This is a genomic window from Flavobacterium phragmitis (assembly GCF_900112575.1).
Classification (GTDB): Bacteria; Bacteroidota; Bacteroidia; order Flavobacteriales; family Flavobacteriaceae; genus Flavobacterium; species Flavobacterium phragmitis.
Window position 1 is genome coordinate 262543 of the sequence record NZ_FOMH01000001.1, and the last position, 115343, is coordinate 377885.

General features: G+C 33.0%; 116 protein-coding genes (1 of these 116 running past the window's edge). 46 read left to right on the forward strand and 70 right to left on the reverse strand.

Annotated elements, in window-relative coordinates:
- From BM289_RS01165 to BM289_RS01200, 8 genes are all read right to left on the reverse strand, one after another.
- A partial coding sequence (locus BM289_RS01165; protein WP_091490700.1) for a beta strand repeat-containing protein occupies positions 1-3497 on the reverse strand: 3497 nt, incomplete at its 3' end.
- Between the two features lie 25 nt (positions 3498-3522).
- Positions 3523-3822, reverse strand: a complete 300-nt coding sequence (locus BM289_RS01170) for a DUF6916 family protein (RefSeq protein WP_091490142.1) — start codon at positions 3820-3822, stop codon at positions 3523-3525.
- Between the two features lie 22 nt (positions 3823-3844).
- Complete coding sequence (locus BM289_RS01175; RefSeq protein WP_091490145.1) at positions 3845-4342, reverse strand: GNAT family N-acetyltransferase; 498 nt, start codon at positions 4340-4342, stop codon at positions 3845-3847.
- 12 nt (positions 4343-4354) lie between these two features.
- The gene (locus tag BM289_RS01180) at positions 4355-4870 is read right to left on the reverse strand and encodes a phage tail protein (RefSeq protein ID WP_091490148.1); all 516 of its coding nucleotides are present in this window, start codon (positions 4868-4870) and stop codon (positions 4355-4357) included.
- A 45-nt stretch (positions 4871-4915) separates the two neighbouring features.
- Complete coding sequence (locus tag BM289_RS01185) at positions 4916-5422, reverse strand: phage tail protein (protein WP_091490151.1); 507 nt, start codon at positions 5420-5422, stop codon at positions 4916-4918.
- A 23-nt stretch (positions 5423-5445) separates the two neighbouring features.
- A complete protein-coding gene (locus BM289_RS01190) occupies positions 5446-5955 on the reverse strand; it encodes a phage tail protein (RefSeq protein WP_091490153.1) in 510 nt (169 codons plus the stop codon).
- A gap of 39 nt (positions 5956-5994) precedes the next feature.
- A complete protein-coding gene (locus BM289_RS01195) occupies positions 5995-6660 on the reverse strand; it encodes a hypothetical protein (protein WP_091490155.1) in 666 nt (221 codons plus the stop codon).
- Between the two features lie 224 nt (positions 6661-6884).
- On the reverse strand, positions 6885-7061 hold the full coding sequence (locus BM289_RS01200; RefSeq protein WP_091490157.1) for a Sec-independent protein translocase subunit TatA/TatB: 177 nt from the start codon (positions 7059-7061) through the stop codon (positions 6885-6887).
- A gap of 213 nt (positions 7062-7274) precedes the next feature.
- Between BM289_RS01200 and BM289_RS01205 the strand changes: the two genes are divergently transcribed.
- The 6 genes from BM289_RS01205 (at position 7275) to BM289_RS01230 (ending at position 13939) form a co-directional block, all read left to right on the forward strand.
- On the forward strand, positions 7275-7778 hold the full coding sequence (locus tag BM289_RS01205) for a peptidase (RefSeq protein ID WP_091490159.1): 504 nt from the start codon (positions 7275-7277) through the stop codon (positions 7776-7778).
- Between the two features lie 11 nt (positions 7779-7789).
- Entirely contained in the window at positions 7790-9274 is a 1485-nt protein-coding gene (locus tag BM289_RS01210) for a GH3 auxin-responsive promoter family protein (RefSeq protein WP_091490162.1), read from the forward strand.
- Positions 9275-9348: 74 nt separating this feature from the next.
- Positions 9349-9945: a transposase gene (locus BM289_RS01215; RefSeq protein ID WP_091490165.1), complete on the forward strand. Its 597-nt coding sequence runs from the start codon at positions 9349-9351 to the stop codon at positions 9943-9945.
- 76 nt (positions 9946-10021) lie between these two features.
- Positions 10022-11701, forward strand: a complete 1680-nt coding sequence (locus BM289_RS01220; protein WP_091490168.1) for a DUF6909 family protein — start codon at positions 10022-10024, stop codon at positions 11699-11701.
- Positions 11702-11710: 9 nt separating this feature from the next.
- Positions 11711-12691: a hypothetical protein gene (locus tag BM289_RS01225; protein ID WP_091490170.1), complete on the forward strand. Its 981-nt coding sequence runs from the start codon at positions 11711-11713 to the stop codon at positions 12689-12691.
- 36 nt (positions 12692-12727) lie between these two features.
- Entirely contained in the window at positions 12728-13939 is a 1212-nt protein-coding gene (locus BM289_RS01230; protein ID WP_091490173.1) for an O-antigen ligase family protein, read from the forward strand.
- On the opposite strand, the gene BM289_RS25815 is transcribed toward BM289_RS01230, so the two are convergent.
- The 4 genes from BM289_RS25815 to BM289_RS01250 are packed head-to-tail and all read right to left on the reverse strand — an operon-like array spanning position 13862 to position 17500.
- On the reverse strand, positions 13862-15079 hold the full coding sequence (locus tag BM289_RS25815) for an O-antigen ligase family protein (RefSeq protein WP_091490176.1): 1218 nt from the start codon (positions 15077-15079) through the stop codon (positions 13862-13864). The genes BM289_RS01230 and BM289_RS25815 overlap by 78 nt on opposite strands.
- Positions 15076-15978 carry a hypothetical protein gene (locus tag BM289_RS01240; protein ID WP_091490178.1) on the reverse strand — a complete coding sequence of 301 codons (903 nt, stop codon included), beginning with the start codon at positions 15976-15978 and terminating at the stop codon, positions 15076-15078. Before BM289_RS01240 ends, BM289_RS25815 begins: the two co-directional genes overlap by 4 nt.
- Positions 15975-17207: an oligosaccharide flippase family protein gene (locus BM289_RS01245; RefSeq protein WP_167365365.1), complete on the reverse strand. Its 1233-nt coding sequence runs from the start codon at positions 17205-17207 to the stop codon at positions 15975-15977. Before BM289_RS01245 ends, BM289_RS01240 begins: the two co-directional genes overlap by 4 nt.
- Before the next feature lie 44 nt (positions 17208-17251).
- Positions 17252-17500, reverse strand: a complete 249-nt coding sequence (locus BM289_RS01250) for a hypothetical protein (protein WP_091490182.1) — start codon at positions 17498-17500, stop codon at positions 17252-17254.
- 117 nt (positions 17501-17617) lie between these two features.
- On the opposite strand from BM289_RS01250, the gene BM289_RS01255 reads away from it, so the two are divergent.
- From BM289_RS01255 to BM289_RS01270, 4 genes are all read left to right on the forward strand, one after another.
- Complete coding sequence (locus BM289_RS01255; protein ID WP_091490185.1) at positions 17618-18718, forward strand: glycosyltransferase family 4 protein; 1101 nt, start codon at positions 17618-17620, stop codon at positions 18716-18718.
- 84 nt (positions 18719-18802) lie between these two features.
- A complete protein-coding gene (locus tag BM289_RS01260; RefSeq protein WP_091490187.1) occupies positions 18803-19927 on the forward strand; it encodes a glycosyltransferase in 1125 nt (374 codons plus the stop codon).
- Between the two features lie 62 nt (positions 19928-19989).
- Positions 19990-20973, forward strand: coding sequence for a UDP-glucuronic acid decarboxylase family protein (locus BM289_RS01265; RefSeq protein ID WP_091490190.1), 984 nt, complete (start codon positions 19990-19992; stop codon positions 20971-20973).
- Between the two features lie 27 nt (positions 20974-21000).
- Positions 21001-21768 carry a glycosyltransferase family 2 protein gene (locus tag BM289_RS01270; protein WP_091490191.1) on the forward strand — a complete coding sequence of 256 codons (768 nt, stop codon included), beginning with the start codon at positions 21001-21003 and terminating at the stop codon, positions 21766-21768.
- Between the two features lie 37 nt (positions 21769-21805).
- On the opposite strand, the gene BM289_RS25710 is transcribed toward BM289_RS01270, so the two are convergent.
- The 4 genes from BM289_RS25710 to BM289_RS01285 form a co-directional block, all read right to left on the reverse strand.
- A complete protein-coding gene (locus BM289_RS25710) occupies positions 21806-21994 on the reverse strand; it encodes a hypothetical protein (protein WP_262489154.1) in 189 nt (62 codons plus the stop codon).
- A 45-nt stretch (positions 21995-22039) separates the two neighbouring features.
- Positions 22040-22231, reverse strand: a complete 192-nt coding sequence (locus tag BM289_RS25715) for an ORF6N domain-containing protein (RefSeq protein ID WP_262489162.1) — start codon at positions 22229-22231, stop codon at positions 22040-22042.
- A gap of 145 nt (positions 22232-22376) precedes the next feature.
- Positions 22377-23687 (reverse strand): phenylacetate--CoA ligase family protein, encoded by a 1311-nt coding sequence (locus BM289_RS01280; RefSeq protein ID WP_091490194.1) that lies wholly within the window; start codon positions 23685-23687, stop codon positions 22377-22379.
- Complete coding sequence (locus BM289_RS01285; RefSeq protein ID WP_091490195.1) at positions 23687-24553, reverse strand: class I SAM-dependent methyltransferase; 867 nt, start codon at positions 24551-24553, stop codon at positions 23687-23689. Before BM289_RS01285 ends, BM289_RS01280 begins: the two co-directional genes overlap by 1 nt.
- 130 nt (positions 24554-24683) lie before the next feature.
- Here BM289_RS01285 and purD point away from each other — a divergent pair, with 130 nt between their 5' ends.
- Positions 24684-25958, forward strand: a complete 1275-nt coding sequence (purD, locus tag BM289_RS01290; RefSeq protein ID WP_091490197.1) for a phosphoribosylamine--glycine ligase — start codon at positions 24684-24686, stop codon at positions 25956-25958.
- Between the two features lie 42 nt (positions 25959-26000).
- Here purD and BM289_RS01295 read toward each other — a convergent pair whose 3' ends face one another.
- Positions 26001-26231, reverse strand: a complete 231-nt coding sequence (locus BM289_RS01295) for a DUF6341 family protein (RefSeq protein ID WP_091490198.1) — start codon at positions 26229-26231, stop codon at positions 26001-26003.
- Between the two features lie 142 nt (positions 26232-26373).
- On the opposite strand from BM289_RS01295, the gene BM289_RS01300 reads away from it, so the two are divergent.
- Positions 26374-27303: a DUF6427 family protein gene (locus tag BM289_RS01300; protein ID WP_091490201.1), complete on the forward strand. Its 930-nt coding sequence runs from the start codon at positions 26374-26376 to the stop codon at positions 27301-27303.
- Here BM289_RS01300 and upp read toward each other — a convergent pair.
- Positions 27298-27951 (reverse strand): uracil phosphoribosyltransferase, encoded by a 654-nt coding sequence (gene upp, locus BM289_RS01305; protein WP_091490203.1) that lies wholly within the window; start codon positions 27949-27951, stop codon positions 27298-27300. The two genes, BM289_RS01300 and upp, sit on opposite strands and share 6 nt — an antisense overlap.
- Before the next feature lie 111 nt (positions 27952-28062).
- On the opposite strand from upp, the gene BM289_RS01310 reads away from it, so the two are divergent.
- Together BM289_RS01310 and BM289_RS01315 are read left to right on the forward strand one after the other, a co-directional pair.
- Entirely contained in the window at positions 28063-28668 is a 606-nt protein-coding gene (locus BM289_RS01310) for a DUF4254 domain-containing protein (RefSeq protein WP_091490205.1), read from the forward strand.
- 43 nt (positions 28669-28711) lie between these two features.
- Complete coding sequence (locus tag BM289_RS01315) at positions 28712-29722, forward strand: glycosyltransferase family 9 protein (RefSeq protein WP_091490701.1); 1011 nt, start codon at positions 28712-28714, stop codon at positions 29720-29722.
- A 41-nt stretch (positions 29723-29763) separates the two neighbouring features.
- On the opposite strand, the gene BM289_RS01320 is transcribed toward BM289_RS01315, so the two are convergent.
- The 3 genes from BM289_RS01320 to BM289_RS01330 form a co-directional block, all read right to left on the reverse strand.
- Positions 29764-30198 carry a hypothetical protein gene (locus BM289_RS01320; protein ID WP_091490206.1) on the reverse strand — a complete coding sequence of 145 codons (435 nt, stop codon included), beginning with the start codon at positions 30196-30198 and terminating at the stop codon, positions 29764-29766.
- A gap of 141 nt (positions 30199-30339) precedes the next feature.
- Complete coding sequence (locus tag BM289_RS01325) at positions 30340-30648, reverse strand: hypothetical protein (protein ID WP_091490209.1); 309 nt, start codon at positions 30646-30648, stop codon at positions 30340-30342.
- Positions 30649-30811: 163 nt separating this feature from the next.
- Positions 30812-31864, reverse strand: a complete 1053-nt coding sequence (locus BM289_RS01330; protein WP_091490210.1) for a ferredoxin--NADP reductase — start codon at positions 31862-31864, stop codon at positions 30812-30814.
- A gap of 128 nt (positions 31865-31992) precedes the next feature.
- Here BM289_RS01330 and BM289_RS01335 point away from each other — a divergent pair, with 128 nt between their 5' ends.
- The 18 genes from BM289_RS01335 (at position 31993) to BM289_RS01425 (ending at position 50890) form a co-directional block, all read left to right on the forward strand.
- On the forward strand, positions 31993-33453 hold the full coding sequence (locus BM289_RS01335) for a DUF5687 family protein (protein WP_091490213.1): 1461 nt from the start codon (positions 31993-31995) through the stop codon (positions 33451-33453).
- Between the two features lie 61 nt (positions 33454-33514).
- Positions 33515-34210: an ABC transporter ATP-binding protein gene (locus tag BM289_RS01340; RefSeq protein WP_091490215.1), complete on the forward strand. Its 696-nt coding sequence runs from the start codon at positions 33515-33517 to the stop codon at positions 34208-34210.
- A gap of 90 nt (positions 34211-34300) precedes the next feature.
- On the forward strand, positions 34301-36919 hold the full coding sequence (porW, locus tag BM289_RS01345) for a type IX secretion system periplasmic lipoprotein PorW/SprE (protein ID WP_091490217.1): 2619 nt from the start codon (positions 34301-34303) through the stop codon (positions 36917-36919).
- A gap of 2 nt (positions 36920-36921) precedes the next feature.
- Positions 36922-37323: a bactofilin family protein gene (locus BM289_RS01350; RefSeq protein WP_091490219.1), complete on the forward strand. Its 402-nt coding sequence runs from the start codon at positions 36922-36924 to the stop codon at positions 37321-37323.
- Positions 37301-37525 (forward strand): AtpZ/AtpI family protein, encoded by a 225-nt coding sequence (locus tag BM289_RS01355; protein WP_091490220.1) that lies wholly within the window; start codon positions 37301-37303, stop codon positions 37523-37525. The genes BM289_RS01350 and BM289_RS01355 overlap by 23 nt, the downstream gene beginning before the upstream one ends.
- Before the next feature lie 569 nt (positions 37526-38094).
- Positions 38095-39246, forward strand: coding sequence for a F0F1 ATP synthase subunit A (gene atpB / locus BM289_RS01365; RefSeq protein ID WP_091490224.1), 1152 nt, complete (start codon positions 38095-38097; stop codon positions 39244-39246).
- Positions 39247-39351: 105 nt separating this feature from the next.
- Positions 39352-39543 carry an ATP synthase F0 subunit C gene (atpE, locus tag BM289_RS01370; RefSeq protein WP_053472986.1) on the forward strand — a complete coding sequence of 64 codons (192 nt, stop codon included), beginning with the start codon at positions 39352-39354 and terminating at the stop codon, positions 39541-39543.
- 131 nt (positions 39544-39674) lie between these two features.
- On the forward strand, positions 39675-40175 hold the full coding sequence (locus tag BM289_RS01375) for a F0F1 ATP synthase subunit B (protein ID WP_091490226.1): 501 nt from the start codon (positions 39675-39677) through the stop codon (positions 40173-40175).
- Between the two features lie 4 nt (positions 40176-40179).
- A complete protein-coding gene (gene atpH, locus BM289_RS01380; protein WP_091490228.1) occupies positions 40180-40713 on the forward strand; it encodes an ATP synthase F1 subunit delta in 534 nt (177 codons plus the stop codon).
- Positions 40714-40750: 37 nt separating this feature from the next.
- On the forward strand, positions 40751-42328 hold the full coding sequence (gene atpA / locus BM289_RS01385; RefSeq protein ID WP_091490229.1) for a F0F1 ATP synthase subunit alpha: 1578 nt from the start codon (positions 40751-40753) through the stop codon (positions 42326-42328).
- Between the two features lie 90 nt (positions 42329-42418).
- A complete protein-coding gene (gene atpG / locus BM289_RS01390; RefSeq protein WP_091490232.1) occupies positions 42419-43279 on the forward strand; it encodes an ATP synthase F1 subunit gamma in 861 nt (286 codons plus the stop codon).
- 572 nt (positions 43280-43851) lie between these two features.
- Positions 43852-44298: a GNAT family N-acetyltransferase gene (locus BM289_RS01395; RefSeq protein WP_091490233.1), complete on the forward strand. Its 447-nt coding sequence runs from the start codon at positions 43852-43854 to the stop codon at positions 44296-44298.
- A gap of 95 nt (positions 44299-44393) precedes the next feature.
- A complete protein-coding gene (locus BM289_RS01400) occupies positions 44394-45854 on the forward strand; it encodes a lipopolysaccharide biosynthesis protein (RefSeq protein ID WP_091490236.1) in 1461 nt (486 codons plus the stop codon).
- Positions 45855-45882: 28 nt separating this feature from the next.
- Complete coding sequence (gene dut / locus BM289_RS01405) at positions 45883-46317, forward strand: dUTP diphosphatase (RefSeq protein WP_091490238.1); 435 nt, start codon at positions 45883-45885, stop codon at positions 46315-46317.
- Positions 46318-46402: 85 nt separating this feature from the next.
- Positions 46403-47419, forward strand: coding sequence for a sugar phosphate nucleotidyltransferase (locus BM289_RS01410; protein WP_091490239.1), 1017 nt, complete (start codon positions 46403-46405; stop codon positions 47417-47419).
- A 47-nt stretch (positions 47420-47466) separates the two neighbouring features.
- A complete protein-coding gene (locus tag BM289_RS01415; RefSeq protein ID WP_091490240.1) occupies positions 47467-48819 on the forward strand; it encodes a tetratricopeptide repeat protein in 1353 nt (450 codons plus the stop codon).
- 13 nt (positions 48820-48832) lie between these two features.
- Positions 48833-49612, forward strand: coding sequence for a lipoprotein insertase outer membrane protein LolB1 (locus BM289_RS01420; protein ID WP_091490241.1), 780 nt, complete (start codon positions 48833-48835; stop codon positions 49610-49612).
- Positions 49613-49636: 24 nt separating this feature from the next.
- Positions 49637-50890 carry a murein hydrolase activator EnvC family protein gene (locus BM289_RS01425; protein ID WP_091490242.1) on the forward strand — a complete coding sequence of 418 codons (1254 nt, stop codon included), beginning with the start codon at positions 49637-49639 and terminating at the stop codon, positions 50888-50890.
- A 71-nt stretch (positions 50891-50961) separates the two neighbouring features.
- On the opposite strand, the gene BM289_RS01430 is transcribed toward BM289_RS01425, so the two are convergent.
- From BM289_RS01430 to BM289_RS01445, 4 genes are all read right to left on the reverse strand, one after another.
- Positions 50962-51909, reverse strand: coding sequence for a transglutaminase family protein (locus BM289_RS01430; RefSeq protein ID WP_091490243.1), 948 nt, complete (start codon positions 51907-51909; stop codon positions 50962-50964).
- Between the two features lie 4 nt (positions 51910-51913).
- Entirely contained in the window at positions 51914-52855 is a 942-nt protein-coding gene (locus tag BM289_RS01435) for an alpha-E domain-containing protein (RefSeq protein WP_091490245.1), read from the reverse strand.
- Positions 52856-52886: 31 nt separating this feature from the next.
- On the reverse strand, positions 52887-54323 hold the full coding sequence (locus BM289_RS01440; RefSeq protein WP_091490246.1) for a circularly permuted type 2 ATP-grasp protein: 1437 nt from the start codon (positions 54321-54323) through the stop codon (positions 52887-52889).
- Between the two features lie 288 nt (positions 54324-54611).
- Positions 54612-55031 (reverse strand): CBS domain-containing protein, encoded by a 420-nt coding sequence (locus tag BM289_RS01445; RefSeq protein ID WP_091490248.1) that lies wholly within the window; start codon positions 55029-55031, stop codon positions 54612-54614.
- A 210-nt stretch (positions 55032-55241) separates the two neighbouring features.
- On the opposite strand from BM289_RS01445, the gene rbfA reads away from it, so the two are divergent.
- From rbfA to BM289_RS01470, 5 genes are all read left to right on the forward strand, one after another.
- A complete protein-coding gene (gene rbfA, locus BM289_RS01450; protein ID WP_091490249.1) occupies positions 55242-55634 on the forward strand; it encodes a 30S ribosome-binding factor RbfA in 393 nt (130 codons plus the stop codon).
- Between the two features lies 1 nt (position 55635).
- Positions 55636-56835, forward strand: a complete 1200-nt coding sequence (locus tag BM289_RS01455) for an ABC transporter permease (RefSeq protein ID WP_091490251.1) — start codon at positions 55636-55638, stop codon at positions 56833-56835.
- Between the two features lie 171 nt (positions 56836-57006).
- Positions 57007-58434: an MATE family efflux transporter gene (locus BM289_RS01460; protein WP_091490254.1), complete on the forward strand. Its 1428-nt coding sequence runs from the start codon at positions 57007-57009 to the stop codon at positions 58432-58434.
- 122 nt (positions 58435-58556) lie between these two features.
- Positions 58557-58814: a type II toxin-antitoxin system Phd/YefM family antitoxin gene (locus BM289_RS01465; RefSeq protein WP_091490256.1), complete on the forward strand. Its 258-nt coding sequence runs from the start codon at positions 58557-58559 to the stop codon at positions 58812-58814.
- Between the two features lie 5 nt (positions 58815-58819).
- Positions 58820-59095, forward strand: a complete 276-nt coding sequence (locus tag BM289_RS01470; protein WP_091490259.1) for a Txe/YoeB family addiction module toxin — start codon at positions 58820-58822, stop codon at positions 59093-59095.
- A 45-nt stretch (positions 59096-59140) separates the two neighbouring features.
- Here the strand turns inward: BM289_RS01470 and dusB are convergent, their stop codons facing one another.
- From dusB to BM289_RS01560, 18 genes are all read right to left on the reverse strand, one after another.
- The gene (gene dusB, locus BM289_RS01475) at positions 59141-60133 is read right to left on the reverse strand and encodes a tRNA dihydrouridine synthase DusB (RefSeq protein ID WP_091490261.1); all 993 of its coding nucleotides are present in this window, start codon (positions 60131-60133) and stop codon (positions 59141-59143) included.
- 144 nt (positions 60134-60277) lie between these two features.
- Entirely contained in the window at positions 60278-61567 is a 1290-nt protein-coding gene (locus tag BM289_RS01480; RefSeq protein ID WP_091490262.1) for a flexirubin biosynthesis putative acyl-CoA ligase FlxY, read from the reverse strand.
- Complete coding sequence (locus BM289_RS01485) at positions 61564-63228, reverse strand: C45 family autoproteolytic acyltransferase/hydrolase (protein ID WP_091490265.1); 1665 nt, start codon at positions 63226-63228, stop codon at positions 61564-61566. The genes BM289_RS01480 and BM289_RS01485 overlap by 4 nt, the downstream gene beginning before the upstream one ends.
- A gap of 7 nt (positions 63229-63235) precedes the next feature.
- Positions 63236-64753 (reverse strand): phytoene desaturase family protein, encoded by a 1518-nt coding sequence (locus BM289_RS01490; protein WP_091490267.1) that lies wholly within the window; start codon positions 64751-64753, stop codon positions 63236-63238.
- Entirely contained in the window at positions 64753-68427 is a 3675-nt protein-coding gene (locus BM289_RS01495; RefSeq protein WP_091490269.1) for a 1-acyl-sn-glycerol-3-phosphate acyltransferase, read from the reverse strand. Before BM289_RS01495 ends, BM289_RS01490 begins: the two co-directional genes overlap by 1 nt.
- A 169-nt stretch (positions 68428-68596) precedes the next feature.
- The gene (locus BM289_RS01500) at positions 68597-69781 is read right to left on the reverse strand and encodes a DUF2062 domain-containing protein (RefSeq protein WP_091490271.1); all 1185 of its coding nucleotides are present in this window, start codon (positions 69779-69781) and stop codon (positions 68597-68599) included.
- Positions 69782-69800: 19 nt separating this feature from the next.
- On the reverse strand, positions 69801-70286 hold the full coding sequence (locus tag BM289_RS01505) for a hypothetical protein (protein ID WP_091490274.1): 486 nt from the start codon (positions 70284-70286) through the stop codon (positions 69801-69803).
- Positions 70287-70288: 2 nt separating this feature from the next.
- Positions 70289-70660: an ApeI family dehydratase gene (locus BM289_RS01510; protein ID WP_091490277.1), complete on the reverse strand. Its 372-nt coding sequence runs from the start codon at positions 70658-70660 to the stop codon at positions 70289-70291.
- A gap of 5 nt (positions 70661-70665) precedes the next feature.
- A complete protein-coding gene (locus BM289_RS01515) occupies positions 70666-71277 on the reverse strand; it encodes an outer membrane beta-barrel protein (protein WP_091490279.1) in 612 nt (203 codons plus the stop codon).
- 5 nt (positions 71278-71282) lie between these two features.
- On the reverse strand, positions 71283-71876 hold the full coding sequence (locus tag BM289_RS01520) for a porin family protein (protein WP_091490282.1): 594 nt from the start codon (positions 71874-71876) through the stop codon (positions 71283-71285).
- 37 nt (positions 71877-71913) lie between these two features.
- Positions 71914-72549 (reverse strand): flexirubin biosynthesis protein LolB2, encoded by a 636-nt coding sequence (locus BM289_RS01525; protein WP_091490284.1) that lies wholly within the window; start codon positions 72547-72549, stop codon positions 71914-71916.
- On the reverse strand, positions 72515-73141 hold the full coding sequence (locus BM289_RS01530; protein ID WP_091490702.1) for a flexirubin biosynthesis/transport protein LolA2: 627 nt from the start codon (positions 73139-73141) through the stop codon (positions 72515-72517). The genes BM289_RS01525 and BM289_RS01530 overlap by 35 nt, the downstream gene beginning before the upstream one ends.
- A 119-nt stretch (positions 73142-73260) precedes the next feature.
- Positions 73261-73965 carry a polysaccharide deacetylase family protein gene (locus tag BM289_RS01535; protein WP_244165301.1) on the reverse strand — a complete coding sequence of 235 codons (705 nt, stop codon included), beginning with the start codon at positions 73963-73965 and terminating at the stop codon, positions 73261-73263.
- A gap of 68 nt (positions 73966-74033) precedes the next feature.
- Positions 74034-75098 carry a beta-ketoacyl synthase N-terminal-like domain-containing protein gene (locus BM289_RS01540; RefSeq protein ID WP_091490290.1) on the reverse strand — a complete coding sequence of 355 codons (1065 nt, stop codon included), beginning with the start codon at positions 75096-75098 and terminating at the stop codon, positions 74034-74036.
- Positions 75098-76297, reverse strand: coding sequence for a beta-ketoacyl-[acyl-carrier-protein] synthase family protein (locus tag BM289_RS01545; RefSeq protein ID WP_091490293.1), 1200 nt, complete (start codon positions 76295-76297; stop codon positions 75098-75100). Before BM289_RS01545 ends, BM289_RS01540 begins: the two co-directional genes overlap by 1 nt.
- Before the next feature lie 132 nt (positions 76298-76429).
- The gene (locus BM289_RS01550; protein WP_068841663.1) at positions 76430-76687 is read right to left on the reverse strand and encodes a phosphopantetheine-binding protein; all 258 of its coding nucleotides are present in this window, start codon (positions 76685-76687) and stop codon (positions 76430-76432) included.
- A 2-nt stretch (positions 76688-76689) separates the two neighbouring features.
- Positions 76690-77307, reverse strand: coding sequence for a 3-oxoacyl-ACP synthase (locus tag BM289_RS01555; protein WP_091490295.1), 618 nt, complete (start codon positions 77305-77307; stop codon positions 76690-76692).
- Between the two features lie 20 nt (positions 77308-77327).
- Positions 77328-77939: a hypothetical protein gene (locus BM289_RS01560; RefSeq protein WP_091490298.1), complete on the reverse strand. Its 612-nt coding sequence runs from the start codon at positions 77937-77939 to the stop codon at positions 77328-77330.
- A gap of 73 nt (positions 77940-78012) precedes the next feature.
- Here BM289_RS01560 and BM289_RS01565 point away from each other — a divergent pair, with 73 nt between their 5' ends.
- Positions 78013-78198, forward strand: a complete 186-nt coding sequence (locus tag BM289_RS01565) for a hypothetical protein (RefSeq protein WP_091490300.1) — start codon at positions 78013-78015, stop codon at positions 78196-78198.
- Positions 78199-78211: 13 nt separating this feature from the next.
- Here the strand turns inward: BM289_RS01565 and BM289_RS01570 are convergent, their stop codons facing one another.
- The 16 genes from BM289_RS01570 to BM289_RS01650 form a co-directional block, all read right to left on the reverse strand.
- Positions 78212-79351 (reverse strand): beta-ketoacyl-[acyl-carrier-protein] synthase family protein, encoded by a 1140-nt coding sequence (locus tag BM289_RS01570; protein WP_091490303.1) that lies wholly within the window; start codon positions 79349-79351, stop codon positions 78212-78214.
- Between the two features lie 187 nt (positions 79352-79538).
- Positions 79539-79988: an acyl-CoA thioesterase gene (locus BM289_RS01575; RefSeq protein WP_091490305.1), complete on the reverse strand. Its 450-nt coding sequence runs from the start codon at positions 79986-79988 to the stop codon at positions 79539-79541.
- A complete protein-coding gene (locus BM289_RS01580; RefSeq protein ID WP_167365366.1) occupies positions 79963-81246 on the reverse strand; it encodes an ABC transporter permease in 1284 nt (427 codons plus the stop codon). The genes BM289_RS01575 and BM289_RS01580 overlap by 26 nt, the downstream gene beginning before the upstream one ends.
- On the reverse strand, positions 81236-81934 hold the full coding sequence (locus BM289_RS01585) for an ABC transporter ATP-binding protein (protein ID WP_167365367.1): 699 nt from the start codon (positions 81932-81934) through the stop codon (positions 81236-81238). The genes BM289_RS01580 and BM289_RS01585 overlap by 11 nt, the downstream gene beginning before the upstream one ends.
- A 62-nt stretch (positions 81935-81996) precedes the next feature.
- A complete protein-coding gene (locus BM289_RS01590; RefSeq protein ID WP_091490311.1) occupies positions 81997-82995 on the reverse strand; it encodes a BtrH-related acyltransferase DarH in 999 nt (332 codons plus the stop codon).
- On the reverse strand, positions 82996-83400 hold the full coding sequence (locus BM289_RS01595) for a flexirubin biosynthesis protein DarG (RefSeq protein ID WP_091490314.1): 405 nt from the start codon (positions 83398-83400) through the stop codon (positions 82996-82998).
- A 322-nt stretch (positions 83401-83722) separates the two neighbouring features.
- Positions 83723-84190: a hotdog family protein gene (locus BM289_RS01605; protein ID WP_167365368.1), complete on the reverse strand. Its 468-nt coding sequence runs from the start codon at positions 84188-84190 to the stop codon at positions 83723-83725.
- Between the two features lie 3 nt (positions 84191-84193).
- Positions 84194-84625 (reverse strand): hotdog family protein, encoded by a 432-nt coding sequence (locus BM289_RS01610; protein ID WP_091490319.1) that lies wholly within the window; start codon positions 84623-84625, stop codon positions 84194-84196.
- Positions 84625-85758, reverse strand: coding sequence for a dialkylresorcinol biosynthesis protein DarB (locus tag BM289_RS01615; RefSeq protein WP_091490322.1), 1134 nt, complete (start codon positions 85756-85758; stop codon positions 84625-84627). The genes BM289_RS01610 and BM289_RS01615 overlap by 1 nt, the downstream gene beginning before the upstream one ends.
- Positions 85759-85775: 17 nt before the next feature.
- Positions 85776-86681, reverse strand: coding sequence for an NADPH-dependent FMN reductase family protein (locus BM289_RS01620; RefSeq protein ID WP_091490324.1), 906 nt, complete (start codon positions 86679-86681; stop codon positions 85776-85778).
- A gap of 292 nt (positions 86682-86973) precedes the next feature.
- Positions 86974-87855: an LpxL/LpxP family acyltransferase gene (locus tag BM289_RS01625; RefSeq protein ID WP_091490327.1), complete on the reverse strand. Its 882-nt coding sequence runs from the start codon at positions 87853-87855 to the stop codon at positions 86974-86976.
- On the reverse strand, positions 87855-88109 hold the full coding sequence (locus tag BM289_RS01630; protein WP_091490330.1) for an acyl carrier protein: 255 nt from the start codon (positions 88107-88109) through the stop codon (positions 87855-87857). The genes BM289_RS01625 and BM289_RS01630 overlap by 1 nt, the downstream gene beginning before the upstream one ends.
- Positions 88102-89337 (reverse strand): beta-ketoacyl-[acyl-carrier-protein] synthase family protein, encoded by a 1236-nt coding sequence (locus BM289_RS01635; protein ID WP_091490332.1) that lies wholly within the window; start codon positions 89335-89337, stop codon positions 88102-88104. The genes BM289_RS01630 and BM289_RS01635 overlap by 8 nt, the downstream gene beginning before the upstream one ends.
- 223 nt (positions 89338-89560) lie before the next feature.
- A complete protein-coding gene (gene fabG / locus BM289_RS01640; protein WP_091490335.1) occupies positions 89561-90292 on the reverse strand; it encodes a flexirubin biosynthesis SDR family reductase FlxB in 732 nt (243 codons plus the stop codon).
- 9 nt (positions 90293-90301) lie between these two features.
- Complete coding sequence (locus BM289_RS01645; RefSeq protein ID WP_091490338.1) at positions 90302-91528, reverse strand: WG repeat-containing protein; 1227 nt, start codon at positions 91526-91528, stop codon at positions 90302-90304.
- Between the two features lie 74 nt (positions 91529-91602).
- Positions 91603-93123 (reverse strand): flexirubin biosynthesis tyrosine ammonia-lyase FlxA, encoded by a 1521-nt coding sequence (locus tag BM289_RS01650; protein ID WP_091490341.1) that lies wholly within the window; start codon positions 93121-93123, stop codon positions 91603-91605.
- Between the two features lie 101 nt (positions 93124-93224).
- Between BM289_RS01650 and BM289_RS01655 the strand changes: the two genes are divergently transcribed.
- A complete protein-coding gene (locus BM289_RS01655) occupies positions 93225-94475 on the forward strand; it encodes an NAD(P)/FAD-dependent oxidoreductase (protein ID WP_091490343.1) in 1251 nt (416 codons plus the stop codon).
- 222 nt (positions 94476-94697) lie between these two features.
- Here BM289_RS01655 and BM289_RS01660 read toward each other — a convergent pair whose 3' ends face one another.
- The 5 genes from BM289_RS01660 to BM289_RS01680 form a co-directional block, all read right to left on the reverse strand.
- Entirely contained in the window at positions 94698-95300 is a 603-nt protein-coding gene (locus BM289_RS01660) for a hypothetical protein (RefSeq protein ID WP_091490346.1), read from the reverse strand.
- Positions 95301-95459: 159 nt separating this feature from the next.
- Positions 95460-95795: an L-rhamnose mutarotase gene (locus BM289_RS01665; protein WP_091490349.1), complete on the reverse strand. Its 336-nt coding sequence runs from the start codon at positions 95793-95795 to the stop codon at positions 95460-95462.
- Positions 95796-95804: 9 nt separating this feature from the next.
- On the reverse strand, positions 95805-96659 hold the full coding sequence (locus BM289_RS01670; RefSeq protein ID WP_091490352.1) for a fumarylacetoacetate hydrolase family protein: 855 nt from the start codon (positions 96657-96659) through the stop codon (positions 95805-95807).
- 480 nt (positions 96660-97139) lie between these two features.
- The gene (locus BM289_RS01675) at positions 97140-97904 is read right to left on the reverse strand and encodes an SDR family NAD(P)-dependent oxidoreductase (protein WP_091490355.1); all 765 of its coding nucleotides are present in this window, start codon (positions 97902-97904) and stop codon (positions 97140-97142) included.
- A 36-nt stretch (positions 97905-97940) separates the two neighbouring features.
- The gene (locus BM289_RS01680) at positions 97941-99596 is read right to left on the reverse strand and encodes a UxaA family hydrolase (RefSeq protein ID WP_091490358.1); all 1656 of its coding nucleotides are present in this window, start codon (positions 99594-99596) and stop codon (positions 97941-97943) included.
- A gap of 175 nt (positions 99597-99771) precedes the next feature.
- Between BM289_RS01680 and BM289_RS01685 the strand changes: the two genes are divergently transcribed.
- Positions 99772-100641 carry an AraC family transcriptional regulator gene (locus tag BM289_RS01685; RefSeq protein WP_091490361.1) on the forward strand — a complete coding sequence of 290 codons (870 nt, stop codon included), beginning with the start codon at positions 99772-99774 and terminating at the stop codon, positions 100639-100641.
- Between the two features lie 158 nt (positions 100642-100799).
- On the opposite strand, the gene BM289_RS01690 is transcribed toward BM289_RS01685, so the two are convergent.
- From BM289_RS01690 to BM289_RS01710, 5 genes are all read right to left on the reverse strand, one after another.
- Positions 100800-101579, reverse strand: a complete 780-nt coding sequence (locus tag BM289_RS01690) for an L-fucose dehydrogenase (protein WP_091490364.1) — start codon at positions 101577-101579, stop codon at positions 100800-100802.
- A gap of 249 nt (positions 101580-101828) precedes the next feature.
- On the reverse strand, positions 101829-103517 hold the full coding sequence (locus BM289_RS01695; protein WP_091490367.1) for a sodium/sugar symporter: 1689 nt from the start codon (positions 103515-103517) through the stop codon (positions 101829-101831).
- A gap of 249 nt (positions 103518-103766) precedes the next feature.
- Positions 103767-104825, reverse strand: coding sequence for a UDP-glucose--hexose-1-phosphate uridylyltransferase (locus BM289_RS01700; RefSeq protein ID WP_091490369.1), 1059 nt, complete (start codon positions 104823-104825; stop codon positions 103767-103769).
- Positions 104826-104841: 16 nt separating this feature from the next.
- Entirely contained in the window at positions 104842-106002 is a 1161-nt protein-coding gene (galK, locus tag BM289_RS01705) for a galactokinase (protein ID WP_091490370.1), read from the reverse strand.
- A 239-nt stretch (positions 106003-106241) separates the two neighbouring features.
- The gene (locus BM289_RS01710; RefSeq protein ID WP_091490372.1) at positions 106242-107294 is read right to left on the reverse strand and encodes an aldose epimerase family protein; all 1053 of its coding nucleotides are present in this window, start codon (positions 107292-107294) and stop codon (positions 106242-106244) included.
- Positions 107295-107396: 102 nt separating this feature from the next.
- On the opposite strand from BM289_RS01710, the gene BM289_RS01715 reads away from it, so the two are divergent.
- Entirely contained in the window at positions 107397-108395 is a 999-nt protein-coding gene (locus tag BM289_RS01715) for a GntR family transcriptional regulator (protein WP_091490374.1), read from the forward strand.
- Between the two features lie 81 nt (positions 108396-108476).
- Here the strand turns inward: BM289_RS01715 and BM289_RS01720 are convergent, their stop codons facing one another.
- Positions 108477-109166: an NUDIX hydrolase gene (locus BM289_RS01720; RefSeq protein WP_091490375.1), complete on the reverse strand. Its 690-nt coding sequence runs from the start codon at positions 109164-109166 to the stop codon at positions 108477-108479.
- A gap of 525 nt (positions 109167-109691) precedes the next feature.
- On the opposite strand from BM289_RS01720, the gene BM289_RS01725 reads away from it, so the two are divergent.
- From BM289_RS01725 to araA, 5 genes are all read left to right on the forward strand, one after another.
- Positions 109692-111236: an alpha-N-arabinofuranosidase gene (locus tag BM289_RS01725; RefSeq protein ID WP_091490377.1), complete on the forward strand. Its 1545-nt coding sequence runs from the start codon at positions 109692-109694 to the stop codon at positions 111234-111236.
- Between the two features lie 9 nt (positions 111237-111245).
- Positions 111246-111371: a hypothetical protein gene (locus BM289_RS25720; RefSeq protein WP_262489156.1), complete on the forward strand. Its 126-nt coding sequence runs from the start codon at positions 111246-111248 to the stop codon at positions 111369-111371.
- Between the two features lie 296 nt (positions 111372-111667).
- Positions 111668-113359 (forward strand): ribulokinase, encoded by a 1692-nt coding sequence (locus tag BM289_RS01730; protein ID WP_091490378.1) that lies wholly within the window; start codon positions 111668-111670, stop codon positions 113357-113359.
- Positions 113343-114044 (forward strand): L-ribulose-5-phosphate 4-epimerase, encoded by a 702-nt coding sequence (locus tag BM289_RS01735; protein WP_091490380.1) that lies wholly within the window; start codon positions 113343-113345, stop codon positions 114042-114044. Before BM289_RS01730 ends, BM289_RS01735 begins: the two co-directional genes overlap by 17 nt.
- Before the next feature lie 151 nt (positions 114045-114195).
- Positions 114196-115343, forward strand: the 5' portion of a protein-coding gene (gene araA, locus BM289_RS01740; RefSeq protein WP_091490381.1) for an L-arabinose isomerase. 361 nt of this gene lie beyond the right edge of the window; the window shows 1148 of its 1509 coding nt (coding positions 1-1148); its start codon is at positions 114196-114198; the stop codon falls past the right edge of the window.

The window sequence follows — 115343 nt, forward strand, 5'->3', positions numbered from 1 at the left end:
GTATAATTTCCGGAAGTGGTATATTTTACACCATTTACCGGCCATGTATAACTGTCACAAGCAGTTTGTGTTTCAGTAGGGGACGAGGTTGAAGGAGTAATCGTTAAATTTAATTTTTTAGTATCACATCCCACAACGGTTGTGTAGGTTCCAGAACTAGTATAAGTAGTGCCATTTGCACTCCAGGTATATGAATCACAAGCAACTATAGTTTCTGGTGCTGAAGTAGTAGACGGAGTTATAGTTAAATTCAAAGTTTTGGTATCACATCCAATAACTGTTGTATATGTTCCAGAACTAGTATAAGTAGTTCCGTTTGCACTCCAGGTGTATGAATCACATGCACTTATAGTTACCGGTGGAGATGTTGTTGACGGAGTTCCTGTTACAGTTTTTACCAAAATTCTGTCACTTGCACAATAGGCTGTTTCACAAGCAACACAATAAGTAGTATTATTTGCTGTCGGAGTTGCTGTAACTGATGCTCCGGTTGCAAAACTTGTTCCTCCACTCATTGCAGTATACCAGGTAGCAGTTGTACCAAGCGGACAAGTTGCATTTAAAGTAACTGCGGTACTTCCTAAACAAGGAATATTTTGTGTATCTGTAGTTGCTGTAGCACTTCCTGGTTTAATTGAAGTTGTTGTAATATTAGAATTTACAGTTGCGAAATTAGAACCACTAACAGTTGCCTGATTGGTAACAGCACAAGTATTTTGAGGCAATGTACCAGCGGCATTAATTGTCGCACTAAAAGTAATTACTGTAGATTTTCCGGCAGCTAAAGTAAATGGTCCGGCAGAAAGTGTTGTTGCAGTTGCAGTAACAGCTGTACTTTTTGCCGTAACCGAATTATCAGTTATAGCAGGATTGTTAACAGTTGATTCTGCAGCTGGTTTTGTTTCTTCCTGAATATCGTTCTGAGGAGCCATTTTTGAAGCAGTTCCATTATCAGGAACAGTTACAGTTCCGGATACTATTTTTCCGGTATATGGAAACTCATGCAATGCAGCTCCAATACTATTATTATTAAGATCCCAAAACGTTTTTAGCCTCGCAGAATTATCCGTGTTGGCAGCCCCGGGAACAAAAGTTCCTGTACCTTGCAAAATTACCTGAGAATTTGCACTTTGTGACATTACATCAAATGTTGCTACTATTCCGGTTGCTGTATTTGTAGTATTTCCGCCGATATTTGCTGCATTTATCATGGTACTTAAACTATTATCTGCAGTAGCTACAATACCAAGATTAGCATAAGCATTATTAACAACATTAATAATATTGTTTTTTATAGTAGCATCTATTCTTGCAGAACCCGAAATGTTATTATCATTCGCATCAGAAAAAATACCATAATTACTTGCATTGTTAATAATGTTATTTGATATTTCTGTTATATGTTTGGCGTTTCCACTAACGGCTACATAAATTCCGTTACAGGTTGTTCCCAGACCAGATGCGTCAATACTATTATTATTTATGCGTCCTTTCATTGTTCCTGATCCTTGATGACCAACACTACAGGAATATACACCATTATAACTTGCTTTTAATATATTATTTATAATATTGTAGTTAACAGTTGCCGAACCATTTGCCTGTAAAGATAATCCGTTGCTTCCCGGACTTGTCGTTGCTGCATTTATGATGTTAGCATCTGTAGAAGGTGTATTGCCGCCTATTTGGATATTATTTTCAGAAGATCCATCAAAGTTTAAAGTTAATCCTGTGGTTTTTGGATTAGAAAAATCATTTTTCTTAAAAACTAAAGTGTTTTTTGAAGTTCCTCTTGCCTGAAAAATAAAGTTACTGTCACCATTTGATCTATTGAAAGAGTTTTTAAATTGAGAACCTGTTACAGTAAGACTTAGATTCGGATTTTGAGAAATTCCGTTATATGCAAAAAAACCTCTTCCCCAGGAATCATTAACATTAGTATTTGTTATAGAACATGTTCCTTTCAATTCAAGGGCAAATATTCCACCGACATTTACATTACCTCCATTTGCACTTCCGCAACCAGTGATAGTACTATTACTTAAAACAAAATTAGTAACATCATTTAAATTTATTCCCATTGAATTTGTGGTACCTGAAACAGCAATATTATCTAATGTAACTCCTCCTGATATTGTTTTAAAATGCAGAGCTGCATAAGAATCTGTATTATTATTTTGAGGATTTGGAACACTTGTATTTACTGCAGAATTACTGGAATTAATAAAATTCATATTTTTAAGAGTAACATTTGTACATGAAATAAATTCAGCACCTCTTTGTTGAATATTTTGAATTGTACCTCCAGAACCAGCTGTAGTTCCAGAACCAGTAATCTGAAAACTTCCCGGAGAATTAACAGAAATTCCTTTTGTAGAGTTTCCGTTTGCTGAAATACTTGTAAAAATACAATCGATAGTGCCAGTTCCTGTGATATTTACTGCCTGAAGATTTGTTGTATTAATAGAAGCATTTTTAATTTTCAACGCGCTTACATTTGATCCCGATAAAGTCCCTGTCATTGCTACAGCTTGAATATCATTATTAGACTTTAAACTAATACCGGATATAACAGGATTTGCACCACCGGTAGATGGTAAAGTATTGCTATATGTTGGTAAAGTAAGATTTAAAATAGAAGTCAAACTTGTGGTTGCTCCCTGACCAATTACTTTTTGATTATCGTTTAAGGTTAAAAGTCCAGAATTGGTTCCACTATAAATAAAAATAGGATTTGCACTTGAACCTGTAATACTACTTAGTTGTTTATAAGGAGTTGCTAAAGTTCCGTTTCCTGCTGATGCAGCCGCACTATTTACAAAGATTATAGGAGTACTTATAGTAATATTTACTGTTGCAGTTGAGGTTTTTCCACTTCCAGTTGTTACGGTATAAGTAAAACTATCTGAACCGGAATATCCTGCAGTTGGATTATAAGTAAAAGAACCATTTGAAGCCAAATTAGCCGTGCCATTAGTTGGAGCTGTTAAAATAGTTGCTGTTAAAGCAGTTCCGTCCGGACTTACATCATTTGCCAAAACACCTCCGGTAGCGTCTACGGTAATTCCAACATTTCCAATACAGGAATAAGAATTATTATTAGCAACTGGTGTAGCTTTAAATGAGTTTGCAACTAAGGTTAAATTAGAATCTAAAATATCCTGAAAAGTCATCCCCAGAGCATCATCTGTACCTGTATTTGTAATCGTAATAGTATAATCTAACTGAGAACCAGGCTGCGCATTTCCACCACCATTTACGGCTACAACATTATTTACAGTGACAGTTGCAGCAACAGCGGAAGTACTGGAATTCTCTTTAACTTTAGCTTTTTTACTTTTAGTATTGTCTTTTTTATCAATAAAAGTTTTTTCAGCTTTCGCTAAACTTTCAACTATAGGAGCAACAACATTTTCCTTAATAATATTATTGTACTTCATTCCAAAACTTAGAAATCCTAATAATACTATTACAACCAAGAGTTTGTTATTTTTCATTTTTTTTTGCTTTAAATTGGCCTAATCAAGAAAATACTGCTTCATATTTCATCCCCACTTCATCAAAACCAAGTGGAGTAAGAAATAATTCTAAATTGCCTTCTTCGGGATGTATAATGGTAAAAATACCCTGTTCGTAATATTCGTTTTTTTGTTGTGTACGAAAAACTATAGAAAATGGATTTCTTTCTAATGGAGAATAACTGTTGAATTCGGTCACCGAAATTAATTCCGCGTCAAGCTGAATTTCTTCCGAAATTTTAATAATAAATATTTTATCGAGTAATGAATTAAAGTTATTTACAGAGAGTAAAGATATATCCATATAATTTTGTTAATCGTTATTTTTAATTGGTTGCATTCCATTCCATTAAATGGTAAACTCCATTTGTTTCACTTATTTTTTGAAACCCTAATCTTTTATATAATTCCATAGCGGGATTAAAACTTTCAACATGAATCGTGACATTCAAATTATTGTAGGTTGCTTTATTTAAAATTTCATTTAAAATAGAGCTGCCAATATTTTTATTTCTCCATTCTGGTAGAATTGTGATGTCTATAATACGAATGCCTTTTTGTTCATAAAAGAAATCAATATATAATCTTCCAATCGTTACGTTTTCTTTTTCAATTACATAGAATTTTCCGCCAAGATAATTTTTCTGATAATATTCATGCTGAGCAGAAAACTGATGTTCTATAAAAAGTCTTTTTTGTTCTTCGTTCCAGTTAGTTCCTTTTTCTAATTCTTCTTTACGGGTACTTCCATATATTTCGCAAAGTATAGGAAGATCGTAGGCTTGAATGTTACGAAGAGTAATATCTTTTATTTTTAATTCCAAAATTCAATTATTTTATCCTCGAGGTGGGTAGACTCCCTGAATAGCAATACAAAAATTCATTGTCAAATATGGCATCATATTATTATGGGGTACACTACCTCCAGTAGGATTTATACTATTGGCACTCATATCAGTATTTGCAACACCTGTAGAGTAAACTCTAACAGGATTTCCTCGCCCGAAACTATTATTTGTTGGAGAGATTGATTGCGAATTTGAAGTTGCAGCCATTAAGGAATGACTATGGGAAGGAATTTCAGATTCTAATAAAGTAACCGTTTCAGTTCCTCCTGTCTCTCCCAAATCATGTAAAGATAATCCAGGGCCTTGTCCAGGTTGCATTGGAGTTCTCCCCTGTATATCCGGTAAAGCAAAGGTACTCTTTCCGTCACCGCCATAAGTGGTTCCTAATAATGAAAATAGACTGGTTTGTTGTGATATTGGTAAAAGTTGTCCATTACAAAAAGCCCAGCCTCTTGGAGGGAAGTTAAATGGAAATATGCGTATTTCGGCCACAAAAGGATCCATAATATATCGTTTTATTGTATTAAAAAATATTGTAAAATTTGATTTTTAGGTTGGAGAAGGATATATTCCAAACAATGAAATAATAAAGTTCACACATAAATAAGGTTGAAAATTGGTATGAGGCTGACTTCCACCTTTCGCTGTGATTGATGTTACATGTAAAGGTGTTGTAGGACTTGCACTTGAAAATAATTTATTTCCTGGCGGATTAGTACTCAAGAGAGAGCCCGCAGGACTTGAAGTATCTGCTAAATTTGTTGTTGCCAATAATGCATGAGTGTGGGACGGAATCTGATTTACTGTAAGAGTAACTTCTTCAACACCGCCAGTTTCTGCCAGTGTAAAACCCTGACCGGAATGAATAGGAATTCTGCTTTGTAAATCAGGTAATGCAAAGTCACTTTGACCATCACCTCCATAAGTAGTACCAATTAAGTTAAATAATGTTTCATTCTCTGAAATAGGAAGTAATTGTCCCTGACATAACATCCACCCGGCAGGAGCAAAATTTCCTGCAAACATTCTAATTTCACCAACGTAAGGTTGTGCCATTTTTTAATTTTTACAATTAATAATTAAGTTACTGATGGAAAAATTCCTTGAAGAGCAATACAAAAATTCAGTACTAAAAAGGGTTGCATATTTAAATGAGCCTGATTACCACCTACATTTGCAAGGGTTCCCGCACTCATAGATGTTAAATTTTGATTTTGACCACTATAGACAAGATTAGGCATTGTATTGGCCAAAGCAACACTATTGTCAGGAATATTGGTAGACACAGCATCAGTTTTAGCTTTTAAAGTATGGCTATGTGCAGGCATTTCAGAAATAGTTAAAGTATGAGTTTGTTCACCTCCTTTTTCTCCCAAAGTGTGGCCATTTCCAAAATGAATTGGAGTTCTGCCACGTAAATCAGGTAATCCGAAGTTAACTCGTCCATCTCCACCAAATGTGGTTCCTAATAAGGAAAACAATCCCTGATTTTGGTTTATAGGTAAAAGTTGTCCATTGCACAACGCCCATCCTTTTGGAGCAAAGTTAAAAGACATAATACGGGTCTCGGCTAAAAATGGTTCTGCCATAATAGAATTATTTTTTATGTTTTTAAGATAAAATAGTGATTAAACAAAAAAAGAACTGACAACAAGACTATGTTGAGAGATTACTTCTTTTTGATATACAATATTATTACCTTCTTTTATGATAATTTTTGTTGTTGTTTGTTCAGAATTTAAAACGGTTTGCAGAGATACACTTCCTTTTCTCGTATCAAAACTGTATGGATTTAATTGTTGAGAAGGGGCGGGAAATAAGTAATGAGACAGGTTAACGTCATTACTATATATATTTAAATCGCTCATGGCAACAGTAATAGCTTCCAAATCAAATCCGGATAAAGATCTTAACGATTTCCATTCTCCTTTTGAATTTTTCCCAAAACACAATAGAACATCATCTACTTTTCCGGTAGTTTCGGTATGAAGATGCATTGGAAACATTTTTAGAAGTCCGTCTGAAGAACTATAGCAAAAATTTCCTGAAGCAGTGTAACCTGTTTTTTCCCAGCTCGCTATTGATTTTTTATAGCAATCAGCCAGAGATTGGTCTAAAAGAAAGGCATCAAAAAAAGTTACTTTGGAGAATTTAGAAAGAATGTTTTTTTCCTGATTTTCAGGAATTGAAAAGTTTTCTAAAGTGTTTTGAGCAACAAGTGAACCGCAAAACAAAGTTGATGCGCCTACGAATCCAACATTTTTTATAAAGTTTCTTCGCTTTAAATCGATCATATTCAATGGTTTTAGTAAAAATGACGAAGTAAAAGTACTAAAAACATTAAATGCCTGCGAAAAAAACAAAAAATTTTGTTAATAAATGCAATAATAATCGACGAACTACGTTATGATTGTAATTTATTAAGAAAAATATTATTTTTATTTAAGTAAGATGTTAAAAAAATAAACCCCAAGCTACCTAAGTAATTTGGGGTATTAATAGAGTAATAAAAAATACTTTATTTCGTTTCTTCGTCTTGTTTTTTAGCAGCAGGTTGATCGTCTTTAGCAGCGTTTTTAAATTCCTTAATTCCACTTCCTAAACCTTTCATTAATTCTGGAATTTTTTTACCTCCAAAAAGTAATATCACAATACCTACGATAACAAGGATTTCTGTAAGACCTAATCTTCCCATGACTATTATATTTAATGCCGAAGCAAATTGATTTCTTAAATTATTCCACAAAGGTATATAGAAATATACGAAATAAAAGTGTTTTTAGTTTAAAATATTTGTGCCAGACTACGTTAAATATTTTATAAAATAGTGAATTTAGCCCATTCACAAAATAATCCCGAGCTTTAGCAATACGATAAATTGTTATATTTGCTCTAATTAAAAGAGTTTATGTCAAAGAAAAAAAAGAGTTTCAGAAGAAAATTATTCACCAAAAACAGATTAGTAATTTTGAATGAAGATACTTTTGAAGAACTATTTTCTTTCAAACTCAATTTAATGAATGTCTTTGTAACATTTACTTTAGGAGGCATTTTTTTAATTCTCATTACAACTTTCATTATAGCATTTACGCCTCTTCGCGAATTTATTCCGGGATATTCTTCGACAGAACTAAAAAGAAATGCAACCAAACTGGCTATAAAATCAGATTCTCTCGAAACAGCTTTGCGACAAAATGAAGCTTATATAAAAGGAGTTCAGAAAGTTTTAAAAGGAGAATTAGAATATTCAAAATTTAATAAAGATTCTATTTTGGCAGAAACAGTTGAAGATCCCAAAGATTTGAATATGAAAGCTTCTGATGCTGAAATAAAATTAAGAGATGAGGTTGCAAAGAATGAAAAGGAACAGCCAACAAAATCTCAGAAGAAAAAGAAAAGTGACAAAAAATAATACCATAAAAAATGTCAATTAAAGCTGTAGCAGCAAAATTATTTGCTAGTAAGATATATTCAGAAACTCAAACCTGGGCCAAAAAGCCAGTCGAAACGCAACAGAAAGTCTTTAATAACCTCATAAAAAATGCCAAAGCAACCCATTTTGGCAAAGATCATCATTTTAATCAGATACAAACTGTTCAGGAATTTCAGAAAAACGTTCCAGTACGAGACTATGAAGATTTAAAGCCTTATGTGGATAAGGTTGTAAAAGGACAAGAAAATATTCTTTGGAAGGGAAAACCATTATATTTTGCTAAAACTTCTGGAACAACCTCTGGAGCAAAGTTTATTCCGCTGACTAAAGAATCTATGCCGTTTCATATTAGCGCAGCGCGAAATGCAATTTTACATTACGTTCATGAAACTGGAAATACTGGTTTCGTAGATGGAAAAATGATTTTTCTGCAAGGAAGTCCAATCTTAACAGAGAAGTACGGAATTAAATTTGGAAGACTTTCTGGAATTGTAGCGCATTTTGTTCCAAAATACCTTCAGAAAAACAGAATGCCTTCGTGGGAAACCAACTGTATTGAAGACTGGGAAACCAAAGTAGATGCGATTGTCGACGAGACTATAGTAGAAGATATGTCGGTTATTTCGGGAATTCCGTCTTGGGTACAAATGTATTTTGAGCGCTTACAGCAAAAAAGTGGAGGGAAGAAAATTGGCGAAATTTTCAAGAATTTTAACCTCTTTATTTACGGAGGAGTCAATTACGAACCATACCGTGCCAAATTCGAAAACATGATTGGCAGAAAAGTAGACAGCATCGAATTGTTTCCGGCTTCTGAAGGCTTCTTTGCTTATCAGGATTCGCAAAAAGAAAAAGGAATGCTGTTGTTATTGAATTCAGGTATTTTCTATGAGTTTATCAAAGCAGATGAATTCTTTAACGAAAATCCAAAAGCGCTGACAATCGGCGAAGTAGAAATAGGAGTAAACTATGTTTTAATTATTTCTACAAATGCAGGACTTTGGCGTTATAATATTGGAGATACTGTTCAGTTTACTTCTTTGGCTCCGTATCGTGTGATAGTTTCCGGACGTATCAAACATTATATTTCGGCTTTCGGTGAACATGTTATAGCCAATGAAGTCGAAAATGCAATGAAAGAGGCAGTAGCATCAACCAATATTGTAATTAACGAATTTACGGTTGCACCACAGATTAATCCACAAAACGGACTGCCTTATCACGAATGGCTGGTTGAATTTGAAAGGGAACCGGAAAACATGGAAGTTTTCGCTGAAACTATTGACAATTCAATGCGAAAACAAAACATTTATTACGATGATTTGATTACAGGAAATGTTTTAAGAAAAGTGGTTGTAACCAAAGTTTCGAAAAACGGATTTCAGGATTACATGAAATCACAAGGAAAATTGGGAGGACAAAATAAGATTCCTAGATTATCAAATAATAGGGATATTGCAGATAATTTGAGGTAGCATTTAGATAAATATTTTTATATTAACAAGTTATTTACTACATTTAATAAATTAGATAAGTAAATAAAAAATTAATGAATCAAGGAAAATTTCAAAATAAATACCGTGTTTCTTCAATAAGGGCTCAATGGTGGGATTATGGTTGGAACGGAGCCTATTTCATCACAATTTGTACACAAGGTAGAGAACATTATTTTGGAAAAATTCAAAATGATAAAATGGTTTTGGCAGAGGTTGGTATTATTGCTGATATATTGTGGCATCAAATTCCTGCGCACCATAAAAACGTTGAATTAGGTGATTTTGTGGTCATGCCAAATCATATTCACGGAATTTTGATTATCGATAAACAATGGGATAACGCAAATGACGTGGACATGGATTTCGTACAGACAGGGGATGCCCTGTCTCAACAATCATCGAAATCGAATCCAGGTTCACAACGTTTTCAAAACATTGGAAAAAATACTATTTCGTCAATTATTGGGTCATATAAATCTGCGGTAACCAAACATGCAAACAGATTAGGATATCCGCATCAATGGCAAAAATTATTTTATGATAATATCATTAGAAACAATAATGATTACCAAAGAATTTCTGATTACATTGTTTCCAATCCTGAAAATTGGGCAAAGGATAAATTTAAAACAGAAGATAAATCAAAATGATTTTTTAAAAAATAATGTTGTAGACACACGGCATGCCTTGTATTTGCTTACATTTGAGTTTATAAAATAAAATAGAATGAAAGAAACCAAACATATATCAAGATCAAGAGCTCAGGAATCATCTGCAGCGATAGAAAAAATGTACATCACAATGCGTCATTTGTTCAACCGTGGTTTTTATAAACCAATGGGAGTTTCTGGCGATAGTTTACGTGAATCATTATTGGCATTAAGACCTGAAATCTACGGAAATATTGCTGAAGAAAAAGTAGAATTGAACGGACTTTTATACGTTATAGAGCGTCTTCCAATTGGAATTGAGCAATGCCGTTTTATCAATTTAACTTCAGACGAAGGCTATTCTAAATCACATTTTCAGGCCATTGTTCCTCCAAAAAGAAGACGAAACTGCTATAGAATTGATGAGGAACAAATGAATGTTGAAATCACTCGTGGTCGTTCGGACATTTATGACATTCTAACACATTTGACTTTCATTTTCATCGAATCTCATAAAATTAAAAACAGAGTTTTAATTGATGACGGTGGAGAAGTTTCCCGTGACTGGCAGAAATTGGAGCAGGCAGTTATGCAGACTAAAAAGCTTTCTTTGGTAGAAAAAGAAAAAGCGATTTCGCATGTGGCTAATATTTTAGCTAGAACTTTTGAAGAAGTTTTAGATATTTACGATGCTTTTGGATCTGAAAATGCTCCAGATCGTTTTCTGCATGTAATTTATTGGTTAGGAAAACTGGCAATTGAAGAAATTGTAGAAAACAATAAACGAACCATAACATTTAGTCCTGTTTTGCGTGAACGTTTGGGACACCACATTCACGGAGAAATCTGGGCTACAAATATCAAAGAAGTTTTAAAAGCCAATGATCTTTTAAAACGCCCAATTCACGTTATAAGTGCGAATATGCATAGTGTGATGAACTCTATTTTTGCAACGCCGTTGTTGAAAACTAAGTACAAAGGCAAAACAGATTTCTTTATTTATGAAGAACTGAGCGGTTCGGGTTCAAAAGAAATAAGAGGTCAGGTAGAAGAACTGGCTTTAAAAAACGGAATGATTTCATTGCCAGATTGTTCAGGAACCAATATCGATGTTCAGATTTTTGATACGGCTAAGATTGACTGGTCAAAAACAGCCTTTTCGCATGCCAATGTAGGCGAAGAGAAACCAGTTATAATCGTAATGGATTATGCTTTTGGTGAGCAGGCTTACGAAACAATTGACGAGCTTTTGAAACCCTATAAAAAAGAAACTTTACTAAATGTAAAATCGGTTTCAATCATGGGTAAAGCAGGAATTCTGGAAGGCGGAAAAGGCGATATTATGATTCCGACGGCACATATCAACGAAGGAACGGCTGATAATTATTTCTTTGAAAATGAATTAACAGGCGCAATGTTTGAAGGAAATGAGATTGACATTTATGAAGGTGCAATGGTTACGGTTCTTGGAACTTCATTACAAAACAGAGATTTATTGAAATTCTTTCACGAATCAACCTGGGGAGTGATTGGTCTTGAAATGGAAGGATCTTATTACCAAAAAGCAATCCAGTCGGCATCCAAAATTAGAAAAAGTGTGCCTCAGGATATTAAAGTTCGTTATGCTTATTATGCATCAGATAATCCGTTGGAAACAGGAAGCACACTGGCTTCAGGCGGATTAGGAACAACTGGTGTAAAACCAACCTATTTGATTACAATTAAGATTTTAGAACAGATTTTCAACATCAAATAAAAATCATAAATGAGTACAAAAGTACCGCAAAATATAGAAGATCAGGAGATTGATTTAGTTCAGATTTCTAAAAAGATTGGTAACTTTTTCGACAGAATTAATAGTTCTATTTTTAGAACTATTCAATTTTTTCTGAGAAACTGGATTATTGTTTTAGTATTGGTTGTGAGTGGTTTTGCAATTGGCTGGTATTTAGACTCAACAAGAAAATCGTACATTAATCAGATTATCGTAGAACCCAATTTTGAGAGTGCAGAGTATTTATATTCTAAAATTGACTTGTTGCAATCCAAAGTAATTTCTAATGATACTGTTTTCTTAAAAAATGTTGTTGGAGTTAAAAAGCCAAAACTGATTAAAAAAATTCAGATCAGACCCATTGTTGAAGCGTATAAGTTTGTAGCCAATAAAGAGCGTAATTTTCAATTATTGGAACTTATGGCTGAGAATGGCGATATCAATAAAATTTTGGTAGATACCTTAACTAGCAAAAATTACAGATATCATACGGTTTCATTTACAACAAGCAAAGTTGGAGACGATAAAGATTTTGCTGTACCTATTTTGAATTTTTTAAACAATTCAGAATATTTTAATACTATTCAAAAAATAGAATTAAAAAATTTACAGTCTAATATTGTACAAAATGATTCTATAATTAAACAGATTAATATAGTTTTAAGCAATTTTTCCAATGGTACAGCGAGTGCTCAAAAGAATGATAAACTCATATATTATAATGAAAATACACAGTTGAATGACCTTATTAAAACTAAACAAGGTTTAATTGAAGAACAAGGTAGAAACAGACTTAAATTAGTTAGTTACGAAAATACAATCAAAGAAATCAGTAAAACGATTAATGTTGAAAGTAAAAAATCAATCAATAGTAAATTGAAATTTGTTTTACCTATTTTACTTGTGTTTGGTTTTATTGGATTGGTAGCGATAAGAAAATTTTATAATAAGCAAAAAACGCTTCACTCTTAATTCCTTCTATTTTAAATAGTTATTTATTATTTTAAAATGAAGAATATTTTATTACTTAAACTGAATAATGAAAGGCTAAGAGAAATTTTATTTTTTTTAGCCGTTTTATTATTAGTTATACTTCCAAAAGGAGGTTTTAAAGTAGCAGGTATTCCTTTAACCTGGGGTTATTTATATTTAGGGTTTTTATTAATTCTTTCTGTAATTGTAATAGGTAGTAAGTTTAGATTTCCTGTTAATAGTAAGCATTTTATGTGTCTAGTAGCAACAATTCCCTTTGTTGTTTATTTTTCTATTCATTTATTAGTATTTGGTTACGAAGGATCTACAGGAAATTTTATAGCATTTTACATTAGTTTTGTTTTTCTGCCGTTTCTATTTTACATTATATTAGGTCATTTTTTAGCTAAAATTGATATTGATTACATTGAAAAATTAATATCCAATTCTGTTTTTATAGTTGCTTTATACGGTATCTTTTTGTTTATCTATAAACAATATACAGGACATTTTTTGGAAATACCTTATGTAACAGTTAATGCAGGTGATTTAGGAGAACTCGCAGGTTCTAAATTTAACCGACGAGGCTCTGTTTCAAAATTGATTTCAACTTATAATAATGGAAATATTTTTGGAGTTTGCACATTAATGTTGTTTCCTATCTTTTATAAAAGAACAGCATCAAAAATTAAGATTTTTATTGTCATTTTGGCTTTAATCCTAACTTTGTCCCGAACAGTTTGGATAGGATTAATTTTCTATTTTTTAATTATTTACAGAAATAAACTACAGCAACTAGCAAAAGTTTATTTAGCTGGTGCATTATTGCTGCTCGTAATAGGATCTTTCCTGATGACCAAATATTTTCAATATGGCTCTCTTGAAGGATTTATTTTAGATTCAAATCTTGGTGGTAGAATTTTACAGATTAGAAAAGTAAACGAGATCACATTGTTTGGAAATGGACCCTATAAAATCATTGAAGAGATTGTATATCTATCTATTTTTAGACAATTTGGAATTATTGGTTTAATACTTTTTTGTATTTCTTTTTTTGCTCCAGTTTATATTTTTCTTCAAACCAAAAATAACAATCAGGTTTATTTATGGGGTATTTTAACGTATTTATTTATTTGTCTCAGTGATGGTTGTATGTTATTAATACCAACATTAGTGTTCTTCTATTTTATTTGTACAATGGCTTTCATCAACCAAAATAGAGCCAAGGAACAAAATATCGCAAAATAGAAATATGTAAATTCCATATTGACGAACCAGAACATTTTCTGTTAAAAACGAAAAAGCAAATAACAATGAAATAGAAAAATAAATATAGTTTTTAGTTTTTAAACTATATCTAAGTTTTATAAAAAATGTCATTACAAAAGTTATAAACAGAAAAATTCCTCCTTTCAAAAAATAATCAAGATATTGATTATGAGAGTTTAAATTTTCTTTTGATAAATCCTGAAAACCATATTCATCATAGCATTTATTAAGCTTGGGTTGAATAGTATTATTATTTGTACCTAAGAAATGAGATTCCTTAATTACCTTTAAGGAACAGTAACAAATAGTGTATCTGGTAGAATTTTCTATTTTATTTTTATTCAGAAATTGTATATCATCTTTGTATCTCTGTGAGAAAAAGATGATAGTAAAAAATAGTATAATAAGAGGTAACAAAATGATTTTTTTATTAAAAAATCCCTCTTTAAAAAAGAAAAAATAGCAGTTTAAGGCAATTAAAAACAAAGTTGAAAAAAGAATCATTCGTGCGTTAATGATTACCATACTTGCTAATAATAAGAAAATCAGCAATAATAAGCCTATTTTAAATTTTATAATAAGACCTTGATTATGAACTAAAAAATCAAAAAGGAAAAGTAATGCAATTCCAATCCATAAGCTTAAGTAAGTACCGTGAATATGAATGTTATTTTCTAAATTAAATCGTGCAAAATACCAGTTAAAACTATGATTAGGAATATCATTAATGTAAAAGACAAGAATGTAAATACTAAGTAACGAAATACAAAAAGAATAGGTTAAAAGTATTTTTTTTCTGTGTTTCCTAAAAAACGAAGAATCATAAAGAAAGAGGCTGAATATGGGAACTATAAAAATCAGAAGGCTATTGGAAATTGCCTGAATACTTCTGGAATTATAATAAAAAAGATTATAAGCGAATAAAAGCAGAAACGATAAGATAAAAGAAAATGTCTTTGATGAAAACAGCTTTTTTTGAGAATTATACTGAAGCAGTAAAAAGAAACTAGCAACAGACATTATAATTGCCTGCACAGCTTCAAACATATACAAACATGAAGCAAAAGCTAAAAGATACAAGAAATAAACAACGACTTTATTTATTTTAGTTTCTTTCATTTAACCAATCTTTTAAAAATAGTTTTAATTTTTTCCTGGACAGAAGCTGGCATATTTTCTCTTATAAATTGAACTAAATACTTTTTAATTTTTAATTTAAATAATTGAAAATCAGTAATTTTAATTTTTAATGAATCAATTTCATTTTCAGAGACAAATTCTAATGATTTCCATTTAGTTGGATCATTTTCATGAAAATTAGCAAACTCTTTATAATTGTTTAAGTTGATATTCTTCCAAAACTCAAAAAAAGCAATATTATCTGAATCATCTCTATGGGACCAATTAGTTATTTTGGTATAAATTTCATCATCATCTCTTGCCCAAGATTGATGTAGCAGAATAAATTTAGTAATGATTTTTTTGGAGTGCCTTGTAGCTCTCATATATTTATATTTTGGATAATTGGTAGCAACTTCGACAGCATCTAAGGAATCTTTAATGTATAAAAAACCGTCATCAACCTTTTTAAATAAAGTAATCCATTGTACATGAATTTCTACTGGATGCTTCTCAGGATTTTTTAAAAAATGACTTTTTTCTTTTAAAAAAACAGTAAAACTTTTAAAATCATTAAAATACTCATCACTATCAATTTGAATATGCCATCCACCTTCTCCCATTGCTTTTGCAAGTAAATTTCTTTCTCTCGTATCATTTTCAGAAGGAGTATTTTCAGGTACAAAAAAAGAGTCTTCGTAGATAACGATTTTCTTTAAAGTATCAAATTTCGCAACCCATTCAAAAAAAAGAGGATCAATATATAATGGATTTCCACTCCAGGTAAGACGATCTTTATCAACCGCAAGAACGATTAAGTCAGCATCATTATATACCAGCGGAATTGATTTGTATAGATATTTAAAATCGTATGAAACAAGAAAGCCAACTTTAATCATTTGCTTAAGAAATTTAAATTTTTATCCCGAAGTATGTTATAATTAAGGAACAATGTAATAAATAATTCGGTTATAATAAGCGCTGTAATCATTCCCTCTACTTTGAAGAAATAAGACAAAAGAAATGAAAAGGAAATGTTAATTATTAAACCGAAAAAGTATCCTGAAAAATAAATATTCTTTTTTTCGTGGATCAACAGAGACATATAAGCGGATTGATTGAGAGATGCTATTAGAGGAATTGGTGAAAGTAAAATTAAATATCTGCTTGATTCTAAAATATGCGAACTGCTCAAAACAGAAATAATCTGCTCTGAAAAAACAATTAAAAACAATGTTCCAGCAGAGAAAAGCAATATGTAATACTTGAAAATTTGTCTTAGAGTTTTATTTAATTCTGAAATTGAAGCAACTCCAATAGTACAAATTTTAGGAAAAACCCCCTGGAATAATACACCAATAGCATGTTTTCCTAACATAATAACTTTTTCGGAAACGCTATAAATACCAACAATTTTTGAACTGTAAAACACTCCCAAAATAAGAGTTCCAGAATTTAAAATAGAGCAAACAGTTAAATTAGTGAGAAACATTTTAAAACCACTTTGCAATTCGGCATAGATATCTTTGAGAGAGGTTGCGGTATACTTAAATTTTTCTTTTATAAATAAATAAATATAAGCTGTAATGAAAATTAGACAATCAAAAAAACCGAGGATAAAGAATAATATTTGAAATGAATTTTTGCTTTTTACAAAAAATAGAATGGTTAAAAGACAGCTTATTTTAAAAATAGAATTAATGACAAAATATATTTTTACTTTGTTTAAACCTATAAAAATCCAATGAGCATTTTGTGTGCGTGAAAAAAGCATCATAAAAAGCGAAAGAAAAAATATAGAGTTACTGCTAATAGCATTGTATAAGTGAGCAAATACAAATAACAATAAAAAAGTTGGAATGGTTAATAGTAATTTAGTATTTATTACTGTCGAAATATAGTTGTTAATGGCTTTAAAATCAGAACTTAATTTGCCAATTTTTATTGGTCCTAAAGCATTCCAAGAGTAATCATTAATTACAGAAATGTAGTTGATTAAAGAAAAAGAAATAGCAATTAACCCATAATTTGTAATTCCAAATACATGAATATAAAATGGAATAAGAATTAATGGAAATAGAAAATTAATAAAATTAATGCTAAAACTATAAAGGATATTTTTAATCACAATTACAAAAAAATAAAGGCTCCAAAATATTTGGAGCCAAATTATTAAAGTGATTTATCTATAGAATCATCTGGAGCACCTTGAGGAGCCCATGAACCAGATTTATCATTTCGCATTGTAACTCTTCCGGTTTCGGTATCTAAAACAAATAAACAGACTTCCCCAGTATCTGTTCTTTGAATAACAGTCATTTGATACTTACCAATTTGACTTTTTTCCTCTTCTTTTTTCTGAGGTTCCTGACAAGAAACTATTAATAAAGAGGCAATAATTATAAAGGCTATTTTTTTCATTTGTTTTTTTTTCAAAAGTAATTTTTTTTATCAAAGAGATAGATGTTTTAAATAAAAAATAAACAGGATTTAATTTTAAAACTTAATTTTGAAAAGATCTGTAAAGTTTTAATATAAATGAAATTAGTAATTGATATTCGTTTGATAAATGCTTCTGGTATTGGTACTTATATAAAAAATGTAATTCCTGATATTATTTCAGAATTTAAAACTGTTACAGTTTTGGGAAACAAAAATGAAATAGAAAAGTTTGACTGGAGTAGAAAAGTTGAAATTGTAGAGTTTAATTCTAAAATGTATTCTTTGACAGGACAATTATTATATCCTTTTAAAATTCCACAATGTGATGTTTTTTGGTGTCCTCATTTTAATTTTCCAATCTTTCCAATACGTGCTAAAAAGAAAGCTGTAACAATTCACGATGTAAATCATCTTACAGGAATATCTCCAATTTCATCTCTTAAAAAAAAGTATGCTTCTTTTTTATATAAAAATGCAGTAAGAAAAGCGGATGTAATTTTTACGGTTTCGGAGTTCTCTAAAAAGGAAATAGTTCACTATACAATTGCGGAATTAGAAAAAGTGAAAGTAGTATATTGTGGAGTAGATATTCCTTTTTTTGAAGAAGAAAAGCAAAGCAATATTGAGCTTCCTAAAGATTTTCTTTTATATATAGGCAACATTAAGCCTCATAAAAACTTGATTGTTTTATTACAAGCTTACAATTCTTTAAACAGTTCGTTAAAAGAAAAATATAAACTTCTAATAGTAGGGAAAAAAGAAGGTTTTATTACTGGAGATAATCAAATAGAAGAATATATCAAAACTAATAATTTGGAAAAAAACATCATTTTTTCTGGCTGGATACAAGATCAAGATTTACCTGTTTATTATCAAAAAGCCTCTTTATTTGTTTTTCCTTCTCTTTATGAAGGTTTTGGTTTACCAATTTTAGAATCACTCGCAGCAAAAACTCCTGTAATTAGTTCTAGTGCGGCAAGTCTTCCAGAGATAGGAAGTAATTTGGTGGAATATTTTGATCCAAATAATGATAAAGAACTCGCTCAAAAAATTATGAATGTTTTAAAAAATCCAGGTTTTAATAATCAAGTTTCGGGAAGTTTAAAAACACATTTAGAAAAGTTTACTTGGGAGAAATCCATAAAAAAGCATTTACAAGGATTTTACGATATCTTATATTTGATTAACAAAAAATAAATAATGATATTTTTGTTAGGAAAAGTACTGTTGAATACAGTATTATTTTTACTAACTTGTCACAAACTTTTCCAACAAACAAAAATGAAAAAAGCCCTAATCAGCGATTGGTACTATGTAAATGGAGGCGCCGAAAAAGTAATTCATTCCATAAATTCAATCTGGAATGATTTCGATCATTTTGCGCTTATTGATTTTTTGAATGATGAAGATCGTAAGTTTATTTTAAACGGTAAAAAAGCAAAAACCAGCTTTATTCAAAAACTGCCTACAGTAAAGAAAAACCATCGTAAATTTTTACAGTTATTTCCAATTGCCATAGAACAGTTTGATTTAAGTGATTATGATCTCATAATTAGTTCTTCATCGGCAGTTGCAAAAGGAATAAAAGTAGAAGAAAACCAACTTCATATTTGTTATTGTCATTCGCCAATGCGTTATGCTTGGGATTTGAGAGAACAATATTTAAAAGATGCAGGATTAACTAAAGGTTTAAAAGGACTATATGCAAAATCAGTTTTAGATAAAATGCAAAAATGGGATCTTTCGAATTCAGAAAATGTTGATTTTTTCATTGCCAATTCAAAGCATATTGCACAGCGAATTAAGAAAACTTATAACAAAGAATCAGTTGTAATTTATCCTCCAGTTGATATTGACTTTTTTAGTTTAGAGGAAACAAAAGAAGATTATTATTTAACAGCTTCCAGACTAGTTCCATATAAAAAGACACAGCTTATTGTAGAAACCTTTAATGAGTTACCTCATTTAAAATTAATAGTTGCAGGAGAAGGACCGGAATTAGAAAAACTCCAAAAAGTAGCCAAAAGCAATATAGAGTTTGTTGGCTTTATTGAAAATAAAAAATTACGAAGTTTAATGCAAAAAGCAAAAGGTTTTGTTTTTGCTGCCGAAGAAGATTTTGGAATTATACCTGTTGAAGCACAAGCTTGCGGTACTCCTGTTATAGCATTGTCTAAAGGAGGAACATTGGAAACGGTTGTAGATAATGAAACGGGTATTTTTTTCAATGAACAATCTGTACCTAAAATTAAAGAAGCAGTAATTCGTTTTGGATCAAAAAAATTTGACCCCAAAATAATCCGGGAACATGCTGTTTATTTTTCAAAACAACGATTTGAAAAAGAGATAAAAGAGTTTGTTGAAGAGAAGTATAATGAACATAAAGCATCTTTAAAAGTAAGATAAATTCAAAAAATGACTGAAAAGAATTCTCAAATCAATTACATTTGTTATGTTAAATAACCATCATGAAAAGAATACTTATAACTGGAGCTGCAGGATTTTTAGGATCACATTTATGTGATAGATTTATCAAAGAAGGATATTTTGTTATTGGGATGGATAACCTGATTACAGGAGATCTTAAAAATATTGAACATTTATTCAAACTGGAAAACTTCGAATTTTATCATCATGATATTACCAAGTTTGTTCATATACCAGGTGATTTAGATTACATTTTGCATTTTGCTTCACCAGCAAGCCCTATTGATTATTTAAAAATTCCGATTCAGACATTAAAAGTAGGATCTTTAGGAACACATAATTTGTTAGGATTGGCGAGAGTTAAGAATGCTAGAATTTTGATTGCTTCAACATCTGAAGTTTACGGAGATCCGCTTGTTCATCCTCAGACTGAAGAATACTACGGAAATGTAAACACAATTGGACCTCGCGGGGTTTATGACGAAGCAAAACGTTTTCAGGAATCCATTACAATGGCGTATCATACTTTTCATGGTGTAGAAACCAGAATTGTACGTATTTTTAATACTTATGGGCCAAGAATGCGATTAAACGACGGACGTGTAATACCTGCTTTTATTGGCCAGGCTTTGCGTGGAGAAGATTTAACCATTTTTGGAGACGGAATGCAGACACGTTCGTTCTGTTATGTTGACGACCAAGTTGAAGGTATTTTCAGATTACTACATTCTGATTATGTTTATCCGGTAAATATTGGAAATCCAGACGAGATTACGATTAAAGATTTTGCGGAAGAAATCATCAAATTGACAGGAACAAATCAAAAAGTAGTATATCACCCACTGCCAATAAACGATCCGCTACAACGTCAGCCAGATACAACAAAAGCAAAAGAATTGTTAGGTTGGGAAGCTAAAGTAAGTCGTGCAGAAGGAATGAAAATAACTTATGAATATTTTAAATCATTGTCTCCTGAAGAATTGGCAAAAGAAGAACATAAAGATTTTTCTAGTTATATAAAATAATCTAAATTCTGAAAGTATTAAACTCTAATGAATGATTTAGTATCTATTCTTACACCGACATACAATACTGAAAAGTTCATTAGAGCAACTATAGAATCTGTTCAAAATCAAACCTATGAAAACTGGGAAATGATTTTGGTTGATGATGGTTCAACAGACCAGACGGTTTCTGTTATCGAAGAATTTGCCCAAAAAGATTCCAAAATAAAAGTATTCAAATTAGAAAAAAATTCAGGAAATGGTTTTGCCAGAAATGTGGCTTTAGATAAAGCTTCTGGAAAATATATCGCTTATCTGGATTCGGATGATTTATGGCGCTCCGATAAATTAGAAAAACAAATTCAGTTCTTAAAAGCGAAGAATCTGCATTTTACTTTTAGTTATTACGATTGTATTGGCGAAGAAGGAAATGATTTAAATAGAAGAGTTGAAAATCCACAGCCGTTAACTTATAAACAATTGTTTTTCTGCAATTATGTAGGCAATCTCACGGCAATTTATGATGCAGAATACTTTGGAAAAATCAAATTAGAATCCTCCCAAAAAAGACAAGACTGGAGAATATGGCTGACGATATTGAAACAGATAAAAACTGCAGAAGCTATTCCAGAACCTTTAGCATTTTATAGGATAAGAAAAGATTCTATTTCATCGTCAAAATTCAAATTGATCAAACACAATTTTGGAGTTTATAGAGAATTTCATGGATATAATCTTGTTTTTTCGATTTTTTTGATGATGAGATTTTTGTTTACTCAGTTGATAATCAAAACAAAATATATAAAGGAAGTTTAAATATCCTTCAAGGTCGCAATTTGCGACCTTGAAGAAATTATTTTTTATAACCAATCTTCACTCTTTCAGTCTTATTTTCTTTTTTCTCAGTTAATTCATCTAAATAAGAAAATACCAATTCAATATTTTTATCATGATTCTCTAATTTCTTCTGAATCTGCATAATATCAACCTTGATTTCGGTTGTATCCAAAAGCATTTGTCTCACTTTCGTGAAAATCCTCATAATTTGAATATTGGTTTGGATTGCTTTGTCACTTTTTAGAACGCTTTACAACATTAAGACACCGTGTTCTGTAAAAGCAAAAGGTAAGTATTTTTGATATTTACCTCTTCCTTTCTCTAAGGTCACAATTTGTGACCTTAGAGAATTGTATTCTATCTTAGTAAGTTCAAACATGAAATCGTCAGGAAATCTTGATAAATTTCTTTTAACGGCTTGTTTTAATACTTTAGTTTCTATTCCTTAAAGTAATGCTAGATCACTATCCATCATCACTTTTTGTCCACGAATAAAGTATATTTTATTAGAAATTGTTTCTTCAGAAAGTAGAGCGTTATCGTTCATAAGTTTTTAATTAAAAAACAAATGTAAGATTTTATTTATTTTACAGATAAGATTTAAATTGTTTTAGCTTTCCTCGATTGGTTCTTTCTAAAACAGTTTTTCTTGTAAATGTGAAGTTCAAATTAGGCTCTAAATACAAATCGATCGCTTCTTTTATTTTTTGAATTTGTTCTGAAACTAATACTTTTTCAGCTATATATTCAATTTCAAAAGTATCAATTTTGCTTTGTTTGATGATAAATTCTTTTACATTTCCGTCGTCTTCAATTATGCTTTTGGTCACATAATAAAAAGTCAAACCTGGAGATTTTTTTCCACTTGGCAAAATAGCAACATCATTTGTTCTGCCAATGAGTTTTTTTAGAATTGGTTTTTTTGGCGTACTTTTTTCATCGAGAATTCCGATGTCGCCGATTTCATATCGGATAAAAGGATTTGCTTTATTAAAAAGTGATGTTATCACAATTTTCCCTTCTGTTCCATGTGGAACAGGATTATTGTTTTCATCTAAAATTTCTACAAACAGTGTTTCAGCATTTACCTGCCATTCTCCTTGCGGATTTTCAAAAGCAATCAAATCCAATTCTGAAGCTCCATATTCACTAATAATTGGAATGCCGAATTGTTTTTCCAAAAGTCTTTTATCCGTTTCAAAAAGCATTTCTGAAGTAACAAAACAAGCTTTCAGCGTTGGACAGATTTCTATTAGATTGATGTTTTTCTGTTCCAAAAATTTGGCAAATAATACGATAGAACTTGTATAACCATTGATATAATCAAACTTTTTGGTTTTGAATTTCTGCAGAAACTTTTCAAGAGTTTCATCAGACAAATCAAAAACAGGAAAACGAAAACGATGTGTTAAAAAATCTTTGAAACGTTCTTTTTGATATCCAATAAAATCCATCGGAATTCCATAAAAACGCGCTTGATACGAATGATTAAAGTCAATGCCAAACCAACCAAAACGCATAATATTAGAAGCCCAAGTTAAAGCATGAGAATATTTATCTTTAGCAAAAACAAAAGGTGTTCCACTCGATCCAGAGGTTTTGTTGAGGTAAATGTTTTTTCTAGAATATCCCTTGGAAAGCCTTTCTTCAAGCGGTTTTTGAAGATTTTGTTTGTTTAAAATCGGAAGATTTTCCCAATCTTCGGCTGTTGCATTTCCAGCTAACTCTGCGTAAAAGGGATTATTTTTAAGATGAAAATCAACGATTTCTCTCTTTTTGTTTTCAAGAAATGAAGCGTATTCTTCTTCTGAAAAACGAACAATTTTATCCAGTTCGGCTTTGGCTTTCTTTATAGGAAAACCATTTAGTTTGAGTGAAAAATCAAAAAGAGGAATCATTATGTTTTTAAAACAATATTTATGCTTCCAGCAGTTAGTTCTTTTTCTGAATATTTCAAGAAATCATCATGTAATTTTAAATTTTTAAACTTTTGCTCTTGTATAGAGTTTGGTTTCGGATTATCATGAGAAATATAAACAGTTTCTAAGTCTAACGAATTAAAAATATCAATGTATTGAGGAAGTCTTAATCTATTGTGATAATCAAATCTTGTTTGAATTTTGTTCCATTCTTTTGAACTATATTTTAAAAATTCTTGTAGAGACAAAGATTTATCGGAATAGGCTCTATGATCACTCGGAGAAATAAAATGAACAATATAAGATCCTTTTGGTAAAGAGGTTTTAAATTTTTTGTGCATTTCTATTATATCTTCAGGAGTTACGTGTTCTAGAACAAATCTTGAAAAGACAATATCTACTTTAGGAATTTCAGCATCTATTATATTTTGAAACGGATAATAATGAACATTTTCAGGCAAAGAATACTGATTATTCTTTACAGTTATATCACAATTATATATTTTTGAAAATAAATAATTAAAGCTTTGTATTTTTTTTGTTTGATAATGTTTATTAATATCAAAAGTATAAACATCTTTTAATTTAAATTTATGAATTAGAATATATGGTGATATTGGTAACCATCCTGAGCCAATTTCAATTGCAGATTTGTTTTGCAGATCAATTTTTAAATTTGAAAAAATTGAACCTAAAGTATTAAGCGTGTTTTCTGTATTTTTTAATTTTCCTTCGACATTTTTATTTTCTGAAAAATTCTGTAACTGATGATAGATTTTTGAGCCCAAAGAATTTGGAAGAATACTAAGAGTTTTGAAAATATATGTTTTTACGTAATGTTTCATGATTAGATTTTCGTCAAAAATAATATTTAAGAATTACTAACAGTATAGAACCAACAATTTTTTAAAGATTTAATTATTTTTTACGTGCAAAAGCAAGTATTTTTGCACCACAACTAAATACAACAACACCATGACAATTTTATTATTGGGATCAGGCGGAAGAGAGCATGCATTTGCATGGAAAATGACTCAGAGCCCACTTTGCGAAAAACTTTTTGTAGTTCCGGGAAATGCAGGAACAGCAGCAATTGCTGAAAACGTGGCAATCTCTGCTACAGATTTTGAAGCCGTAAAAGCTTTAGTGCTTAAAGAAAATATAAGTTTAGTAGTCGTAGGACCTGAAGATCCATTGGTAAAAGGTATTTACGATTATTTCAAAAACGACGAAAGTTTAAAACATATTCCGGTAATTGGACCATCTAAATTGGGTGCTCAATTAGAAGGAAGTAAAGAATTTGCAAAAGAATTCTTAATGAAACATAACATCCCGACTGCGGCTTATGACAGTTTTACTGCTGAAACAGTCGAAGAAGGATGTAAATTTCTGGAAACATTACAACCTCCTTATGTTTTAAAAGCTGATGGATTAGCAGCTGGAAAAGGAGTTTTGATTATTCAGGATCTTGAAGAAGCAAAAACAGAATTACGCAATATGCTTGTTCACGCTAAATTTGGTACAGCAAGTGCAAAAGTTGTTATCGAAGAATTCTTGGACGGAATCGAATTAAGCTGTTTTGTTTTAACCGACGGAAAAAGCTATAAAATCCTTCCTACAGCAAAAGATTACAAACGAATTGGCGAAGGTGATACAGGTTTAAATACGGGCGGAATGGGAGCAGTTTCTCCAGTTCCTTACGTAGATACAGTTTTAATGGAAAAAATTGAAACGCGTATCGTAAAACCGACAATTGAAGGTTTCCAAAAAGATGGAATCGAATATAAAGGATTTGTATTCATTGGTTTAATCAATGTAAAAGGAGAACCAATCGTTATCGAATATAACGTGAGAATGGGAGATCCTGAAACAGAAGTTGTGGTTCCGAGATTAAAATCAGATTTAGTTGAATTGTTTTTGTCTGTTGCAGATCAAAAATTAGGAGATTTTAATTTAGAAGTTGATCCAAGAAGCGCTACGACTGTAATGGTTGTTTCTGGTGGATATCCTGAAGATTTCGAAAAAGGAAAAGTTATTTCTGGTTTAGAAAATATTGAAGATTCTATTGTTTTTCATGCAGGAACAAAATTAGATAACGGAAATGTCGTTACTAATGGAGGACGTGTTATCGCGATAACATCTTACGGAGATAATTTCCAAGAGGCCGTAAAAAAATCTTATCAAAACATAGATAAACTAAGCTTTGATAAGATGTATTTTAGAAAAGATATCGGTTTCGATCTAATTTAAAAAATAATGGACCAGCCCTTAATTAATTTAAGGGTTTGGTTTTTATTTTAAAAATGAGTGAGCTGTTGTATCTTGGTTTTCTGTTCCAGCATCATCAAAAATGCGTAATTGTTTAATCCAGTAAACGATTGCTGCAGCACAAATGATCATGAAAATCCAGTTAATAGTGTTTGCACCAAACCATGTAATTAATTCCAAACGACGTAAAAAGTCAAGAGGAGCAAACAAAATGTTAACGAATAAGTATTGTATTCCTTCAAAAAAAGCTGTCATAATTCTTTAAAATTATATGTTATTTATTGTTGTGTAATGCTTTGAAGATAAAATTTGATTAATCAAATCTTTTTTCAACTTGTTCGGTTTTTCATTTTAAACAAGTATTATCTTTACAATCACAAAAGTATAAAATATCCTTATGATAACAAGTGTTTTTAAAAAATCTACGCCATTAAATTATTCATTGGTTGTAATTTTAATACTGGTTTTCTTTTTCATGTTCCAAATTAAAGACCCATCTTGGGTTACTTCTTATTTTTTGGCTTTTCAAAAAGTGAGTTTGTTGTGCTTTATTTTGGCTTCTTTTTTTATGGTAAATTTTATCGTAAAAAAGAACGGACTCAGTAAAGACAACGGTTACGCGATATTTTTCTATTTGTTGTTTCTTTTATTTTTTCCAACCCTATTTAACAATCCAAATGTTATTTATGCTAACTTTTTTATTTTGTTGGCAGTTCGAAGATTGATTTCACTTCAATCGCTTAAAGCATCAAAAGAAAAAATATTCGATGCTTCTTTTTGGATTTTTGTAGCTGCTTTATTTCAATTTTGGAGTATACTTTTCTTAGTATTGGTATTTATTTCGATTATTTTTCACGTTTCAAGAGATTACAGAAACTGGGTTTTGCCATTTATAGCACTTTTGGCGGTGGCAATATTATTTTATATGACTTCTTTAATTTTAAACATTGATGCTGTAGCTTTTTTCCAAGAAAGAGCAGTAGTTGATTTTAGAATTGACTATTTTAAGAATAATTACGAAAACGGAGCACTTTCAATTTATACTGCTGTAGCTCTATTTTTTGTAACATCAATGTTGATGACATTGTCGAACAGACCACAGATTGTACATTCTTCATACAAGAAAATTGTTGCATTCTTTTTTATAGCGGCTTTTGTTTACATTATTTCGCCAAATAAAAGCAACGATTTATTATTGTTCAGCATTGCACCGTTAACAATTATGGCAACAAGCCACGTGGAATACATGCAGCAAAAACTCAATAATGAAATTGTATTTTATGTATTGATTGCCTGTAGTTTATTTACATTCTTCTCGCAGTTATAATTTGCTTCCATAAGCAAGATCACCTGCATCTCCAAGACCTGGAACAATGTAGTTTTTCTCGTTTAGTTTTTCATCTAAAGAAGCAACCCATAAATGACAATTTTCGGGAAGATTTTCTTCTAAATGAGCAATTCCTTCTGGGGCCGCAATAACAACCACAATATGAAATTCTGTTGGAGTTGCATTTTCAATCAATTTTTTATGAACAGCGACAATAGATTGTCCTGTTGCCAGCATAGGATCTAAAAGTAGGACAGTTTTATTATTTAGATTTGAAATAGCTTGATATTCGACTAAAATTTCAAAATCATCACCACCATTTGGATGATGTCTGCAGGCTGAAACAAAACTATTTTCGGCATGATCAAAGTAATTTAAAAAACCATTATGAAGCGGTAAACCTGCTCTTAAAATCGGACATAGAACTAAATCAGTGTCAATTTCTGTTGTTTTTTTAACACCCAACGGAGTCTGAATTTCTACATTTTTATAAGGCAAAATTTTACTTAATTCGTATGCTATAATTTCACCGATGCGTTCAATATTTCGTCTAAAACGCATGCTGTCATTCTGCACATTTACATTTCTAATTTGTCCTAAGAAATGATTTAAAACGCTATTATTTTCAGATATATAGTGAATTTTCATGATGAATTTTTAATTTATTAACGAATAAAAATATGAAAACGAAAAATAATTGCTTTTTTTCGCAGCATAAAAGTATAAAAAGTATCTTTGTAACTCTAAAAAAATAAATACATGTTTTCAAAATTAGCATATTCTGTTTTCGAGCAAAGTATCAAAGATTATCACCAGTTTGATAATGTCGATCAGCCGATCAATAATCCTTATCCGAAAGATAAGTTTGAACATTTATTATATCTTAAAAATTGGATTGATACGGTTCAATGGCATTTTGAAGATATTATTCGTGATCCGCAGATTGATCCAGTTGCAGCTTTAACTTTAAAAAGAAGAATCGATGCATCAAATCAGGAACGTACTGATATGGTGGAATATATCGATAGCTATTTTTTACAAAAATATAGTGATATTAAAGTAAAAGACGGAGCAAAAATCAATTCTGAAAGTCCAGCTTGGGCATTTGACAGATTGTCTATTTTGGCTTTAAAAATTTATCACATGCATGAAGAAGCTACACGTGCTGAAGCTTCACAAGAACACAGAGATAAATGTCAGGAAAAACTAAATATTCTTTTAGAACAAAGAACAGATTTATCTACAGCAATTGAAGAATTATTGACAGATATCGAAAACGGAGACAAATTCATGAAAGTGTACAAACAAATGAAAATGTACAACGACGATGAATTGAATCCGGTTTTATATCAAAATAAAAAGTAATTTGGCAGAGTTGTCCAACAACAAAATCAAACACATAGCCGTCATGAGACTATCCGCAATGGGAGATGTCGCCATGACGGTTCCTGTTTTACGCGCATTTGTAAAACAATATCCGACTGTGAAATTAACCGTTATTTCTCGTCCTTTTTTCAAACCATTTTTTGACGGAATTCCGAATCTGGAGTTTTTCTCTTTTGATGAAAAACAGAGACACAAAGGTTTTCCAGGACTTTTACGATTATTCGGAGATGTAAAAAAACTGAAAATAGATGCTTTTGCAGATCTTCATAATGTTTTGAGATCTAAGATTGTGAGTTTACTTTTCGCTTTAAGCGGAAAAAAAAGAGCAACTGTTGATAAAGGCCGTGAAGGAAAAAAAGAATTAACAAGAGCCGAAAACAAAATTTTCAAACAATTGCCAACCATGTTCGAAAGACATGCGAAAGTGTTTTCAGCACTTGGCTTTCCGTTAGATTTATCTCATCCAGTATTTCCTGAAAAAGCAGTTTTAAATGCTGATATTCTAGAAATCATTGGAAATCAAAATGAAAAATTAATTGGAATTGCACCTTTTGCTCAATACAATTCTAAAGTTTATCCTTTGGATTTAATGCAGGATGTGATTGCAAAATTGGCCGAAAATCCGATGTATAAAATTCTACTTTTTGGAGGAGGAAAAAAAGAAATTGAAATTTTAGATTCACTTACAGAGCCTTTTGAAAATGTAATCAATATGGCTGGAAAAATTAAGTTTCAACAGGAATTGCAGTTAATTAGCAATCTTGATGTGATGCTTTCTATGGATTCTGGAAATGCTCATATCGCTGCAATGTTAGGAGTAAAAGTAGTAACACTTTGGGGAGCTACTCATCCGTATGCTGGATTTTTGCCTTTCAACCAAAGTTTAGAAAACGCCTTAACTTCTGATCGAAATCAATATCCAAAACTGCCAACTTCTGTTTATGGCAATAAAGTTGTTGAAGGTTATGAAAATGCTATGAGAACAATTTTACCGCAGCAGGTTGTTGACAAGGTTAAAGAACAGCTTTCATAAAAATCAAAAAACTTCTCTTTAATGGAGAAGTTTTTTAATCGTTAAGCAATATTTTTACTTAAATCGTATTGTTCATTAGAATCTAAGAAAGAATATCCTATTGTTTTTCTTCTTTTTTTGTTTACTATAATAGAGACAAAATTATTTTTGTCTTCGGTAGACAATAGAATATGCTCGAACTTTTCAGACGGATCTCTGTAAATTTTATAAATTAAATCCTGATCTTTAATTTTTTTAGATAAAATTTTAGCCGATTTTAGTTTACTTACATAAGGCCAGATATTAAAAATATTCGAATCGGTCTTTTTTACTTCTACCATTTTTTCGGCCATAGTTGAATTGTATTTCTCTCTTTCGAGCAACTTTGGACCTTTTTTGTTTCTCATTTTGAGAATAACTGCCAGAATGCATAGCGCAGCAGTTACAACCAGCATAATAGATAGGTATAGATGAAAGTGTTGTACGTGAGCTGTCATGATATTTAATGTTTAAATGTTTGACTAATTTTGATTGAGCTCTACAAATTCTCAAACTAGTGAGATTGAGATTACCATAATTACACCTCTAATTTAATGAAAATTTGGCAATATTTTGATAAAATTTTGCTTTTATTTCAATTAGAGCCAAATCTTTTCATCTCGACAACGACGGTAAATATAACTTTTCAGATTTGCAATTGTTTCCTGATAATTGGGTGCATCATAACCATAACGTTCATGTTCCATTTGTTCTTTTTCAATGGCATCGCATCCTTTTATGACTTCTTTGATCATGTCTAATAAAGCAAGTTCTTTATTATCAGTCTTTTGAAATTTAAATTCAACAATCTCATCCTGAAGCTCTTCACAATAATCAACCAATTTCACAACTTCTGGTTCCTCCAAAAGATATTCTTTATTCCTAAAAATTTCTCGTACTGATTTCATAAATAATTAATTTTCAATTTTTTAAATTCCAAATTCCAAAATTTATTAAAAAAGTAAATTAGCGAAAATTAGTGTTATTCGTGGCAATATTTTAAGTAAAAAAAATTCCAAACTCCAATTGTAAAGTTGGAATTTGGAATTTATAATATTGTAATTTAAAGATTTAGACGTCGTCGTAATCTACATAAATAGTTTCCGATGTCGGGTGTGCCTGACAAGTTAAAATTAAACCTTCGGCAATTTCACTATCTGTTAAAATAGAGTTTTTCGTCATTTCAGCACTTCCAGTTGTAACACGTCCTAAACAACTGCTACAGATCCCACCTTGACAAGAATAGGGAGCATCAACGCCTTGTTTTAAAGCGGCATCTAGAATCGTCTGTTTTTTAGACATTTCAAAAGTAGTTTCTTCATCATCTACTAAAACTGTAATTTTTGTATGTCCTTCTTGAGAACCCTGAATTACATTTTCTTGAGAAGAAGAAGTAAAAAGCTCAAACTTAATAGCCGATTCTTTTACATTTTTCTCTTTCAAAATATCAGATACCGTGTTGATCATTTCTTCAGGTCCGCACAAGTAGAATTTATCAAACTGTAATTCTTTGTGTTTGTTATTTAAAACAAAATTCACAGCCGATTTTTCGATTCTTCCAAATAAAGCATTTTCAGCTTTAGCCTGACTAAAGACATAATGCACAAAAAATCTGCCTACATATTGTAATTGCAAGTCATGAAGTTCTTGATGGAAGATTGTGTCTTCTGGAGTTCTGTTTCCATAAACCAATACAAATGAACTTTTAGGCTCATTTTTTAAAACTGATTTTATAATAGAAAGAACTGGAGTAATGCCACTTCCTGCAACAAAAGCTGCGTAGTTTCTTTGTCTTTCTGGATCTGGTTCAAATGTAAATTTACCTTCTGGCTGACCTACTTCCAAAACATCTCCTGCTTTTAATTTGGTATTGGCAAACTGAGAAAAAAGACCATTTTTTACTGCTTTCACAGCAATTCTTAATTCACCGCTGTCTGGTGCCGAACAAATAGAATAAGCACGTCTGATTTCTTGATTATCAAGAGTTAGTTTTAAATTAATATATTGACCAGCTATAAATTTATAGTCTGATTTTAGTTCTTCAGGAACATTAAAAAGTATAGAAACAGCATCTGCAGTTTCGCGTTTAACCTCTTTAATTATAAGTTTTAAGAATGAAGGCATGATAGAATTTTTTTGCAAAAGTAGCAAACCACTATTAAATGTTTGGTACGAAATTATTTTTTTTAACTTTTTTTGTAACGTTTTCCTACATTTGGTCTCTTACTACAAAAATACTAAAACGATAAACCATGATTAAGAAGTTTATTTACCTGGAATGGAAAGCGTTCATTAGATCCGCATCTTTTGGTAAAAACCTGGCAATGAAAATTATAATAGGGTTCTTTATGATCTATTTTTCTTTAATTTTTATTGGAATGGGAGTTGGAGCATTTTATGTTCTCAAGGATATGAAATTGGAACCATTGGTAACAGTTAATAAATTTTTGATTTATTATTTTCTTTTTGACTTAATAATTAGGTTGTTAATGCAATCAATACCAGTTCTAAACATTAAGCCGTTGCTGGTTTTACCCTTTAAAAAACTTACGATTGTTCATTTCTCTTTAGGAAAAACAGCTTTATCTTTTTTCAATTGGATTCATGCTTTGTTTTTTATTCCATTTTCTGTTGTCCTGATTTTGAATGGGTACGATGTTGTTGAAATTGTTTTCTGGCATTTAGGAATCATGGCGATGATTTACATCAATAATTTTTTGAATATCATTCTAAGTAATATTGATAAATTGTTTGTTGTTTTTGCTGGGATAGTTCTTGCTTTAGGCGGAGCTCATTATTACAAGATATTTGATATTACGCTATTTACAACACCGTTTTTTCAGAGTTTTTATGATATCGACGGCGTATTTTTAATACCCATTTTAGTATTAGCAGGATTGTATGTTTTTACTTTTAAATATTTCAAGAAGAACTTGTATCTGGACGCTGGACTTTCAGTAAAACACGATATCGCTTCTACAGAAAACCTGACTTGGCTGAATCAGTTTGGAACTTTAGGAACCTTTCTTAAAAATGACATCAAATTGATAAAAAGAAATAAGAGATCAAAAACAACCATTTTTATGAGCGTTCTCTTTTTGTTCTACGGATTTATCTTTTTTGGAAACTCACATCAGCCAGCGGTAATGCATATTTTTGCAGGAATATTTGTTTCAGGAGGATTTCTATTTGTTTTTGGTCAGTTTGTGCCAAGTTGGGATAGTTCTTATTATCAGTTGTTAATGACACAAAATGTTCCATATAGAGGTTACATCACTTCAAAATGGTGGCTAATTGTGATTGCTACTTTTGTCTCTACAATTCTAGCTTCATTTTATATTTTTTATGGATGGGAAGTTTATCTCACAATTGTTGCCGGAGCAATTTATAATATAGGCGTAAACTCGCATTTAGTACTTTTGGGAGGAGCATTCACCAAAACACCAATTGATTTGAGTAATGCAGGTGGTGCATTTGGAGATAAAAAAGCTTTTAATGTTAATGCGATGCTGTTGACATTGCCAAAAATTGTTTTACCTCTATTACTGTATTGGCTTGGTCTTCACTTTGGAAGCAAACCAATCGGACTTTCTTTGGTTGCGGGTGCTGGAGTTTTAGGATTTATTTTTAAAGAAAAAGTGTTTTCATTAATTGAAAAAAGGTACAAAATGGAAAAGTACAGTACGATAAGTGCTTACAAACAAAAGAATTAATTAGAAAATAAGTCAATTTGATAATTAATCTAAAATCAACAATCTAAAATCTAAAATCATCATGATACAAGTAAATCAACTTTTAAAAAAATATAACGGTACAACAGTTCTAAATATAGAAAGTCTTGAAATTCCAAAAGGACAAAGCTTTGGATTAGTGGGAAATAACGGAGCAGGAAAAACAACTTTTTTCAGTCTGTTATTGGACTTAATTCAGCCATCAAACGGAAAGATTTTAAATCAAAATATTCAGGTTAATACCAGTGAAAACTGGAAATCTTTTACAGGTTCATTTTTAGATGAAAGTTTTTTGATTGGCTATTTAACACCAGAAGAATATTTTTATTTTATTGGAGATCTTCGCAATCAAAACAAAGCAGACGTCGATGCTTTATTGGCGCAACATGAAGAATTTTTCAATGGAGAAATTTTAAACAACAAAAAGTACTTAAGAGATTTATCAAAAGGAAATCAGAAAAAAGTTGGAATTATAGCCACATTAATTGGAAATCCAGAAGTTGTTATTTTAGACGAGCCATTCGCGAATTTAGATCCGACAACGGTTAGTCGATTAAAAAAAATAATCAAAGATTTGGCAGACAATCCAAATGTAACTGTTTTAGTTTCAAGCCACGATTTACAGCATACAGTTGAAGTTTGTGATAGAATAGTGGCATTGAATAAAGGGGAAATTGTAAAAGACATTCAGACCTCAAAAGAGACCTTGCAGGAACTGGAATTGTTTTTTGCTGTTTAAATTTCTATGATTACAAAAAGAAGCGTATTTTTACGAGTCAATTATACTAAAATTGAATTTTAGCAGTTATCAGTTTTAAAATCTTTTCTATTGAAAAAGAATACTTTTAAATATAGTTTTACTTTCGTTTTTTTATTCTTTTTGATAGCTTGTTCTACCAAAAAAAATACTTTTTTGGCTAGAAGTTCGCATTCTATTGGAACCAAATATAATATTTTGTACAATGGAGGGCTTGGTCTTGAAAAAGGTCTGCAGTCTATTCAGGCCAATAATGAAGACAATTTTTGGAAAATCCTGCCAATAGAAAAAATGCAGTTTGATGAAAATTTTTCTGAAGGAGAAAAAGCCAAAAATCCTGATTTTGAAAAAGCAGAAACAAAAGCGACCAAAGCCATTCAGAAACACTCTATGAATATTGGTGGGAGAGAAAGAAACTGGCAGATTGATGAAGCTTATTTAATGCTAGGGAAAGCACGATATTATGATCAGCGGTTTATTCCGGCAATTGAGGCATTCAATTATATTTTGTACAAATATCCGGAAAGCAATAATATTTATATCGCAAAAATCTGGCGCGAAAAGACCAATATGCGTTTAGGCAACGATGCAATTGCTCTTAAAAACATTAAACTTTTACTTAAAAAAACAGATCTAGACAAACAGACTTTTGCCGATGCAAATGCTCTTTTGGCTGAGGCATTTTTGAATTTAGAACAAAAAGACAGTGCTGTTGCCAAACTAAGAATAGCAGAACAATTTACCAGAAAAAATGAAGAGCGTGCTAGATATCGTTTCATTCTTGGACAAATGTATCAGGAAGAAGAAAAGCGCGATAGTGCCATTTATTTTTATGATCAAGTCATTGATTTAAATAGAAAAGCCGATCGTAAATACATGATGCATGCTTACGCAAAAAGAGCGCAATTGTATGATTATGAAAATGATAACGATACCATCTTTTTAAAAACGTTCAATAAGTTAGTCACAGATCGTGAGAATCGACCTTATTATGATTTCCTTTTTTATGAAATGGGAGTTTTTTATGATAAAAAGAAGGATAAAGAAAATGCTTTAAAATACTACAATAAATCTTTAGGGCGAAAATCAAAAGATCCGTATTTGATGGCTTCAGCATATCGAAACATTGGGAACATGTATTTTAAAAATACAGATTATTCAATGGCAGCGAAGTATTATGACAGTACTTTGGTTAAACTGGATCCTAAAACCAGAGAATATGCTTTTATAGAAAAAAACAGAAAAAATCTGGATAACGTTATTAAATACGAAGCAGTTTCAAAACGTAATGACAGTATTATTAAAGTATTTAATCTGCCGGCGACGGAGAAAAAGATTTACTTCGAAAATTATATTGCAGAGCTGAAGAAGAAAGATGAGGCAAAACGTCTTTTAGAAGAAAAAGAGAAAGAACGATTAGCTAATATCGATTTAAATTCGCAGGCACAAAATTCTGGAAACGGAGCGGTAAATTCTAATACTTTAGGAAAACCTGGAGAACTGGATGGAGGAGGAATAGGAATGCCTCCAGGAATGAATGATGGCGGAAGCTCCTTTTATTTCTATAATCCAACTACAGTTGCTTATGGAAAACTTCAGTTTAAAAAAATGTGGGGTAATAGAACATTGGGCGGAAATTGGAGATTGGCAGGAATAAAATCAGCTAGCGACTTGGTAATGAATGATACCATCAATGATAAAGAAGTTGCTAATGTTTTAAAAGATACTATTGTTCCAGAAAAATATACAGTTGCATTTTATACCAAACAGCTTCCAACTTCAGAAGTTGCCATGGATAGTATTGGCAAAGAACGCAATTTTGCTTATTATCAATTAGGACTTATATATAAGGAGAAGTTTAAAGAGTATAAATTGGCAAGTGATAAATTGGAACAATTGTTACGTAACAATCCAGAAGAAAAACTGGTATTGCCATCAATGTATAATTTGTACAAAATTTATCAAATTACAGATCCACAAAAAGCCGAAGCAATAAAAGCGGAGATTTCATCTAAATATCCAACTTCGAGATATGCTCAGATTTTAAATAATAAATCTGACGATCCGAATTCTAGTCCAGATGCTGAATATAAAAAATGGTACAAGCTTTTTGAAGAAGAAAAATTCGGCGAAGTCTTAGCCAATATTGATAATCTGATTAATCAATATTCTGGAGATGATATCGTTTCGAAGTATGAATTGTTAAAAGCCAATACTTTAGGGAAAGTAAATGGTTTGGAAGCTTACAAAAAAGGAATGGAGAATGTGGCAGATAATTATCCGAATAGTGAAGAGGGTAAAAGTGCCAGAGAAATTTTGGAGAAACAAATTCCTGTCCTAGAAAGATTAAACTTTACAACTACCGACAATAAAAGCTGGAAAATTTTATACGCAGTTTCAAATACAGATACCAAAACACTTAAACAAATCGAAGAAGCCATTCGAGTGTTTTTGTTAGTAGAAAACTTTGAACGATTGACAACTTCTTTCGACAAATACAATTTGAACGAAAGTTTTGTAATAATTCATGGTTTAAAATCCGAAGCTTATGCCAGAGATGTTTCGGGAGTTTTGAGAGATGATAAAAAGTACAAAATTGCACATCCTGCAGTTATTATATCTACAGATAATTATAAAGTGGTTCAGATTAAAAAGAACCTAGACGCCTATTTGACCCCAAAAACCCCATAATAATGTTTGAAAAAGTAAAGAAAAACGGAACAGAACAATTAGGAAAAACCAACCGAATCGTAGAAGGAACATCAATCGTTGGAGATATAGTATCTAAAGCCGATTTTAGATTAGACGGCGAATTGATTGGAAATTTTACTTCGCAAGGAAAAATTGTAATAGGAGCCAAAGGATCAGTCAAAGGAGAAATTATCTGTAACAATGCTGATATAGAAGGAGTATTTCACGGAAAAATAAAAGTTCTAGAAATCCTTAATATTAAATCGACTGCACAAATTCATGGAGAAGTGGCAGTAGGAAAACTATCCATAGAACCGGGAGCAGACTTCACAGCAACCTGTACCATGCTGACACATTCAAATCCAGTAATCATGTTAGAAGATGGAAAAGGAACCGAAGAATAATAGAAACAAATGGATTGCACTCATTAATATTCCGATACAAATGGGTGTAATCATTTTTTTGTTTTCTTATTTGGGAAGCTGGCTCGATGAAAATCATCCAAGCGAAAAAGTATATTACCATAAAATCTTAATTATGGTTGGTGTCGCGCTGGCACTATATAATGTATTTCGTCAAGTAAACGAAATCAATAAAACAAAGTAGTCTTCATTTTAAAACAGCATTAAATAAATATTGCATCTTTGCAGAAAATTTATTGAAAATGTTTTTAAAAAAATACGGACTTATTCTTTACCTATATATAGTAGCATTCATTTCTTATATAATTCATAAAGGAGTTTTTTTTATTCTTAAGATACAAGATCAAAATTTCTATTTCAGTCTCGAAATATTGTATTTGATCTTTTTGTTTTTTTCTACCTTATTATTAATAGGTTTGTTAATAATAAGAAAAAATAAATTTGATAGTGTTGGAATGCTTTTCATGCTCGGAACTTTTGTGCAAATGTTTTTATATTATGGATTTTTAAGACTGATTTTAGCAAACAACATTCAGAACCTGCCCGTCGAAAAAAACAACTTTTTTCTAACATTTCTTTTGTTTTTGTTATTTCAGACGATTTTAACTGCCCGATTATTAAATGAAAAGCCTTAAAATAACAATTCTTTAAAACTAGGTTTAAAAATAATTTTTCATATCCTTTTGAATATTAATAAAAAATGTACCTTTGCACCAAATTTTAGAAACGTAAAAAATAAGATTTTCCACAGATATGGTGATTTCAAACAAACCACTCAGATTTATTCTTGCAGCTTTAGTAGCTTGTCTTCCTCTAATGAGTTTTTCAAATACTGAAAAAGACTCAGCGCATGTTCAAACTGAAGTAGCTCACGAAGCCACTTCGGAAGGTAGCCATGCTGAGCCAACAGATGTTAAATCTAAGATTAAAGCATTTATTGGTCATCACGTTTTAGACTCTCATGATTTTACATTAACACAAGATGATGAGACAGGTAAATATTATGGTTTTCCATTACCAGTAATTCTTTGGGATAATGGTTTACACATTTTTTCTTCTTCTAAATTTCACCACGGGCATGAAGTAGCTGAATCAAATGGAAATTTTTACGTAATCAATCACCACGATGGTAAAATTTACAGAACAGATGCTAAGGGAACAATTACTGAAGATGAGAAAACAGGTCACCCAACAAATGTTCGTCCGTTAGACTTCTCAATTACAAAAACGGTACTTTCTATTATGGTTGCCGCTTTATTGATGTTCTGGTTATTTACAAGCTTAGCAAAATCGTATGCTAAAAACGGAGGAATATCTTCTGGAGTTGGAAGATTTTTTGAACCTTTAGTTCTTTTCATCCGTGATGATGTTGCTATTCCAAACATTGGAGAAAAACATTATAAAAAATACATGAGTTATTTGTTAACGATTTTCTTCTTTGTATTGTTTTTAAATATCTTCGGATTAACTCCACTAGGGATTAACGCAACAGGAAATTTTACAGTTACATTTGCTTTAGCAATCCTTACTTTCTTAATAACAAACTTTTCAGCAAATAAAAATTACTGGGGTCACATTTTCTGGATGCCAGGTGTACCAAAACCAATGAGAATTATTTTGGCACCAATCGAATTGTTGGGAGTTTTCATTAAACCATTTTCATTAATGATTCGTTTGTACGCGAATATCTTTGCAGGTCACATCGTATTAATGAGTATCATTGGTTTAATGTTTATCTTTAAAAGCTGGATTGGAAGTACATTATCTTTTGGATTATCATTTGTACTTTCTATACTAGAGATTCTAGTAGCATTTTTACAAGCCTATATTTTTACAATGCTGTCTGCACTTTATTTTGGTTCAGCAGTAGAAGAGCACCACCACGAAGAGGAGGGGCACCACTAAAATTTAGATTTCAGAATCAAGATTTCCAGATTTTTCATCAATCTAAATCTACATTCTAAAAATCTAAAATCAAAATTGAATGTTTAATTTTTAATATATACAAATATGAACGGTTTAAATTTCATTGGAGCTGGATTAATCGTAATCGGAGCTGCATTAGGTATTGGTAGAATTGGTGGTTCAGCAATGGACGCTATCGCTCGTCAGCCAGAAGCTTCAGGAAAAATCCAAACAGCTATGCTTATCGCTGCTGCACTTATTGAAGGTATTGGTTTCGCTGCATTATTCGCTGCTTAATTAAAACACAAAAAACAATAGTTACAACGGTTGGTTGTAACTATTGTTTCAAAAATTAAAACATTAAAAAATAAAATTGTTCTTTACGGCAATTTAAAAAAGATATAATTTAAAATTTATAATTCTATATAATGGAAAAGTTAATAAATCAGTTCGAGTTCGGTTTGTTCTTTTGGCAAGTATTAATATTTGTTGGATTAATTTTCTTGTTGAAAAAATTTGCTTGGAAACCTATTCTTGATGCAGTAAATGATAGAGAGCAAGGAATTAAAGATGCATTACTTTCTGCAGAAAACGCAAGAAAGGAAATGGAAAATCTTCAAGCAGATAATCAAAGAATTTTAAATGAAGCTCGTGCAGAACGTGATGCGATGTTAAAAGAAGCTCGCGAGATGAAAGAGAAAATGATTACGGATTCTAAAAACGAAGCACAAGCGCAAGGTCAAAAAATGATTGAGCAGGCTAAAGCGGCTATCGAAAGTGAAAAAAACGCTGCTATGGCAGAATTGAAATCTCAAGTTTCAACTTTATCATTAAGCATTGCTGAAAAATTATTGAAAGAAGAATTATCTAACAAAGAATCTCAAACTAAATTAGTGGAGAAAATGTTAGGTGACGTAAAGTTAAACTAAGACTATGGCAAGTACAAGAGCAGCAATTCGTTATGCAAAAGCAATTTTGGACTTAGCAAACTCTAAAGGTGTTGCCGAAGCTGTAAATAACGATATGAAATCAATTGCAAATGCAATTGAGACAAATTTAGAATTGAGTACATTCATTGAAAATCCAACAACAACTGTTGAAGTTAAACAAAGTGCTCTTCTAGAAGTTTTCTCAAATGTAAATGGTGTAACTAAAGGGTTATTTCAATTATTATTTGAAAACAAAAGATTTGAAATTTTAAATGCGATTGCAGTTGAGTACAGTAAAGTATACGATGAAAGCAATGGTGTTGAAGTGGCAAAAGTAACAACTGCAATTCCTATGGATGCAGCTTTAGAGGCTAAAGTTTTGGCAAAAATCGCAACTTTATCTGATAAAAAAATAACAATTGAAAATATAGTAGATCCAGCAATTATCGGCGGATTTATTTTAAGAATAGGTGACAAGCAATACAATGCTTCTGTTGCAAACAGATTACAAGTATTAAAAAGAGAGTTAAGTAATTAGTTTTTATAACACAAAAGTGTCTAAATTATAAATTAAGATGGCGGAAATCAAACCTGCTGAAATTTCAGCAATATTAAGAAAGCAAGTAGAAGGTTTTGAATCTGGTGCTACGCTAGAGGAAGTAGGAACAGTACTTCAAGTTGGAGACGGTATTGCTCGTGTTTACGGGCTGTCTAATGTACAATATGGAGAGTTAGTAGAATTTGATAACGGTATGGAAGGTATCGTATTGAATCTTGAAGAGGATAATGTGGGAGTTGTACTTTTAGGACCATCAACTGGAATTAAAGAAGGATCTACTGCAAAAAGAACTCAACGTATTGCTTCTCTTAAAGTAGGTGAGCAAATGGTAGGACGTGTTGTTAACACTCTTGGTTTTCCAATTGATGGAAAAGGACCAATCGGTGGGGACTTATACGAAATGCCTTTGGAAAGAAAAGCACCTGGAGTTATCTTCCGTCAGCCAGTAACTGAGCCATTACAAACAGGAGTAAAAGCAGTTGATGCTATGATTCCAGTTGGACGTGGTCAGCGTGAGCTTGTTATCGGTGACCGTCAAACAGGTAAATCAACTGTTTGTATCGATACAATCTTGAACCAAAAAGAGTTTTATGATGCAGGAAAACCTGTATTCTGTATATATGTTGCAATTGGACAAAAAGCTTCAACTGTAGCAGGAATCGCAAAAATGTTAGAAGAAAAAGGAGCGATGGCTTATACAGTTATCGTTGCTGCTAATGCTTCTGACCCAGCTCCAATGCAAGTTTACGCTCCATTCGCTGGTGCTGCAATTGGAGAATACTTCAGAGATTCTGGTCGTCCAGCTCTTATCGTTTATGATGATTTATCTAAACAAGCTGTTGCTTACCGTGAGGTTTCTCTTTTATTAAGAAGACCACCGGGACGTGAGGCTTACCCTGGAGACGTTTTCTACTTACACTCTCGTTTATTAGAGCGTGCTTGTAAAGTAATTGCTGATGATGGTATCGCTAAAAACATGAACGATTTACCAGATTCTATCAAATCTATCGTTAAAGGTGGTGGTTCATTAACTGCTTTGCCAATTATCGAAACTCAAGCTGGTGACGTTTCTGCATATATTCCAACAAACGTAATCTCTATTACAGATGGTCAGATTTTCCTTGATGGAGATTTGTTCAACTCTGGGGTTCGTCCTGCAATCAACGTAGGTATCTCTGTATCTCGTGTTGGAGGTAATGCTCAAATTAAATCAATGAAAAAAGTTTCTGGAACTTTAAAATTAGACCAGGCTCAATTCCGTGAATTAGAAGCTTTCGCTAAATTTGGTTCTGACTTAGATTCAGTTACTTTAAACGTAATCGAAAAAGGAAAAAGAAACGTTGAAATCTTGAAACAAGGTTTAAATGATCCTTATACAGTTGAAAACCAAGTAGCTATTATCTACGCTGGTTCTAAAAACTTATTAAGAAACGTTCCTGTAGAAAAAGTAAAAGAATTTGAAGCTGATTTCTTAGCTTACTTAAACAGTAAACATAAAGATACGCTTAACGCGTTGAAAGCTGGTAAATTAGATGACGCTATTACAGATGTTATCGAAAAAGCAGCAAAAGAAATCTCAGCAAAATATAACTAATTAGATAATTCGTTAATTAGATAATTAGGAAATGGCTTAGCATTTTTCTAATTATCTAATTTTCAAATTGTCACATTTTCTAATTAATAGATGGCAAATTTAAAGGAAATCCGTAATAGAATTACTTCCGTTTCATCAACGATGCAGATTACATCTGCGATGAAAATGGTTTCTGCTGCAAAGCTGAAGAAAGCACAAGATGCAATCACTGCAATGCGTCCTTATGCCGAGAAATTAACGGAGTTATTGCAAGATCTTTCTGCATCGCTTGAAGGTGAAGTTGGAGGAGATTACACTACGCAACGTGAAGTGAAAAAAGTATTGCTTGTAGCTATAACTTCTAACAGAGGTTTATGTGGTGCTTTCAATTCAAATATTATTAAAGAGATTAAAAATCGTACTGCTTTTTACCAAGGAAAACAAGTAGATGTTTTTGCTATTGGTAAAAAAGGAAATGATGCTTTAAGCAAAACTCATAAAGTACACGGTCATCATAATGCTATTTTTGATCATTTGACTTTTGAAAATGTTGCTGGAATCGCTGATAATCTTACAGAGAAGTTTTTGTCTGGAGAATATGATAGAATTGAATTAGTTTACAATCAATTTAAAAATGCTGCGACTCAAATCGTTCAGACTGAACAATTTTTACCGTTAGCGCCTATTAAATCTGATGCAGCTACTTCTACTGGAGATTACATTTATGAGCCTTCAAAAGAAGAGATTGTATTGACTTTAATTCCTAAGTCATTAAAAACACAATTGTATAAAGGTATTCGTGATTCATTTGCTTCTGAGCACGGAGCACGTATGACTGCTATGCACAAAGCAACAGATAACGCAACTGCATTAAGAAACCAATTGAAATTAACTTATAATAAAGCGCGTCAGGCTGCTATTACAAGTGAGATTTTGGAAATTGTTGGTGGAGCAGAAGCTTTAAATGGATAATTTATTCCAAAATATATAAAAAAAAGCCAGCATTTGCTGGCTTTTTTTTATTGGAAGTCTTTTCTTTTTTAAAAATAACTTTTATAAAATGGTGATTCTCAAATTATATAAAGTTGAGAATCACTACCATTTTATAAAAAATTGACAGATAAACTCTGCTGTGCTTTGTCTTTTATGGGAACAAACTAGCTTTATTAATCCCAGGGCTCTGTTTTTTTAAGGGTTACAATACAGCAGAATCAATCCCTTGTGCTTTGTCTTTTATGGGAACAAACAAGCTTTATTAGTCCCAGTGCTCTGTTTTTATTAGGGTTACATTACAGCTGAATCAATCCCTTATGCTTTGTCTTTTATGGGAACAAACAAGCTTTATTAGTCCCAGTGCTTCCTTTTTTATAAGGGTTGTATTTAGCTTTCTCAATCCCTGTGAAACAAATTTAGGAAAATACGTTCTAAAAAAAGTTACATAATTTTCATGTCTAATTTATATATTTCACATGTCTTTGATTTTTAATTATATAAGTCTTAACTTAAAGTTTACTTATTTTTGATTATATTTTAATAAAAAAATCATGAATCTTTTTATAAAAGAACTAATTACGTTGCAAGAAATGTTATCTCAACTTGAGATGATTAGACATTTATATCCTAAGCTCAGCTTAGAGAAATACGAGCATTATCTTCAGGAAATGGTACCTCATAATTATACTCAAATTGCAGTTTTTGAAAATGATGTTTGCCTTGGTTTAACGGGATGCTGGTCGGCTACAAAATTGTGGACAGGTAAATATCTTGAAATTGATAATTTTGTGGTTAATCCAAAATATAGGTCTAATGGAATTGGAAAAATGCTCACGGATTATGTAGAAAAAAAAGCGATTGAATTGAATTGCAGCAGTATAGTCTTGGATGCTTTTACCGGAAATTTTGGAGCGCATCGTTTCTACTACAATCAAGGTTATGCTCCCAAAGGATTTCATTTTGTGAAAATCTTAGATGAAACCAAAATGACTGTTTAAAAACAAACAGAACTTTTCTTTATTACATCAACAAAAACACCATTAAACAAAAGAAATGGTTATTTTTGTCCTACAAACATTATTACAGTTATATTTTGGGATTATATAAAAATCTATTCAAGCAAACGGCAATTTACGGACTGGCAACAGTTTTACCGAGAATGTTGAGTTTTTTATTAGTGAGATTATATACAGGAATTTTACCAACGGCAGAGTATGGAGAAGTTTCAATTGTATTATCTTGGATGGTTTTCTTTAATGTAGTGCTATCTTACGGAATGGAAACGGCTTTCTTTAGATTTTATAGTGCCGAGGATGACAAGAAAAATGTAATTGCAACTTCTACAATTTCTATATTTTGGACCTCCATTATTTTCTTATTTGTTGCGCTGATTTTTAGAAATACATTGGCTAATTTGGCAGAAGTAGATGTTCAGTATATTACCTATTCTGTTTGGATTCTAGTTCTCGATGCACTGGTTTTAATTCCATTCTCCAAATTAAGAGCCAATCAGAGGCCAATGGTGTATGCGGCAATTAAAATAGGAAACGTCGTAATCAATTTATTATTGAACATTTTCTTTTTAATGTATCTGCCGAAATTAGCAGATGCAAATCCAAATTCTGTTTGGGATAATTTATATGTAGAGAATTTCCAGATTGCTTATATTTTCATTGCGAATCTTTTGGCAAGTTTAGCTACATTCATAGTGCTTTCTCCAAATTATATTTCACTTGGGCGAAAATTCGATCCAGAACTTTGGAAAAGAATGATGAAATATGGGCTTCCAATTTTGGTTGCGGGTTTAGCCTTTGCAGTAAATGAACATTTTGACAAAATCTTATTAGGTTATCTGCTTCCTGAAAATTTAGCAAAATCTGAAGTTGGAGCTTATTCTGCTTGTTACAAATTAGGATTATTTATGGTTCTTTTTGCAACCGCTTTCAGATTAGGAATTGAACCTTTCTTTTTCAGTCATGCGAAAAACGAAAATGCTCCACAGACTTATGCCGTAATTACCAAATATTTTGTGATACTGGGTTCCCTAATTTTATTAGGAGTTATTGTATTTGCTGATGTTTTAAAATATTTATTATTAGACAATAAAACCTATTGGGAAGCCATGAAAGTGGTGCCGCTTATTATTTTAGCAAACTTCTTTTTAGGGATTTACAATAATCTTTCGGTTTGGTATAAACTGACAGACAAAACAAAAATTGGAGCATACATTTCTATTGTAGGTGCTATTGTAACTTTGGTTTTAAATTATCTTTTAATTCCAAAATACAGTTATTATGGTTCTGCGATTGCAACCATTTCGGCTTACGGAAGTATGATGCTTATTTCTTATATTTTAGGAAATAAATATTATCCAATTCCTTATGATATGAACAAAATTGGTGCTTATTTAGGTGTTTCGATATTATTTTCTGTTATTTCGTTTTACGGATTTAGAGAAAAATATTATGTTGGAATTCCACTTCTTCTAGCTTTTATATATTTGGTTTACCATTTTGAAAAAGATACTATTAAAGGTATAATGAAGAAAAAATAAGACTGATTAAAAAATTTTATACTTAAAAATGAAAATTCAAATTATCAATAAATCACAACACGATTTACCAAATTACGAAACCATTGCTTCTGCGGGAATGGATTTACGTGCCAATATTTCAGAACCAATTACGTTAAAACCTTTAGAAAGAACGATTGTAAAAACAGGACTTTTTATTGAATTGCCAATTGGTTACGAAGCGCAGGTAAGACCAAGAAGTGGATTGGCCGCTAAAAAAGGAGTTACTGTTTTAAATTCGCCTGGAACTGTTGATGCAGATTACAGAGGAGAAATAGGAGTAATTTTAGTAAATTTATCAAATGATGACTTTGTAATTGAAAACGGGGAAAGAATTGCCCAGCTGATTATTGCAAAACACGAAAGAGCGGAATGGATTGAAGTTGAAACACTTACTGAAACATCAAGAGGTGAAGGAGGCTTTGGAAGTACAGGCGTAAAATAGTTTTTGTATTTAGCAAAAACACCATAAAAAAGAAAGACCAAACCCAATGAAGATTTTTTGATCTTCCCATAAAATCAAATAAAAAATGAAAATAATTGTCCCAATGGCAGGCCGTGGATCGAGATTGAGGCCTCATACATTAACTGTTCCAAAACCATTAATTCCTATTGCAGGAAAATCTATAGTACACCGTTTAGTTGAAGATATTGCCAAAATATTGAAAGAACCAATTGAAGAAGTTGCCTTTGTTTTAGGTGATGAAGCTTTTTTTGGAGATGATGTTGTAGCAAGTTTAACAGATTTGGCAAAAAGTTTAGGAGCAAAAGCTTCAATTTACCGTCAAGATCAGCCTTTAGGAACGGGTCATGCAATTATGTGTGCAAAAGATTCTTTATCAGGACCTGCTGTTATTGCTTATGCAGATACTTTAATTAGAGCAGATTTTGAATTAGATCCATCAGCAGACGCTGTAATCTGGGTAAAACAGGTAGATCAGCCGGAAGCTTTTGGTGTAGTAAAATTAAATCAGAATAACGAAATTATTGAGTTGGTTGAAAAACCAAAGGAATTCGTAAGTGATTTAGCGGTTATCGGAATTTATTATTTCAAAGAAATTGGAGTTTTAAGAAATGAACTTCAGAATGTTTTGGATAATAATATCAAGAATGGCGGAGAATACCAGATTAATGATGGTATTAAAGCAATGATGGCAAACGGAAAAGTTTTCAAAACCGGAAGTGTTGACGAATGGATGGATTGCGGAAACAAAGATGTTACGGTAGAAACAAATACAAGAATGCTTGGTTTTCTTCATAATGATGGAGAACATTTAGTAGATTATGGCGTGACATTAGAAAACTCTACAATCATTCCTCCATGTTACATTGGAGAAAATGTTGTTTTGAAAAACACTACAATCGGACCAAATGTTTCATTAGGAAACGGATGTCATGTAACAGACAGTACAATCAAAAACAGTTTGATTCAGACTTATTCACAAATTAAAAATGCTGATTTGGATAACGCAATGATTGGAAATCATGTAAGTTATGATGGTAAATTTACCAGTATCAGTATTGGAGATTACGCTGTTTTAGAATAAAATAAAAATTAAGAAAGTTTCGTTTTGTTTAAAATGTAGTTTTAAAAATGATCAAAAAAAGAGTTTTTACAGTTTTGTTTTTTGCTTTTTTCAGCACATCGTTTTCGGTTTTTGCACAGACAGAACCGGAAGATATTGCTATGGCAACAGATGAATATCAAGACTCGTTTTATGAATCATTAAAACAAAAAGGAATCGAAAATTATGATAAAGCTATTGTGTCATTGGAGAAATGTATCAAACTAAAACCCAATGACGCTGTGGCTTATTTTGAATTAGGAAAGAACTATTTTGCTCTTAAAGAATATCGAAATGCACAGGATAATTTTGAAAAAGCAACGCAGTTAGATCCTAAAAACAAATGGTTTTGGTTGGGAATTTACGATGTAAGTTACGAAACTAAAAACTATCCACTTGCGATTGAAACGATTCAGAAAATAATTGTTTTTGACGAAGAGTACAAAGACGATTTGATTTCGTTATATATGATTACCAATCAGTATGATAAAGCATTAATTGCTATTAACGAAATGAACGACAAGTTCGGGAAATCTTCTGATCGTGAAATTTATAAAGCACAGATTCTATCGCAGGGTAAATATCAAAATGCAGAAATTGATAATTTAATTCAGCAGATTAAAAAAGATCCAAAAGAAGAATCCAATTATTTGAATCTCATTCTTTTGTATTCAAAAAATAATGAAAACGAGAAGTCGCTGGATGTTGCCAAACAATTAGCTAAAGAAATCCCAAATTCAGAATGGGCACAGGTTAGTTTGTTTAAAACCTATTTAGATGCCAATCAGGCTGATAAAGCTATAAAATCGATGAATGTGATTTTGGCAAGCTCAAAAATCGATTCAAAAATCAAACACAGAACTTTGAATGAGTTTTTGATTTATACCAATAAAAACCCACAGTATGCTGCCGATTTAGAAAAAGCTATTTCTTATTTTGATAATGATCCAAATGTTGATGTTGCCAAAGAAATTGGAAAATTTTATCATAGTAAAGGACAGTTTGAAAATGCGATTAAATATTATGAAAAAGATTTAAAAGCCAATTCAGATACGGAGCTAGAAACCAATATGTTATTGTTGGAAGCGTATTCACAAACAAAACAATTTGAACCCATGACCAAAAGAGCCATGATGCTGATTGAAGTATATCCGAGTCAGGCTCAGTTTTATTACTATGCAGGATTAGGAAGCAACCAGCAAAAACAGTTTAAAAATGCAAAAACCGTTTTAGAAATGGGGCTTGATTATGTGGTTGATGACGAAAAATTAGAATCAAATTTTAATATTCAGTTAGGAGAAGCATATAATGGATTGGGAGATGCCAAGAAAAAAGAGGAATACTTTTTGAAGGCGAATGAAATATTAAAGAAAAAAAAGTAAAAGAGAAATTCAGATGAAAAAATATATAGCAGTACTACTACTTTCGGTTGCAGTAATCTCATGTAAAACGAAAGCAGTTGCAGTACAAAATAGTACAAGCCCAATAGTTGCACCAAAAGAAGAGAAGAAAGTAATTGAAAAACATTACGATAATAAGTTAGATTTTTCTACTCTGTACATAAAAGCAAGTGCAAAGTATGTTGATGAGAAACAAAGTCAGAATGTTACTGCCGAAATCAGAATTGAAAAAGATAAACAGATTTTAATCAGTGTTCGTTTTTTAGGAATCACAATGGCAAAGGCTTTAATAACTCCTGATGCAGTAAGTTATTATGAAAAAATAAACAGCACTTATTACGAAGGAGATTTTACAAGTTTAAGTAAATGGCTGGGAACAGATTTAGACTATAGTAAAGTACAAAACTTATTGGTTGGTGAAGCTTTTGATGATTTAAGAAAAGGAAAATATACGCAGACCATTGTAGAAAATCTTTTTAGACTGGACGAAGAGAAAGATGCGAATTTGAAGAAAACCTTTTTCTTAGACGGCGAGAAATATCTAATTCAGAAAGAGGAAATTTCACAGCCATCAGAAAACAGAACTTTACAGATTGCATACTCAGACAGCAAAACTTTCGATCAGGGAATACTGCCTACAAGTATTGAAATCAATGCGGTACAACCAAAAGGAAAGACAAGCATTAATTTGAATTATAACAATATTTCATTTAATGAAGCACTTTCTTTTCCTTATAGCGTTCCAAGTGGTTATAAAAAAATGACAATTAAGTAAATTTGCAAAAATAAAAATAGAAACATGCCAAAATTTCTCCTAAGTCTAGTTTTAGTTTGTGCCACTACTTTTGTATGGGCGCAGGATTCTCAGCAAGAAAAACTGGAACAGCGTAAAGCTCAAATTCAACAGGAAATCAGAGACAATGAAAAAATGCTTCAGTCTGTTCGAAAAAAAGAGAAATCTGCTGTGAATGAATATTTGATTCAGGCTAATAAAATCAAACTAAAAGAGAAATTAATCAATACCACTGCAAAACAGGAAAGATTGATTAGCAATGATATGTATATTAATCAGGTTCAGGTTAATAAACTAAAAAAAGAATTAAAAGTTCTAAAAGAAGATTACGCTGAGATGATTTTAAAATCGTACAAAAGCCGTTCTGAACAAAGCCGTGCCATGTTTATCTTGTCTTCTGAAAATTTTTTACAAGCCTATAAAAGAGCACAGTATCTAAAACAATATACAACTTTTAGAAAAAATCAAGGTCTTGAAATTCAGTCAAAAACAGCTCAGTTAGTTGATTTTAATGCAAAACTGGATGGACAACGACAAGTGAAAAAGAAAATTATTGCTGAAAATCAAAAAGAGAAAGTAACTCTTGAAGCAGAAAAAAAAGAACAGCAAAAATTGGTTAATTCACTTAAAAAAGACAAAAATAAAATTGCCGCAGATATTCGATCCAAACAAAACGAATCTAAACGTATCGACAAACAAATTGACCGTTTAATTCGTGAAGCGATTGCCGAAGCCAATAGAAAAGCAGCTGCTGAAAGAGCAAAAGCTAATCCAGGTACAAGTGAAGCAAAAGCACCAGTTTCATCTTCTAAAATTGCTTTAACTCCAGAAGATAAAATTTTGGCTGCAGATTTTAAAGCGAACAGAGGAAGATTGCCTTGGCCGGTAGAAAAAGGATTTATTTCTCTTGGATATGGAGATCAGCCACACCCGTTGCATCCTTCGATTACAGTTCACAATTCTGGAGTTGAGATTACAACAGAAGATGGTGCGAGCGCGAGAGCTGTATTTGCAGGAGAAGTTTCTAAAGTTATTGTTTTATCGCCAGTAAATAAAGCAGTTGTGATTCAGCACGGAGATTTCTTTACAGTATATCAAAACTTAAGTTCAGTTTCTGTAAGTCAGGGAGATAAAGTAACGATCAAACAAAATATTGGAAAAGTGAGAACAAGTGGAGATACAGGAAAAACAATTATTAAATTCCTGATTCTTCAAAATACTTCAAACAACAATCCAGAAGGATGGTTGCAAAGCAGATAAAAATATAGGGAGCAAAATTGCTCCCTTTTTTTATGGAATTTGTCCCGATAGCATTGGGATTGGAATTTTACTCATTGCTGCTGTTGCTGTAAATGATCCATATAATCTAATTGTTCCTGAACACGAGCCGAAACTTCTTGAAGTTCAACGTCATTTATTTCTTCAAATTGTCGACCGTCTTCATAACCAATCGAAACGCAAACAGAAAGAGTTTGTCGGGCTAATCCTTTAAAAGTTCCTTTGATTGGCGTACAGTCACCAAAATTTCTTCCAACCGATAGTCGAACATGATTATCCATCGTCCAAATATTATTGGTCGGATCTAAACCAATCCAGCCTTGATTTGGCGTATAAATTTCGACCCAGGCATGTGTGGCGCCTTCACCACGAAGACCACTTTCATTTGGACAAATATAACCGCTTACATATCTGGACGGAATTCCAGCAGTTCGCAAAAGCTGTAATAAAATATGAGCAAAATCCTGACAGACTCCTTTTTTATGAGCTAAAATTTCATCAACTGTTGTTTCGATATTGGTAATGCCTTTGGTGTAAGTAAAATTCTCAAAAACATAGTGATTACATTGTTGTGCAATTTCAATAATAAATTTATTTTTGATATTTATTTTTTTAAGAATGTCTTCAATTTCATTTTGTTTTTCAATTTCGTCCAAATAACAAAGGCGTAACAACATGATACTTTTCTGTTTTTCTTCTTCGATATCTTCTACAGTGGTGGAATCAATTTCCGGAATTTTGAGAGAATGATTCACACGAACCAGCATTCTGGATTCGATTGTCATTTCGGTATGAGCATCCAAAACATTAAAATTGCCAACACGATTTCCGTAGTAATCCTCAGAAATATCCACTTCCGGATTATGACTAATTAAGATTTGATATTGCAGTACTTCCTGATTTTCAAAATGATGGGGAAAAAGTCTGATTTCGTTAATACTTTCCTTTATCGGATAATTATATTGATATTTAGTAATGTGAACTATCTTGAAAAGCGCCATGTTTTTAGGTATAAGAAAAGAATAATTTTGAAAAATCTGTAGAAAATTGAGTGAGCTGATTTTTAGTATTTCGTAAAACTTCTTCCAGTTCCTGATTGGTTAAATGCTGATAATCTGTAAAAGCAACATAACTTTTCAAACGCCCAAACTGATTTTTTAATGTTCGGGCCTCGCTCATATCATTATCCTTAAAAAGACTATCCAGATAAGTATTAATCAATTCCAAAGTATAAATCACGGAGTGTGCAAAATCCTTATTAAAAATAACCTGATGAACGACTTTTCTGTTATGCGAAATGTTGCTGTAACTTTTTAAATATAGTTCGTAACCCGAAAGTGATAATAAAAGTCTTCTCCAATAAATTAAATCTTCTTCTCCTTCGAGATTGTAATTTATGGGGGCAAAATACGCCTGAGTCATAGAGATGGTTTGTAAACATCTTTCAATATGTTTCCCAATACTCGAAAAACACCAACCTAATCCTCGAGGCATTGTTACTTGAAGAATTCCATTATAAAGCAATAAATCTTTGTTCAGTTTTGTAATAACTTTTAAAGCATCACTGGTTTCCAGTTTTTTAGGCAAATCGGGTGAATTCATATAATGATACATCGAATTAATATGTTCCCATAATTCTTTGGTGATTTTATCCTGCGAACCGCGTGCATTTTCCCGAGCTTTTATCACCAAATTTTTAACTGAATTATCGTTCTGATTATCACAGATTATGTATTTTAAAACATAAGTATTATCATATTGAATAGAATGAATTTTGTCCTGAGACAAATTCGTATAATATTCTAAAAGAGGTCTGTAACCTTGAAAATCACTAATTTCTTTATCAAAAGATAAAATATAGGAAGTGTTTAAAGTAAGCAGCATTCCATCAGTTCGTTCCATGTATCGGTTAAGCCAAAACATGCCGTCTGCAACTCTACTAAGCATAATTACTTTTTTTGAATGTTATTAAATTTGTTTATTTTATAATCCAGGTATCTTTACTGCCTCCGCCCTGAGATGAATTGACAACTAGGGAACCTTCGGTTAAAGCCACTCGGGTTAATCCGCCGGGTACAATTTGAACTCCTTTTGGCCCGCATAAAGCATATGGGCGTAAATCGACATGACGCAATTTAAGCTGTCCATCAATCAGACACGGAACAGTGCTTAATTGAATAATGGGTTGGGCAATAAAATTTCGAGGTGTTTTTGTAATTTCAATTTTAGCGTTATCCAGTTCTTCCTGAGTCGCTTTATTTCCCATAATCATTCCGTAACCGCCACTCTGATTGGTTTCTTTTATGACCATATTTTCCATGTTGGCAAAAACCAATTCACGTTCGTCTAAGTTTTCCATTCTGTAAGTAGGAACATTTTTTAGAATAGGTTCCTGATTCAAATAATATTTGATCATATCTGGAACATAGGCATAAATTGCTTTATCGTCTGCAACTCCGTTTCCGACAGCATTTACAAGTGCTACATTTCCTTGTCGGTAAGCACTTATCAAACCAGGAACACCAAGTGCGCTGTCCGGTTTAAAAACCAACGGATCAAGATATTCGTCATCAAGACGCCTGTAAATCACATCGACTTGTTGTAAACCAGAAGTTGTTTTCATATAAACTTTACTATTGTTGACAACCAAATCACGACCTTCAACAAGTGGAATTCCCATTTGACGCGCCAGATAAGTATGTTCGTAATAAGCAGAATTATAAACTCCAGGTGTCAATAAAACAACATTCGGATTGGAGATATTTCTCGGCGAAAGCGAAACCAGAATATTGTGAAACAACATTGGGTAATTACTTACCATGCTGACATGATTGGATGAAAGCATATCCGGAAAAATTCGTTTGGTAATTTCTCTGTTTTCCAGCATGTAACTAACACCGCTTGGACATCGAAGATTATCTTCCAAAACATAAAATTCTCCTTTAGCACCGCGAATCAAATCTATTCCTGCAATATGAACATGAATATTGTGAGGTACTTTTATGCCCTGAACTTCCTGAATGTAATGCGGACACGACGCAATCAATCCTGCGGGAATAATGCCTTCTTTTACAATATTTTGTTCATTATAGATATCTTCCAAAAATAAATTTAAGGCCAGTAAACGCTGTTTGATTCCGGACTCAACTTCCTGCCAGTCTTTCTGTGTAATAATTCTAGGAATGATATCAAAAGGAAAAATACGTTCAATGCCATTGGCATCATCACTGTAAACAGTAAACGTAATTCCTTGGTTCATAAAAAGATCTGAGGCTTGTTTTTGTTTGTTGGTTAAGTTTTTATGACTTAAATTTTGTAAAGTTTTAAAAACTTGGCTGTAAGAATCGCGGACACCTTCTTTAGAAAACATTTCGTCCCATCCGCTATGCGTTAAACTAGGTGCTAATTTTGCCATATCCGAATTATTAAATAAATTGAATTATAGACTTTTTAGTAAAAAATAAACATTTTTTGTTCTAATTTATAAAATAATTTTTCAGTAAAACTTTAAATAGATGTGAATTTTTTAATTTATGTAGGATTCGTTTTTTCGACTTTCTATTTTGAAAAGTTTACTTTTTAGAGGTGGTTTTTTTTGAAATTTGATATTCTAAAAATGGCTCTGCACTAGTTTCTTATTTGGAAATCGGAGTTAAGAATGGACAGTGTACAAAAAAGGGAGCAATTTTGCTCCCTTTTTTTACTAGTAATTTTCTTCTAAGAAATATTTTAAAACATCTGTTGTCGTGACGATTCCTTTCAATTCTCCTTTATCAACAACTGGCGCGGCATGAAATTCTTCTTTTACAAAAATTTCGGCCAAGTCTCTAATTATAAGATCTGAGGAAACTGTTTTTGGTTTAGCAGTCATAACCTGAGGAATAGTAAGCATTTCTAATATAGCTTCATCTGCTCCATCCTGTCCGTCAAACAAAGCACCAAAAGTAAGACGGTTGATATCGGTGCGGCTGATTATGCCCACAACTTCTTTTCCGTTAACTACAGGAATATGACGGATAGAATTTGCTTTTAATTTCTCTACAACATTTTTTAAATCATCATTTTGATTTACTGTTATAACGCTCTTTGTCATAATGTGACTTATTGGTTCTCTCTTTTTCATAATTTGATTGTGTTAGATTTATATCAAATTTGAGTATTAAATGAAACTAATAAGATGATTTTTGTCAGTACAAAAAAGAACAATAAGTAGTATTTTAGGTAGCTATACTTTGTAGTAAGAAGATTTAATTTTGATTTCAAACAATAAAAATTACTATTCAAGTTCGTTTGAAATTGCTACGATTGAATTTAAAAATAGTATTTTTGCAGTATGGAAACAAATAGACAGAAAAAAATAGGCGGCGTCCTCCAGAAAGATCTGGTTGATATCTTGCAAGGTGAAGTGAGAAAAAATGGAATTTCTAATTTAGTAATTTCAGTGTCCAAAGTAAGTGTAACTACAGATTTGTCTGTAGCAACAGTATATTTAAGTATTTTTCCACAAGAAAAAGCCAAAGAAACTTTAGAGGCAATTAAAACAAATACGACCTTAATCAAACATGATTTGTCACAGCGTGTACGTTTGCAGTTACGTCGTGTTCCGAATTTAGTTTTCTTTATTGACGATTCTCTAGATTATATTGAGAAAATTGACAATGCACTTGCAGGAAAAGAAAACCCAATTGAAAATCGTGATCTTTTAGAAAAAAGAAGAAAATCATAAATTGAACTTCTCCCTTTACATAGCCAAACGATATATTTTTAGTAAAAGTAAAAATAGTGCTATTAATATTATCAACCGTATTGCCAGCATGGGAATCATTGTTGGTGCAATGGCTTTGTTTGTGGTTTTGTCCGTTTTCAGCGGATTAAAAGTTTTCAGCCTTTCGTTTACAAACGAAATTGATCCCGATTTAAAATTGACAAGTACTTATGGAAAGTCATTTTTAATTACTCCTGATCAAGAAAATCAAATCAAAAAAATGGATGGTGTTGCTTCTTACACCAAAATCATCGAAGAACGTGTTTTGTTTTTGTTTAAAGGCAAACAACAGGTTACTTATTTAAAAGGAGTTGACAGCAATTATCCTGTGGTCAATGATATAAGACAAAAACTTTTCAATGGGCAGTGGCTAAAATCAGATAGTTTTCAGGTTGTAATTGGTTATGGGTTAGCTCAAAATTTCTCAATGGGGATTTTGGACTTTGAAAACCCGCTTCAGATTTTTGCTCCAAAACCAGGAAAAGGCGCTATCGAAAATCCAGAAGAGGCTTTTAATAAAACAGATGTTTTGCCTGTTGGGATTTATTCCATTAGTGAAGAATTAGATTCTAAATACGTATTTGCAGATTTAGGTTTAACCCAAGAATTGTTAATGTACAAGCCAAACCAAATCTCTGGAATTGAATTTAAGTTAAAAGAAAATGCAGATGAAAATGCAATCAAAAAACAGCTTAATTCAATTTTTAAAAACAAAATCACGTTAAAGAACAGAGCGCAGTTAAATGAGTCTTTGTACAAAATGCTCAATACCGAAAATATTGTCGTTTATCTGATTTTTACTTTAGTAATCATTGTGGCACTTTTTAATTTGGTAGGTGCTTTGATTATGATGATTTTAGAAAAAAAGGGAAATCTTAAAACCCTTTTTAATTTGGGAGCAGAAGTAGGTCATTTGAGAAGAATCTTTTTACTTCAAGGAACTTTACTAAGCTTTTTTGGTGGTTTAATTGGACTTGTTTTAGGAATCATATTAGTCATATTACAACAACGATATGAACTCATTATGATTACACCAACTCTAGCATATCCAGTTGTTTTTTCTTTGGAAAATGTTCTAATTGTGATGACCACTATTGTTACACTTGGTTTTGCAGCTTCTTTAATTGCAAGCAGCCGAGTAAGTAAAAAATTGTTGGATTAATTTCTCCCTAAAAAATATTACTTATATTTACTGCCTTGAAAATCTACAGCATATGATTGTTTCTGCCTAATCCTAATTTTATCTCTTAGAATAATTAGGATACTTACGTTTTTATTTTTGAAGTTTAGATTTATAGATCTGAACCAATTTTATCATTTATCCTAAAATATTATGACAGAAACATCTATAAAGGAAAGTTTTATTTCCAAAATTTTTACTACAACAAAACAAGCTTTAAAAGGCGACGAATCATTTGATTATACTTCTGGAAGTATAAAGAAAGCCGTAATTCTACTTGCCATTCCGATGGTTTTAGAAATGATGATGGAATCGGTTTTTGCATTGGTTGATTTGTATTTTGTGGGACATTTAAAACACAGCAGTTTTGCTATTCAGACGGTTGGTTTGACCGAATCGGTATTAACAGTGATTTATTCTCTTGCTATCGGAATGAGTATGGCTGCTACCGCAGTTGTAGCGAGGCGCATTGGAGAAAAAGACCCAATTGCAGCTGCAAAAGCCGGAATGCAGGCGATTATTATTGCATTTGCAGTGAATAGCGTGTTGAGCATTTTCGGAATTATTTATGCTAAAGATATTTTAATATTAATGGGTTCTTCAGTGGAATCAGCCGAGCATGGTTTTCAATTTACACAGATTATGATTGGCTCTAGTTTGTGTATCATGCTTTTATTTTTAATAAACGGAATTTTCCGTGGAGCAGGAAATGCTGCAATTGCCATGAAAAGCCTTTGGATTGCTAATATTTGCAATATCATTTTATGTCCGATTCTAATTAATGGCTTTGGACCAGTTCCCGCTTTCGGATTAGTCGGAGCTGCTTTGGCAACCACTTTCGGAAGAAGTATTGGAGTTTTATACCAAGTATATCATTTGTTTTTTGGAAGCGGCATTTTAAAAATCAAGATTCCGTATTTCGCTCCAGATTTTACTCAGATCAAAGCCTTAGTGAAAATTGCAGCTCCAGGAATTTTGCAATTTGTAATTGCTTCTTGCAGCTGGATTTTCTTAGCGCAATTAGTGGCAACAACCGGCGGAGATCATGGATCAGCTGGTTATCAGACGGCGTTGAGAATTATGATGTTTTTTATTCTTCCAGCTTGGGGGTTAAGTAATGCCGCCGCAACTTTGGTTGGACAAAACTTAGGAGCAAAACAGATTGAACGCGCCGAAAAATCAGTTTATACAACCGCTCGATACAATGTGATTTTCATGGCTACGATTATGATTATCACTTTGGTTTTTGGGCAATATATTATTTCATTTTTCACGAATGATCAGCAGGTGAAAACCATTGCAATTGAAGCTTTGCAAATCATGAGCATCGGATTTATTTTCTACGGAATCGGAATGGTTTTGATCAATACATTTAATGGAGCAGGTGATACTTGGACTCCAACGGGAATCAACTTCTTCGGGTTTTGGTTGTTTCAAATTCCGCTGGCTTTTGTATTGGCAAAACATTTCAACATGGGACCAACCGGCGTTTTTATTGCCATTCCTGTTGCAGAAACTGCAATTACTTTGGCAGGAATCTTTTTTTATAAAAGAGGAAAGTGGAAACGAGTTCAAGTTTAAATTAAAATAAAAAATGCCTTCAGACACGAAGGCATTTTTTTCTAAAAGTTAAATAATTTACAAACTATGTTTTGAACTGTAAATTATTGTACCTTTGAACGTACAATAAAAAGTACTAAATTATGAAAGCAATTACAATTTCAACATTAAGGAAAAACATAAAAAATTATTTTGATGAAGTGTCTGAATCATCAGAAGTAATTGTTGTTCCGAGAAATTCGGAAGAAGATGCAGTTGTGATAATTTCAATTAAAGAGTACAACTCGATGTTAGAAACACAGCATTTATTATCAACTAAAGCAAATAGAAAAAGACTGTCAGAATCTATAGAACAAATGGAAAAAGGAAATCTGGTAGATTTTAATCTAGACGAACTTTAGACAATATGGACATTTGTTTTACTAAAAATGGCTGGGAAGAATTTGAATATTGGCTAGAAAACGATACAGATACTGCGGTAAAAATAAAAGAATTAATAAAATCTATCCGCGAGAATCCTTTTAAAGGAATTGGAAAGCCAGAACCTTTAAGGCACGATTTAAGAAGTTTTTGGTCTCGCCGAATTTCAGGAGAACATAGACTTGTTTATAAAGTCTCAGGAACAAAGGGAATTGACCAAAAATGTATTATACTGCAATGTCGATTCCATTATGACGATTAATAATTACAAAAAGGCCTTCAATTTTGAAGGCCTTTTTTATGCTTTTTAAACAAACTCATATCCCGCATAAACCTGTTCGATTTCTTTCATAATCGCAAATAAATCTTCAGGCGCATCAGTGGTAACTAATTTTTGTTTGAATTCTTTGAAAGAATGAATTCCTTTGAAATAGTTTGTATAATGGCGACGCATTTCTACAATTCCCAGACGTTCGCCTTTCCATTCCATTGACCACATCAAATGATTTCTCGCAGCTTCAACACGATCAATAACTGTTGGAGCAGGTAAGTGTTCACCTGTTTTAAAGAAATGTTTGATTTCGTTAAAAATCCACGGATAACCAATCGCAGCGCGGCCAATCATGATCCCGTCAATTCCGTATTCATTTTTATAGTGTAATGCTTTTTCTGGACTGTCGATATCACCGTTTCCGAAAATAGGCATTGTAATTCTTGGATTGTTCTTTACACGGGCAATATGCGACCAGTCAGAATGACCTTTGTACATTTGTGCACGGGTTCTAGCGTGAATGGTTAAAGCTTGAACACCAATATCCTGAAGTCTTTCGGCAACTTCATCAATATTAATTGAGTTTTCGTCCCAGCCTAAACGGGTTTTTACTGTAACAGGCAAATCAGTTCCTTTGATAACCGCTTTTGTCAAACGAACCATCAAATCAACATCTTTCAAAACTCCTGCACCAGCACCACGGCAAACTACTTTTTTTACCGGACATCCAAAATTGATATCCACTAAATCCGGTTTTACAGTAGAAACAATTTTAGATGACATTTCCATCGCTTCCTCATCTCCACCAAAAATCTGAATTCCAACAGGACGTTCATAATCAAAAATATCCAGCTTCATGCGGCTTTTTATAGCGTCACGAATTAATCCTTCCGATGAAATAAATTCAGAGTACATCATGTCAGCGCCATGCGTTTTGCATAATCTGCGAAACGGCGGATCGCTCACATCTTCCATCGGAGCTAGTAATAAAGGAAATTCGGGTAATTCTATGTTGCCAATCTTGACCATCTTCGTAATTTTTTGCAAAATTACAACTTTTCTTCGAATTGTCGTGATATTAGGTGCAAAGTGACATAGTGACAAAGTTGCAAAGGTTTTATAATCAGAACCTAAACCTTTGCAACTTTGTATCTTTGTTTCTCTGTCACTTTACTAAGTTCGGTAGTCGAAAAATCGAATTGGTTTTCGGCTCATTGGATTAAAAACCAACGGATTCAAAACTTCTTTTGAGGCAAATTCTATTTTTGGAGTTACTCTCAGTTTGGCTCTAAAATGATCTTTTATCTCTTGTAAAAATTCTGGCGTTTGTTCTTTTACCGCAATTTTAATCAGGATTTCATCTGTACCTAAATCATTGGTTGAGATTTCTATCAAATGATTTTCGATATTATCAAAACTACTCAAAACATCATTCATCGCTGGCGGATAAAGTGTTGTTCCTTTATATTTGATCATTTGTTTTTTACGGCCAACTACTGGGCCAACACGCAAAGTGTTTCTGCCACAGGCACAAGGTTCGTCATGAAACTGAACCATATCTCCCGTTTTAAAACGCAGCAAAGGCATTGCCTCAATTCCTAAAGTAGTAAAAGTAAGTTCGCCTGTTTCGCCATTTTTTACAGGCTGATTATTCTCGTCTAAAACTTCCACAATAATCAATTCCGGATGATGATGACCTCCTTTTCCGTGTTCACATTCGGTAAAAGCGGTACTCATTTCTGTCGAAGCATAAGTTGAAAACAACTTAATATTCCATTTATCTGTAATTTTTTTTGATAAGATATTCATTGAAAAATCCTGTTCTCTCAAAGATTCTCCAATGCAGATTGCCCCTTTTATGCTCGAATTATTATAATCGATTCCATGCATTTCAGCATATTCAATTAATTTCAAAAGGAAAGACGGAACTGTAATTAAATAAGACGGATTATATTTTAAAATCGAATCCCACTGCATTTCCGGAATTCCCGCACCAACACGAATAACGCCGACTTTCAATTTTCTAAGACCGAGAAAATAAGCCAAACCCGCCATAAATTTTCTGTCAATTGTGGTCATTAACTGAACGACATCGCCTTCTGCAATTCCAGCGCAGGCAAACGAAATAGCTTCATTATAAGCCAAACGATCTAAGTCAGAATCAGTTAAACCGAAAGTTACAGGATCACCAAGTGTTCCTGATGTCGATGCGTAATCAATAATTTTATGTTGCGGAACACACAAAAAATCATCATTATATTGCTGTAAATCTTCTTTGGTTGTAACGGGTAAATGCTGTAAATCTTCCAGCGTTTTAACTTTTGAAATATCAATGTTTTGTCCAGCAAAAAGTCTTTTATAAAAAGGAGAATTCTCGCTGATATATTCTAAAAGTTCAACTAGTTTTTTTTCTTGAAAAATTTTAATTTCTTCTAAAGAATCTTTTTCTATTGCTGGAATCATTTTAATTTTCTTTTGACTTTTTTTAGATATTTTTCAATCTTTTCTTTATCGGGAACTGTTGTGATTTCAAGGCTTAAAGCTTTTTGAAAATTAAGCTTCGCTTGTGCAAATTCCTTTTTTTGGTAAAAATACAATCCTGCTTTATAATACACAACCCAATAATCAGGGTTTAAGGATTGATAATGCTGTAGAAATTCAGGAGAAATTGTTTCTTTTTTATCCAGAATAGAATCTATTTTATGATCTTCAATTTTAAATTTTTTAAAATTCTGAAATGCAGTTGTTTCTAAAAAAGCATCTTTGGCAATGTTCCAATTTTCAGATTGAAAAGACGCAGTATTATTTTTGTTTTCGCCGAAAATTAAAATTAAATCATAACAGACAAACTCGCCTAATTGAAACGGATTTGCAGAAACCCAAACCAATTTTTCTTTTGGTTTAAAGATTATTCCGTGATGAGCCAGCAATTGATTTAATGCTTTTTCGTTTCCAAATCCTAGCGAAATATTTTTCAAGCCGTCTTTGTTTCGTAGAATTTCCGAAGCAATTTTAGGATTTACTTTTGGATTTTCAGACAAAAGTTCCTGCATTCTTTCAAAGCGATATTCAGAATGACTGTTCGAAATTTGTTCCAGATTTCGTTTATCTGCTGCAAAAGCATCTCCCTGAAAATGATTCGAACAAATTAATTGGTCTGAATTTGGAACATCATAAACATCCATTTTATTGGGAGAAACTTCAATCAAAATCGCTTTGTTGTCATTTGCACTTCCGACCATAATAGATTCAGAAACAAATACTTTTCTTTTTTTTGCAATAGCAATCGCTTCGTCTAAATTTTTGGCGTGCTGTAAAATTTCGCGAGTGAGAATCGAAATGGGAGTTTTTGCGCTAAGCGGAATTTTAGACTTAGAAGCATTTATGGTTACAGTCAAACCTTCAAGATTCATTCCCGAAACAGCGCCAATCATTCCGGGCCAGGTTACCATCATAAACGGAAATCCTTCTTTTGGTTTTATAAAGGCCACAATTTTATTTTCCGCGAAAGCGTCATTCACATAAAAATCAAAATTTCGAGCCAGAATTAAATTCCCATCTTCCGACTTTTCGTTCCACGCAGCAAAAGAAGAACAGCCAACCAAAGCCAAATCTTGTAAAGCGTGTCCAATGTCGTGTGCCGCATGCAGATATAAACTGCGCTGGTATTGCGGTGCGATGTTATCAAATTCGTTTGATGTATATTGAGAAACACCATAAATTTCGGTTTGATATTCATTGGGAACATTCAAATACAATTTGCGATTGAACCATTTTAAAAACTGACGAAGTATTTTCTGCTGAAATTTGGACGGAACAAAATCGGTTATTTTGGAAAAAAAAATACGTTGTTGTTTTTGTAAAAGTGAGTCGGTTAGAGCGCCAGTGTTCAGACCAATTTCGAGCGGATCTCCTTCGGCGTATAATTCCCAAAGTCCTTGTTTATTTTTTAAAAGTGAATTTTTTCCGGAAACAAAAACACTGTCTGATATTTTGGTTACGACAGGTTTTGTATTATTAAAAGCCGTAAGATCTGGTTTATGATGTTTTGATTTTGATGTACCGCAGGAAGTCAGTAAACTGAAAAAACCGATAAGGAAGAAATAAAAAATTCGGTTTTTCATGATTTAATTATTCAGAAGCTTTTTTAATTTTTTCCAGCAGATATTCTTTTCCTACAATTTCTGAGCAGGTTATGACGGCTCCAACCGTAACTCCCAAGACACCATGCATGTTAATACTTTGCCCTGTAAGATACAGATTTTCTAGTTTAGTTTTTGTCGGAATTAAAGTTTTCATCGGATTATTAGAATCTTTAACATATCCGTACATATTTCCGCCGTCTCCGCCAATATAATCGCGGTACGAAAGCGGAGTAGAAGTATGAACCGATTTGATACATTCTCTAATTCCAGGGAATTTCTTTTCGATTTCTTCTAAAAGTTTTTCGGCTTTTTCAGCTTTGAAATCTTCGTAACTTTTACCTCGTTCGTTTTCTTCAAAAGTGGTATTAAAAGTGTTTTCCCAAGCTTTTACATCATCATATTTCATGTACGTTATAAATGTCATTCCGTCTGCCCATTCTTCGTCTTTTTGTGACGGATTCATTGAAGCCATAAAAGTTTTCGGCCATGAATTGTCATCATAATCATGTGCAGTCCAAACATCTTTTGAACTTTTAAAATGGTAATAATTATGATTGATGTATTTAAAAGTTTTGGGCTTAAAAACGATATAAAGACTAAAGGCAGAAAGAACACTTTCAAGACCTTGAATTCTGTTGAAAAACGGTTTTCGGAAGTTTTCCTGACCCGCCATTTTCAAAGTTGTTTTAGGTTCGATATTAGAAATAAAAAGCTTTCCCAAAACCTCGGTTCCGTCTTTCATTTTTACCGAATTTACCTCCTGATTTTCAACTTCAAATTTGGTTACTTCTTTATGTTTGAAGAATTCTCCTCCGTATTTTTTTAATTGTTTGAGAAGCTGTTTTGTAATTTGGCTTCCTCCGTTTATACAACGCCACGAACTTTCGATATAAGAATTTACAACAAGTGCGTGAACATAAAAAGGCGATTTATCCGGAATTCCGGCATACAGAAAATTAGAACCCGCCAAAACCGCTTTCAGTTTTTCGTTTGAAGTAAAAGAATCGATTGTTTCTTTCGCGTTAAGCGCTAAAATTTCATCATCATATTTCCCTTTTGATTCCAGATTATAAAGCGGAAAAGCTTTGCATACCGACTTTATTTTTTGACAGTAATTTTCGAGATTTTCTTTTTCTTCGGGAAAATAACTGGCCAATTGCTGAATGAAATTTTCGAAGCCCTGTGCATGCGGATATTCGCTTTTATCATCATCAAAAGAAATAATGTCAAAACCATTTTCATCCAGTTTTTTCAGATTTAAATGATCCATTATTCCAATGTATTTGAAATATTGATGGAGATTCTGACCTTCGTCTAAACCGCCGATATAATGAATTCCGGTATCGAAAATAGTTTTGTCGCGAACAAAAGTCTGAAGATTTCCTCCGTACTGATTGTTTTTTTCGAGTACACAAACTCTGTAGCCTTCTTTTGCCAGAATAACAGCAGAAATCAATCCGCCCAAACCGCTGCCAATGATGACTACATCGTACTCTTTTTTCATTATTTTTTCTTTAAAATAACTAATGCATTTTCGTCAGAAATAATTTCAAAATTCTCAAACTGATTTTTTAAACCAGAACAATTCACTAAAATAATTAAAGAAGCAACTGGAATTACTTTTTCAATTTCATCTTTATAACTTTCGTCAGAAATCAAAAGAACATCGTAATGATTTTCAAGTGACGATTCCAATCTATCTAAATAAACTATTTTTCGCTTTGAAACAATGTAATTGGTTTTGGCCACCAATAATTTTTCTTCATCCTTTATAAAAGAAACTATTTTGCGCTGAGGTTCCTGCAATGCTAATAAAACATCCAACTGTCCGTAATCATTTCCTAAATGAAGGATTTTTGCTTTTGGCTGAATGTGTTTATTTAAATTATAATAAACTTCAAGATTCTGTTTTAAATCTTTTTTGACGCTGTTTCCAATTTCGATTTCTTTATAATCGTAACTATTAATCAGCATTGTTTTGAAATAGTCCGGACCTTCAAGTTGTTCACGAATTTTACGATATTCGGCTTTAAAGAATGCACTTATTTGTTTGGTTCTTTCGGTATAATTTGTTCCAAATGAATCATTAGCAGGAGCAATTCTTTCTAAAATCGTAACGGTTAATTTTCCGTGATGAATGACAAAATCGCCTTTCGGAATTAGTTCTGAAGCGCCATGAATCACGACAGGAATAATATCCAGATTGAATTCTTCGGCAAGGAAAAAAGCTCCTTTATGGAATCTTTTTATCACATTACTTTCAGAACGTGTTCCTTCTGGAAATACCATTAAAGAATAACCTTGTTCTACTTTTTTGCGAAGATGTTCAACACCGCCTTCCAAACCTTCAGAAACCGGATAAAAACCAGCTTTTCTAACAACACCGCCAAAAATAGGAGAGTTGTAAACCCAGTCGCTTACGAGGAAAATAATTTTAGGACTCAACATTCCGATTGACAAAATATCTAAAAACGAAGAATGATTGGCAATAATTACGGCTGGTTTCTCGAAAGTTTCATTGAAATTATTAACGACTCTTTTGCGAATAAACGGATTCGAATACAATACTGATTTCATAAATTTTGAAATCACATATCGGAAGGCTTTCATTTTTGCTTTTTTGCTGAATGGCAAAATCGGCATAATGGTAAAACTGAAAATCGACATTACGATTCCGCCCAAACCATAATAAGCAAACGAAATTACACCATGAACAAAGGTTCGCAACTGAAAAGGCGGATTTCCTTTTTTGGGACGATTCGACAGAAATACTTTGAACAGAATTGGATAAAAAATGAAAGTAATAATCAAAGCCGCAAAAACCCCAATTAACGAAACGGATGAAATTGAAGTAAGTGCAGGATGTTTGGCAAATATCATTGCACCAATTCCTAAGATTGTTGTGATAACAGCCAAAATAATTGATGTTCTGTAAATGGCAATTTCATTAACTCCGTTCGAATATTCTTTTTGCAACGCGCTGGTCATGAAAATACTGAAATCAACTCCGTGACCAAAAATTAAGGTACACACAATCATGCTGAAAATATTCATCTGAATGCCAAAAATACCCATAATTCCAGCCGTTACAATTCCCGTTAGAGCAATTGGAATACAGCTGATGATTACCAATTCTATTCTTCGGAAAAAGAAAAATAAAATCAGAATTACGGCGACAAATGAATAATTGACAAGTGAATTAAAATCGGTTTTTAAAGTGCTGAAAAATGTTTCGTTCATCTGCTGACGATCGATTGCCACTACATTTTCTTTTGCCGAAGTTGATTTTACAAAAGCATCACGCTGTTCCGGCGCTACTTTTACTAAAGTTGAAATCGTATAAAAACCATTTTTTTCGGTAATGAATTCCTGTAATTGTAAAGCTTTGATTTTTAAAAATTCTGACGAAGAAACGGGTTTGAAATCAAAGTCCAAATGATTAAAAAAGAGTTCATAAGTTGTAGGTTTAAAACCAAGTTTGGAACCTTCGGAAATCAATTCAAATTTTACAAATTGTTTTTTTTGTGAAGCCCAGAATGAATTCCATTTGTTTATTTTTTCGATTTGCGCTTGTTGCGAAAGTACAATACCGCCAACCGAACTAAAGTTTAGAATTTTGTTCTGCTGTTTTTCTTTTGCTAAATCTCCAAAAAGTTGGCTGTTATGCTGTAAAGCTTCTTCCATAGTTTTTCCGTAAGAAGCGACATAAATTGTTTTGGAAGTTAAACTGGTACTTTCTTCCAATTGTTTTTCGGCAGCTTTGATTTCTTTTGGAATAAAATTCAGCTGTGATAAATCATTATTAAAACCAACATCATTATAAGTAAAACAGCAGATAATGGTAATAATAACACAAAGTCCGATTAAGATTTTATTATTATGAAAAGAAAAATGAGCCATTTTATCGATCATATTCTTTTTATGTTCTGCCGGATTTTCGTGTGGTTTGTATAAATGTGGAACAATTAAAAGCGAGAAAATTCCAGTTGCCATTACAATTACGGCAGCAAAAATTCCCAAATCATTCAACGCATCCGATTTTACAAAAAGCAGACATAAAAAAGCAACAGCAGTTGTAGAACTGCTCATAATGACCGGCATTGTAATGTCTTTGTACAACGTTTTGACATCGCTGTTATGTTTGTAATGCGTGAGAATGTGAATAGAATAATCAATCGTAATTCCCAATAAAATAGAACCAATTCCAAGAGAAATTGCGGAGATTTGTTCTCTCACAAAATATAAAAAGGCAACGGCAAATAATCCTCCGAATACCGTCGGCAGAAAAATAATAAGCGGAATTAAAACTTTGCGGTAAAATAAAATTAGAATCAGCATTAAGGTTAACATCGCAATGGATGTCGTTAGAATAATATCGCCTTTGATCTGATTGGCATTGGCAACAGCAATTAAGGCAGAACCAAAATAACTGATAGAAGTTTTTCCTTTAAATTTCTGATTTAGATTTTCCTGAACTGATTGTAGTTTTTCAGCAAAAAGGGTATTTTTTTCTGTTTCACTTGATGGAATATTAGAAGTAATAAAAAGCAGTAATTTCTTTTTATCCTTTGTCATTACAAAACCATTTTCGAGTGTAAAATCGTCACCAATATTTAGTTGCTGTAATTTTTTTAAAGCAATAAAAGAAATTCCAAATGGATCCTGCAGAATAAAATCCTTCGTAATAAATCCAGATGGAGAAATAATCGATTTATAATTTCCTTGAACCGTTGCTGCAATGCTGTCTTTCTGCAGTTTTTGTTCGATGTTTTTATAATCTGCATCATCCAGAAAAAGAGGCAGATTGTTGTAAACAAAATCAATAGTTTCCTGAATATTTTCTTCGTCAACTTTTCCCTGAATTCCAGTTATGTAAGATTTACAGGATTTAGAGACACTGTCTGAAAAAGTGGTTGCCATTTCTTTTAAATCATCGGCAGATCCGTTTTTTTCGAGTTTAAAAATGACAGTGGTTTTGTCGGCAAAATTGAGTTGTTTCAGCACTTTTGCCGTAACATCGGTTTTATCGTTTGTTGGGATAAGTTTGGTAATGTCTTCTTCAAATTTCAATCTTGAAGCAAAAAATCCAAAAACAAGCAGCATCAAAACAGCCAAAAGAACCGAGAGTGATTTTCTTCGGTTTACAAATAAATGAATGGCGTAAAAGTATTGATGCATGTTTTAGGTTTTAATTTTTTTTGCCACAGATTAAAAAGATTAGTTTTAGTTTGTCACCCTGAGCGAAGTCGAAGGGCGTTCCAATTGGACGTGGGCTTCGACTTCGCTCAGCCTGACAATCTGGATGTAAAAAATCATTTTAATCCTTTTAATCTGTGGCAAACTTAATTTAAATATTCGTTTTATTCTTAGAACTAAAAGTCGTCAAAAGCAAATAACTTATAAGACCAACTGATAGTGCTGAAACGGTTGCTAAAATAAGACTTCCTACGATATATTGTGTGGCATTTTTTTGAATATCGTCTAATGTTATCGAACTGTCCAAAACCAAAGGTGCATCAGCGGAAACAAAAAGACTTCCGATTTTCAAAGAGCCATAAATGATAAACGGAATAAAAGGGGGAAAGCTCACATTGGAAGTCAAAAAAGCAATGACTTTATTGAGTCTGAACAAAGCGGCTAATGAAAAAAGCAAGATGGTTTGAAATCCCCAAAACGGTGAAAGTCCAATAAAAATTCCCAAAGCAATCGCAGCCGATTTTTTAAAATTAGAATCGGAGCTTTCTAAAATATCTTCTAAAAAGAATTTTTTAAAACCTTTTTTTTTTGCCCGGCGAAAGAAATCCCGAGGTTTAATGTATAATAAAGCATTGGTTACCAAAACGGTATTTAAAATACTGATTCTGGTAAAATCCTGGAATGGACGAAAATGTGAAACTCTTTCGGCAGGATCATACAAAACCTGAATAGGAATGTTTTTAACCACAATTCCTTTCCACGCCGCACGTACAATCACTTCGATTTCAAACTCAAATTTATTGGTATAAAATCGTTTTGGAAGCAGTCGAAGTGGATATAATCTGAAACCAGATTGTGTATCTTCTAAAACAATTCCGGTTTCAAATTTGAACCAGAAATTAGAAAATTTGTTACCGAAACTACTTTTCTTAGGAACATTTTCCTGTGTCATGTTTCGGCTTCCAATCAACAGAGCATTGGGTTCCTTCTGAATTTCTTCAATGAAAATTGGAATATCTACAGCAAAATGCTGTCCATCAGAATCGATTGTTATGGCATATTCAAAATTTAGTTCAAGTGCTTTTCTAAACCCATTTCTAAGCGCACGTCCTTTTCCCAAATTTTTAGGGTGATGAATCTGCGTGAGCTGCGAATATTGTTTTAGAATTTCGCTGGTCGAATCGGTTGAACCATCATTAACAATAATGACATTTGAAGTGAAATCTAAAATAGAATCCAGCACTTTTTTCAATGTTTTCTGATTATTGTAAGTGGGTACAATAACACAGAAAGAAGTTGAATCGAGCAGATCCTGATTGAATGCGTTAGGTTTCATCGAAGAAGTTTTCTAGAGCTTATTTTACAAATTGTTTCTCTTTGTCGGAGAAACTTTTAGACTGTAAAACAAAGTCTTTAAGATAATCTTTCAGAGCACCATTTTGCGCTGCATAATGTGAAGTGATGAATTTTTTATCTTCTTTAATATTTTTCTTGTAACCCGTTATTCCAGGAACATTTTCCTGAATGCTTAAACGAATCATTCTAATTTCGATATTGTTAGGTTCGCCGGCAATAACAGATTCCAGAAGTTTTGCACCTTCTTTAAAACGGTCAATTTTATCACCTAATTTTTTCTCAAACTTCGAATCCAATAAAATAGAGGCCGCTTTATAGGCCACTAGAATTTTATCGTCATTATTTGAAATTCCAGCCATTTTTTCCACAAAATCTTTAGCATTAGTCTCTGATTTTGTAACCTCCGGATACAATTTACGAATAGAAGCCAAATCTGGCGCACCCGCAAAACTTACCCATAAAAGTAATGTCATTAATAGTTTCATAATTATATTTTTTTGTACACATTGCTCAGTTTAAGAGCAGTAGTGTCGTTAAAGTAAGTCGTGTTTTTCACTTTTACTAAATCATCTTCAGTAGTTGTAATATCAAGCTCTAAACGTAATTCTGGAGTTACTTCAGGATTAATCAGCGCCATGAATTTTACATTTGCCAAAGACTGGATCATCAGTGAACTGTTAGTAATAGATTCTGTCAGTTCTTTGATAATCTGAATCATGCAAACACCAGGCATAATAGGATTTCCAGGGAAATGCCCTTTAAAAACCTCATGTTTCTCATTGACTAAAATCGTAATATTATATTTTGAATCGGAGATTTTTTCTTCCGATAGTATTTTGTAAAAATCTTTTAAAATCATATTCTTTATTTTCCAAATGAGTAGGAAACGCCTAACTGAAAATTGATATTGGTGTTATAATCTCCAAACAAATAATAATTATTAGAATCGTTCTGATAATAATCGCTGCTCAAAACATCAAGCAGACCTTTTTTAAATCTCGCTTCAAATGTTAATCCCGAAGGCAATGCATACGCAACACCTAAAACCAAACCAAGATCATTTTGTGCTTTTCTAACCGCAAGATTATCATTCAATAAAATATCTAAAGTTGGTCCTGCCTGAAACTGAATTCCCATTGGCAAAGTAAACTTATTCATTACCGAAAGAGACAAATAGTTGATATCTAAATCTAAATATTCAACTTTATTGGTCTGGCTGACTTCGTCATAATAATTTCGCGCTACATTATTAGAACCTTGTCTGCTGTAATTAATTTCAGGTTGTAACGAGTAAATTTTAGTAATCTTGATATCAGTAAAACCACCAACATAAAAATCAGTTTTATAATCGGCATGCATTTCAGAAATGGTAGAAAAACTAAATCCACCTCTTAAACCTGGTTTGACACTTATTTGGGCTTGTATATTTAAGACTGCAAAAAAAACAGCAATAAAAAGAACGATTTTTTTAGTCATGGTTTTTACTTCGTTTTAAATTTATAGCTTATTCCAATCTGGAAAACTTGATTTAAAATTGCATCATTAGTATAATATCCGTCGTTATTATAATAATCATAACCATAAATATCTACCAATCCTTGTTTGATTCTGGCTTCAAAAGTTAGCCCGTTTGGTAATGTATAACCAACTCCTCCAACTATGGCAAAGTCAAAATCTTCTGGATTCGTATTGATGTAATTATCACTAACTTTAAGATCCAATGAAGGACCTCCTAAAATGTGAAAACCACCACCGTTAAAGTTAAACTTTGCAACTGCTCCAAGTGTTATATAATTTAGCTCATACTTTTCAGAATAATAACGGCCGTTTTCAAAATACCTTCCTTCATCACCTTGTCTGGAATAATTTATCTCTGGTTGAAGAGAGAAAAATTTATTAAATCTAATATCTACCAGTCCACCAATATAAAAATCAGTTTTAGAGCTATTATCATCTATATTGGTTAAAGTGGAGATATTTAATCCGCCTCTTAAACCCGGACTAACTCTTACTTGCGCTTCTGAAGATTGAATCCCGAAGAACAAAACAAATGCAATTACCACAAAATTTCTCATTTCGAATTGATTTAAAGTTTATTATTAGTTTAATTTTTTATTCTGATTTAAAATAATTCAGCTCGATTTTAAGCTTAATATTTTGATGAATTATCTGAATCTTTTCAGCAAAAATATTGTTTTCTGAACTGAAAAGCAGTGTAAATTTTTCTTTTGTTTTAGAAGCATGAACAATCTTTTCCAGTTTTTGATCTTTTTTGGAGATGAAAATATAGTTGTCGCGTTTACCGTCTTTTGATTTATAAATTTTAGCTGACTCATTTTCAAACTGTTCCTGAATCGAATATTCCTTTTTTAAAAGCAAACGAAAATCTTCTTTTAAAGTATTGATTAATATTTTTCGGTCTAATTCTGAAACGATGGAATTGACTTTAAAATCGTTTTCTGAAATTTCGAAATCCATTAATTTATTTCCGAATTCTGTAGTGAAAACAACACGATGCGTAGTGTCGTTTATTTTCTTGGCAATGAAAATTCCGGATAACTCATTTCCGTAAACGCTGATATTAGTTTTATAAACATAATCGGTTTTTGAATCGGAGAAATACGGAACCGTATAAGACGTTTGGTCTAATTTTTTAGGCGTATAGTTTTTTGTAACCGAACCGCAGGAAACGAATACAAGAGCTAAAACGAAATTAATTAGTAAAAACTGAATCGTCGATTTTTGCATTGATCACTTTATTTTTAAGTACAATTCGGGTATAATCTTCTGAAGACTCTAATAATTTTACCTGAACAACAGTTGCTTCTTCTTTGTCAAAAGTCAGTTCAATTTGCTTGATGTATTTTTTTAGCGTCGCATCTTTCGGAATAAACTTTGCTAGATTCTGACCTTTCACTTTGAAATACGAAATCGTAAATTCTTTATCGTCAAACATGTTTCCGCTTACACTTCCCACAATTAATTTATTGATGCGGGCAAAGATTTTACTGTTGCCAATATCAACGGCGCTTTTCTTTCCTTCGTCATTAATCAGGATTTTTCCGTTTTTAAAGGTAATGCTGTAATTGTATGGTTTTTTGTATTGCCATTGAAGCAAAGCGGGTTCTTTAAAAACCATTTTTCCGGATGTTTCAATATCTTTCGAAAGAAAATCCAAATGTTTGTACTGAACAAAATCGGTACTAAGTGTTTTGATTTTTTTGGCAACCACATTTACGTCTTCTTTAAATTGCGCAATTTCTGCAGCAGTCATTTTTTGCTCCTGAGCAAATAAACTGCCTGAAATAAAAAGGATTAGTAGGGATATTTTAGTTTTCATATTTTTTAAATTGTGCATTGTTTTTTCGCCACGAATTGCACCAATTTTTGCGAATTTTTAATTTAATAAAATCCGTTTAAATCCGCGTCTTCGCGATAGCGAATCTGTTTCATCCGCGTTCAATCTCCATAAGCTTTAAGATTCAAAAGTTCTTCAATCGAAACGACCTGATAATTATTTTGCTGTAAAAATTGCAAAAACTGTTCCAAGACCAAAACAGAGTGTTTGCCTGTATCATGCAAAAGTACGATTCCGCCGGGAGAAACTCGTTTTGTAATTCGGTTTAAAATCAATTCCTGATTTTTTGTTCCTCCATCAAGTGAACGAATATTCCAGCCAATAACTTTGTGATTTGTTTTTTCTAATACTCTTCTAATCGAAGGAGTTGTAACTCCATAAGGCGGACGAAAAAAGTTGATTTTTTTGGAAGTGAATTTTTCCAGGAGTGTATCTGTTTTCTCAATTTCCTCCCTGATTTGTTTTGCATTATAAAAATCAAAAAACTTAGAATGAGAATAGGAATGATTTCCAACTAAATACCCTTCATCAATTACTTTTTGAAGAATTTCAGGATGCGCTTCAATATTTTTTCCAATACAGAAAAAAGTAGCGCTGGCATTATATTTTTTCAGAAGCTCTAAAACTTCTAAAGTATAAGGGCTTGGCCCATCATCAAAAGTAAGCGCAATTTTTTGCTCTGTTTCTAATGGATTACTGCAATAGGCTTTTACATGATAATTAGAAGAAATTCTCGAAGAGCCAATAGCATTTATTCCAAGCCAAAGAAAAACTACAGCCCAATAATACCATATATTTATTGGCATAATAAAGTTTGCAATAAACATTAAAAGCAATAAAAGGATGAAAAATATCGAGATGTTTTTATGCGTTATCATTTGGATAGTAACGTAAAACTATGATTTTTGCCACTTAATTGATTGTACAATAAAATGGTTTTGTAAGCTGGTTTTGTCACCGAATTTACTTTTACAATTTCCGGAACTTCCTGTGTTTTTAAAATTTTAGAAGCCATCCAAAAAGCAAAAGCCGAAGCCGTATCGTATTCGCCGCTCAAATGTTTGTAATATAAAACAGGAGTTTGGGCAAAGGCATTTTCAGCGAGATTTCTGTAATAATTTTCAAAATTCGCATTTCCGTCAAAACCTAAAACTAAAGCATCGATATCTGAAATTTCTAAATGATTGGATTTCAAAAAAGATTTAATCTCAGATTCTACTTCGTTTACTTCCAAAGTATTTATAATACTAACATCTAAAAGTTCAGCGTAAGTATTGTCTTTTTTTTCATTTTCTAAAACAAAAAAACTGGCACCTTCACCATAAACGGCACCACTTGTTTTAGAAGTCAGTACATCATAAGGCGCAGTATTATCGGCTTTAATGCGTCCGTTTAATTTGAAAAGAGCAGTTGTATAATCTCCGTTTTCGTCAACGCCTCCCACTAAAATGGAATTCGCTTCGTCTTCTTCAATCTGCATTTTAGCATCAATCAAAGCCGATTCAAAAGAAACCGCACCGTTTACATAGGTAAAATTATAACCTTTACATTGCTGTAAAAGTGCAATCTGAGCACCAACTGTATTATGAGTAGATTGAATGAAAGAAGTCGGAGTTAGGAATTCTTCTTTATTATCTAAAATACTTTTCAGGAACTTTTCAGAATCTTCGATGCACCCTAAACCTGTTCCAGTAATGATAGCATCAACACTTTCTACATTAGCATCTTTCATGGCTAGGGCAGAAGCAACAATTCCGTTTTTTACTCCTTTAGCCATTCTTCGGCTTGCTGCCGGCGAAATATATTCTTTGTATGCCGGCGGAACAATTGCCAATACATTTTCATCGTGATTTACATTGGCTTCTTCCAAAAAAACAGTATCAAATGTTTTTTGAGTCGAAATACAGCCTACTCCATTTATATATGTTTTTTTTGTCATTAGCTTTTTGAAAATATAAGGGTGGAACAGTTTCCTCCAAATCCGAAAGAGTTAGATAAAACGTGTTCTATGGTTGTATTTTTTAAAGAGGTCTGTGGTGTCAAATCGAATTCCTCCATCTGCGTTTCAAAATTCAAATTCGGATAAACCACATTATTTTGAATAGACAATACGCTATAAACAGCTTCAATTGCCGCTGCAGCTGCTAATGTATGTCCGGTAAAAGGTTTTGTAGAACTAAAATCGGGCACTTTTTTGTCTTCGTAAATTCTTCGTAAAGCTCTTCCTTCAGATAAATCGTTGTTAGGCGTTGCTGTTCCATGAACGTTGATATAATCAATTTGAGAAGGTTTTAAACCCGAAACTTCAAAAGCTTTTTTCATTGCCAGATAAGCGCCGTCTCCGTTTTCAGAAGAAGCAGTTTGATGAAAAGCATCATTTGCATTTCCATAACCAGAAACTCTTGCCAGCACTTTTTTATTTTGTTTCTCAACAATTTCATCCGATTCTAAAACCAAAAAAGCTGCGGCTTCGCCAAGGTTTAATCCTTTTCTGTTGTTGTCAAAAGGTTTGTTGTAATCGTCAGACAAAATCATCAAAGTTTTAAATCCGTTGATGGTGAATTTTGACAAAGCATCGGCTCCGCCTACAATTACACGATCCAGTTTTCCGGTTTTGATTAATCTAGCGCCCAGCATAATTGAGTTTGCTGCAGATGAACAAGCGGTACTAATAGTAGAAACCATTCCTTTTAAACCCAATTCTTCCGCAATTTTTTCGGCAACATCACCGCCGTCATGACAGGTAATATATTTAACCAATTCCGGTTTTTCGAAATAATCGTAATAATGTTTCTCTGTCATGTCCATTCCGCCCACGCTTGTAGCCGAAATAAGTCCTGTTCTAAATTCGTTGATATTGGTTATGCCGGCATTTTCAACAGCTTGTTTTGCTGCCAAAGTACCAATCATAGCAGTTCTCGAAAAATTATTATCACTGTTTAACTCCAGTTCGGCGATTAATTCATCGTTGGTTTTTTTAATTTCGCCGACTTTGATAACATCTGCATGAACTGTAGAAATATTGGAGATACGGGAAATCCCGATTTTATTTTCGATTAGCGAATGAAAGTTTTCCTCAACCGAATTCCCGATTGCTGAGATAATTCCCATTCCCGTTATTGCAACACCTTTTGTCATTTTAGATTTATGATTTTAGATTCTCGAAACTTTGTCAAAGTTCAAAACTTTGACAAAGTTGAAGGATTTTAAAACAGTTTAAATTTTAGATTCCAGTTGGAAATCTAAAATCTAAAGTCTAAAATCTACAATTTATTTCGTTCTATTGGCGCTAATGTACGCTGCCATAGTTTCGATAGACTGGAAAATAGTTTTTCCTTCTTTCGGGTCAACTAATTTAATTCCGTAATCTTTATCTAAAATCACAATCAATTCAAGTGCATCAATTGAGTCTAAACCTAAACCATCTCCAAACAAAGGATCGTTATCAGCAATGTCTTCTACTGCAATATCTTCAAGGTTTAGAGTCGTGATAATTTTGTTTTTCAATTCTTCTTTTAATGCTTCCATGCTTATTTATTGTATAATGTATTGATAGTTTCGTTTGTAAATTTTGTGTTTTCTTCCTTGCTGATGGTGCAAAGAAAAGCTTTATAATCGTCTTTAAAAAACTCTACCCAGCCACACAAAACCATATCTGCTTTATTCGTATTCAAAAGAATATTAGAATAATTAGACATAAATTCTGTGTTAAAGGTGTCAAATATAAAGAAAGAATTTTCACTTTTCAGCTGATGACGGATACTTATTTCGCCCAGACAAATATTTGGCAGTGTATAAACGAAAACTGCCGGACTCGGAAAATAGTTTTCTTTATCTGAAATCGATTCCTGATATTTTACATCAGTATCTAAACTTGACGATTTATTGGCTAAAACCAAAGCGATATTATTTTCTTCTTCTGTCGAAGTTATCGGACTCAAAAGTAATTCTGATCCTAAAAAAGCCAGTTTGCTCAAAGCATCCATTTTGAAAAACTTTGGATACTGCATTTCAAAATTACGATAGGCTTGTTTAGAGAAATCAGCAAAATCTGTTGGTTCAATTTTGAAAACAGAAGTTCCGTTCAAAACAATTTCGTTGTTTTGAATGGTGATGTAGGATTGTATGTTGGTTTTGTTTTGAGTCATTGTTTATTATGAAAATTCTATTACGAAATCCAAGTGTCAATAATTTTTGAAATATGCCATTTTCCAGATTTGTTTTCAATTGTAATTTCAAATCCTCTGCCACATTTTCCACCTCCGCATGAAGCACTTGCTTCTAAAATTCCTGATGTTTTAGTTTTATTGAAATGAATTTTATGAATTGTAATAGTGCCAACCGGCATTTTGCTTTTTTTATCGTTTATGTCCCAATATATTTCCTCAGGAAATTTAGAGGTATATTGAAAATCAAATTTTTTGTTTTTTTTGAATGGTGTCAAATCAAATTTTTCATCATTGACTCTATTACTAATTATAAAATCGTGAACACCAATTAAAATTTTGTTTTTGTCATTTTTAATAGAATCTTGTTCAATTTGATATCTTTTTAATTTATCATGATAGCCAATAGTATCTTTTTTATTCGTTTTGAAATCGATCTTTGGCATTGGTGGCGGATACATAATTCTTCGATCCATATAAATAGAATCTACAATTTCGACAAAAACACTATTTAAAACCTCTTTTTCAAAATTAGATTCAGACACTTCTTTCTTTTTACATCCAAAAGATGAAATAAGAACAAGAGTTATAAATATAAATTTTGATAGTTTCATTTTTTTATTAATAATGTTGAACTTGTAAGATTTATTTACAAGTTGGAATTAAATTTTATAGATTTGATACCTTATGAAATTCTACGAAAAATATCCGCTATTAAAACAAAAAAGCTTTTTATCAAAAGTTCTTGTTGACACTGTATATTCTACAATGGCTTTAGAAGATCAAGATGTTTCAAAAATACAAATCATTAAAATTGTTGATACTATTTTGAAAGAAAGAGAACTAAACGGCTCAGCATTCTTTACTAAATAGTTTATATTATTATCTAATTCACTTTCTCAAAAACCACAGCCGTATTACAACCTCCAAATCCAGAAGCCGTTTTCAAAAAATACTTAATAGTCGCCTCTTCATTTTTCTCAATAACATTTACCTTTTCACTAACTCCAATTTCATCAAAACCTTTCGATTCAAAAAGTGTATTTTGATTCGCTGATTCTATCGCAATTACAGTTTCCAATAATCCTGAAGCACCTAAAGTATGACCGTAAAATCCTTTTAAACTATTTACGGGAACATTCTGTAAGCCTAAACGATTTAGAGCAATGGCTTCCATTTCGTCATTATAAGGCGTTGCAGTTCCGTGAGCTGAAATATAATCTAAATTATCAGTTTCAATCTGAGCTTCTTTCAAAGCATTCTGAATACTTCGAAACAAACCTTCGCCTGTTCTTGACGGCCCGGAAATATGGTTTGCATCGTTTATAGAACTATCGCCGATTACTTTAATTTTAGCATTTTTGGCTTCCGCCGAAACTAAAACGGCTGCTGTGGCTTCGCCTAAACTTACGCCAGTCCTGTTTTTAGAATACGGTTTACAAGGCAGTTCACTCATCGCCTGAAACGCATTAAATCCAGATAAAACAAATTCTGAAACTTCGTCTCCGGCAACAACAAAAATATTGTCGTAAAGTTCAGACTGAATCATTCTTTTGGCAACAGAAACGGCTAAAATTCCAGAAACGCAGGCATTTGAAACTACAATGGGTTGTGTTTGAAATCCGAAGAAATTGGCAACGTTTTGGGCTAAAACATCTAAATGTGCGTTATTAAAATTTTCTTCTGAATTCTCTTTTAAAGCGGTTACATTTCCTTTTGTCGTCGAAAGTATAAAAGCAGTTTTTGAATTCAATTCAATACGCGAATTTTTGAAAATCGGCTCTAAAGCCAAAATCATCATTTTCTCTAAACGGGAATATTTTGTTTTATTACTGATTTTTGAAAAAGCACTGTTTATTTTTTCATCAGAAATAATCGAAGCATAAAATGAATTGGGCATTAAGGAAATGTCACTATGAAGCTGAATGCCAGAATTGCCGCGAAGAATCGCCTCAACATTTGATTCGACATCAAAACCCAGAGGTGTGATGCAATTGGTTTCTGTAATGTATATTTCTCTTAACATTTTATGATTCTCGATTTCTCCTGCAAGGTTTCCAAAACCTTGTAGGTATGTTTTTTATTTAAAAGCGTTATCTTCAAAAATGATTTCACGCAGATTTGTATCAATCTTAATTATTTATACCTACAAGGTTTTGGAAACCTTGCAGGAAAACGAAAATTAATTCGTGCTAATTTGTGCAATTCGTGTTTTATTTCAACAACCCAACTTTCCTTTTCCATTCTTCATAAAAAGGAGGATTCGTCAGCATTAAATTTCCTGCTGCATCTAAAAAAACCTGAGTGGTTTCGCCTGTGCAGGCTACTTCTCCTTTGTCATCAATAATTTTAAAACGATAAATCATTTTAGCTGCGGGAGTGTCAACAACCGTGGTTTCTATTGTTACGACATCACCATAACGCAATGACAATTTATGTTCGCAGGTCGATTTTACAATTGGGGTTGTATAACCCGTTTTTGCAATATCCAAATACGTTAATCCATGTTCACGTCCAAATGCCTCACGTCCATCTTCGAAATAGGTGATATAATTGCCATGCCAAACAATTCCAAGCGGATCAGTTTCGTTAAAACGAATTCTGATTTCGTGGGAAACGGTTAGGTTCGTGGCTTCTTTAAACTGCTCTTTTCTTTTGATCATAAAATAATGCGATGGCTGATGTGAGAATAAAAAACAAAAAGGATAAACTTATTTCAGGAATAATTTCTAACAATGAAACGTTGCGCAACAAAACATCATAAAAAGCTTCTAATCCCCAGTTCATTGGAGAAGATTTGGCAATGATCTGCATGATGCTTGGCATGGCAAAAACAGGAACCCAAATACCACCGATTGCAGCTAAAATAATTACGCTAGTTGCACCAAAAGGAGCCGATTGTTCCTGCGTGCTTGCAATTGTTCCCAATAAAATTCCGAATCCGATAGCGGCAAAACCTGAAAATAAGGCAACGACACTCATTAAAAACAAATGTCCTTCGATATTTAAAGAAGGCAATCCTATGGATGGAAATAAGAATACGGCAACGGCAACCATCATATAAAACTGAATCATACAAATGACAGAATAAGTGATCGTTTTTCCGATAATCACAACAACATTAGAAACCGGATTGGTTCTTAACCGCACAAAAGTTCCCTGTGATTTTTCTTTTACAATATTGATGGATAACGGAATTACAATAAAAAATATCGCAAAAAGTGTCCAGGCCGGAACGTTGTGTTGTACTGAATTTGGACGTACTTCTTTATTATTAATCGTTGGAATTATTTCTTTGAAAGTAATAAAACTTTTCTGTTCAAAATCAGTAGTTCCTTCACCTAATTGATTTTGAAAAGTAGTATAAATGGATTTGGTTTCAATCTGCGAAATCATTTTGTCGATAGAACTCATGACAGCATTTTTGAAACTCATTTGTACCGCAGGATCAAAGTATAATTTTACTTCTTTTTCTTTTATAATGCGTTGAGGTTCGGCTGATGCAGTGCTGTCCGTCATTCCTAAACTGCTGACAATTTTTTCTACATTTTGATCTACTTTGGCCTGTAAATCTGTACTTAAATCTTTTGGAATTATAATAGCCAATTGAAATTTTCCTTTGTGGACATTTTCTCTGGCAACATCTTCTGTAATAGCTTTGTTGTCAATCTGCGTGACAACACTGAATAAATTGCTTTTTTCTAAATTCTCAAAAACAGTTTTTGAAACAGAACCTTTGTCATTGTCAACCAATAAAATCGGAATTTTAGAATCGCTTACCGTTTTAAAAGTGCTGTCTTGAATTAAAGTCACAGTGATAACCAAAACTAATGGCATTACAAACAGAATAATCAAACCGCCTAAATCACGTTTAAGCAGTAAAAATTCTTTCACAACCGACATCCAAATTTTATATAGCATCTCTCAAAGCTTTACCGGTTAATGAAATAAAAACATCTTCGAGATTTCGGGCATCTTCAACAGAAGCAATTAAACTTGAAGGAGTTCCTTTAGTAAAAATTTGTCCTTGATCGATGATGGCAATATTACTGCAGAAATCTTCGGCTTCAGCCAAATGATGAGAAGTATAAATAATGCTTGTTCCGTTTTGGTTCAATACTTTTAAGTAATCGATAATTGCATTTTTAGACTGAACGTCAACACCAACAGTTGGCTCGTCTAAGAATAAAACTTTTGGATTATGCAGAATTCCGGCAATCAGATTAACACGGCGTTTCATTCCGCCTGAAAAAGTTTGTACTTGTTTGTCGGCAAATTTTAAAAGCCCTAAAAGATCCAGAGTTTCGATTACTTTGTCTTTTAAATCATTTCCTTTTAAACCATACATACTGCCAAAATAAAGCAAATTTTCTCTGGCTGTAAGAGTAGGATATAAGGCATATTCCTGAGGAACAACACCAATAATTTTTTTAATTTTTGAAGAATGATGCTGATAATCTAAACCATCAATGGTAAAATGTCCAGAAGTTGGTTTTATTAATCCGCAGAGCATGGAGATTAAGGTTGTTTTTCCAGCACCGTTTGGACCAAGTAACCCAAAAATCTGCCCTTGAGTTATATCCAGCGAAACATTGTTCAAAGAATACATTTCTGCATTTTTGTACTTTTTCGACAGGGATTCTATTTTAATTATGGACTGCAAAATATATTTTAGCTGATCGCTTTTTTTAATTTTTTGAAAAAGATTTCTTCCCTATTGGCAATGTCCAAAAGTTCATCGGCAATAGTATTGTAAGCATCTTCTTTGGCACTTCTGTTTTTATAAATTCGCGAAGCTTCAACAGCAAAATCTCGCCATGAATCTCCAATTTTTGTCATTTCTTTAGAAAGTTCTTTCAGTTCTTCGTTACCTAAAATAACCGAAGCTTCCTGTAAAAATGCCGCATAAATAAAACGGAAACCACCGCCTCCGGTTCCAATTTCTTCCTGCATACGAACCATTTGCGCCAGATAATGATTGGCTTTTTTGGTTCCGTGTTTTATCGGCCATTTTCTAATTTGCTTGGAAACAAATTTGATGCCGCGAACGCCTACAATTGGCATTGGTGCCAACATATCACGGCAAGTATTTTTAATTCCTTTAATTATCGCGCTTTTTAAATCAACGTTTTGTGGAATCTGAATTGGATAATACATTTGACCACGTGGTGCAAAAGCTCCTTTGGCAAAACGGACTTTATCCAGTTCTTCGTGGGTTAAAGTCGTAACGGTTTCCATTACAGGATCGCTTACTAAATAATCAGTATCGGTTTTTCCGTAAACAACTAAATTGTGTGCGTTGAAATGGAAACGATATTCATCTGGAAAATAACTTAAGTTGTAAACGCCAACCTGTAATCCTGTTGGAATATTATTTTTTAAATTTTCATCTAAAGCTTTGTTAGCGTTTGAAACAGAAGAAAATTTTTGTCTTTTTATTTTTAAATTTAAACGAGTGGCGACTTTATTAAAAATCTGTCCAGGCAAAGTTCGGTAACTTATTGCCGGTGCATAATTCACTTTGATAAAAGGCAGGTATACAAAAAATAATCCTGAGCCAATACCAAAAACCATCGGTTCGCTGATGTTTAGTCCGCTGTTTTTTAGCAGATTTGACGCTACTCCATTCTCGCAATGAGCAGACTGATGATGTGTGAAAGTTAATTCCATTTATTGGGTAATGCTGTTTTTTAATTCTTCAATTGATACTTCAAAAGTATCAGCATATTTTTTTAAAATCTTATCGTTTAGTTTTGCAAAAACACTCGGTTTAAAATGTCTTTTTACGCGCCATTTCCAAAATCCTACATAACTGGATAAAATAGTAAGATCCATTTTATTGACTTCCATAAAATACACAATCGGACTTGCTTCCCCATTTAGAACCTGTTGTTTGGCATCGGCAATACGTTCGTTTATTTCATCGATCGAATTCGAAAGTGCGATTGTTTTTGGTTCCCAGCCTGTACTCAATGTTGTGGTGTAATTTCCATTTTCATCTGTTGCGTACAAAAGTTCTTTAACGTTGTTTTTCGTTAAGTTGCTGGTATCTTGTGGTACTTTATCTTTTTCCATTTTGCTAATTTAATTGATTAGGAACATACAGATTACAACTATACATAAACTAATTATTAAAAATCCAAGATTGGCGAAAGCTAAGGTTCGCTGTTTCTTTATGAATAAATAAATCATTTCTATTAGTAATCCCAAATAAAACATTTGGGTTATCAAAAATATCAGGACAAAAAATCCTAAACCGCCGTCAACATGTCTGTGTCCGGTTTCGTCGCAATATTTATGAGGGTCGTAAGTGAAATACCAAAATAAGAAAACCAACCCAAGCAAAAGAACGAGAATTCCGATTCGGATTACGAGATGTAAAATAATTTTTTTTGAATTATTCAACCGAAACTGTTTTTTGAATGAACAAATTAATTTCGCATTCTAAGAGTATCTGGTCTTCGACTGAGCTTTGACAGCTCATCGTGCATAATGTGTAATCGTCGCCAGCGAATTTTGAAATTAAATTTGCTTTAGTAATTATAGTATCGCCGACTTTAGGCAACGAATGAATTTTTACATTTTTTAAGGCACTTATAAATCCAATTACATTTACGTTCTCATTTTCTGTTCCGTCTTCGTCAAAAAAATATTTTTTTCCAACAATAGACGAACAGGTCTGCGCCGTATTTTCAATTAAACCCGCTTCGATAAAAACATTATTTTGAACAAAAATATTGTCTTCTTTTATCAAAAATATGGTTTCTACGAAATTGGAATCAATATCCAAAATCAAATCCACCATAAGCATTGGTGCTCTGTGCGGTAAATAATTTTGTATGTCAACTCCGGTATTCAAAATCATATATTATTTGGCTAAAACGGTTTTCATTTGTCCGTTTGCAATTTCTTCGTTATTTAATTTTGTTACGATATTCACCAAAGTAATCCCGGCAAATTCCTGTAAAATAGTTACTTCAGATTGAATGTTGTCGTTTAATCGAGGCAGTTTTTTTATTTCAATTTCTTTAATAGAACCGATGTAACCTGTTGGGGCAATTTCGTTTCTCAAAAAATATTGATAACCCGTATGCAATGCTACAGACTGTGCCATGTGTTCAATTAAACCTGCTTCCAGAAAAAGTTCATCGTTTACAAAAATGTTATCCTGCTGAATTTTTAAACCCGAAACCAAAGAAGTTTCGGTATAAGAATACATCGCATCGACCATCACAAAAGGGAACTTTTGCGGTAGTAAATTTTCTACCATTTCTTTTTCTAAAGAAGTCATTGTTTCCATTAGCAAACTGTTAAATACGCATAAGCAAAAGAAAATCTTCCGCTTTCAGGAACTGATAAAAGAATATGATCTCCTTTTTTCAATTTCCCTGAATTCATTAATTCTTCCAGTGCCAGATAAATTGAGGCAGAACCTACATTACCCACTCTTGAAAGATTCATGAACCATTTTTCGTCACTCATTCCAATTCCTTTTTCGCTTAATCCTTTCTTTAATCCTTCCACAAAGAAATTAGAAGAAACGTGAGGAATGAAATAATTAATATCTTCCGATTTGATGTTGTTTTTATCCATTGCCTCTTTCATGCTTTCCGCACCTTTCGAAAGGATAAATTCATCTAATAATTTTACGTCTTGTTTGATTGAAAAAACAGATTCGTTCAACCATTGTTCTGGTGCATAATCGCTCCAGCCTTTGATTTCTCCGTTTTCTAATTTGTCTCCTCCCGCATACATGCAAGTCTCTAATTCGTAAGCATACGAAAAAGCTTCCATCCATTCGATTTTTAAGGAGATTGGTCCGCGTGGTTTGTTTTCTAATAAGAAAGCACCAGCACCATCCGAAAGCATCCATCTTAAGAAATCTTTTTTGAAAGCAATAATAGGTTGTTCTTCAAGATTTTTTAAATTTTCTGCTTCGTGATTGTATTTTTGAGCATTCAGCCAAGTCGAAACTTTTTCTGAACCTGTACAGATGGCATTGTTTGAATTTCCGGAACGCACAGAAAGAAAACCAAATTTAAGAGAGTTCATTCCAGCGCAGCAAACTCCTGTTGAAGAGTTTAGTTCTACCGATTTATTTTTTAGTAAACCATGTACCATCGCAGCATGCGAAGGCAGGAAAATATCCGGAGTTGAGGTTCCGCATGAAAGTACTTCTAAATCCTGCGGTGTGAAATTTTCGTCGAATAATGGTAAAATAGCATTACGTGTTAATTCGGCATTGCTGTGTGTACTTTTACCTGTTTTGTCAACAGCGTAATATCGGCTTGTAATTTTATTATTGCGCAAAATAATACGTCTTGCTTTTGAAGCAGTATCGTTGATAAGACCTAAATAGGCTTCCATTTCATCGTTAGAAACAGCTTCATTTGGCAAATATTTTGCAGCTTTTGTAATATATACTTCAAACATAATCTAAAAATAGTCTTCTAAACTCCTTGATAATATTGAGTTTCTCTTTTTATGGTTTTTAACTTAAAAGGGTAGGAAATCAAGTGCAATATATACACTATTGGTGAGATTAACCAAATTGCAAGGAATAAATAAACATTAAATACTTTTAGAAGCTGTTTTCGTTTTTTTTGATTTTTATAAATGATGTTTGACCATTTATTAAAAATTTTATTGGCTGTTTTGTCAACAGTCACTAAGTAAGAACTAATTTTTACAGCTCCCGCGTTTACTAATTTTGGCTGTAAATCGGTGGTTAAACTATTTTTGTTGAAAGAATCCAGCATAATTTCTCCAAACTGACTTGATTCTTCGATGTCTTTATCTGAAACTCCCGGAAGCGGAAAAATACCTAAATATTTTTTTTTAACTCCGGAAAACATCCATTCTACAATGGTGATTACGCTGATTAAATTTCCAACGCGGTCTACCAAAGCTACATTTCCAACCAAATTGGCATTTGCCTCCTTTAATAAGGCTTTGATTTTTTCCTGCGCCATAATCCACATGTTTCTTGAACCGCTTATGGTAATAACAGGAGTATTGTTCAATAATTTTTTGGCATCGTCACTTTTCAAAAAGGAATTGATAGGAATAGAAGGCGATAAATACCAAACCTGATAATGAAAGAGTATCAAATCAAATTTTGTATTTACAATTTCTTCCGGAACTGGTTTTAATGCTGTGGGAATCTGTAAAAAAGATTCCGGGAAAGCATCAAAAAAAGAATCCTTGTTCCATGGAAAAGGAAAAGGTTTCTCCAGTTGTATTTCGTGAAAAGTTACATTTATATTCTCATCATTTAAAAACGGTTTTGCAATGTTTCGTGCAATAGTTTCTAGCTGTCCTGATTGAGAATAATAAATAACTAGGACATTTTTCATTTAGGTTACTTGCTTAGGTTGCGAACAAAAGTAATTAAATTTTATTTAAACAAATTTTCTTGTTTTGACTAACGCTTTTTTTAAGCCACGAATTCACGAATTAGTAAATACAATCGTGATGAATGATTTTGATTAAATTATGAATACTGTTTATTTCACGAATTATGATTCATAAAGATTATGATTTTACAAAAAAAGTAGTAATTCTAAGTAAAAATACTATTCCAATAATTAGCGAAAATTTGTGAATCGCTTTGCAAGTTCACTATCGCTTGGGTCGTGGCAAAAAAAATTACGACTTTAAATCGTTCCAAAAGTCAAAATAGTTAAACCATTGTAAAGGATATTGTCGCAGAATGCTTTCTACGCTAGTAACATATTCCTTAAGAAGACCTTTTTCGTCACGATGTTTTACCGTTGCTTCTCTAGCATATAAATGATAATGAAGGTTTGGCTCTTTCATTACATATACAAAAACAACAGGAACTTTTAATCTTGAAGCAATTAAAAAAGGTCCAGCAGGAAAGTTAGCTTCTCTGCCTAAAAGATTTTCAGATAGAGATTTGGTGCCTTCAAAATAACGATCGCCTGTAAAACAAACCAATTCATTCTTGGCCAAGGCTGAATTGATCTCAAAAATATGAGACAAATCTTCTTTGATAATGATAAATTTTACAGTTGGTTTTTGCGTGACACTTTCTAAGTAATTTTTTATGGCAGAATGCTCTAAATCTGTTGTAACCAGATTGATTTGAAAGTTGAGGTCGATGTCTCCTAAAAAGTGTTCGGCAATTTCAAAATTACCAACATGGGCACTAATTAAAACACCGCCTTTTTTCTCGGCAAGCAGTTTTTTGAGGGTTTCAATTCCGTCAAACTCATAAGTGAATTTGTTTCGCATTCCGGCAGAAATCGAAACTTTATCAATAATGGTTTGTCCAAAAGTGTAGTAACTTTTGAAAACCATTTTTTTAGATTTGAACCAGGAATACTGCAGCCTCTCTTTAAAATAATAAAAGATAGCACGATTGCTTTTCTTCAAAAATAAAAAGTAATAAGAAGCAACGAAATAAAGTAATACGTAAGCAGCTTTAACACCCGCTTTTTTAATCAAAAAAACGAATATTCTATAACCTAAAACAGTTCCTTTTGATTTGCCATCCCATTGACTCATTAAGCTGATTTGGCTTTTATTTTAGTTTCGATAAGATCATAAAAACTTTGGAAATCAGAAATTCCAACAAAATCTGCTTCAACTAGTTTTACGCCAAAGTTAGATTCGATTGAAACTACTAAATCAACATAATCTAAACTATCTAATCCAAGCGTATCTTTTAAATTAGCATTTGGTTCAATGTCGTCATTATCAACTTCAAATTCATCAACTAAAAAACCATTAATTTTTGCTATAATCTCTTCTTTATTCATCGTTCAATTTAAACTTTTTAACCACCAACGCCGAGTTGGTTCCTCCAAACCCGAAAGAATTGGACAAAAATATATCAAATTTTTTGTTTAACGTAGTTTTAACTAAATTTAATTTTGAAGCATCTTCATCTGGATTTTCTAAATTGATGTTTGGTGCAATGAAATCGTTCTGCATCATTAAGATAGAGTAAATAATTTCACTTGCCCCGGCCATCCAGCATTCGTGGCCTGTCATTGATTTGGTAGAACTTACAGGCGGATTTTTTTCGCCAAAGACTTCAAAAATCGCTTTGGCTTCGTTTGCATCACCAACAGGAGTTGAGGTTGCATGCGCATTTATATATTCAATATCTGAAGCTTGTAACTGGGCATCATCAAGAGCTCTTTTCATAGCTGTTGCAGGTCCTTCAACGTTTGGAGTTGAAATATGACCGCCATTAGATGAAAAACCATAACCGCCAATTTCTGCTATAATTGTAGCGCCTCGGGCAATGGCAGATTCGTAACTTTCCAAAATTAAAGTTGCACCACCGCCACTCGGAATTAGTCCGTCGCGCCCGGCATCAAAAGGTCTTGAAGCTTTTTCAGGATCACTTTCTCTATTAGAAAAAACACCCAATCCGTCAAAACTGCTCATGGCATATTTATTAATTTCCTGGGCACCGCCAGTAATTATGATGTCCTGAAAACCGCTTTTAATTAAAAAATACGCTAAACCAATAGAATGTGAACCGCTCGCACAAGCTGCACTTACCGTTAAGTTGATCCCTCTAAGTTTAAAAATCGTTGAAAGATTCATAGTTACGGTAGAATTCATCGACTTGAAAATTGCACCAGAACCAATAAGAGCAGTATCTTTTTTTTCTCGTACAATATCGGTAGCGTCAATAATAGCTTTAGAAACACTATCATTTCCATACATAATACCTACTTCGTGCTCATCAAAAAAAGCATCATCGATATTAGCATTTTTTAGCGCTTCTATAGTCGCCATATAAGCATATTCGGTTTCTTCACCGATGCTCATACGTTGTCTGCGCGTCAATAGATTTTTTAAATCAGCTTTTGGAACCATTCCTGTAAGGGCCGATTGAAAACCAAATTCTTTTCGTTCAGCGTCAAACTGAATGCCGGATTTTCCTTGATATAATGAATCTTTTACTTCGTCTAAAGAAGTTCCGATACAAGAATAAATTCCCATTCCAGTAATTACAACTCTTCTATTCATCGTCTTTCAAAAGTAATTTTTTTATCCTTAAAGTGTAATTTTTAAAACAAAGGCACAAAGTTTTTTTTAATCTTGCCGCAAAGGCACCAAGTCGCAAAGGTTTTTTCTAAAATCTTTATTTAATAAAACTTTGCGGCTCTGCTCCCGATAGCTATCGGGATTGCGAACAATTTTTGTTGTTAAATAAAAAACTTAAAAACAAACTTCGCCAACATAGTATTCTTTAAGAATATATTCCGCCGTTAATATTGATAATTTCTCCTGTAATATAACTTGCTTTTTTAGAAATCAAAAAGCTTACCAAATCTGCTACTTCTTCGGCTTCGCCAAAACGATTTACCGGAATCAGTTTCAGTAACTCTTTTTCGTCCAGTTCGCTTGTCATATCTGTTTTGATAAAACCCGGAGCGACTGCATTTACCGTAATATTTCGTTTTGCCACTTCTTGTGCCAATGCTTTTGTAGCGGCAACAATAGCGCCTTTTGCAGCGGAATAATTGGTTTGTCCTGCAGTTCCTTTTACTCCAGAAACAGAAACAACATTTACAATTCGTCCATATTTATTGCGAAGCATTTTTTGAATGAAAAACTGCGTTACATTAAAAAAACCATTCACGCTTGTATTCATTACGCCGTTCCAGTCTTGTGGTGTCATCCACATAAAAAGACCATCTTTTGTGATTCCGGCATTATTTACAATCGCTTCTACCAATTTTTCAGGATTGGCTTCCTGCCATTGTGTAAGAACGTTTTGTACTTGTTCAAAATCGGCAACATCAAAACCTAAAATTTCTCCTGTTGCGCCTAATTTTTGAATTTCTTGTAATGTTTCTTCGGCTGCTGTTTTATTCGAATGATAATTAATCAGAATATGATAATCGGATTCTACGGCTAGTTTTTTGCAAATAGCACTTCCGATTCCTCTCGAACCGCCTGTTACTAATACACACTTCATAAGTGAAAATTATTTCTTTTTCTTCGCTGCTGGTTTCGGTGTCGATTTGGCAGCTGGTTTGGTTGTTTTTGTTTCTTGTTTTGAGGCTTCAGCCGGAGCTGCCACTGGTTGTGGTTTTTCAGATTTCGAAAACAATTCAGCGTTTTCAAACCATTGGTTGGCTAAAACTGTGCCGTCTGGTTTAAGAAATCCCCATTTCCCTTCGTTTTTTACTCGTGCTACGCCACCAATAAATCCTTTGTCTTGCTGCACAAACATGGCAATAATAGCATTTGTTGTGATGCCGTACTGTGTTGGAATGACTAATTTTCCAGATTCGTTGATAAATCCCCAATTGTTTTCTTTAACTGGAGCTAAACCGTTTGTACTGAAAACTTCTGCATCACTGTAAGTTGGTTCAATTACAAATTTTCCTTCCGGATTAATGAATCCCCATTTTTTTCCAACTAAAACGGGTGCCAGGTTTTTAGAAAACGCTTTTCCTTTATCATAAATAGGAAGAATTACCCAGTTTCCTTTTAAATCAATATAGCCGATTTTTCCATTTTTCTTTGCAAAAGTTAAATCTTGAGTTTCGAAATCCCAGATTTTTTCAGCTCCATCCACTGGAATGAATTTTCCGCCGCTTACCAATCCGAAAGTTTTATCTTTTCTGGCCCAAGTTGTTCCTTTAAAATAATTTCCGATTTCGGCATAAGCAGGTTCAACCAGCTCTTTTCCTTCCGTATTGATGATTCCCCAGTTTTTATTTAATTCTACTCTCGCATAACCATTTTCAAAAGGTTTGATCTGATCGTATTTTGGCTCCAGAACAATAGTCATTTTGTTGTTGATTAATCCGACTTTATTGTTTTGTCTAATGAAGGCAACACCGTCATTAAAATCAAATACTTTATCAGAAACAGGTGCTTTTTGGATTTCTCCTTTTGTATTAATGTAAACCCAATCTTTATCTTTTTGTACAACTGCGATTCCGCTGTTAAAATCTTTAGCATCTTTAAAATCTGCTGGAATTATCCAACTTCCTTTTGCATCAATAAAACCCCATTTTCCGCCATTTTCTACAGCAGCCAAACCTTCAGAAAAACTTCTGGCCGATTTATATTGCGGTTCGATTTTAAAAGATCCATCTTTAGAAAGATATCCAATTTTAGAATTTTTTTTAACTAATGCCAGTTCTTGACTATTAACAAATTGAATACTTGCCAGTAGCAAAAAAATAAGTGTCTTTTTCATGATTTTAAAAATTCAATGTTTAATGATTAAAAAACTAAAAACTCTTTTTGGGGGCATATGTGGTATGTTAATCTTTAACTGTTGATCAAATAATCTTTTACTTTTTGAACAAAAGGATACATTACTTGGTCTTCCTTAAATGTTGGAATTATATTTCGAACATCGTCATACCATTTTCTGGTTGCGGATGAAATTTTATCTTTCTGTCCTAAATAATCAATTGCCTGAACAATTGTGATGAATTCGATTGCTAAAACTTCAAAAGAATTTTCAATTACTTTTGATGTAATAACCGCCGCATTTGTTCCCATGCTTACAATGTCTTGGTTATCATTGTTGTTTGGAATACTGTGCACATACATTGGGTTAGATAATGTCTGGCATTCTGCAGTGGTTGAAGTAGCAACAAATTGTACGCCCTGCATTCCGAAATTAAATCCTAATGTTCCTAAATTTACGAATGGAGGAAGAATTTCGTTGATTTTTGAATTCAATAAATAATTCAATTGGCGTTCTGCAAGCATCGTTAATTTTGTAATAACAATTTTCAGTTTATCCATTTCAAGCGAAATATAATCTCCGTGGAAATTTCCACCATGGTAAACGTGTTTGTTTTTAACGTCGATGATTGGGTTATCGTTTGCCGAGTTAAATTCGTCTTCCAAAATAGAAGCGACATTATTAATAGTTTCTAAAACCGGTCCTAAAATTTGAGGAACACATCTTAAAGAGTAATATTCCTGAACTTTTTCTTTGAAGATTTCTTCTGTATTTTCTCCAGAATATAAATGGTCTTCTCTTTTACGTATCAAAGTACTGTCAGAAAGGTTTTGTCTCATTCTTTCAGCAACTTCCTGCTGTCCTTTATGACGTTTGGTTTGGTTTAACTCTTCTGAGAAATGATCGTCGTAAGCCTGAACTAATTCGTTAATTGCACAAGAAGCTTTTAATGACCAGTCTAATAATTTTTTAGCATAATGAACATTTACTACTCCAATTCCTGTCATTACAGAAGTTCCGTTGATTAATGCCAAACCTTCTCTAATTTCTACCTGAATTGGTTTTAAACCCTCAATTTCGAAAACTTCTGAAGTTGAACGTCTTTGTCCTTTATAGAAAACTTCGCCTTCTCCAATTAAAACTAAAGCTAAATGTGACAATTGAACTAAGTCACCGCTGGCACCAACACCACCGTGTTCAAAAATTAAAGGCGTAATATCTCTATTGATTAATTCGGCCATTAAATGAATAACAGAAGGATGAACTCCTGAATTTCCTAAAGAAAGTGTATTTAATCTTGCTAGAATAGCTGCTTTTGCGCACTCTGCATTTAACGGTTTTCCAGTTCCAGAAGAATGGCTTCTAATTAAATTGTATTGCAATTGAATTTGATCTGACTCCTTAATTCTATATTGAGCCATTGGTCCAAATCCTGTATTTACTCCGTAGATTACTTTGTTTCCTGAGAATTCTTTCAAGAAATTAAAACTTTCGTTTACTCGATTTAAGACCACATCGCTTATGGCAACTTTGTTTTTCCCAAAGATTATGGCTTCAAATTCTGCTAAACTTAAATATTCATTTATTGTATTCATCAAATCGATTTTGGTTGCGCTAATTTAATTTTATTTATCAAAATAAATGTAGTTATTTTGATGATGGCAAATGTAGGTTAATTAATGATAATAATTCTAATATGACAAAGGAGTTTGTTGATGTTTTAGTGATTGGTGCAGGACCGTCTGGATGTGTCTCAGCATCGTATCTTTTTAAAAACAATGTTAAGGTTAAAGTTGTAGAAAAAACGAAGTTTCCGAGACTTGTGGTAGGCGAAAGCCTTATTCCGCGTGTTATGGATCATTTTGCTGAGGCAGAATTGTTTGACGCTCTTGATGCAATGAACTTCGAAAAAAAATTAGGCGCTCGTTTTATTAGAGGAGAAGAAATCTGCAATTTTGATTTCAGTGTGAAATTTGGAGAAGGCTGGGACTGGACTTGGCAGGTTCCAAGAGCTGATTTTGACAACACAATGGCTCAAGAAGTTATAAGAAAAGGAATTGATTTAGAATTTGAAACAGAAGTTTTGGAAGTTTCTTTCGAAGGGAAAAATTCAAAAACAATTGTAAAAGATAAAGACGGAAACCTAAAAGAAATTCACGCTAAATTTATCATCGATTCTAGTGGATACGGACGCGTTTTGCCAAGACTTTTAGATTTGGATACACCGTCAAAATTAGATTCGCATTCTTCTATTTTTACGCATGTTAAAGATATTAATAGAGAAGAAGGAGTAGAAGGAACTCAAATTTCGTTTGATATTCTGGAGACTGAAGTTTGGCTTTGGGTAATTCCGTTTTCTAATGGAAACACAAGTTTGGGTGTTGTTGGCCCAACAGATTTTATCAATTCTCTTTCTGAAAATAAAGATAATGCTGAGGCGTTGCGAAATGCGATTCAGAAATCAGATTATTATATTAAACGATTCGCTGGAACAGAATTTTTGTTTGAACCAGTTAAATTAGAAAATTATTCAAGAGCTGTAAAAAGAATGTACGGAGATGGTTTTGCCTTAACAGGAAATAGTTCGGAATTCTTAGATCCTGTTTTCTCTTCAGGTGTAGCTTTTGCAACCGAATCTGGAATGCTGGCAGCAAAATTATATTTGAAAGAATCACAAGGAATTCCTGTTGACTGGGAAGTTGAGTTTACACAATACATGAAACGCGGAATTGCCGTTTTTACAACTTATGTGCAAGAATGGTACACAGGAAATCTGCAGACATTGTTTTTCCATCAGCCTGAAAATCCAGAAGTGAAAGAAAAAATATGTGCGGTTTTAGCAGGTTATGTATGGAACGAAGAAAACTCGTTTGTCAAGAAACACGATCACGTAATTGCGAATATGGCCTATTTATTAAATATGCAAAAAGAACAAAGCCCTGAATAATTCAGGGCTTTGTTTATAAAAAAACAATTCATTTTGTAGATTCATTCCGTAGGAATGTCTCGTCGGTAGAATTAAATTGTAATTATGATTATATACGTTCCGTAGGAACGTTTGATTAATATTTTATTTCCATAAATTAAATGTCCCTACAGGACATATTACAAAACGGCAATATTTTTTTTCTACCGACGAGATATTCCTACGGAATATTAAATAATAATATTATTTAGTTTTTTTAGCGATCAGCTTAGACATTGTTTTTGCCGTTTTAGCAAATCCTTCTCCAATTCTGGTTTCGTTGCTAAAGTTGCTTCCCCATTGGTCTCCTGGAGCTTCGTCACTGGTAATTTCCAATAATACATTTGATTTATTTGCCGTTTCAACAAATTTTAAATTCGTTGTTACTTTTGCAGGTTGTTTCATAATTCCTGCATCCCAGCCTGGGTAAATCCATACTGCTTTTACAATTAAGGTATAAGGAGTATTTAAGCCTTCTTGAAAGTTTAAATCTTTTTTCTCTTTTGTTAAAACGATATTGGCAATTTCTAAAAATTTAGGAGTCCAGATTTGGTCTTTTGCTGCAATCCATTTTTTCTCCCAAATGTTTCCGTTTCCTTTTGCTTTTTCGTCAAGGTCAGCTTTGTGTTCTTTTACATATTGTGCTTCCGACTTTTTTTCTTTCATCATAGTAAAATCACTATAATCAAATACGGTGTTGATTTCTTTTTGGTCTTTTAAAAAGTCAAAATTTCCTTGAACAACATTAATGTCCTGTGCGAACACTGCCCCTGAGATAAAGAAGCATGCGATAATTAGTTTTTTCATTTTTTGGTTAATTAGGTTTGATTTTTATGTGACTAAAATAATCAAAAGGATGAATATATAATTTGTTTTACATTAAAGTTTTAATCTCATTTTGTTTCAAAAACAAAAAAGGATTCCAAAGTCGAAATCCCTTTTATATCATTTAAATAAAGTTAGACGTTATAATCCGAAAATTTTATCCATTAAAATCCATTTTTGTCCCGGTTTTGCCCATGGTAAAGCTTGCTGGAATTTCCACATTAAAGTTTCCCATTCCTGAACTTTCTCGTTTACTGCATCAGCTTGATCTTTCTTTTCGAAAGTAAAATCGGCATCGGCTTCAATTATCATAAATAATCGGTTTCCGGTGCAGTAAATATCCAGCACTTCAATTCCGGAATCCTGAATGCTTTTTTTAATTTCCGGCCATACATTTTCATGCAGTTCTTTGTATTCTGCAATTAAATTTGCATCATCTTTTAGGTCTAACGCCAGATAGAATTTTTGAGTTGCCATAATCTAAATTTATCCTTGGTAAGCTACAGCTGTTTGTTTGCTTGTGCCTAAACCTTCAATTCCTAATTCGATTACGTCACCTGCTTTAATGTAAATTGGATCTGGTTTAATTCCTAGTCCAACTCCCGGAGGTGTTCCTGTACTGATTACGTCGCCAGGAAGCAATGTCATAAACTGACTTAAATAATGCACTAAAAATGGAATTTTAAAAATCAAGTTTGAAGTGTTACTGTTTTGGAACGTTTTTCCGTTTACAGTAAGCCACATTTTTAGATTGTTTACATCGCCAATCTCGTCTGGAGTTGCCATAATTGGTCCAAGAGGAGCGAAGGTATCAGAACCTTTTCCTTTTGCCCATTGTCCACCTCTTTCGATTTGGAAAGCTCTTTCGCTGTAATCATTTAAAAGACAGTATCCAGCGATGTAGTTTGGCGCATCTTCTTCAGAAACATAGCTTGCCTTTTTGCCGACAACAAATGCTAATTCTACTTCCCAATCTGTTTTTTCACTGTTTTTTGGAATGATCAAATTGTCATTTGGCCCGCATAAAGAAGTTGTTGATTTGAAGAAAATAATTGGTTCTTCTGGAATTGCAGCGCCAGTCTCTTCGCAGTGATCTACATAATTTAATCCAATACAGATAATTTTTGACGGACGCGCCACTGGCGAACCTAAACGAACTGAATCGCTTACTTCTGGAAGAGAGGGATTATTTTTTAAAGCTTTTTCTAATTTTGCTAATCCGTCGTTTTCAAAAAAAGCTTCGTTGTAATCTGTTACAATAGACGAAACATCGTATCTTTTATCATTTAATAAAACGCCTGGTTTTTCCTTTCCTTCTTCTCCGAATCTAATAAGTTTCATATTTTAATTTTTTTAGTAATGTGTATGTTTTTTGCCACGAATTGCACCAATTTCCACGAATTATAATTTGTGTGAATTTGTGAAATTTGTGGTTTATATTTTTTGCCACAGATTATAAGAATTAAAATGATTCGCTCTGGTTTGTCACCCTGAGCGAAGTCGAAGGGCGTTCCAATTGGACGCGGGCTTCGACTTCGCTCTGCCTGACAATAATAGAAAACGAAAATCCTTCTATCTGCGGTTTAATTTTTTTTCAACACATAGAATCATAGTTTTACTTTGTCTAAAAAGTCATTTCATTTATCTAAATTCACATAGTTCTATGTGTTCAAATCTAGATTTGTTCTTTACTCTTTTTTGCTAATCAAAAAAAATCTATGTTTCTATGTGTTTAAAAATTTTTCACGCAGATTCTGCAGATTTTAGCAGATTTAATTTAAAAATCCTTTTAATCTTTATAATCTGTGGCTAAAGAAAATTTTAGTTATTCAATTTAATAAAACCTCCATCAATTGGATAGTCAGAACCTGTGATGAAAGACGATTCGTCGCTACATAAGAATAAAGCTAAAGTGGCGATTTCTTCCGGTTTTCCCATACGACCGATTGGCTGTGATTGAGATAATTTTTCGAAAATTTCTTCTTCTTTTCCAGGATAATTTTTAGCAATAAATCCGTCTACGAATGGTGTGTGGACTCTCGCAGGAGAAATAGAATTACATCTAATTTTATCGTGTAAATAATCTTTTGCAACTGATAAAGTCATCGCCATTACAGCACCTTTTGCAGTAGAATAAGCAAAACGATCAGGAATACCAACCCAGCTTGCAATAGAAGCCAAGTTCAGGATAACTCCTCCGCCAGAACTTCTAAGCGCAGGAATCGAAGCATGAAGACAGTTGTAAACCCCTTTTACGTTTACATTCATGATGCGATCAAAATCAGATTCTGCAGTTGTGTCTACTTTTCCAACGTGAGCAATTCCTGCATTGTTCACCAAAATATGGATATTTCCAATTTTCTCAAAAGTAGATTTTACCTGTTCGTGATTAGAAACGTCGCAAGCGTGAGCAAAAACAGTTCCTCCATTTGATTTAATTTCTTCAACAGTTTCTTTTGCGCTTTCTTCCGTCAATTCTAAAACGTGAACTTCAGCTCCTTGTTTCGCAAATAAAACCGAAATCGCTCTTCCAATTCCGCTTCCTCCGCCTGTGATAATTGCTTTTTTATTTTGTAATGAAAACATTTGATATAAATTTTTATGAGTTGTTTTAATAGTCTTTTACAAAGATACACCGCGTTTCCACGGAATAAAATCGTCTTGGTTTAATTGAACTGCTTTAGGAATAATTTCGCCGCTTGCCGCTTTGATACAATATTCTAAAATTTCCTCGCCCATTTCTTCAATAGATTTTTCGCCACTAATGATTGGTCCGCAGTCAATATCGATAATATCTTTCATTCTTGTTGCTAAAACAGAGTTTGTTGCCACTTTAATTACCGGACAAACGGGGTTTCCTGTGGGCGTTCCCAATCCAGTTGTAAATAAAATTAAAGTTGCTCCAGAAGCCGCTTTTCCAGTTGTCGCTTCCACATCATTTCCTGGCGTACAAACCAAACTTAAACCTGGTTTTGTAACCAATTCGGTATAATCTAAAACATCAACAACGGGAGAAGTGCCGCCTTTTTTGGCTGCTCCAGCACTTTTGATCGCATCCGTAATTAATCCGTCTTTGATATTTCCCGGAGAGGGATTCATATGAAAACCAGAACCTACTTTATGCGCCAGTTCATCATAGGATTCCATTAAATCGATGAATTTTTTAGCTTTATCTTCGGTAATACATCTGTCGATTAAATTCTGCTCTGCACCGCATAATTCTGGGAATTCAGCCAAAAGAATTTTTCCGCCTAAAGCGACAACTAAATCTGAAGTATAACCAACCGCAGGATTTGCAGAAACACCGCTGAAACCATCACTTCCACCACATTTTACGCCAATACATAAATCGCTCAAAGGCGCATCAGTTCTTTCGTATTTGTTGATTTCGATTAAACCTTCAAACGTTTTTTTGATGGCATTGGTGATCAAAACTTCTTCGCTTTCGGTCTGTTGCTGTTCAAAAATAAATAATGGTTTATCGAAATCTGGGTTTTGTTTTTTGACATCATTTACAAAATCCTGAACTTGTAAATGTTGGCATCCCAAACTCAAAAGCGTAATTCCTCCAACGTTTGGATGATTGGCATAAGAAGCCAATAAAGCACTCAAAGTAGAAGCATCCTGACGCGTTCCGCCACAGCCGCCTTGGTGATTTAAGAATTTGATTCCGTCTACATTTTCAAAAACACGTTTGTTTTTTGGAGTTGGATTTAATTCAATATTAATATCGTTAATATCATTTCCGTTCAAATAACCTTCCAGCAGTTCGTGCGTAAATTGGTTGTATTTGTCTGTTACAGCATAACCCAATTGTTTGTGCAGTGCTTCTTTGATGACGTCCAGATTTCTGTTTTCACAAAAAACAGTCGGAATAAAAAGCCAGTAATTTGCTGTTCCAACACGTCCGTCTTTTCTTTTGTAACCTTTAAAAGTTCTATTTTCAAATTTAGAAACATCAGGTGCATTCCACTCATAAGAAGCATTTCTGTATGCGTAGGGATCTGCAGCATGTTTTAGGTTTTCGGTCGTCATTAAACTTCCTTTTGCCACATCATTTTGCACTTTTCCAACCAAAACGCCGTACATATTTACTTCTTCTCCCTGCTTCATGTCTTGCATGTAGAATTTATGTTTGGCTTTGATGAGGTCTTGTAAAACGTAAGTTTCGTTTTCAAAATGAATGGTTTCGCCTTTCTGAAGATCGGTTAAGGCAACCAATACATTATCGTCTGGATGCAGTTTTACAACCAGTTTTTTTGTGTTATTGTCAGACATTGTGTTGTTTGTTTTTTTCTTTTTTTTTTTGATGTCGCTGCTTTCGTTTTAAAACAATTTAATCCGCTGATTTTGTATAGAATTCGGGCAGTTAACGAAAAATAAAATTAGCTTTTTTACACATTGGTTAATAGTCTAATATTATCCGTATCTAATCTTTAATTATCTTTGCGGTATGAAATTGGAACAAACCAAAATAGCGTCTTATCTCAACACCAAAGTTTCGGTGCTGAATCGTATTGAACCTTTTTTTCAGGCGCCGTTTCATTCGCATCCGGAACTGGAATTGGTTTATGTGAAAGAGAGTTATGGAAAACGTATTATCGGAAATTCGGTAATGCCGTTTGAGCCTGGTGATATGGTTTTTTTAGGTTCTGATATTCCGCATGTTTGGCTGAATGATGAGAAATATTATCAGGGAATTGAGGATTTAAGAGCCAATTCGATTGTCGTATATTTTCATAAAGATATTTTCGGACCAACTTTTTACGAGTTAAAAGAAACCCAGAAAATCAACGAACTTTTTTTTCAGGCTGGAAAAGGAATTTCGATTATCGGAAAAACCAATAAACAGATTGCGAAAAAATTGGAAAAATTAGTTTCTAAAAAAGATTTTGAAGTTATCGTCGGACTGTTTGAGATTTTGTCTATTCTTTCAGAAAGTCAGGATAAGATTTACATCAACGACGAAATTTATTCGTTGATGCAGAAAGATTCGAAAGTAGATCGTCTGTCAGAGGTTTTTCAATATGTCAATAAGAATTATAAAAAGAATATTTCCTTAGAAGAAATTGCCGCCGTGGCGAATATGACGCGGACTTCTTTCTGCAGAATGTTCAGAATTAAAACCAAGAAAAATTTTGTGGATTATCTGCACGAAATCCGAATTTCGAATGCTTGTAAATTGTTATTGGAAACCGATAAAAGTATGTCTGAGATTGCGTATGAATGCGGTTATAAAACAGCATCAAATTTTAATAAACTTTTCAAAAAGGTTAAAGGAATTACGCCTTCGGATTTTAAAAATAATGCGAAAGTGAATTAGTTTTTGCCACAGATTTAAAGGATTAAAATGATTTACGTTTGTCACCCTGAGCGAAGTCGAAGGGCGTTCCAATTGGACACGGGCTTCGACTTCGCTCAGCCTGACAAAACTGGATTTGAAAATCCTTTTAATCTGTGTAATCTGTGGCAAAAAACATTTTAAATAGATCGGTCTAAATGTGTATAACCACCATCCACATAAATAATCTGTCCTGTGGTGTGGCTTGACTTTTCAGACAATAAGAAAACCACCATATTGGCTATTTCTTCAGCTGTTGTCATTCGGTTTTCTAAAGGAATATTTTTAGTGATTGCAGCCAGTTTTTCTTCTTTATTTTCAAAAGTATTGATCCACGTTTCGTAAAGCGGCGTGTAACATTCCGCTACAATTACGGCGTTTACACGAATGCTGTATTTTAGTAATTCAACCGCCCATTCTCTAGTTAAAGCATTTCTTCCACCGTTTGAAGCGGCATAAGCTGAGGTTCCGCCTTGACCCGTTTCGGCAGTTTTAGAGCCAATGTTTACAATGGCTCCTTTTGATTCTTTCAAATACGGAAGCGCGTGCTGCGCCATTAAATAATAATGCACTAAATTTTTGTGAAGCGAAGCGGCAAAATCTTCATAATTTCCGTTCTCCAATCCAACACCGTCATTAACGCCGGCATTATTTACCAATCCGTTAATTCTTCCGAATTTTGCGATTACGGCTTCAACGGCTTTTTTGCAGTCTTCAGGTTTTGTTAAATCAGCAACAACTTGATGCGCTTCTTTTCCAATGGCTTTTAATTCTTCTACGGCTTTGATGTTGTCATTTTCGTTACGTCCAACGATAAACGGAATAGCATTTTCTTCGGCTAAAACCTTCACGATTCCTAAACCGATTCCTTTTGCGCCGCCCGTAACGATAATGATTTTTTGGGTTAATGATAACTGCATGGTATTTATATATTATAATTTGAAATTCTTGTTTTATGAATGAGATGTCACCATAAGCGAAGTCGAAGGGCGTTCCAATTGGACGTGGGCTTCGACTCCGCTCAGCCTAACAAACCGGATGTAAAAATCATCTTAATCCTTTAATCTATGGTTATATTTTTTATTCAATGAATATACTTTAAAAATTTACAGCTGTTGTTCATGACAAACAACAGCTGTAAAAATAGAGAGAATAGAACTGATAATTTATTACCAGAACTTAACATAAAGCGCAGCAATAATCAATAATGTAATAACGATTAAGACTGTTGTCTGCGGTTTAACTTTAAACATTTCAGAATCAATTTCGAATGCTTTAGGGTTTACTTTTGGACCAGCAAAACTTATTAAGATCATTGCAATCATTGTGAATAAGAATGATAATCCCATACAGATGTGGAACGGAATTTCGAAAGCTCCTTTTCCATTATTGTAAGCTGTGTATAAAAGTGTGTCGTTTCCAAATAAAGCTGGAGCGTATTCGTTGAATAAAACAGATAATAAGAATCCTAAGATTACACCCACGATTGCCGCTGTTCCAGTAGTTCTTTTCCAGAACATACCCAAAAAGAACATGGCAAAAACTCCAGGGCTGATGAATCCAGTGTATTTTTGGATGTATGTAAATCCTCCAACGCCACCAATTCCTAAAACGTCATTCCATGTAAATAAAACAGCTAAAAGCATGGCAACAAAAACGGCAAGACGCCCAATGTTTACCTGCTGTTTTTCGCCAGCATTTTTTTGAATGTATTTTTTATGAACGTCTAATGTATAGATTGTAGAAATACTGTTTACTTTTCCTGCCAAAGAAGCTACAATTGCAGCAGTAAGAGCAGCGACTGAAAGTCCTTTTAATCCGGTTGGAAGGAATGTTAAGATAGCAGAATATGCCTCATCTTTTACTCCACCCTCTAATTGAGGTAAGTGTCCGCTTGTGTATAAAACGTAAGCAGCAATACCAGGAAGCATTACAATAAGAGGCATTAATAATTTAAGCATACCAGCAAACAAAATTCCTGTACGTGCTGTTTGTAAATCTGCTCCAAGTGCTCTTTGTGTAATGTATTGATTACATCCCCAGTAGTTTAAGTTAATAATCCAAATACCAGCAGCATAAGATAATAATCCAGGGAAAGTTAAATATTTGTCGATCTCAAGCTGAGAAGACGTCGCAGTTGGTTTCGGAATAATCATTTTGAAATGTTCGGGAGCCTGCTGCATTAAAACTTTAAAACCGGCAATTGCATTTTGACCAACACCAAAAGCTTCCGCAACTGTTGTTAAAGCAATATAAGAAGTCACCAAACCACCGATAATTAATACAGCTACCTGTATAACGTCTGTATAGGCTACAACTTTCATTCCTCCAAGAGAAATAAACAAAGCAAAAATAGCCAATCCAAGCATAATTACGTGAAGATATTCCCCACCAGCAAGTTTGTTAATCGCAACTGCTCCTAAATATAAAATAGAAGTAAGGTTTACAAAAACATATAAAAACAACCAGAATACAGCCATGATAAGTGCAGTAGATTCGTTGTAACGTGTTTTTAAGAACTGTGGCATAGTGTAAATCTTGTTTTTAAGATATACAGGGATAAACCACACAGCCACAATAATAAGCGCAATAGCAGCAAGCCATTCGTAAGCGGCAACTGCGATTCCTAAAAAGAAACCTTCACCACTCATACCGATGAATTGTTCTGCAGAGATGTTAGAAGCAATAAGAGAAGCTCCAATTGCCCACCATGTTAAATTTCCTTCAGCCAAAAAGTAGGCTTTAGCATCTTGTTCGTCTTGTTTACGTTTGCGGTAAACCGTGTAACCGTAGACAGAGACTACGATAAAATAAATAATAAAAACCGCATAATCTGCGAAAGCGAGGTTTTGGTTCATTGTTAGTAGTATTTTAAATAATTATTATAGGGTAAAGTTTGTTTATTTGGTTTTACAATCAGTTTTGTTTTATCTCATTAAAAATGCAAGATGTGTTTTATTTCTGTTATTTTTTTGCGAAAATAAAAGCAGAAGCCAAATGTAAAATAAAAATTTAGAAATCAACCATCAGTAAATGTGTTTTTTACATTTATAAACAGTATATTGTGTTAAATTTTTACATTCTGCATCTTAATAAAGCGACAATTCTTACACTTTTACAAGACTCTTGTAATGTACCTCTGATTGCTGCCTTAAAATTTCGGCACTTTTTTCAGGTGTAATATCACGTTGTGATTCTCCCAACATTTCGTATCCTACCATAAATTTCTTTACAGTTGCCGATCTTAACAATGGCGGATAAAAGTGCATGTGGAAATGCCATTCTGGATGCTCTAATCCGTCAGTTGGTGATTGGTGAATTCCTGAAGAATAGGGGAAAGAAGTATTAAATAAGTTATCGTATTTCGTTGTTAACTGCTTTAAGATTTTAGCAAAAGCAGTGCTTTCTTCAGCCGTAAAATTGGTGATTTTGTTTACCGCTCTTTTGCTTACAATCATTGTTTCATAAGGCCAGATTGCCCAAAAAGGAACAAGTGCTACAAAATGATCATTCTCAATTACAATTCGATCACCAACTCTTAATTCGGCTTGAACGTAATCTTCTAAAAGCGTTTTTTTATTTCTGTCGTAGTATGCTTTTAAACTGTTCTGTGTTTTTTCAACCTGAGTTGGAAGCGAAGACTGAGCCCAGATTTGCCCATGCGGATGCGGATTGCTGCATCCCATTACACTTCCTTTATTTTCAAAAATCTGAACGTGATTGATATATTTGATGTTTCCTAAATCAGTATATTCTCTCTGCCAGGTTTTGATGATAGTTTCAATTCCTTCAAGATCCATTTCTGGCAAAGTCAAATCATGTCTTGGAGAAAAACAAACCACGCGAGAAATTCCTTGTTCAGGTTTAGCTTTAAAGAAAGTATGTTTGATATCCTCTTCAAAAATAATTTCGTCTTGTTTCATAGCTGCGAAATCATTCTCAAAAACAAAGCTGCTTTCGTATGCAGGATTATGCATTCCGTTGGCGCGAACATTTCCTGGACACAAATAACAAGTTGGGTCGTATTTAGGAAGTTCTTCTGTTGAAATCGTTTCGTTTTGTCCTTGCCAAGGGCGTTTTGCACGATGAGGTGAAACCAAGACCCATTCGTTGATTAATGGGTTGAAGCGTCTGTGCGGATCTTCATTAATGTCAAAATTTTTCATTGTAGTGTGTTGTAGTTTAAAGTAACGTTGTTCCGTTTGAGATTTTTACATCATAGAATTTTAATTCAATTCCAAATGTATCTAAATAAAGCTTCGAAAACTTACTTTTAACCTCATTTTCATATCCTTTTTTTACTAAATTGATGGTACAGCCACCAAAACCGCCTCCCATAAGTCGAGAACCAATAATAGCATCGTCTTCTTTTGCAGTATCTACAAGGAAATCTAATTCCTCGCAGCTTACTTCGTATTCTTGCGATAATCCATAATGAGTTTCAAAAAGTAATTCTCCTAAAAGTTCAATATTTCCTTGATCCAAAGCTTCGCAGGCTTTGATCACACGGTTGATTTCTTTAACAACAAAATGAACTCTGCTGAACACTTTTTCAGTCATTTTATCTTTCAAACTCAAAACCTGTTCTTCGGTAGCATTTCTAAAACTTTTTACTTCTGGAAAATGAGTTTTTATAATTGCTAAACCTTCTTCGCATTCAACTCTTCTAGTGTTATATTCTGAAGTAAAAAGCGAATGTTTTACATTAGAATCCAATAAAATCAAAGAATAGTCTTTAAAGTCAGCATTGTGATATTCAAAATCCAAAGTGTTGCAGTCTAATTTGATTACTTTGTTTTCCAAACCATGAACGCTTGAAAACTGATCCATAATACCACAGTTGATGCCAACCCAGTGTTCTGCTTTTTGTCCTAATAAAGAAATATCTACTTTCTCGATTTTTAAATCAAAAAGAGATTTAATTCCGAAAATCATACCACATTCTAAAGCCGCAGAAGAAGATAATCCTGAACCAACCGGAATATTACTGCTGAAAACACAGTTGAAACCGTCAAAAGTAAATCCGTTATCCTGCAGTTGTTTAATTACGCCTCGAATATAATTGGTCCAAACCACATCACTCAATTTAACTTCCTGAGTTAAGTCGATTTCAAATTCTTCGTTTAAATCGATAGCGATAATTTTAGAGGTATTGGTGTTGTTTTTTTCAAAAGCAAAACAAATTACTTTGTCAATTGCAGCTGGTAAAACATAACCGTCATTGTAGTCAACATGTTCTCCGATAATATTGATTCTTCCTGGAGAAAGTACCGTTTTCTGTGGAGAAGATCCGAAAGATTTCTCAAAAAAAGCAACGGTATTTTGTATTAAAATATCATTCATTATATAGTTAGTTGTATTGTGGTTTTTAGAATTTTATTAATGGGTTGAGTGAAATTATTTTTTCTAATTATAGCTTAAATTAAAAATCTGTCTAAATCAGCTTTAATCTTTTAAAATCTGCGTAAAAAAATCCTAGCAAAAGTATTTCACGAAGATTTTAAAAGATTTCAGCAGATTCAATTTGATTTTACTAGCTGGATGAAACTATTTTTATTTTATCCCATCCAACGGTTATTATATTAATCTAAACTTTCAAATTTGTAAACTGTTTTCTGTGTGTATTGTTCTCCTTTTTTCAAAACAGCGTTTGGGAAATGTGCCTGATTTGGCGCATCTGGAAAATTTTGTGTTTCAAAACAAATGCCGCTTTGTGCATTGTAATCGACGTTTTCTTTTCCTTTTAGTTTTCCGAAACAATTCCCGCCTACATATATATGTACACTTGGCTGATCGGTGAAAACATTCATTCTTAGTTTATTTTTTAAACTGATAAGCTGTGCAACGATTTCCGTTTCAGAATTGACTACAAAAGAATTGTCGATAGGAAACGGACAGTTTTTAGGAGATCTAAAATCAAAATCATGATTGTTTAAATCCGTAAAATCTCCCGTTGGAATATTATCTGAATTTGTTTCCAGCATTTTAGCCGATTTGATAAACATCTGCTGTTCTAAAACATTTCCATCATGTCCGTCAAGATTAAAATAACTGTGATGTGTTAAATTAATAACTGTATCTTCTGTTGAAGTTGCTTTATAGTCTAGTTTCAATTCGTTTTCTTCTGTCAAAGTATAGGTTAAGTAAACCGTCATTTCGCCAGGGAAATTTTCATCTAAATGTTCGCTTCGAAGACCAAAAGTAATAGACGGATTTTTGCCAGTTTTTGCATCGATCACACTCCAAGCTTTTCTTCCAAATCCCATCGTTCCACCGTGAAGCGTATTTCCATTATTGTTTGCGTCAAGCTGAAATTTTTTATCGTTCAGACTAAAAGTGGCTTTATGAATACGACCGGCGTAACGTCCAACAGTAGTTCCAAAATAAGGAGCACTTGGTAAATTATACGATTCTAAATACGATTCCAGATTGTCAAACCCTAATACAACATCAGTTAATTTTCCGTATAAAGGAATCTGAATTGAAGTTACAGTTGCACCATAATTGATGATTTGAACTTTCATTCCGTTTTTATTCACTAATTCAAATGAATAAATTTCTTCCTTATCTGGCATTAAACCAAACAATTTGCAATTATGAGTGTCTTTTAAATGTGATATGTGTTTTATTTCCATATAATTTTTACCAATAATGAAATCCAAAAATAGAAACATTCTCTATATTTGCATACCAGTACCTACCAGTTTTTAATATTAATAGTCAAAATGACTTTATTTATGAACATCATTTCAATCCAAAATAATATAGGTCTTCCAAAATATAAGCAGATAATTCTGTCAATAGAAAAAGCTATTGAAGAGGGAAATTTGGTCAAAGGAGATCGTCTTCCATCGGTGAATAAAGTCTGTTTGGCGTTCTCTTTGTCACGCGATACAGTCCTTTTGGCGTACGATGAATTGAAGAAAAGAGGAATTATTTATGCTATTCCTGGCAAGGGATATTATGTTAAAAGCATTGAAATCACTATAGCTCAGAAGATTTTCCTGCTTTTTGATGAGTTGAATATTTTCAAAGAAGACATTTACAATTCGTTTCTAAAAAATATTGGAAAAAATGTTCAGGTTGATATTTTCTTTCATCATTTCAATGTTAAGGTTTTTAAAAAACTGATTAATGACAGCAATGGAAATTATACAAAATACATTATCATGCCAACAAACTTAACTGATATTGTCGATTCGATAAAAACCCTACCAGTGAATGATGTAATAATTTTGGATCAGACCAATTCGGACTTAAAATTATTTCCAGCAATTTATCAAAATCATCAAAAAGACATTTATGAAGGTTTGATGAAAGGCAAATCGCGGTTATCAAAATATAAAAAACTGATTTTGATTTTCCCAGGTTTTAGAGAACCGCCCGGAATGAAAATTGGTTTCGAATCGTTCTGTCAGGATTATGGTTTTGATTATGAAATTATTTCAGATTTTAACAATCAAACTATCGTTTTGGGAGATTTGTATATCATTCCTCAAGATCGAGATTTACTTTTGGTAATTGAAAATGCGATGGGAAGAAAATTAAAATTGGGAGAAGATTTTGGAATTATCTCGTATAATGAAACACCGTTAAAGAAAATTGCTGCAAACGGAATTACCACAATTTCAACCAATTTTGAAATGATGGGAAAAATTTTGGCCGATATGGTTCTAAAAGGTATAAAAGAACAGATCGAAAATAAATCTGCTCTCATAGTGAGGAATTCTTTATGATTTTTCCCGCAGATTTAGCAGATTTTTTTTGATAATTGATTAGCTAAATCTCCTAAATCTGCGAGAGAATAAATAAAGTTCTTATAAATTGAGTGCAAAGTTATTTTGCAGTTTTTCTTCGTATTTCTCTTTGTTAAAGGTATACAGGTAAGAACCTTTTCGAGAAGACTGCATATCTTTTTCTTCTAATTTATTTAAAATATCAAGAGAATTGATTTTACTGATGAAATTTCGTTTGTCCAGTTCTTTGCTCAAAATAGCTTCATACAATTCTAAAAGCTGACGCATCGTGAATTTCTCCGGAAGCAGTTCAAAACCAATTGGTTTTACAGAGGTTTTATAACGAAGTCTCTTAATAGCATTTTGAACCATTTCGTTATGGTCAAAAATCAAGTTTGGAGCATCATTAATTGGAAACCATTCTGCATGATAATTTTGAATCAATTCGGCATTGTGGTTTTCAATATTAATTAAAGCAAAATAAGAAACCGAAATGGTTCTTTCTACAGGATCACGGTCGATTTCACTGTAAGCATATAACTGCTCCATATAAATATCATTCAGACCTGTATAGGTATTTAGGATTCTGGTTGCGGCACTATCTAAAACTTCGTCGCGTTTTAAGAAACCTCCAATCAAGGACCATTTACCTTTTTCGGGTTCAAAATCTCTTTGGATCAAAAGGATTTTCAAACCTTCATGATCAAATCCAAAAATGATGCAGTCTACTGCCAGTAACACTTTATCGGCAGAACTATAGCTGTTTAACATATATAATTAATTTGGATTGTAAATATATGAACTTCTTAAAACGTTTCATAATTTATTAATGTTGTTTTTACATTTATGTTAAAAATGTTGCAAAAAAAGCTTTATTAATGAAAAAAGAACGTTTTTTTTTCGAATTCTTCCTCATTTTCTATGGAAATTATAAGTCAAAGGTAGAAACATTTTTAAAAGAGAATTGATTTGAGGATCATTAATTTAATGCTCAGAATTTAAATAAATTTTGGCTGTTGTTACAAAAACTAGAGAAATCAAGGTTTTTGTAAGTTTTTTTTGTTTCTTAACTTTTTGTAAATCTTGTAACAGCCCTTTGTTTCTGCCCTTTTTTTGAAATTCAATTGATAAATCTGCTTTTTGCAACCAGTTGTTTTACGAATTTAATTTTTTTACCTGACTTTTTTTTATTTAAATTTACAAATGTCAAACAGACACTTATTAGTCTAAAAAACCGAAATCCTTTAAAAATATGAAACCACTATATTTTTTTAGGTTCCAAAAAACCAAAAAACTATGAAAAAACCATTTCTCCTGCTGTTTGCGGTCTTGTGTCTGCAAACAGTAAGTGCACAAAAGGAAGCCGTAACCATTGCAATAAAAAATGATGCTTCGGCACCAACGATTAATAAAAACATCTACGGTCATTTTGCGGAACATTTAGGGCATTGTATCTATGGCGGATTTTTTGTTGGAGACACTTCAAAAATTCCAAATACAAATGGAGTTCGAAACGACATTGTCCAAGCATTAAAAGATTTAAAAATTCCGAATTTGAGATGGCCAGGCGGTTGTTTTGCCGATACCTATCACTGGAAAGACGGAATTGGACCAAAAGAACAGCGTCCAACAATTGTAAACCAATGGTGGGGAGGAGTTACAGAAGACAATAGTTTTGGAACACATGATTTTTTAAATATGTGTGAACTATTAGGAGCAGAGCCGTATTTGTCAGGAAACGTTGGAAGCGGAACGGTTCAGGAATTAGCAGATTGGGTTCAGTATGCCAATTTTGGAGGTAAGAGCCCGATGAGTGATTTGCGTAGAAAAAATGGAAGAACAGAACCTTGGAAAGTAAAATATTGGGGAATTGGAAATGAAGCGTGGGGTTGTGGCGGTAATATGACTGCGGACTATTATGCAGACGAATATAAAAAGTTTGCCACTTTTATGTCTGATTGGGGCAATACAGGAGGAATCACAAGAATCGCATCAGGGGCAAACAGTTCTGATTATAATTGGACAGAAGTTTTAATGAAGAACATTCCTTTAAGTATGCTTGGCGGTGTCGGTGTTCACCATTATGCAGTAATCAATTGGGAGAAAAAAGGTTCGGATGTTGATTTTACCGAAAAAGAATATTTTTTAACGATGCAGTCTGCCTTGAAAATGGAAGAATTAGTAACAAAACATGCTGCCGTTATGGATAAATATGATCCAGAAAAAAAAGTAGCCATGATTGTAGACGAATGGGGAGGCTGGTACGATGTTCAAAAAGGAACAAATCCAGGTTTTTTATATCAGCAGAATACTATGCGTGATGCAGTTTTGGCTGGAGCAACATTGAATATTTTCAATAATCACGCAGATCGAGTTCGTATGGCCAATTTAGCACAGTGTGTAAACGTGCTGCAGGCTGTAATTTTAACCGATAAAGCCAAAATGATTACAACGCCAACCTATCATGTTATGAAAATGTACAGCGTTCATCAAGATGCTAAATTACTGCCAGTCGATTTTAAATCGCCTTTATATACTTTCGACGGAAAAAGTATTCCAGCGGTTTCAGCGTCTGTATCAAAAGATCAAAAAGGATTGGTTCATATTTCGTTGGTCAATGTTGATGCAGTAAATAAGAACAAAATTGAAATTGATGTAAAAGATTTGGGTGTAAAAAACTTTACAGGAAGTATCATTACGTCTTCAAAACTACAGGATTATAACTCATTCGAAAATCCGAATAAAATTGTTCCGGTAGCTTTTAAAGGTTTTGAAAACAAAAAAGGAAAACTGGAAATAACATTGCCGCCTTACTCTGTTTTGGTTTTAGAAGGAAAATAAATGCAGGTCATGAAAAAATACCATTATTCTTTCATTAAGTATTTGTTTGACGCTTCTAATATTGCTTTCCAGCAAAACCGCCTGTTATTTGGTTTCCAGTTATTGAAGGAAACGCTCGGAATCGCCACAGATTAAAAGGTGTAAAAAATCGTTTGAATCTTTTTAATCTGTGGCAAAAAATTAAAAATCAACTTTTAATAAAATAAAATTAGGTAAGATTTTAAAGTTCGTTTTGATAACGATTTGAAGATTAAGTTGAAATAATTTCAGTATAATAAATGTATTGTTAACATTTGTTTTTTGAATGAAAGCTAAAATGCTGTTTTAATGCATTTATAGCAAAAATGAATTATGAAATTCAAGTTAAGTGTTTTATGTACACTTATAAAATAATTATCTCTATATTTGTCAATATTTAAAAAAGAAATAGAATGAAAAATTATGTAATAGGATTGGACTACGGAACAGATTCTGTTCGCGCGGTGCTGATAGACGCTGAAAATGGACAGGAGTTGGCATCCAATGTTTCTCATTACAAAAGATGGAAAAACAAGCAATATTGTGACGCCTCTATAAACCAATTTCGCCAGCATCCTTTGGATCATATCGAAGGATTGGAAATTACAATTCAAAATGTAGTTAAAGAAAGTAAAGTGGATCCTTCATTAGTAAAAGGAATTTGTATCGATACAACAGGATCTTCTCCTGTGCCGGTTACAAAAGACGGAACTCCATTGGCTTTGACAAAAGGTTTTGAAGAAAACCCAAACGCGATGATGGTTTTATGGAAAGATCATACTTCTATAAACGAAGCAAACGAAATTAACGAACTGGCAGTAAGCTGGGGCGGAGAAGATGTTACGAAATATGTGGGAGGAATTTACTCTTCTGAATGGTTTTGGGCAAAAATCCTTCACATTGCAAGACAAGACGAAGCGGTTAGAAATGCAGCACACACTTGGATGGAGCACTGCGATTTAATGACCTATTTATTAATTGAAGAAAAAGATTTAAAAACCTTCAAAAGAAGCCGTTGCGCAGCAGGACACAAAGCAATGTGGCACACAGATTGGAACGGATTACCGTCAGTTGAATTCTTAGAAAAATTACATCCGTATTTAGCGCAACTTCGTGGTAATTTATATGACGAAACCTATACATCAGATTTAGTTGCCGGAAAATTAAGCAAAGAATGGGCAGATCGTTTAGGGCTTTCAACAGAAACTGTTGTTGCTGTTGGAACTTTTGACGCACATTCTGGAGCAGTTGGAGCTAAAATTGAAGAAAATACTTTGGTTCGTGTTATGGGAACTTCAACCTGTGATATTCTGGTTGGTTCTTATGATGAAGTAGGAACAAAAACCGTTCGCGGTATCTGTGGACAAGTTGATGGATCTGTAATTCCTGGTTATATTGGACTTGAAGCGGGACAATCTGCTTTTGGAGATTTATTGGCTTGGTACAAAGAATTATTGATGTGGCCGACAGAACATTTATTAGGTTCTTCAGCTGTTTTGAATGATGCTCAAAAAGAACAATTAAGAGAAGAATTCAGTGATAAATTAATTGTAGAATTGACAAAAGAAGCGGAGAAAATTCCAGTTTCAGAAAGTCTTCCAATTGCTTTGGACTGGATTAATGGAAGAAGAACTCCAGATGCCAACCAAGAATTAAAAAGTGCAATTTCGAATCTTTCATTAGGAACAAAAGCACCACATATTTTCAAAGCTTTAGTAAATGCAATCTGTTTTGGAGCGAAGAAAATTGTAGACCGTTTTGAAGAAGAAGGTGTAAAAATCGACAGCGTAATCGGAATTGGTGGCGTGGCGAGAAAATCTCCTTTTATCATGCAGACTTTGGCTAACGTTTTAAACAAGCCTATTAAAATTGCAGCTTCAGACCAAACTCCAGCTTTAGGGGCGGCAATTTACGCAGCCGTTGCAGCCGGAATTTATCCAAACGTAATCGAAGCAAGCCAGAAAATTGGAAGTGATTTCGACGGAGAATATTTCCCTCAGACAGACAAGGTTGAAGCGTATCATAAATTGCTTTTAGGATACGAAAAATTAAGTGCTTTTGCAGATCCAACTATTAAAATTTCTCAAAATGAGTTCTCTTTATAAAGATTTAAAACAAGAATGTTACGAAGCCAATATGCAGTTAAATGCATTGAATTTGGTGGTTTATACTTTCGGAAATGTAAGCGCTGTGGACAGAAAAAATGGTGTTTTTGCCATTAAACCAAGCGGTGTTCCTTACGAAGATTTAAAGCCGGAAGATATTGTTATTGTCGATTTTGATAATAATGTTGTAGAAGGAACAATGCGTCCGTCATCAGATACGAAAACGCACGCTTACTTATACAAACATTGGCCAAATATTGGTGGAGTTGCACATACACATGCGACCTATTCTGTGGCTTGGGCACAATCGCAGTTGGATATTCCAATTTTTGGAACTACACATGCAGATCACTTAACGGCTGATATTCCATGTGCGCCGCCAATGGCAGATTCTTTAATTGAAGGAAACTATGAACACAATACAGGAATTCAGATTTTGGATTGTTTCAAAGAAAAAAATCTTTCATACGAAGAAGTAGAAATGATTCTAATTGGAAATCACGGTCCGTTTGCATGGGGAAAAAATGCAGCAAAAGCAGTTTACAATAGTAAGGTTTTAGAAGTCGTGGCAGAAATGGCTTATTTGACTTTACAAATAAACCCAAACGCACCAAGATTAAAAGATTCATTAATAAAGAAACATTACAATCGTAAACACGGAAAAGATTCGTATTACGGACAGTAAAATAATTTAGATTTTAGTGTGTAGATTTTAGATTTAGAATTGAAATCTGCAATATCACAAAACCAAAAATAAAATAGTAAACATAACAATTCAATATTTTCAGATTCCAACCACATGAAACCTGAAACTTGAAACAAAATAAACAAAAACAATGGTAGATATATCTCAAAAAGAAATTTGGTTTGTAGTAGGAAGCCAAGAATTATATGGTGAAGAAACGCTTAGAAAAGTAGCAGAGCATTCACAGATTATTGCAAAAGGATTAGATGCTTCATCTTCAATTCCAGTAAAAGTAGTTTACAAAGATGTAGTAAAATCACCTTCGCAAATCTTAGATGTATGTTTGGCGGCAAACTCTGCTAAAAACTGTATAGGAATTATTGCTTGGATGCATACTTTCTCTCCAGCAAAAATGTGGATTGGGGGATTGAATATCCTTAAAAAACCATTATGCCATTTACATACACAATATAATGCTGAAATTCCGTGGGGAAGCATCGATATGGATTTCATGAACTTAAACCAATCGGCACACGGAGATCGCGAATTTGGTTTCATTATGTCTAGATTACGTAAAAAACGTAAAGTAGTTGTAGGACACTGGGAAGATGAAAGAGTTCAGAAAAAATTAGGAATCTGGTCAAGAGTTGTCCTTGGATGGGATGAACTTCAAAACCTAAAAGTAGCTCGTATTGGAGACAATATGCGTGAAGTTGCCGTTACAGAAGGTGACAAAGTAGAAGCGCAGATTCGTTTTGGAGTTTCAGTAAACGGATACGATTCTTCAGATGTTACTAAGCATATAGAGAAAGTAACTGACAAGGAACTAAACGATTTATTAGCAGTTTATGAGCAATCATACAATTTAACTGATTCTTTAAAAGAAGGCGGAGCACAAAGAAGCTCTTTAGTTGAAGCAGCAAAAATCGAATTAGGATTAAGAGCTTTCCTTGAAGAGGGAGGATTTGGCGCTTTCACAGATACATTTGAAAACCTTGGAGTTTGGAAACAATTACCGGGAATAGCAACACAAAGATTAATGGCCGATGGTTATGGTTTTGGTGGAGAAGGAGACTGGAAAACAGCTGCAATGGTTAGAGCTTTAAAAGTGATGTGTGTTGGTCTTGAAGGCGGAACTTCTTTCATGGAAGATTACACTTACCACTTCACACCACAAAAATCGTATGTTTTAGGATCTCACATGTTAGAAATCTGCCCATCAATTGCTGACGGAAAACCTTCTTGCGAAGTGCATCCATTAGGAATTGGCGGAAAAGAAGATCCAGCTCGCTTGGTGTT

Excerpts from the sequence above, each read along its gene's own strand:
- BM289_RS01170 (WP_091490142.1), bottom strand. The coding sequence starts at position 3,822 with ATGGATATATCTTTACTCTCTGTAAATAACTTTAATTCATTACTCGAT.
- BM289_RS01180 (WP_091490148.1), bottom strand. The coding sequence starts at position 4,870 with ATGGATCCTTTTGTGGCCGAAATACGCATATTTCCATTTAACTTCCCT.
- BM289_RS01185 (WP_091490151.1), bottom strand. The coding sequence starts at position 5,422 with ATGGCACAACCTTACGTTGGTGAAATTAGAATGTTTGCAGGAAATTTT.
- BM289_RS01190 (WP_091490153.1), bottom strand. The coding sequence starts at position 5,955 with ATGGCAGAACCATTTTTAGCCGAGACCCGTATTATGTCTTTTAACTTT.
- BM289_RS01195 (WP_091490155.1), bottom strand. The coding sequence starts at position 6,660 with ATGATCGATTTAAAGCGAAGAAACTTTATAAAAAATGTTGGATTCGTA.
- BM289_RS01200 (WP_091490157.1), bottom strand. The coding sequence starts at position 7,061 with ATGGGAAGATTAGGTCTTACAGAAATCCTTGTTATCGTAGGTATTGTG.
- BM289_RS01205 (WP_091490159.1), top strand. The coding sequence starts at position 7,275 with ATGTCAAAGAAAAAAAAGAGTTTCAGAAGAAAATTATTCACCAAAAAC.
- BM289_RS01210 (WP_091490162.1), top strand. The coding sequence starts at position 7,790 with ATGTCAATTAAAGCTGTAGCAGCAAAATTATTTGCTAGTAAGATATAT.
- BM289_RS01215 (WP_091490165.1), top strand. The coding sequence starts at position 9,349 with ATGAATCAAGGAAAATTTCAAAATAAATACCGTGTTTCTTCAATAAGG.
- BM289_RS01220 (WP_091490168.1), top strand. The coding sequence starts at position 10,022 with ATGAAAGAAACCAAACATATATCAAGATCAAGAGCTCAGGAATCATCT.
- BM289_RS01225 (WP_091490170.1), top strand. The coding sequence starts at position 11,711 with ATGAGTACAAAAGTACCGCAAAATATAGAAGATCAGGAGATTGATTTA.
- BM289_RS01230 (WP_091490173.1), top strand. The coding sequence starts at position 12,728 with ATGAAGAATATTTTATTACTTAAACTGAATAATGAAAGGCTAAGAGAA.
- BM289_RS25815 (WP_091490176.1), bottom strand. The coding sequence starts at position 15,079 with ATGAAAGAAACTAAAATAAATAAAGTCGTTGTTTATTTCTTGTATCTT.
- BM289_RS01240 (WP_091490178.1), bottom strand. The coding sequence starts at position 15,978 with ATGATTAAAGTTGGCTTTCTTGTTTCATACGATTTTAAATATCTATAC.
- BM289_RS01250 (WP_091490182.1), bottom strand. The coding sequence starts at position 17,500 with ATGAAAAAAATAGCCTTTATAATTATTGCCTCTTTATTAATAGTTTCT.
- BM289_RS01255 (WP_091490185.1), top strand. The coding sequence starts at position 17,618 with ATGAAATTAGTAATTGATATTCGTTTGATAAATGCTTCTGGTATTGGT.
- BM289_RS01260 (WP_091490187.1), top strand. The coding sequence starts at position 18,803 with ATGAAAAAAGCCCTAATCAGCGATTGGTACTATGTAAATGGAGGCGCC.
- BM289_RS01265 (WP_091490190.1), top strand. The coding sequence starts at position 19,990 with ATGAAAAGAATACTTATAACTGGAGCTGCAGGATTTTTAGGATCACAT.
- BM289_RS01270 (WP_091490191.1), top strand. The coding sequence starts at position 21,001 with ATGAATGATTTAGTATCTATTCTTACACCGACATACAATACTGAAAAG.
- BM289_RS25710 (WP_262489154.1), bottom strand. The coding sequence starts at position 21,994 with ATGAGGATTTTCACGAAAGTGAGACAAATGCTTTTGGATACAACCGAA.
- BM289_RS01280 (WP_091490194.1), bottom strand. The coding sequence starts at position 23,687 with ATGATTCCTCTTTTTGATTTTTCACTCAAACTAAATGGTTTTCCTATA.
- BM289_RS01285 (WP_091490195.1), bottom strand. The coding sequence starts at position 24,553 with ATGAAACATTACGTAAAAACATATATTTTCAAAACTCTTAGTATTCTT.
- purD (WP_091490197.1), top strand. The coding sequence starts at position 24,684 with ATGACAATTTTATTATTGGGATCAGGCGGAAGAGAGCATGCATTTGCA.
- BM289_RS01295 (WP_091490198.1), bottom strand. The coding sequence starts at position 26,231 with ATGACAGCTTTTTTTGAAGGAATACAATACTTATTCGTTAACATTTTG.
- BM289_RS01300 (WP_091490201.1), top strand. The coding sequence starts at position 26,374 with ATGATAACAAGTGTTTTTAAAAAATCTACGCCATTAAATTATTCATTG.
- upp (WP_091490203.1), bottom strand. The coding sequence starts at position 27,951 with ATGAAAATTCACTATATATCTGAAAATAATAGCGTTTTAAATCATTTC.
- BM289_RS01310 (WP_091490205.1), top strand. The coding sequence starts at position 28,063 with ATGTTTTCAAAATTAGCATATTCTGTTTTCGAGCAAAGTATCAAAGAT.
- BM289_RS01315 (WP_091490701.1), top strand. The coding sequence starts at position 28,712 with ATGAGACTATCCGCAATGGGAGATGTCGCCATGACGGTTCCTGTTTTA.
- BM289_RS01320 (WP_091490206.1), bottom strand. The coding sequence starts at position 30,198 with ATGACAGCTCACGTACAACACTTTCATCTATACCTATCTATTATGCTG.
- BM289_RS01325 (WP_091490209.1), bottom strand. The coding sequence starts at position 30,648 with ATGAAATCAGTACGAGAAATTTTTAGGAATAAAGAATATCTTTTGGAG.
- BM289_RS01330 (WP_091490210.1), bottom strand. The coding sequence starts at position 31,864 with ATGCCTTCATTCTTAAAACTTATAATTAAAGAGGTTAAACGCGAAACT.
- BM289_RS01335 (WP_091490213.1), top strand. The coding sequence starts at position 31,993 with ATGATTAAGAAGTTTATTTACCTGGAATGGAAAGCGTTCATTAGATCC.
- BM289_RS01340 (WP_091490215.1), top strand. The coding sequence starts at position 33,515 with ATGATACAAGTAAATCAACTTTTAAAAAAATATAACGGTACAACAGTT.
- BM289_RS01350 (WP_091490219.1), top strand. The coding sequence starts at position 36,922 with ATGTTTGAAAAAGTAAAGAAAAACGGAACAGAACAATTAGGAAAAACC.
- BM289_RS01355 (WP_091490220.1), top strand. The coding sequence starts at position 37,301 with ATGGAAAAGGAACCGAAGAATAATAGAAACAAATGGATTGCACTCATT.
- atpB (WP_091490224.1), top strand. The coding sequence starts at position 38,095 with ATGGTGATTTCAAACAAACCACTCAGATTTATTCTTGCAGCTTTAGTA.
- atpE (WP_053472986.1), top strand. The coding sequence starts at position 39,352 with ATGAACGGTTTAAATTTCATTGGAGCTGGATTAATCGTAATCGGAGCT.
- BM289_RS01375 (WP_091490226.1), top strand. The coding sequence starts at position 39,675 with ATGGAAAAGTTAATAAATCAGTTCGAGTTCGGTTTGTTCTTTTGGCAA.
- atpH (WP_091490228.1), top strand. The coding sequence starts at position 40,180 with ATGGCAAGTACAAGAGCAGCAATTCGTTATGCAAAAGCAATTTTGGAC.
- atpA (WP_091490229.1), top strand. The coding sequence starts at position 40,751 with ATGGCGGAAATCAAACCTGCTGAAATTTCAGCAATATTAAGAAAGCAA.
- atpG (WP_091490232.1), top strand. The coding sequence starts at position 42,419 with ATGGCAAATTTAAAGGAAATCCGTAATAGAATTACTTCCGTTTCATCA.
- BM289_RS01395 (WP_091490233.1), top strand. The coding sequence starts at position 43,852 with ATGAATCTTTTTATAAAAGAACTAATTACGTTGCAAGAAATGTTATCT.
- dut (WP_091490238.1), top strand. The coding sequence starts at position 45,883 with ATGAAAATTCAAATTATCAATAAATCACAACACGATTTACCAAATTAC.
- BM289_RS01410 (WP_091490239.1), top strand. The coding sequence starts at position 46,403 with ATGAAAATAATTGTCCCAATGGCAGGCCGTGGATCGAGATTGAGGCCT.
- BM289_RS01415 (WP_091490240.1), top strand. The coding sequence starts at position 47,467 with ATGATCAAAAAAAGAGTTTTTACAGTTTTGTTTTTTGCTTTTTTCAGC.
- BM289_RS01420 (WP_091490241.1), top strand. The coding sequence starts at position 48,833 with ATGAAAAAATATATAGCAGTACTACTACTTTCGGTTGCAGTAATCTCA.
- BM289_RS01425 (WP_091490242.1), top strand. The coding sequence starts at position 49,637 with ATGCCAAAATTTCTCCTAAGTCTAGTTTTAGTTTGTGCCACTACTTTT.
- BM289_RS01430 (WP_091490243.1), bottom strand. The coding sequence starts at position 51,909 with ATGGCGCTTTTCAAGATAGTTCACATTACTAAATATCAATATAATTAT.
- BM289_RS01435 (WP_091490245.1), bottom strand. The coding sequence starts at position 52,855 with ATGCTTAGTAGAGTTGCAGACGGCATGTTTTGGCTTAACCGATACATG.
- BM289_RS01440 (WP_091490246.1), bottom strand. The coding sequence starts at position 54,323 with ATGGCAAAATTAGCACCTAGTTTAACGCATAGCGGATGGGACGAAATG.
- BM289_RS01445 (WP_091490248.1), bottom strand. The coding sequence starts at position 55,031 with ATGAAAAAGAGAGAACCAATAAGTCACATTATGACAAAGAGCGTTATA.
- rbfA (WP_091490249.1), top strand. The coding sequence starts at position 55,242 with ATGGAAACAAATAGACAGAAAAAAATAGGCGGCGTCCTCCAGAAAGAT.
- BM289_RS01460 (WP_091490254.1), top strand. The coding sequence starts at position 57,007 with ATGACAGAAACATCTATAAAGGAAAGTTTTATTTCCAAAATTTTTACT.
- BM289_RS01465 (WP_091490256.1), top strand. The coding sequence starts at position 58,557 with ATGAAAGCAATTACAATTTCAACATTAAGGAAAAACATAAAAAATTAT.
- BM289_RS01470 (WP_091490259.1), top strand. The coding sequence starts at position 58,820 with ATGGACATTTGTTTTACTAAAAATGGCTGGGAAGAATTTGAATATTGG.
- dusB (WP_091490261.1), bottom strand. The coding sequence starts at position 60,133 with ATGGTCAAGATTGGCAACATAGAATTACCCGAATTTCCTTTATTACTA.
- BM289_RS01480 (WP_091490262.1), bottom strand. The coding sequence starts at position 61,567 with ATGATTCCAGCAATAGAAAAAGATTCTTTAGAAGAAATTAAAATTTTT.
- BM289_RS01485 (WP_091490265.1), bottom strand. The coding sequence starts at position 63,228 with ATGAAAAACCGAATTTTTTATTTCTTCCTTATCGGTTTTTTCAGTTTA.
- BM289_RS01490 (WP_091490267.1), bottom strand. The coding sequence starts at position 64,753 with ATGAAAAAAGAGTACGATGTAGTCATCATTGGCAGCGGTTTGGGCGGA.
- BM289_RS01495 (WP_091490269.1), bottom strand. The coding sequence starts at position 68,427 with ATGCATCAATACTTTTACGCCATTCATTTATTTGTAAACCGAAGAAAA.
- BM289_RS01500 (WP_091490271.1), bottom strand. The coding sequence starts at position 69,781 with ATGAAACCTAACGCATTCAATCAGGATCTGCTCGATTCAACTTCTTTC.
- BM289_RS01505 (WP_091490274.1), bottom strand. The coding sequence starts at position 70,286 with ATGAAACTATTAATGACATTACTTTTATGGGTAAGTTTTGCGGGTGCG.
- BM289_RS01510 (WP_091490277.1), bottom strand. The coding sequence starts at position 70,660 with ATGATTTTAAAAGATTTTTACAAAATACTATCGGAAGAAAAAATCTCC.
- BM289_RS01515 (WP_091490279.1), bottom strand. The coding sequence starts at position 71,277 with ATGACTAAAAAAATCGTTCTTTTTATTGCTGTTTTTTTTGCAGTCTTA.
- BM289_RS01520 (WP_091490282.1), bottom strand. The coding sequence starts at position 71,876 with ATGAGAAATTTTGTGGTAATTGCATTTGTTTTGTTCTTCGGGATTCAA.
- BM289_RS01525 (WP_091490284.1), bottom strand. The coding sequence starts at position 72,549 with ATGCAAAAATCGACGATTCAGTTTTTACTAATTAATTTCGTTTTAGCT.
- BM289_RS01530 (WP_091490702.1), bottom strand. The coding sequence starts at position 73,141 with ATGAAAACTAAAATATCCCTACTAATCCTTTTTATTTCAGGCAGTTTA.
- BM289_RS01535 (WP_244165301.1), bottom strand. The coding sequence starts at position 73,965 with ATGCCAATAAATATATGGTATTATTGGGCTGTAGTTTTTCTTTGGCTT.
- BM289_RS01540 (WP_091490290.1), bottom strand. The coding sequence starts at position 75,098 with ATGACAAAAAAAACATATATAAATGGAGTAGGCTGTATTTCGACTCAA.
- BM289_RS01545 (WP_091490293.1), bottom strand. The coding sequence starts at position 76,297 with ATGACAAAAGGTGTTGCAATAACGGGAATGGGAATTATCTCAGCAATC.
- BM289_RS01550 (WP_068841663.1), bottom strand. The coding sequence starts at position 76,687 with ATGGAAGCATTAAAAGAAGAATTGAAAAACAAAATTATCACGACTCTA.
- BM289_RS01555 (WP_091490295.1), bottom strand. The coding sequence starts at position 77,307 with ATGACTCAAAACAAAACCAACATACAATCCTACATCACCATTCAAAAC.
- BM289_RS01560 (WP_091490298.1), bottom strand. The coding sequence starts at position 77,939 with ATGAAACTATCAAAATTTATATTTATAACTCTTGTTCTTATTTCATCT.
- BM289_RS01565 (WP_091490300.1), top strand. The coding sequence starts at position 78,013 with ATGAAATTCTACGAAAAATATCCGCTATTAAAACAAAAAAGCTTTTTA.
- BM289_RS01570 (WP_091490303.1), bottom strand. The coding sequence starts at position 79,351 with ATGTTAAGAGAAATATACATTACAGAAACCAATTGCATCACACCTCTG.
- BM289_RS01575 (WP_091490305.1), bottom strand. The coding sequence starts at position 79,988 with ATGATCAAAAGAAAAGAGCAGTTTAAAGAAGCCACGAACCTAACCGTT.
- BM289_RS01580 (WP_167365366.1), bottom strand. The coding sequence starts at position 81,246 with ATGCTATATAAAATTTGGATGTCGGTTGTGAAAGAATTTTTACTGCTT.
- BM289_RS01585 (WP_167365367.1), bottom strand. The coding sequence starts at position 81,934 with ATGTATTCTTTGAACAATGTTTCGCTGGATATAACTCAAGGGCAGATT.
- BM289_RS01590 (WP_091490311.1), bottom strand. The coding sequence starts at position 82,995 with ATGGAATTAACTTTCACACATCATCAGTCTGCTCATTGCGAGAATGGA.
- BM289_RS01595 (WP_091490314.1), bottom strand. The coding sequence starts at position 83,400 with ATGGAAAAAGATAAAGTACCACAAGATACCAGCAACTTAACGAAAAAC.
- BM289_RS01605 (WP_167365368.1), bottom strand. The coding sequence starts at position 84,190 with ATGATTTTGAATACCGGAGTTGACATACAAAATTATTTACCGCACAGA.
- BM289_RS01610 (WP_091490319.1), bottom strand. The coding sequence starts at position 84,625 with ATGGAAACAATGACTTCTTTAGAAAAAGAAATGGTAGAAAATTTACTA.
- BM289_RS01615 (WP_091490322.1), bottom strand. The coding sequence starts at position 85,758 with ATGTTTGAAGTATATATTACAAAAGCTGCAAAATATTTGCCAAATGAA.
- BM289_RS01620 (WP_091490324.1), bottom strand. The coding sequence starts at position 86,681 with ATGAAAAATGTCCTAGTTATTTATTATTCTCAATCAGGACAGCTAGAA.
- BM289_RS01625 (WP_091490327.1), bottom strand. The coding sequence starts at position 87,855 with ATGAGTCAATGGGATGGCAAATCAAAAGGAACTGTTTTAGGTTATAGA.
- BM289_RS01630 (WP_091490330.1), bottom strand. The coding sequence starts at position 88,109 with ATGAATAAAGAAGAGATTATAGCAAAAATTAATGGTTTTTTAGTTGAT.
- BM289_RS01635 (WP_091490332.1), bottom strand. The coding sequence starts at position 89,337 with ATGAATAGAAGAGTTGTAATTACTGGAATGGGAATTTATTCTTGTATC.
- fabG (WP_091490335.1), bottom strand. The coding sequence starts at position 90,292 with ATGAAGTGTGTATTAGTAACAGGCGGTTCGAGAGGAATCGGAAGTGCT.
- BM289_RS01645 (WP_091490338.1), bottom strand. The coding sequence starts at position 91,528 with ATGAAAAAGACACTTATTTTTTTGCTACTGGCAAGTATTCAATTTGTT.
- BM289_RS01650 (WP_091490341.1), bottom strand. The coding sequence starts at position 93,123 with ATGAATACAATAAATGAATATTTAAGTTTAGCAGAATTTGAAGCCATA.
- BM289_RS01655 (WP_091490343.1), top strand. The coding sequence starts at position 93,225 with ATGACAAAGGAGTTTGTTGATGTTTTAGTGATTGGTGCAGGACCGTCT.
- BM289_RS01660 (WP_091490346.1), bottom strand. The coding sequence starts at position 95,300 with ATGAAAAAACTAATTATCGCATGCTTCTTTATCTCAGGGGCAGTGTTC.
- BM289_RS01665 (WP_091490349.1), bottom strand. The coding sequence starts at position 95,795 with ATGGCAACTCAAAAATTCTATCTGGCGTTAGACCTAAAAGATGATGCA.
- BM289_RS01670 (WP_091490352.1), bottom strand. The coding sequence starts at position 96,659 with ATGAAACTTATTAGATTCGGAGAAGAAGGAAAGGAAAAACCAGGCGTT.
- BM289_RS01675 (WP_091490355.1), bottom strand. The coding sequence starts at position 97,904 with ATGTTTTCATTACAAAATAAAAAAGCAATTATCACAGGCGGAGGAAGC.
- BM289_RS01680 (WP_091490358.1), bottom strand. The coding sequence starts at position 99,596 with ATGTCTGACAATAACACAAAAAAACTGGTTGTAAAACTGCATCCAGAC.
- BM289_RS01685 (WP_091490361.1), top strand. The coding sequence starts at position 99,772 with ATGAAATTGGAACAAACCAAAATAGCGTCTTATCTCAACACCAAAGTT.
- BM289_RS01690 (WP_091490364.1), bottom strand. The coding sequence starts at position 101,579 with ATGCAGTTATCATTAACCCAAAAAATCATTATCGTTACGGGCGGCGCA.
- BM289_RS01695 (WP_091490367.1), bottom strand. The coding sequence starts at position 103,517 with ATGAACCAAAACCTCGCTTTCGCAGATTATGCGGTTTTTATTATTTAT.
- BM289_RS01700 (WP_091490369.1), bottom strand. The coding sequence starts at position 104,825 with ATGAAAAATTTTGACATTAATGAAGATCCGCACAGACGCTTCAACCCA.
- galK (WP_091490370.1), bottom strand. The coding sequence starts at position 106,002 with ATGAATGATATTTTAATACAAAATACCGTTGCTTTTTTTGAGAAATCT.
- BM289_RS01710 (WP_091490372.1), bottom strand. The coding sequence starts at position 107,294 with ATGGAAATAAAACACATATCACATTTAAAAGACACTCATAATTGCAAA.
- BM289_RS01715 (WP_091490374.1), top strand. The coding sequence starts at position 107,397 with ATGAACATCATTTCAATCCAAAATAATATAGGTCTTCCAAAATATAAG.
- BM289_RS01720 (WP_091490375.1), bottom strand. The coding sequence starts at position 109,166 with ATGTTAAACAGCTATAGTTCTGCCGATAAAGTGTTACTGGCAGTAGAC.
- BM289_RS01725 (WP_091490377.1), top strand. The coding sequence starts at position 109,692 with ATGAAAAAACCATTTCTCCTGCTGTTTGCGGTCTTGTGTCTGCAAACA.
- BM289_RS25720 (WP_262489156.1), top strand. The coding sequence starts at position 111,246 with ATGAAAAAATACCATTATTCTTTCATTAAGTATTTGTTTGACGCTTCT.
- BM289_RS01730 (WP_091490378.1), top strand. The coding sequence starts at position 111,668 with ATGAAAAATTATGTAATAGGATTGGACTACGGAACAGATTCTGTTCGC.
- BM289_RS01735 (WP_091490380.1), top strand. The coding sequence starts at position 113,343 with ATGAGTTCTCTTTATAAAGATTTAAAACAAGAATGTTACGAAGCCAAT.